Origin of the sequence: Halobaculum roseum, assembly GCF_019880245.1 — an archaeon.
Taxonomy (GTDB): domain Archaea; phylum Halobacteriota; class Halobacteria; order Halobacteriales; family Haloferacaceae; genus Halobaculum; species Halobaculum roseum.
This window is the reverse complement of record NZ_CP082286.1, coordinates 2,835,356-2,947,881: the sequence shown is the minus strand read 5'-3', so window position 1 is coordinate 2,947,881 and position 112,526 is coordinate 2,835,356. Positions and strand designations below refer to the sequence as shown.

Genomic DNA, 112,526 nt, shown 5'->3' with positions numbered 1-112,526 from the left:
AGTATGTCTGTTGAACCGATTCTCTCGGTAGATCGTCTCGCCGTTGGGGTCTGTTTGTTTGCCAACGTACTCTCCGTCACTAAACACCGAGAAAAGTACAATCTCGGTTGTACGTGGATCTTGATGAGTGTAGTTGGTAGTACTCTGCTGAATCATGCGGTATTTCGAGTCCGTAACTGTGATTTTCGAGGTAGATTCACGCTCAGGACCAAAGTAGGTTGTTTTCGTGGTCCCAGTCACGCCATCCTCAGCGCGGTGGTACTGTGAAAGCCGGAAATAGCCCTCGTTCTGCGGCCTCTCTTCCAACACGCCATTAGAATTTACATATATTTCACCGAAATCAGTACTATCGCTTGGTTTGGCAGTTGGTGTATGATCGCTTGTTCGTGACTCAGGAGTTGACTCTGATATTGAAGTTACATCTGAGTCGGTATCCAGTACCTCTGTGTCATTCTCTTCAGTTGACTCGACCACAGTTCCGGATCCTGACGACCCTACACAACCGGCGAGCAATAGTAGCATCACAACACAGAACGTTGCGACGATTTGACGGAGCGACCCGCCTCGATTGTTAGCAGACATCTCGCCCAACTCTGATAATTAGACATTTAAAACATGGGGATCCATCGGGCCTGAGTTTAATTTGCACGACCCCTATCAGACACTTCCGACTGTGCTAATTCCTCGCGCCCGTAGGGCTGAGTACTACAGTACCTGCCCAGACTGGGCGTAAAGACTAGACATTAAGACAGCGTAGCGGTGGGCATGACCGTCGCCTGTTACACCCGTGTTTCCACCGCGAAGCAGAACCTCGATCGCCAACTCACCTCGACCCAGCAGTACGCCGAGGACTCCCTCGGGGCGTCGTTGGCCGACATCGAGGTGTACCGCGACAAGTCAAGCGGGACCAACACCGCCCGCGACGCCTACCAGCGACTCATGACCGACGCCGAGGCCGGCGAGATCGATGCCGTCGTCGCCCACGAGGTGTCGCGAGTCGCCCGCTCGATCTCCGACCTCGAACGCACGGCCGACCGACTCCGCGAGGCCGGCGTCGAGCTGCATATCGTCTCCGAGTCGCTCGTGATGAAGCCCGACGAGGAAGATCCCTATCAGCGCGCGCTGTTTCAGATGCTCGGCGTGTTCGGCGAGTTGGAGGCGCGGATCAAGCGGCAGAACATCCGCGAAGGGATCGCCGCGCGCCAGGACTCCGAGGAGTACCGGCACGGGCCGGCACCGCTCGGCTTCACGAAGGGCGACGGTCGGCTCGTCGAGGGTGGCGACTACCACCGCGTCGTTACCGTGCTGGAGCAGACCGCCGCGGGTGAAATGAGTCAGCAGGCGGCGGCTCAGGAACTCGATACTGGACTGAAGACAATCAGATGGGCTGTTAACGAACGATCTGAACTCTATAGCATTTGGTCGTGATCCGTGCGTTTGGTGCTTGAGGAGTTAGTTAAAACTAAAACAGTCCAATTTGTCTTCTCATTAAGAGCAAATTCTAATTATGAATAGCGAAGTATATCAAAAATACATACCACTAGCCCAGGTACTGTTCATCTTCGGAATAATCATGCGTGAGCTTGTGTTCCCGGATACGCTTGCACTAAGCTGGCAGCTGGTTGCTCTTCTCGGGATGGTTGTGATTCTACCATATATTCCATTCATTCAGCGAATTTCCTACGGAGATTGGGAAGCAGAACTGGGGAGGGAAATTGTTGAAACTGAAGAGAGCGTTGAGGAAGGTATTCCTGTCCCCGATGACGTTGAAATTGGTGAGCACGTCCCGGAAGGTATCGTTGAAAAGATATATGCTGTACATTCCGAGTCACACATTGCTGCTCTCGCACTTCTTAGAACGGAATTAGAAGACGTTCTCAGAGACGTAATTGGCCATTCGAATTTGAATCTAAACAGACCTATGTCGCTCGGTCAGCTAACAAAGAAGGCCAACAATGCACAATATATTGATAACAACACAGTAGCTGCCGTTGACGACGTCCGTGGATTAGCTAACAAAGCTATCCATGAAAAGAATGTGCCAAGAGATGAAGCAAATAAGATCTTAGAGATTGGAGTGGACGCTCTTGGTAGGTTGTATTATCTCAAGTCCCAATCTGAGCAAGAATCTACTCAATCCGAGCAAGGGCCCTAATAGATATTAGATATACATACAATATGGAACAACTCTAACGAAAGTCCCTGCGGCAGAGACATCATGCACCGATTGAGGCCTGCACAGCATCTCCCACCCTACGGATGGACCCACGGGGTGTGGATGCTATGGTCCCGTACGCTAATGTGCACAACGTATCTCCTGTTTCCAAGCCATAACTCTGTGTTAAACTGTTTGACAGCAGAGGCGTGAAATGCTGCCAAGAACACGAGTTAGAGGACGCGAATTTGACAGGCTTGTATCTCTGTAAAATTCAGATTTGTTCGAATCTTCACATGAGTCTTATATTTTGACAGCTACTTCGCTGGTTCATGGCTAACCACAACTCCGACACCCACGCGGATGCAGTCCAACACAGCTCAAAAACAAACTCCAACCCAACATGGACTGGCAAGTCCGATCATAAGATGTCAGAGTTGGGGACGAAATTTGGCTCTGTTTCCAATAAGGATCTGACCAAAGCGGAAATTCAAACCTTGGGTGAAGAGATCGCCCAAGTAGAGGACGAGGCCAAAAACGGGGACAAACGCGTGGCTGCAATGAGACTGAATTCATTTTGGGACGACTGGACATCTGCAGCTGTTGAATCTCACATCAAGGCCAATTCGCTGAATAAAGAGGTCAACGAAAAGTATGGATCGCGGTTGAATCAAGCTAATTCGTATGGCCTGTTAGGCGATACAATTTTCGATGTATTGTCTCGACTTAATGAACAGCGCCATAAGCCGGGTCACAACACATGGAGCGATGTAGACCCGCTTGAGAAAGAATTTCAGAAGGCCCTCGGTCAGGCCTTAGCGCTGACAATCCGCCATTACGAACACCTAGAGAACGAGCACCAATGAACAAATAGCACGTTTCTGACCAGCATTTTTGTTGGACGGTGTTTCACATCTCTTCGAGGAATTCCTCTAGCGACAGCCCCGGCGGCAGAGACACCATCGCCCCCGTAGGCACGTGCACCACTGCCGTCACATCGGTCTTGTGCCCGACATTAGCCGCTCGCGCCCACGGTTGGGGCCACACGGTGCGAACCCTCCCGTTGTAGTCCTGTGCGCTCACGTCCTGCTCGTACCAGGTCATCCCGGTCTCCGCCGCCGCTTCGGCCGTGCGGTCGGTGAGTGTCGTCCGCCCGGCTCTTTCACACTAACCGATCGAGTGAAGGAAGCTACCGGCTGACGATTCGTGAGAGGGTCAGAAGTGGGTTGGGCCGGATTATGAACCACGGTCGTTCCGCTCGCGGTGCTCGCTCTACTCCCTGCTTGAAATCCGCCGTGAACGCAGTTACGGCGGCACGGTTCCTCGAGCCGCTCGCTACGCTCGTGGCTCGTCGTAACAGTGTGCCGCCGAAAAGTGGGTTGGGGCGGATTTGAACCGCCGGCCTCCTCCATGTCAAGGAGGTGTCATAACCGGACTAGACTACCAACCCGACCGGTCGTTCTCTGCATTTATCGAATTCGCAGGGATATAATTAAGGCTTCCGAAAGCCCCCGTCCCCGAGGCGCCGTCCCACGGTTTCGCGGGTCACCCGCCGCTGACCGGCGGGAACAGCGCGAGCTCGTCGTCGTCGTCGACCGAGGTGTCGAGTCCCTCCGCCTCCCGGACGTCCCGACCGTTCCGGAGGAGGTTGACGTGCCCCCGCAGGTCGCCGTCCTCGTCGAGCACCCGGGCAGCGAGCGCGGGGTAGGCGTCCACCAGCGCGTCAAGCGCCTCCCCGACCGTGGCGGCGTCGGAGGCCTCCACCTCGGGCTCCGGCTCGCCGGCCGCCTCGGCGAGATCGGCGAACAGCTTCCAGTTCATACGTATCCGTCCCCCTCGGGCGGCCAAGAGCGTTGCGCCGCCGGGGCGACCCCCCTCGCCGGCGACCGTGCTACGGCTCCGGGGCGCTCGCCCGGCGTTCGACCTCCCGGATCGCCTCGGGTCGGGCGACGAGATAGAGAGTCTCGCCGGCCGACAGCGTCCGCCCGCGCCGGGGGATCGGCTCGACTTCACCGTCGACGGTCTCGACGGCGACGACCGCGCCGGCGACGCGCTCGACCGTGTCGTCGGCGAGATCGCTGCCCGTCTCGATCCTGACCACGCCCATGGTTTCGTCGGCCGCTCGCAACACCGAGGCGAACTCGCGGTCCGCCCGGGGGCTCGCGGGGAGCGTGACGAGGCGGTACTCGCCGTCGGCGTCGAACCGGGCGGCGTCGGACTCGTCGACCGCCAGCGTCACCACGTCGCCCGCTGCGCTTCGCAGCTCCGCCGTGGAGACCCGTTCGAACTCGGGCGGGGCGGCCGACGCGGCCGTCGCGGGCGACGCGGGATCGGCGTCGACGGATTCGTCGGCGGGGGTAGCCGCGGACGCGCCGGTGGACGCGTCAGCGGAGGCGGCGGACGTTTCGGCGGAGCCGGCCTCCGTGGAGGCCGCGGAATCGGAGTCGATGGGTGGCCCGGAGTTGTCGGCCGCGTCCGTCTCCGGGACCGGTTCCGTGACCGACTCGGGGGTCGTCGGCTCCGGCGTCGGTTCGGGACGACGCCACACCTGCACCACGTCGCCGGGGCCGGCGCCGTTCGGCGGGTCGGCCCTGACGGCGACGGCACAGGCGCTCGGGTCGAGCGTCGGGCCGATCCCCGCGACGCGGCGACCGACGCCGAGGTGGACGATCCGGTCGCCGTCGAACTCGGCGTCCACGTGACCGACCTCGTACTCCGTCTTCAGCCGGGCGACGAAGCGCTCCCGGAGCTCCTCGTCGGAGAGGCGGCGGGGGAACAACAGCGTCTCCCCGGCGAGGCGTTCCTTGGTCGCGTCGTCGACGGGGTCGTAGCCGTCGATGTCGGCGACCGTCTCCGGGAGCGTGAGCGGCCGGATCCGTCCCACGGTTCTGGCGAAACGGCTGAGTTCGCCCTCGACCGCGTCCGCGCCGGTGACGGCGGTCACGCTCGTCGCGAACCGGTCGCCAGCCCGCCTGCCGACCGGGGCCGCGGCGGCGGCCACGAGGAGGCTGACGACGTTTCGGAGGACGGTCGCCGGCGCGAAAGGATCGGCCGCGACCGCGCCGCCGACGGGGATCACCGTCTCGAACAGGCCGACGGTGTTGAGGTACACGGCGACGACGGCCGTCCCGAGCAACGTCGTCAGTCCCCGCGGGACCGCATCGTTCACGAACCAGCGGTAGGCGGCGGCGCCCGCGGCGGCGACGAGGAACGACGCGACCGCGAAGCCGACGAGCCGCGGGGCGTTCAGCCCGCCGAACACGTCGACGAACGATTGGATGGGTACCGCGGTCGCGGCGGCCGCCGGCGGAACGCCGGACGGGCCGGGAATCATGCTCCCACCTCGCGTTCGAACCGGTCGAGGTCGCGACGCGTCCCGACGGCGAGGAGGTCCGCCCCGGCGGCGGGGACCGTGTCGCCGCCGGGCGCCAACCGCCACCGGCCGCCGTCGTTGATAGCGAGCACGGCGACGCCGTACTCGTCGCGGACCGCGGCCCCCCGCAGGCTCGTCCCGTCGAGGGGACCGCCGGCGCGGACCGAGAGCCGGCGGAACCGCTTGCCGGCCCGGCGCAGCAGCGACAGCAGTTCGAACTCGCGTCTCGTGCCCCGCGAGCGCACGACGACGCGCTCCACGTCGGCGTCGAGCAGCCGCGTCGCGGCCCCCCTGTCGACGGCGACCGTGAGCCGCCCGTCGCCGCCGGCCGTCGTCGGCGACGCGGGCGGTCGGGGGGCGTCCTCCCCGCCGTCGGTCGCGGCGGGCTTCGACGCCTTCGCGGCCCCGCCGCCGTCGGTCTTGGCGGCGACGACCGTGCCGTCGACGGCGTGGTCGGCGGTCACGACGGTGACCTCGTCGCCGCGGGCGAGCCCCGTCGGGAGCAGCGCGGACACCGACACCGCCTGCTTGCCGGCCGGGACGCGCTTGGAGACGCCCGCCAGCGGGGGCGCGGCGGCGACGGCGGCGCGCCCGCGCTCGTCGAGCCGGACGGTCACCTCGGCGAGGTCGTGGTCCGTCCGGAGGCGGTCGGCGACGGCCGCCTCAAGCTCCGACAGCGGGAGGTCCGCGTCGAACTCCTCCTCGAAGGACCGAAGCTCCGCGCGCAGTTCCGGCGGGAGCGGGGGATACCCCTCGATGTCGGCCACGTCGCCGGCGACGGTGACGCGAACGCGCCCCCGGCCGCTCGCGAGGTCGACCACCTCCGACGAGAGTGTCCGCTCTGTGAGTCGGCTGAGGCTGATCCGCTTCGGCAACGCCGCCCCCATGGCGTCGCCCTTCGCGTGGGCGTACATCGAGATCATCAGGATGACGACGATCGCGACCAGGAACGCGGTGCCGTTGGTCGCCTCCGAGATCGTCTCGTCGTTGAGTGCGAGCAGCCCGCCGTTGACCCCGGCGATCGCGAGCGAGAGGACGACGACACCGAACCCGGGGATCGAGACGCCGGTGACGTACTTGAACGTGAACCCGAGCGTCCACGCGACGAGCGCGGGGACGATCCCGGTGAGCAGGCCCAGATAGACCCCGAGCAACACCTGCACCGGGAGCGAGGAATCGACCATGCCGGCCGGTGACGGCGGGTACACTAATTCGTACCGGGGCGCGATCGCCGTCGCCGCCGCGGCCGCCACGTGCCGCACCGTTTATCAACGCCCGGCTGGAGGAATCGGGTAATGGGAAGGCTGCGGGAGCGACTCGGGGGTCGGCCGGCCGTGGGACTCGTCGGCGCCGCCGCGTTGCTGTCGATAGTCACGGGGATCAACCGTATCGTCGCGCCGCCGGGAAGCCGCCTGCCGTTCCTGGCGCTGTTGCCGGAGGAGGCGACGCTGCTCGCGGGGTTCACCGGCGCGATCACCGGCTTTCTCCTGTTGATCGCGGCGTACGGCCTCCGGCGGCAGCTCCGCGCCGGCTGGTACGCCGCGCTCGTGTTGCTCCCGCTGACGGCGCTGCAGGGGCTCGTCGGGTCCACTCGGGTCGGCCTCCTGCTGGCGCTGCTGTCGGTCGTCTCGGTGCTCGTGCTCGCGGCGAACCGCCGCCCGTTCTCCGAAGAGATCGACCTCACGGCGACCCAGTGGGCCGCGCTCGCCGGGCTCGTCGGGTCGCTGGGGTACTCGACGGCGGGCGCGTACGCGCTCAACGAGGAGTTCACCAACCTCGCGACGGTCACCGACGCGGTGTACTTCTCGGTCGTCACCGCCTCCACCGTCGGCTACGGCGACGTGACGCCGACCTCGCCGCTGGCGAAGTGGTTCGCCATGTCGGCGCTCGTCCTCAACGTCGCGGCCTTCGCGGTCGCGCTCGGCGTCCTGTTCACCCCCGCGATCGAAGCCCGCCTCACCACCGCACTCGGACGCATGACAGACACAGACATCGACCTGCTCGCCGATCACGTGCTCGTGCTCGGCCACGGCGAACTCACCGAACCGCTCATCGACGAACTGATCGAGGCCGACGCGCCGTTTCTCGTCATCACCCCCGACGAGGCGGTCGCGCGGGTTCTCACCGAACGCGACGGGGTCCGCGTGCTCACCGCCGACCCCTCCGACGAGGAGCCGCTCGAACGAGCGAACGTCGCCGACGCCCGCGCGGTCGTCGCCGCGACGAACAACGACGCCGAGGACGCGCTCGCCATCCTCACCGCCCGACAGCTCAACCCCGACGTGACGATCGTCGCGGCGGCGACCGGGCGCGAGAACGTGAACAAACTGAAGCGCGCGGGCGCCGACACGGTCATCTCGCCGGCGACGATCGGCGGCCACCTCCTCGTCGAGTCCGCGCTGGAGGGCGGGGACTCCGAGGCGGTCGCCCGACGGCTCCTCGACGAGGAGTGACGACTTCGGCGGGTCGGCCCACCGGACACGGGCGTCCGTCCGATGCTCCCGCGCGGCTCACGCCGCGGCGACCGTGCTCAGGATCTCGTCGACGACGGGCTCGTCGTCGGTCCACACGCCGGTGTAGCCGTCCGACTCCTCCCGGGCGACGAGCCCGCACGCGTGCCCGTCGTCGCCCCCGTCGAACGCGACGACCCAGAAGCGTCCGAGATCGCCGTCGTCGATCGTGTGGTACGTGACTCCCGATATCGTCGGCGCGTCCCAGTCGTCGGCGCCGTGGACGTGGATGTCGAGGTCGGTCTCGGCCGCGAGGTGGCGGTACACGTCGACTTGCGGCCGGAACGCCGAGAACCGCTGAAAGCTCGCTCGGAGCGTCCCGGACCCGACGCGGTACGCCCGCTCCTCGATCTCGCGACTCACCGCGAGCAGCGTCCGGCGGCGCATCGACGCGAACAGCGTGTCGTCGAACAGCTCGAAGAGCGCGCGGTACCCCGCTGGAACGTCCTCGCGTTCGCCGGGCCGACCGATCGGAGGATCGAACAGGTGGTCCAGCTCGGCTGCGGCGATCACCCCGACGAACTCGCCGTCCGTCTCGATGAGCACGAACGGGTCGGGTCCGGTCGGTCCGAGCGTTCGAACCTCGAACTCGATGCCGTGTGCGGCGAACAGCGACTCCACTTCGACCGGGTCCTCGCGACGGTAGACGGTGACGGCGTGGTCCCGGTTTCCCGCCCTCGCGAGCAGCGAATCGAGCACGCTCACGCCTGCCGAGACGACTCGGCGGCGGCGCTTCGACCGACGAGCTCCTCGACCTCCGGGTCGAGCGGCCGCGGTCTGACGGTTCCGGACGCCGGGTCGTACTCCACCAACCCGATCGTGTCGAGCTGCGGGAGATGGACGTGCGTCAGTGCGACGAGCAGTCGATCCCGCTCGCGCGGTGTCGCCATCGTCCCGGTTTCGGTCGCCTCCCACCCGCACAGCAGCGTCGCGAGCTCGTCGACCGACGTTCCGTCCGGCCCCTCGTCTTGCAGTATCGCCAGCACCCGTCGCCGCTGTGTCGACGCGAGTCCCCGATACAGCGCGTCGTCGGCCAGCGTCACGGTGCTCTCGACCTGTCCCCCCTTTCGTTGGTCGACCGATTCGTTCGTCATACACTCACAAATATTGCCGGTCGTCGAACAAAGGGTCTTCGCAAGAAATTCGTCATGTTGGCGTGCTCTGCCCCTCACGAACGAGGGGTGCGCCCGAGGAACGCCGCACCGTCGGGTTCGGCCGCCGATCGCGCCACCGACCGTCGACAGTGCGGACCGCCCCCGACACTTCGAGGACCGACAACACGACCGACCGCCTACAGCGACGCGACGGCGTCGAGCGCGATGTCGATGGCCCGGCCGACGTTGTTCTTCGCCTTCTCGGGCAGTTCGTCCTCGGAGTCGGCGCCCTTCTGGGTGCCGGCGACGAGGTTGCCGTCGGCGGTGCAGATGGCGCCGGCGTTCATCCCGCGGCGGCGCGCCAGCGAGAAGACGGCAGAGGCCTCCATCTCGATGGCGAGCAGGCCCGCCGCCTCCCAGTCGTCGACGTACTCGTCGGACTCGTTGTAGAACGCGTCGTCGGAGACGATCGGACCGACGTGTACCTCCTCGTCATTGGCCTCCGCGGCGTCGACGAGCGCGGTGAGCGTGTCGTAGTCCGGGACCGCGGGGTACGTCTCGGACTCGTAGCGCTTGCTCGTCCCCTCCTCCTTCGCGGAACCGGTGGCGACGACCATGTCGCCGATCTCCACGTCGGTCTGGAGGCCGCCGCAGGTGCCGACGCGGATCACGGTCTCGACGCCGACGTTGTGCAGTTCCTCGATCGCGATCGCCGCGGAGGGGCAGCCGATCCCCGTCGAGCAGATCGTGAGGTCGACGCCGTCGTAGGTGGCGTTCACGATCCGGTACTCGCGGTTCTCGGCGACGAGCTCCGACCCGTCGCAGTGGTCGGCGATTCGGTCGACGCGGTCCGGGTTGCCCGGGATGAGCGCGATCTCGTGAACGTCGCCCTCGTCGACGAGCAGGTGGGGCTGGTTTGCCATACGCTCGCTCGCCGCGCGCTCAGCAAAAACCCCGCGGAAGCGTCGGCCGCAGCGGAGCCGACGGCGGGAAGGGTCGGCCGCGGCGGGACCGACGGCGACCCCGTCCGCGCGAGTAGCGCAACCCCTTTCCCCCGTTCAGTCGAACGCCCGCGTATGAGTGCCCTCGACGAGGACGTGCTGGCGAAGTACCGCGAGGCGGGCGAGATCCTGACGACGGTGATGGGCGAGACGCGCGAGCTGGTCGAGCCGGGCGCGACCCACCTGGAGGTCGCCGAGTACGCCGAGGAGCGCATCCGCGAGGAGGGCGCGGGGCTCGCGTTCCCGGTGAACGTCTCGATCGACGAGGAGGCGAGCCACGCGACGCCCGAGCGCGACGACGAGACCGAGTTCGGCGAGGACGTTGTCTGTCTCGACATCGGCGTCCACGTCGACGGCTACATCGCCGACGCGGCGGTGACGATCGATCTGGCCGGCGAGACGGAGCTGGTCGAGGCCGCCGAACAGGCGCTGGAGGCAGCCGTCGACGCCGCGGGGCCGGGCGTCCCGGTCGGCGAGATCGGCGCCGAGATCGAGGACGTGATCGAGGCGTACGACTACACCCCGGTGTACAACCTCTCGGGCCACGGCGTCGAGCGGTTCGACGCCCACACGGGGCCGAGCGTCCCGAACCGCGGGGTCGACCGCTCCGTCGAGCTGGAGCCCGGGCAGGTCGTCGCCATCGAGCCGTTCGCGACGACGGGGCGCGGGAAGGTCGGCGAAGGCAACGAGGAGGAGATCTTCGAGCTGACAGAGGACGTATCCGTCCGCAACCGCGCGGCACGGCAGGCGCTCGAACAGGTGCGCGAGTTCGACGGGCTCCCCTTCGCCGCGCGGTGGCTCGACTCCTCGCGCGACGAGATGGCGCTGCGGCGACTCGCCCGACAGGGCGCGGTCAAAGGGTACCCCGTGCTGAAAGAGCAGGACGGCGAGCTGGTCAGCCAGGCGGAGCACACCATCGTCGTCACCGAGGACGGGATCGAGGTGACGACCGAGGGGCTGTTCGCCTGAGTCGGCGCGCGTCGACGGTCGGTGGCACCGCCGTCGCCGAGGGTGTACGGGGGCGCCGGTGCCGTCGGTCGGGAAACAGTCGCTGGCGGGCGAACGGAACGCGCGGTGCGGTAGTGCGGTCCCGGGGCCGCTCCGGTTCGGCCCGGCGGGACGGCCGGTGCGGGCAGGTGTTACGCGTTGTTCATCCGGGTCGCCGTCTCGGCCCCGCACTCGCTGCAGGTCGTGATCCGGTACGGTTCGCGGGAGAACTCCGCGTTTTCCTCCTTCTGGCTCTCGGTGCGGATCTCCACCCGCACGTCGTGCGTCGTGTCCCCGCCACAGTTCGAACAGCGCTCGGTGACGTGGTCGGGCTCGGAGGGTTGGGTCGCCATGCGCGTTCGCATACGACGCTAACCCGGATAAAGATACCACGTGTGTAATAACTCTTTGTGTCGTTCGCCCGGCGACCGATGTGTCGTGTTCCCGTCGACCAGCCCCGACCCGCGCTCACGGGGTTCTAAGAGCCGCGCGGGCGACCGCCGGGTATGGATCAGGTGTTCGCGCCGTGGCGGATCGAGTGGGTCGAACGCGACCCCGAGGAGGACGCGATCGACGGCTGCCCGTTCTGCGTGTTGCCCGAGCGCGACGACGACCGCGCCTCCCGGATCGTCGCCCGCAGCGAGCGCGCGTTCGTCCTGCTCAACAACTACCCGTACAACCCCGGTCACGTCATGGTGATCCCGCGGGTCCACGAGGGGGAGTTCCCCGCCCTCGACGACGCGACGCTGCTGGACCACGCCAGGATGAAACAGCGGACGATGCACGCGTTAGACGAGGCGCTCGACCCGAACGGCCTCAACGCCGGGATGAACCTCGGGGGGAGCGCCGCCGGCGGCTCCATCGACGACCACCTCCACACCCACATCGTCCCGCGATGGGAGGGCGACACGAACTTCATGCCCGTCATCTCGGACACGAAGGTGATCGTCGAGGCGCTGGAGGACACGTGGGAGCGCCTCCGCGACGCCTTCGCCGGGCAGGAGGGCGCCCGCGTCGGCGACGACGACGAGGCGGTGCGGATCGCGTTCGAGTGAGCCGGCGCGCCGGCCGGAGGCGACCCAACGATTTTATCGAACGATGACGCACGACAACGTATGAGCAGATCCGCGGAGGAGGCCGTCGACCACGCGGGCGAGGCGGACCTCGACCCGGCGGAGGCGTTCGCCCTCCTCGGCAACGAGACGCGCATCGACATCCTCCAGTCGCTGCACGAGGCGACGATCGAGCGCGAGGACGACCGACCGGTCGCGTTCTCGGAGCTGTACGAGCGCACCGACCTGGACGACAGCGCCCACTTCAACTACCACCTGAAGCAGTTGCTCGATCACTTCGTCCGCAAGGTCGAGTGCGGCGACGACGCTGTCGACGACGACCCCGACGGTGCCGACGGCGCGGGCACAGCCGCCGGCGACGCAGGCACCGCCGCCGGCGACGACGCCGTGGCCGCAGGAGATTGCGTGGAGGGGTACGAATTCCGGACGCCGGGATGGAAGGTCGTGCGCTCGGTGTTCGCGGGGACGTTCACCGGCCGCGGGGAGGTCGGTCCGTTCGACGCGCCGGGCGCCTGCTACGAGTGCGACGGCGACCTGGAGGCGCGGTACGCGAACGAACTCCTCACCATCGCCTGCACGGACTGTGGGCGCACGCCGGTGAACTACTCGTTCCCGCCGGGCGGGCTCGCCGACCGCACCCCCGATGAGTTCCTCGACGCGTTCCACCACCACGTCCGTCACCACTACTGTCTCGCGGCCGACGGCGTCTGCCCGGAGTGCATGGGCCGGATGGAGACCGAGCTGGTCGACGACATCGCCGTCCCCGGCCAGGAGGTCGCGGTGCGCCACACCTGCGGCCGCTGTGACAACCGCCTCACCTCGGCGGTCGGGGTGAACCTCCTCGACACGGCGCCCGTGCTCACGTTCTTCTCCGACCGCGGCGTCGACCTCACCACCGAGCCGTTCTGGACGCACCCGTGGACCGTCAGCGACGTGCACACGACCCTCGTCAGCGAGGAGCCGCTGCGCGTCCGCCTCGACCTGCCGTGCGACGGCGACACGATCCGCGTCACCGTCGACGAGACGCTGGAGGTGCTCGCGACCGAGGTCGAGGCGGAAACCGAGACCGAGGCGGAAACGGAAACGACCGCGGTCGACGCCGCCGCCGAGGACTAGCCGAGCGTCGGCCGACCGCGGCGGGGGCGACTCGGCCGACGACTCAGCGCCCGTCGTACACCACGTGGCCGTCGACGGCCGTCAGCGCCGCCTCGACCTCGTCGATCCGGTCGGACTGCTCCCAGGGGGAGTCGTCGAGCAGGACGAAGTCGGCTCGCTTGCCCGGTTCCAGTGTCCCGAGTCGGTCCTCGTCGAAGCCGGCATAGGCCGCGCCGCCGGTATACGCCCGAAGCGCCTCGGTGACGCCGAGCGACTGGCCCTCGCTGGGGGCGTTGACCGCGTAGTGAACCCCGAGGAGGGGGTCCAGCGGCATGCAGTCGCTGCCGAACGCCAGCGGCGCGCCGGCGTCGAGGTAGGCCGGCAGGCGGTTCGCGTCGGTTCGCCGGTCGCCGAGGCGGTCGTCGTACAGCCCGCCCTCGAAGCCCCACTTGTGGAAGTTGGGCTGCATCGACGCGACGACGCCCAGGTCGGCCATCCGTTCGATCGCCTCGTCGCTCGCGAGTTCCGAGTGCTCGATCCGGTGGCGGGAGTCGCCCGGGTCGTCGGTGTCCTCGTAGGCGTCGAGCACCGCGTCGACCGCTGCGTCGCCGATAGCGTGCAGCGTCACCTGGAAGCCGTGGTCGTCGGCGCGGGCGACGAGGTCGCGGATCCCGTCTGGGTCGAGCACCCACGTCCCCGTCTCCTCGGGATCGTCTGCGTACGGTTCGTGGAGCTTCGCGGTTCGACCGCCGAACGTGCCGTCGGTGTAGGACTTCACCGCGCCGGTCTGCACCATGTCGCTGCCGTGGTTCGTGCGGAGCCCGGCGTCGATCAGCGAGTCGAGGTGGTCGGCCCAGTAGTTGATCCGAACACGGAGGGTGAGCTCGTCCGCGAGGTCCAGGTCGCGGTACACCTCCGGCGCCCTCGACTGCCTGACCATGTCGTGGACCGCGGTGACGCCGCGCTCGTTGGCGGTCGACTGGACGGCCCGGATCAGCTCCTCGGCCTCGGCGGCGTCGGGTTCGATCGCCTCGTAGACGGGGTCGACGGCCTCCTCGACGATCACGCCGGTCGGATCGCCGCCCTCCGTTCGCACGTCGTCGTCGGGCATCTCGTCGCGGAGGCGCTCGAACACCGGGTCGTTGACGCTCGCGACGTGCATGTCCTCGCGGACGGCGACGACGGGCGTCGTCTCGGAGACTGCGTGGAGATCCTGGCGCGTTAGCGGGCGCGACTCGTCCCACGTCGACTCGTCGTAGCCGAAACCGAGCACCCACTCGCCGGCGTCTGTGTCGACCTCGGCGGCGCGCTCGCGGAGCAACTCGACGGCCTCGTCGGGGGAGTCGGCCGCCGAGAGGTCGGCGTGGACGAGCGTTCGTCCGGCGTTGAGGAGGTGCGTGTGCGCGTCGATCAGCCCCGGGATCGCGACGCGCCCCCCGGCGTCGATCGTGGTCGTGTCGGCGCCGGCGAGGAACTCCACGTCGTAGGTGGAGCCGAGGCGGACGACGCGGCCGTCGCGGACGGCGAACGCTTCGTGCGTCTCGTCGGGGTCGGCGAGCGTGTGTACCTCGGCGTTCGTGACGACGAGGTCGGCGGGTTCGGTCATCGATCTGGGGTGTGGTCGGCGGGGTGGTAACGGTTCGGGAACGATCGGATCTCGGTTGGCTTGTTGGTTTGTGGGGAGTCGGAACGACCGCGAACACGACGACCGCGAACACGACGACCGCGAACACGACGACCGCGAACACGACGACCGCGAACACGACGACCGCGAACACGACGACCGCGAACACGACGACCGCGAACACGACGACCGCGAACACGACGACCGCGAACACGACGACCGCGAACACGACGACCGCGAACACGACGACCGCGAACACGACGACCGCGAAAGCCCCCGGTTCGCTCGTGGCCTGCGTCTCGCTGTGCTCCTCGGCCTTCGGCCTCCGGTGCTTGCGTCGCCTCGGCTCACGAGCGAACCGGCCCCTTTCAGTCTCGCCCACCGCAACCGAACCGCGACCACGTCCTCCCCAGCCGATTCGCTCCCTCGCTCCGCTCGGTCACTCATCCCTCGCACGCGTCCGGCCGGCACAGAGGCCGGCCGGCGCGCGCCGACCGCGGTACGTGCACACCCAACGAACGAGTTCGACGCTCGGCCCGTCCGAACCACGGGTGGGGCTTTCGGGGAACTGCGACTCCGCGATAGCGGAACCGAACGTCGCTGTCGCGCCACCGCTCCCACAACCGAGTGATCGCCAGAATCGACACGACTTAGCGACACCCCCGACCACACCGATCCATGACCGACACGGACGCCGAGGAACTCGCCGAGCGCGTGCGCGACGGCGACCTCCGGCTGTACGAACTGGAGGAGCACGCCGACGCCGACACCGCCGCGGCGGCGCGACGGCTGCTCGTCGAGGACCACTCCGGCGCCGATCTCTCCACCAGCGGCGACTACGGCTTCCCCGCCGAGGCCGCCGACGCGAACATCGAGAACATGCTCGGTGCGATCCAGATCCCGCTTGGCGTCGTCGGCCCCGTCGCGATCGACGGCGGCGCCATCTCCGGCGAGCACTACCTCCCGATGGCGACGACCGAGGGCGCGCTGCTCGCGTCGGTGAACCGCGGCTGTGCCGCGCTGAACACCGCCGGCGGCGCCGGCGCCCGCGTCCTGAAGAACCGAATGACCCGCGCGCCCGCCTTCCGCGTCGCCGACGTGGCCGAGGCCGAGGCGCTCTCCTCGTGGGTGCGCGACAACACCGAGGCGCTGCGGGAGGCCGCCGAGTCGACGACGAGCCACGGCGAGTTGAAGGAGGCGACGCCGTACGTCGTCGGCAACACCGTCTTCGTGCGCTTCGCGTACGACACGAAGGACGCGATGGGGATGAACATGGCGACCATCGCGACCGAGGAGGCCTGCGACGTGATCGAATCGGAGACGAGCGCCTCGCTCGTGGCGCTGTCGGGGAACCTCTGCACCGACAAGAAGCCCGCCGCGATCAACGCCGTCGAGGGACGCGGGCGGACGGTCGCCGCCGACGTGACGATCCCCCGCGAGACCGTCCGGGAGACGCTGAAGACGACCCCCGAGGCGGTCGCGGAGGTGAACACCCGCAAGAACCTCGTGGGCTCCGCGAAGGCGGGCAGCCTCGGGTTCAACGCCCACGTCGCCAACTCGGTTGCGGCGATGTTCCTCGCGACCGGGCAGGACGCCGCGCAGGTCGTCGAGGGCGCCAACGCCATCACGACCGCCGAGGTCGACGGGGACGGTGACCTGTACGTCAGCGTCACCATCGCGTCGCTGGAGGTCGGGACGGTCGGCGGCGGCACCAAGCTCCCCACGCAGTCGGAGGCGCTGGACGTGCTCGGCATCGCCGGCGGCGGCGATCCCGCCGGCAGCAACGCCGACGCGCTCGCGGAGGCCGTCGCGGTCGCGGCCCTGGCGGGCGAACTCTCGCTGCTGTCGGCGCTCGCCTCGCGAAACCTCTCGTCGGCGCACGCGAGTCTCGGCCGATAGACGCGACGGCGACGAGAACCGTTCTTCCGGCCCCGGCTCTACCGCCGGCGCAGGAGGGTCGCTACCGCTCGTCGAGGTGGGTCGCGAGCGCCCGGATCGCCCACACCGTCCGCCGCCGGACCTGCAGCGGGTCGCCCCACAGGTGCGCCGCCATCGGCGTCTGAACCGCGGCCGCCGCGATCAAGAACCCGCCGACTGCGGGGTGGACGTACACCCACGCCGCGATCCCGGTCGTCACCTCCCACACGAGCAGCGCGTACGCCGCCGCGCCGTGCATCGTCAGGAAGACGCCCAGCAGCGAGACGAACGTCGCGAGGAACAGGAGGCCGGCATACGGGGGCGCGTCGGCCGCCGTAGCTCCGGCCTGGAGGGGCCAGGCGAGCGTGGCGTGGAACGTCTCCGCCGCCGCGGCCGCGGTCGCGACGCCGGCGAGCGCCTCCCCCGCGGTGATCGACATGCTCGGACTGGTCCGCGATCCCGTATAAACGCTCCGTCGCGGTTACAGGAGTCGATACTCGCCGCCCGACTCGGTCGCCTCGCCGCGGCGCGCCAGCCGGTCGAGGATGTCGCGGGCGGCCTCGGCGGGGACGCCGCGGTCGGTCGCGTACGCGACGACGGCCTCCTCGGTCGCGTCGCCCTCGCGGATGGCGTCGCGGACGATCTCGTCGCGCGAGCGCGACCCGCCGGCGTCGTCGCTGCCGGCGGACTCGACCTCGTCGGGGTCCAGCCCGGACCGCGCCAGGTACTCGCGGTCGTCGACGGCGCCCTCGAACCCCTCCAGTTCGCGTTCCAGCTCGGCGACCGATCCGGCGCGCTCGAACGCCCCCGACTGCCCGCGCTTGTCGGCGAGCAGCTTCGCCCGCGCCTGCGCGGCGGCCGCGCGGTTCTCGGACTCGTAGAAACGCTTGAGCCGGTCTGTCGGGTGTCGCGTGTCGCAACGCGGGCACGTCGCCGAGTCTTGAGCGTCCGGGTCCGAGACGAGCCAGTAGGTGCCACAGGAGCGACAGCCGACGACCGCGTACATACCGATGGGTTGCCCGTCATCGGAATTGAACCTTGTCACCGTCGGCGGGGCGGTCGCGCCCCCTGCGGCGGCGGAACTAAGAGGTGCGCCGTCGCCGACCACTGTATGGACCACGTACCCCACGACCCGAGCGGCGACACGGAGGCGGTCGACGGCGTCCACCTCGCGCAACTCGCGGCGGGCGAGAACATGAGCGTCCAGCACTTCTCGATCGAGCCGGGCGCGGAGGTGCCGTCGCACAGCCACCACCACGAGCAGGCGGGATTCATCACCGCAGGTGCCCTGACGTTCGTCCTGGCAGACGGCGAGGAGGTCGTCTGCGAGGCGGGCGACTCGTACGTCCTCGCGGGCGAGGAGGTTCACGGCGCCGAGAACAGGGGCGACGAGCGCGTCGAGGGGATCGACGTCTTCAGCCCGCCGCGGCCGAACCCCGACTGGCAGGAGTAGGTCGTCGCTCAGTCCGCCTTCGCCTCGTCGTCGGCATCGTCGTCGTCGAGATCGGACCCGTCGATTTCGTCTCCGTCGACTCCCGGAGCGGCGCTCACGTCGACCTCCTCGGGCTCGTCGGTGCCCCCGACGTGGAGTTCGCCGTCGGCGTCCTCGACGTACGCGTCGTCGGCGAAGCCGGCGACGGCGTTCTCGAACTCCCCCTTGGCCATCCGCTCCGGAGTTGCAGGGGGGTCGGCGACGCCGTCGGCGGGGCGGAACTCGCCCAGCGGGTCGTCGATGGTGATGTCGTAACGCTCGAAGAACTCCTCGTAGCGGCGGTAGTGCTCCTCCAGTTCGTCGCTGGGGATCTCCATCATCTCCGCCCAGCCGTGATTGAAGAAGTCGAAGTTGGCCTGCACGTGGGTGATCTCGCGTGCCTCCGCCTCGGGGTAGCCGGCGTCCAGCGCGGCGACGTAGGTGTCCATCGTCGCGTCGAAGAAGTCGTCGAGGTGGTCGCGACGCTCCTCGCGACGGTCCTCGTCGGCCTTGTTCAGGAAGATGTCCGTGTGCATGCCGACGAGCTTGTCGTTGACGTAGCCGCCGACGACCGGCGTGGTGAGCGCGCGTTTCGCGGCCCAGTGGCGGACGTTCTGCCGGAGCTTCATGCTCCATCGTTGGGATCGAGTACTCTTGAATGTGCGGCGAACCGGCATCGCGGGTCACCATCCCCGTCGGCCGGGAAGTCCCTTCTACTCCTAGAGGGTCTGGTGAACCCCCCTAGAGGATCGGGTGAATTCCCCTGGTACGTACCCTCGTGAATCCTCACGTCGATAGCAACCCACATTAACCCCGAATCCGAATCGCCGGTATGAGCGAGTCGTTCGTCATCATCGGTGACGGGATCGCCGGCAGTTCCGCCGCCGAGACCCTCCGGGAGGAGGCACCCGACGCCGACATTACCGTGATCACAGACGAGGGGGAGGCCCTCTACAATCGCATCCTCATCAAGGAGTTCGCCAAGGGGAAGCTTCCCGAGGCGCCCATCTCCATCCACGAGGAGGGGTGGTACGAGGAGCGCGACATCGACCTCGCGTTGAACACCCTCGTCACCGACATCCGCACCGACGCCCACGAGGTCGAGACCCACGAGGGCGACGTGTTGGAGTACGACAAGCTACTTCTCGCGGTCGGCGGCACCCCCCAACAGCTCCCCGTCGAGGGGAGCGACGCCGACGGCGTCCACCACTTCTGGACGTTCCAGGACGCCCGTCGGATCCGCGAGTCCGCCGAGGACGCCGAGGACGCCGTCATCGTCGGCGCGGGCCTGCTCGGCATCGACCTGGCCGCCATCTGCGGCGCCCAGGGCGTCGAGGGCAAGTACCTCATGCGCGGGGACTCCTGGTGGCGCTACGCGCTCAACGAGGAGGGCGCCGAGATCATGCACGAGGCGATGCGCGAGCGCGGCGTCGAGCCCGTCTTCCAGTCCGGCGTCGAACACTTCGAGACGGACGACGACGGCCACGTCGCCGCCGCGGTCGACCCCAACGGCGAGCGCTTCGACGCAGACTTCGCGGGCGTCGCCATCGGGCTGAACCTCAACACCGAACTCGTCGAGGACACGCCCATCGAGACGGACGACGGCATCGTCGTCGACCAGTACATGCGGACGAACGACGAGGACGTGTTCGCTGCCGGCGACATCACCCGCTTCCACGACGTGATCCTCGGCGAACGGGCGCAAAACGGCGCGTGGGGCAGCGCGAAGGAGCAGGGCACCATCGCCGCGAAGAACATGCTCGAGTACGAGTCCGCGGAGTTCCGCTGGGTCTCCTCGTACTCCATCACGCACTTCGACTTCCCGTTCCTCTCCTTCGGTCACCCCACGCTCGGCGACGACGAGGTCATGCGCTCGTTCGGCGACGACGAGTGGCGCCGCCTCGCGCTGAAGGACGGCAAGATCGTCGGCGGGGTCCTCATCGGCAACCTCGCGCCCCAGTCGGCGTACAAGCAGCTCATGCGCGAGCAGGTCGACGTGAGCGGCCAGACGGACCTCCTCATGACCGAAGGCTTCTCCGTCGACGATCTCGAGACCGAGGGCGCGACCGCCGAGTAACCCACCGGTCCGGCGACCGTCGCGTTCGTGTTCGTTTCTCGTTCCGTTTCTCCTTCGGGTTCTCGTTCTCCCGGATCCACTGTCGATGCCCCACCGCCGCCTGTTCGTTCGCACCCACAACGTTAAGTAATAATCATGTGTATTGGTACCACGTGACACGAAACGGCCCGAAACTGACGGTGCGTCACGCCGAGTCCGTCGCCGAGGAGGCGACGGTCCGGCACGTCGATCAGTTGAGCGAGCGCGCGTTAGCCGACTTCCTCGCGCTGATCGCCGGCGAACGGCGGTCCGTCCCCGATCTCGACGCCGGGGAGGTCGTGGTGCACACGTCGTACTACCGGGTCGTCGGAGCGGGACGGACGAGGTGGACCGCCGACGCCGCGGCGTCGGACGACGGGGTGACGGTCGCGTCGGACGGCGGGGAGCGGGCGACCGACACGCGCTGATCGGTCGGTAGACGCGGAGCGAGCGACCGACAGCCGGGATGTGCGACCGGCTGACGGGATGTGTGACTGCCGGATAGCGGAAGCCCCGGACCGACACCGTTTTCGGCGCCACCCCCGGAGTACGCCCATGGATGGCGGCGGTTCGAGCGACATGACGCTCGCCTTCGAGTTGGACGCGCTGAAGTCGTTGGCCGACCCGAACACGGTGTTCAACGACGCGCGCGGGTGGACCGAGTACGTCGGCGTGGTCTCCGAGAAGCCCACGTACGTGGTCACCAACTTCACCCGAAAGCACCGCGTCCGCCAGGACTTCTTCTCGGGGCCGCGGGGCGTGACGGAGTCGCTGGAGAACGTGAAACGCCAGTTCGACACGGACCGACACGTGTTCGTCGGGACGACCGACGAGGACCGCGCGGTCGCCGAGGAGACCGGCTGGGAGTACCTCCCGCTGTCGCAGGCGGCCGAGGCGGCCGGCTGGACGCTGACCGACCCCGAGGAGGAGTCGGCGCACTTCGACGAGGACACGCGCGACGACTGGCCCTGAGCGCGCGACGACCCCCCCGACCCGAACCGACGAAGCGCGCGTTCGGCGCGTCCGACGGCGACCTTCAGCTTTCGAAACCACTAATCAGCGCCGACCCTTGGGAGTATCCACTCAATGAGTCACCAGTTGCCGGACGTGCAGGCCAGTCGGCCTGACGTCTCCGTCGGACTGAGTCAGGTCGGGGTGACCGGCGTCGACAAGCTCGTGAAGATCGATCGGGGCGACCAGCGACCGTGGGTGTTCATGGCCGAGTTCTCGGTGTTCGTCGACCTCCCGAGCGAGCGCAAGGGGATCGACATGAGCCGGAACATGGAGGTCATCGACGAGGTGCTGGAGGCGGCGACGCGCGACGAGGCGTACCGCATCGAGGACGTCTGCGGCGACGCCGCCGAGCGGCTGCTCGCGAAACACGACTACACGACGACCGCGGAGATCGAGATGACCGCGGAGCTTGCGGCCCGCGAGGACACCCCCGCCTCCGGCCGCGAGACGCAGTCGACGTTCTCCGTCATCGCCAGCGCGGTCGCCGACGAGGACGGCACGCGCGAGGAGATCGGCGCCGAGGTGACCGGCATGACCGTCTGTCCGTGCTCGCAGGGCATGTCCGAGTCGCGCGCCCGCGAGAAGCTCGACGACCTGGGCGTCGACGACGAGGTCGCCGATGAGTTCCTCGACGAGGTCCCCCAGCCGGGACACTCCCAGCGCGGGCACGCCACGCTCTCGTTCACCGCCGAGGGATCGCCCGACGTCGATCTGCTCGACGTGATAGACACGGCCCGCGACGCGATGAGCGCGCGGATCTACAACTACGCCAAGCGTCCCGACGAGGACCACATGACGTACCAAGCCCACATGGACGCCAAGTTCGTCGAGGACTGCGTCCGGACGATGGCCGAGGACGTGGTCGAGCGCTACGACAACCTCGACGACGACGTGGTCGTCCACATGAAGCAGTCGAACGACGAGTCCATCCACCAGCACAACGCCCACGCCGAGCGCGAGATCACCATGGGCACGTTGCGCGAGGAACTCCGGAAGTAACCGCCGCTGGCGGCCTCGGATCGCCTCCTTTCCGACCGCCCGTGAACCGGTCGCACATCGGCCGACACGACACTGCCGACGGCGACGCTACAGTCCCAGCGGCGCCGCCTCCTCCCACCGCTCGCGGAACGCCCGCCGAACGTCGCCCGCGAACTCGGGGTCCTTCAGGTCGATCATCGCGAACGACTCGTCTGGGTCGACCGGGCTCGGTACCTCCATGCACACCTCCGCGTCGTCGACAAGCGTGAACGTCCCGCGCAACCCCGGCGCCGTCCGCACAGTGAAGTTCGGGTGGTCCGCCATCCGATCGAAGTAGCGCTGCCCGACGCTCTCGGGGAGCTGCGCCGGCAGTTCCTCCGACAGCAGCAGCGACACGTCGACGCCGCGTTCGAGCGCCGCCTCCAGTTCCTCGGTTATCGACTCGCCGACGGCGCCGATGTCCAGTCCGGACGCCGGCGCGGCGGCGATCATCACGACGCGCTCGTCGGCCGCCGACAGCCGTTCGAGCAGCAGGTCCGCGGTGTCCTCCGGTCCGAGCGCGGCGGTCCAGAACTGCTCGTCGGGCGGGTCACCCGCCTCCAATTCCGTCGAGAGCTCGTCGACGACGGTCTCGTACTGCTCGGCCTGCTCGTCGAGTTCGCGCTTCTTCTCCTCCAGCAGTCGGTCGAGGGCCGCGTCCGGCTCGACCGCGAGGTACTTCTTCGGTCTGCTCGCGGCCTGACTCCGGGCGAGCCGATGCCGTTCGAGGCTGTTGAGCACGTCGTACACCCGGCCCATCGGCACGCCGCTGGCGTCGGACAACTCCTTGGCGGTTGCCGGCCCGGCGTCGAGGAGGGCGCGGTACGCGCGAGACTCGTACTCGGAGAGCCCCAGGTCGCGAAGGTCAGCCATACCACCTCCACGGGATGGGGGATGAAAAAACACACTCCGGGTTTACCCGCCCGAGCGATCGCCCGGCCCGTCGGTCACTCGGCGGCGTCGGCGACCAGCCGCATCAACGCGTCGGGCGACTCGGCGCGCCCGTCCTCGCGGCCGCGGAGGGAGGCCGTTCCCTCGGGGGCGCAGTCGCTGTCGGGGACGACGACCGCCTCGTGATCCGCGATCCGCAACGCGGCGCGGTGGAGGTCGGCCCCGACGGGCGCGCCCACGTCGACGACGAGCGGGTCGCGCGTGAGGCGACCGGCGACGGAGCCGTAGCCGGCCACCTGCGCGCCCATTCGTTCGGCCGCGCCGGCGAAGGCGCCGACGGCGACCTCGGCGCGCTCGCGGTAGGCGTCCTCGCCGGTGAGCGCCGCGAGATCCAGGAGCGCGTCGGCGAACTCGACGACGCCGTCGATGGGGCGCAGCGGTCGATCGAGCATCCCGGGCCCCGAGGCGGGGCCGTCCCGGAACGCGTCGGCGTCGCCGAGGACGTCGAGTCCCCGGTCGGCGACCGCGCGGGCGACGCCGACGCCGTCGCCGAGGACCGACTCGGCGGTGCAGAACGCGGCCGCCACGCGGGCCACGTCCTCCAGGAGGTCGGTCTCGGCGTCGTCGGCGTCGAGATGGCGGACGGTTCCGTCGGCGTCGACGAGCGTCTCGCGGAGGTACGCGAGCGCCTTCTCGGCGGACTCCCGGGCGCGCTCGTCGTCGGTGTACGCCGCGAGGGTGAGCATGGCGTCGGCGGCGAGCGCGTTACCGCCGGCGTAGGCGGTGATGTCGGTGCGTTCGCCGTCGGGCCCGACGCTCGCGCCGTAGGCGAACCCCGACCAGAGGTCGGCGTCGAGGAACGCGCGGACCGACTCGGCGGTCTCGCGGTACGACTCGTCGCCGGTGTAGAGATAGCCGTTGGCGAACGCGCGCAGGACGCCCGCGTCGTCGGCGAGCAGCTTCTCCCGGGCGGGGTCCGACCAGTCGCGCGCGCCGGCGTAGCGGAACACGCCGCCGTCGTCGTCGAGGAGGTTGCGCTCGATCGCATCGAGCGTCTGCGTCGCCTTGTACCGGTCGCGCTTGAGCGCGAACTCGATCGTCCGCGGCATGGGGAACTTCGCGTCGTCGCCCCAGCCGGCGAACTCGGGGTCCCACTGCGAGTCGAGTTGCCCCGCGAGGTGCTCCTCGATGGCGGTCGTGACGGACCCTTCCGGCGTCTCGTTGCCCGCGAGGGCGCGCGGCACGCGCCCGGCCTCCTCGCCGCTTTCGTCCCACGTCTCGCGGACGCGATCGAGCACCGTTCGGAAGCCGTCGGGGCCGAGGTACGTCGCGCCGGTGAGTAGCTCACCCGTGGGCGTGGTGAACACCGTCGAGGGGAACCCGCCCATGTTGTATCGCTCGCGGACGCGCGGCTCTCGGTCCACGTCGACCTTCACCGGGACGAAGCCGTCGTTGACGTTGGCCGCGATGCGCGGCTCGCCGAACGTCTCGACGAGCATCCGGTGGCAGTCGTCACACCACGTCGCCGTCAGAAACAGCAGCACGGGTCGCCCCGTTCGTTCGGCCTCCGCGAACGCGTCGGCGCCCCAGTCGCGCCACTGGACGCGCGTGTCGTCGGTCATACTCGCGTTCGGAGGCGCCCGAGGGTAAAGTCGGCGTTCGCGGTCGTCGACCGGGACGCGGAGGGGGCGCGAGCCGCGACCGGAGACCCTCCAAAAGGGCTATACACCGCGATCGGATAGCCCGAGTATGCGCATTCGGGTTCGCTACCTGCTCGTGGCCCTGCTCGCGATCCCGCTGGCGGACGCGGCGTTCCTGCTGTGGGTGGCGACGAACCTCCTGACGGCGGTGCAGACGGTCGCGCTGGTCGTCCTCACCGGCCTGCTCGGGATGCTGCTCGTGCGCGCCGAGGGGCGCCACACGCTTCGTGCCGTCCAACGAAAGCTCGCGACCGGCGAGGTGCCGACCGGCGAGGTACTCGACGGCGGGCTGTTGATCGCCGCGGGCGCGTTCCTGCTCACGCCGGGGCTGGTGACCGACGTGATCGGGTTCCTGCTCGCGATCCCGCCGACACGGTACCCGATCCGCGAGCTGCTGCGCCGCTACGTCGTCGTGCCGTACGTCGACGCGCGGATGGACGGCTTCGCGACGGGCGCGGTCTGGACGGGCGGGTTCCCGAACCCGGACGGTGCCGCCGGCGGCGACGCGACCGGTGGGACCGGACCGGCCGGAACCGCGGGCTTCGGTGGCGGGGCGACCGCGGACGAGCGCGACGCGACCGACGCCGCGGACGACGACGTCGTCGACGTCGACTTCGAGGAGGTCGACGACGGGGACGAACGCGAGGACCGCCCGCGGTAAGCCCGTCGTCGCGAGCCGTGCAACCGCATGACGTGACGCCGGTGCCGAACGGAAACGCTTAACCAATCCCTCCCACTACTCGAAGATGCGCTCGCCTGGGCCAATAGCTCAGTCAGGTTGAGCGCTCGGCTGATAACCGGGAGGTCCACGGTTCAAATCCGTGTTGGCCCATCCAAGGTATCACCGGCCCTTGGCCGGTGAGAATTGGGCCACTGGCTCCCCAGCCACCCAATTTCCGCGTTCTAACGAAACTGAGACGGTAGTCTCGCGTCTTGTCTCGGTTGGTTAGCACCCGCACCCCGCCGCCGTCCAGCGGTAACGGTAGCCGAAGGGTTCGAACGTCCCCTGTCGCGACTCAGAACCCCTCCCGAAGGAACGGATCCGTCTCGGGGAAGAGCGTCGCCAGCGTCTCGCGATCAGACTCGGAAGCGACCTCGACGGTGCCGAGTTCGACCAGCCTGTCCACCCCGTGCGAGCCGACGACAAGTCGCGAGAGCGCGCCGATGTCGAGCGACGCGTCGGCCTCGGCGTCGTCGCCGACGCGTTCGACGGCTCCTCGGCCGTCGGCGACGTGGAGACGGAAGGCGTCGTCGTTCCACTCGCAGGCGTCGTCGCGCACGTCGAGCACGAGAGTCACATCGAAGTCCTCCGGGTACGCGATCTCCTCCAACGCTCGCCCCACGTCGACGACACGGGCCATCGGTCCCGGCCGTATCTCCGTCTCCGCGGCTCGCGGGTCGTCGAGGTCGTCGAACAGGCGAGTGTTTGCCGGCCCGGTGAATCGGACGCGCTCGACCTGCGAGTCGTGGTTGCGACAGAAGCGCAGGAGGTGACCGCACGCCTCGCGGTCGACGTGGGCGAACTCGCTCACGGCCATCGTCTTCCCCTCGGCATCGTCCTCGTCCGTGATCGTGTAGACCACGTAGCCACGGAGCGCGTCGCCGGGGTCGCCGTCGGTCCACCCGTACACGTACGGGTCGGTTCCCCACGACTCGAAGACCCGATTGCGCCACCAATCCTCACTGCGGTTCAGCCGGAACTCGGCGGTCGCCCACTCGTCGTACACCGCGTCCAGACGGGGCCAGTCGTCGGCGTCGAGCTGCTCGTACGACCCCGCCGGATCCGGGCACGCGCTCGACAGCGCGTCGGGGGCGACCTCGATCCGCGCGTAGTCACAGATCCGTTCGTACCCGAGCCGTCGATAGAACGGGTACTCGAAGGGCCACAGCGCGGCGAAGGCGACCCCGTCGTCGCGGAGTTCGCGGTGCACGTGACCGAGGAGGTCCCGAACGAGTCCGCGTCGGCGCGCCTCCGGCGGCGACGCGACCGCCGAGACGCCGGCCACGTCGCGGACGCCGCCGCGGATGCGGGCGGCGAAGTCGTAGTAGCCGCACACGACCGCGAGGTCGGCGGCGTCGAGATCCTCGGGATCCCTCGGGTCCTCCGGGTCCACCGCGTTCTCGATGTCCTCGGTGTCGTAGAGCCCCCTGGCGTGAAACGACGCCGGACGGTCGGGACCCTCCGGCTCGTGATCAGGTCCGCGTTCCGGCGAGAAGGCGTACACGAGGTGCCCGTCGAAGACGTTCTCGTGTGCGTCGGGGACCGCGCTGTAGTGCATGTGACGAGGGGTTCGCCGTCGGGGAAAGCGTTTGTGACGCCTTGGGACCGACACCCACGCCGGATCGCGGGGTTCTCGGTGCTGGAACACCCAGCGTGAGTATGGGCGACGACACGCGGTTTCGCGACCGGATCACCCGCGACCGACTCCTGCTCGCGGTGGTGCTGGTCGTCGGTATCGCCGGGACGGGGATCGTCCGCCGTCAGCTTGGCGTCCTCGGGTTCAACGACCTCGGCCGGTTGGTGTTCATCTTCGGCTACGGGCTCACCGTGTTCGCCGTCTGGTACGGCTGGATCCGGCCGCTCGACATCACCGGGCCGGACGCCGAGCGCGAGGTTCCGCCGTCGGGTTCGTCGGTCGAGGGATCCGACGGGGACGGGTCCGAGGACGCGACGGACGGCTCACGGGGGGACCCGACGACGCCGGCGAACGACCGGCCGAACTGACGGGATCGTCGATCCCGGAGGAGGAACCCCCTCGATCGCGACCCGTCACCGTACCGGGCGAAGGTAAACGAGCGAGAACGGAACGTTAATGCGGCGCCCCGGGCGAACTGGAGACAAGAGATGATCCCGCTCCAGATCGTCGACAGCTTCCTGCTCCCGTACAACGTCGGACAGGCGCTGCTGCTCGGGTTCGTGCTGACGACGCTCGCCACGCTGCCGGTCTCGCGGAAAGCGATGGCGCTCAACACGATGCTGTTCGGCGTCATATTCCTGCTCACGCCGCAGTCGCTCGTTCCGGTCCACTACCTCTTCCTCGGCATCGTGCTGGTCGTCGTCGGACCGCTCGTGTTCGTCACCGCGCGTCGGTAACCCCGCGCCTGCGGCCGGCTCTCGCGTCACGTCTCGCTCGCGACCGAAACGGAGCGGCAGACGCTCGCCCCGAACGTCATCCTTTTGCCCGCCGCGCCGGACCGACGCGGCATGGTAACCGCGCGCGCGCCGGCAACCAGCGCGAACCTCGGGAGCGGCTTCGACACCTTCGGCGTCGCGCTCTCGCACCCCGCAGACACCGTCTCGGTGGAACGCGCCGCCGAGACGACCATCGAGGTGACCGGCGCGGGCGCGGAGTTCATTCCGACGGACCCGGAGAAAAACGTCGTCGGCGCCGTCGCCGACGCGCTCGAGGCGCCCGCCCACATCCACATCGACAAGGGCGTGCGTCCATCCTCGGGGCTGGGGTCCTCCGCCGCGTCGGCCGCCGCCGCCGCGGTCGCGCTCAACGAGCTGTATGACCGGGGCTACAGCCGTCACGACCTGGTTTCCGTCGCCGCCGAGGGCGAGGCAGTCGTCTCCGGGGAGGCACACGCCGACAACGTCGCTCCGGCGCTGCTCGGGGGGTTCACCATCGTCCGCAGCGACGACGGCGCGACGAGCGTCGACGCGGACCTGTCGCTGGTCGCGTGTCTCCCGGAGGTGGTGGTCTCCACGCGCGACGCCCGCGAGGTCGTCCCCGACTCCGTGTCGATGGCCGATCACGTCGAGACGGTCGGCAACGCCGCGACGCTGACGGCCGGGATGTGCCGGTCGGACCCCGAGTTGGTCGGCCGCGGGCTCGACGACCCCGTGGTGACCCCGGCGCGCGCGAAGCTGATCACCGGCTACGCGGACGTCAGGGAAGCCGCACTGGCTGCCGGCGCGACGGGCGTCACCGTCAGCGGCGCCGGCCCGAGCGTGCTCGCGGTGTGTCGGCCGGATGACCGTCGGTCGGTCGCGGCGGCGATGGTCGAGGGGTTCGCCGACGCCGGCGTCGGCGCGCGCGCCTACCAGACCGCCGTCGGCGACGGCGCGACGGTGCTGTAGCTACCGCGGTCACTCGTGGCGCTCGCGGTCGCTCGATGCCCACGCTGTACTCGCCGCCCCGGTGGTCACTCCAGTGCGCGTTCGGCGAACCGCTCCCTGATCTCCGGCTCCGGGATCTCACAGGCGTCCCTCCTCCCGAACACGTCGTATCGGTACTCGGCGATCAGATCGTAGGCGGCATCCCGAAGCCGACGCGGTACGACCCGAAGCGCCCACAGCAGGTGCCACGGCGGGTCGAGCCGCCGTGCGATTCGCAACGCCGCGGCCGATTTCCGGTGCGTACCGTCGGCGTCGACGAGGACGATCGAATCGTGGTCGGTCGTCGGCAGGCCGTGGCGCTCCAGAAGTGCCTGCCCGACCGACGAGTCCAGCGGCGCGAACCGGAAGACGCCGGCGTCGTCGTGGCGCACGAGAAACCGGATCGCCCCGTGACAGAGGTTGCAGACGCCGTCGAAGAGGACCACGGGGTGACGATCGGGGTCCACGTCCGCGAGGGGATCCGCGTCGGCGTCCGCGTTCGCGTCGGCATCGGTGTCCGCGTCTTCGCCGGGGCCCGGACCCGCGTGCGCATCGGACATGGCGGTCGCTACGGTGCCCGCCGGTTTCAACGTCGCGGCGGCGACACGAGTGTGACTGTGGCTGACAGGCGACACGGCCCGCGCGCTCCGCGGGACGGCGTGTCGCGCACCCGCGTGCGCCCCGCGGCCGGCTTCAGGTCACGACGGTCGCGCGGCTCTGGTTCCGGTATCGGATAAAAACGTTCGTGCGAGCGGAGGGACGGTGGGATCGGCTCGGAGTCAGACGCCGCGGCCCTGGAGCTTCTCCTCCTCGGGCATCGTCTCGTTGGCCTGACCCTTCATGCCGGCGCCGATGCCCTTCGCGATCTCCGTGAGCGTCTCGGGGTCGTCGTAGTTGTTGACGGCCTGGACGATCGCCTCGCCCATCTTGCTGGGGTCCTCTGCGCCGAAAATGCCCGAGCCGACGAAGATGCCGTCGCAGCCGTGCTGCATCATGAGCGCGGCGTCGGCCGGCGTCGCGATGCCGCCGGCGGCGAAGTTGACGACCGGAAGGCGACCCATGTCGGCCGTCTCGTGGACGAGTTCGCGGGGCGCCTCGTTCTCCCGGGCCCACTCGTCGCGCTCCTCGTAGTTCATGCCCGAGAGCTTGCGGATCGAACGCTGGATGGAGCGCTGGTGGGTGACCGCCTGGTTCACGTCGCCGGTGCCGGCTTCGCCCTTCGTGCGGATCATCGCCGCGCCCTCGTCGATACGGCGCAGCGCCTCCCCCAGGTTTCGGGCGCCGCAGACGAACGGCGCGGTGAACTCGCGCTTGTCGATGTGGTAGCGCTCGTCGGCCGTGGTGAGCACCTCGGACTCGTCGAGCATGTCGGCGCCGGCGGCCTCGAGGATCTGCGCCTCGGCGGTGTGACCGATGCGGCACTTGCCCATCACGGGGATCGACACCTCGTCGATCACCTCCTCCAGTTTGCCCGGGTCGGCCATCCGCGCGACGCCGCCGCGCTTGCGGATGTCGGCGGGGACGGATTCGAGGTGCATCACGGCGACCGCGCCGGCGTCCTCGGCGATGCGGGCCTGCTCGCGGCTGACCACGTCCATGATCACGCCGCCCTTCTGCATCCGCGCGAACCCGCGCTTGACCAGGTCGGTCCCGCGCTTGAGTTCCTCCAGATCGGTCTCCTCGGTCATGTATCCTCATTCGGGTGTGCGTACGTAACGGTTGTCCTTCCCGGGACGAGGGGCGCCCGACGGCGTCGCCTCCGTGGTCGCCGGGCATCGTGTACCGGAGCGCGGTGGGAACGGCGGGACGGGGAAGTCGTGACCACTCAGGCGTCGGCGTCGAGCGCCTGGTCGATCCGTCGTTCTACCTGCGGCAAGCGCCGCTCAACGAGCGCCGGGAGTCGTCCGGGAAGGTCGTCGCGGTTCCGTTCGAGCGCGTCGGTCAGCGCCTCGGTCCGCTGTCTGAGCCCGCGCAGGCGGTTGTCGGCGCCTTCGGCGTTCCCGGCCCGTGCCGCCTCGTTCGCGCGCTTCGCGGCCGTCGTCGTCGCCTCCAGCGCCCGCAGGAGGCCGGTGAGGCCGCCGGGACCGCCGCCGGCGCCCCCGCCGTTTCCGCCCCCGTTGCCGTTTCCGGTGCCGTCGTCGTCATCGTCGTCGTCTCCGCCGGCCGCCTCCGCTGCTGCCGCCAGCACGTCGTCGACGACATCGGCGGCGTCCCCCGCCTGCTCGGCGGTGCTGTCGGGCACGCCGACCTCGTCGATGCCCTCGGCGTCGCCGTCCTCGAAGACCGCCGCCTGTGCCGTGGTTTCCGTGAGGACGGTGAGCAGGAACGACGTGAGCGACGCCTTCCCGGTCCGCGCCTCCCGGATCGTCGCCGTCGACTGGTCGGCCGCGGGGTTCACCCGAAAGGCGCCGACCGCACCCTCCTCGTCTTCGACCTCGGCGGTGTAGGCGCCCGCGCGGTGGGCGTACACCGCGACGCCGCGGTCGCCTCCCTCGGCCGCGTCCGCGCTGCCGGTGGGCGTTCCCGTCTCGGTGCTCCCGGCCTCGCCGCCCTCGCCGCCGCCCGCGGCGCTCGGCGGAAGCCCCTCGTACACCGACCCGGCGAAGTCGTCCTCGACGGCGACGCGGCTGACGCCGGGAGCGTCCGCGGGCGGGGCCGCCCGCACCTTCACCGCGTCCTCGTTGGGCGCGACGACCACGTCGCCGTCGACGCCGGCGGTCGTCGGCTCGCCGTCCTCCTCGTGTGCGAGGCCCTGACTGAACGGCGCGACGCCCGCGCCGTTGACGGTGAGGGTGTGCTCGCCCTCGGGCACGTCCCGGAGGGCCACGACGCCGTTGAACGTCGGCACCGCCTCCGGATCGGATTCGAGGAGCGCGACCCCCTCGACGGTCGGCTCCGTCGTGTCGACGCCGTTGCTTCCCGGCGCGTCGTCGCTGGCGGTCGCCTCCCGCAGCAGACCGACCACGTCGCCCGCGAGACCCGTCACGTCCACGTCGAAGCGCTCCGAGAGCGCCGACCGGTGACGGGGGTCGGTCACGTCGGCGATCGGGTCGGCGAACCGGGGCTGTTCCCGGGGCGTTCCCACCGTCGTGAGGTGGGAGGCGATCGCGTCCTCCGCGAAGGAGGGGACGGAGAACTCGAAGCTCAACTGCGGGCCGTCGTAGGTCTCGATGTCGAGGTCGGCCATCGGTTCGAGCGCGTAGTCGTAGTCCGCCTCCGCGACGCCCTCGGCGTCCTCGAACGCGAACATGAGCCCCGTCTCCCGGAGTGGGAGGTCGTCGGGCGGGGAGGGGATCCCCGAGAACGATCCGACGGTCATCCCCTCGGGCACGAGGTGCTCCCGAGTGACGTTCGGCAGCTCGGGGTGCTCGTACACCGGCGCGTCGTCGAGTTCCGGCACCGCGAACGGGAGTCGATATCCCTCCCCGCGGGGCAGCCCGTAGGCCGCGGGGATGTCCGAGGGCGCCAGCGGCCCGTTGGAGATGTCGGGGATGTCCGTCGAGATCGGCAACCGCTCGAACTCCGCGGGCGTCTCGTTGACCCCCAACGCCGAGGAGTGGCTCCCCACCTCGGCGATGACGCTCGCGCGCTCGGTTTCGGGGTCGAGGAACTCGTTGTTCGGCACCTTTCGGGAGTGTGAGGACGCGACGAACAGCGTCGGGTCGCCGGTGTCGGGGTCGCCCGACTCCTCCCCCACGTCGAGGAACACGTGCAGCACCTCCCAGTCGTGCCAGTGGAAGTTGACCGAGAACTGGTCGAACGCCGAGTAGAACCAGTACTGGACGACGGTCAGGTCGGTGTCGGGGTAGCGAACGGCGTTGTAGAAGGCCGTGCGGTTCGGCGGCTCGCCGCCCGGGTCGTACTCGCCGGCGTAGCCGTCGAACGCCGCGAAGCCGTCCAGCGTGGAGCCGTCGCCCTCGAGGTACTCGCGGGGGTCCGTCGGGAACCAGCGCTCGCCGACGCCGAAGTACAGGTCCGGGGCGTGTGCCTCCGCGAGCGCCCGCGCGCGGTCGCCCTCGACGGGCTCGCTCTCGGGGGCGTCGTCGCCGCCGAGAACGCCCGAACAGCCCGCCAGCGTCGCGGCGCCGCCGGCGCCGACGGCGGCGATCACGTCCCGCCGCGTGGGATCGATCCCGCCGTGGGCGTCGTTGTCGGGTCCCCGCATCACCGGGTCACTCCCCGCCGTGGGTCACGCCACGCATCATCGCACGAACGTCCTCGGCCTGTCCCGACAGCCGCGTCGGGTACGCGCCGACGGTGACGACGAAGTCCTCTCCCGCGCGGACGGCCTCCGAGACGTGGAGCCGGACCTCCGTCGTGACTCCCTCCGCGATCGTCGCGTCGGCGGTGAACAGCCCGACGGTCGTGTCGGTTCCGAGCACCTCCACCGTCTCCTCGCCGTCGGACTGGAGGTCGTCGATCCCCTCGTACTGGGTGAGCATCCGCCGGGCGAGCTCGCGCGTGCTCAACTCGGCGATGGGGTTGAGGGTCCGCCCGGCGATGTCCACCGCCGGCGTCGAGAACGCGGTGAACAGCGACGCGCGGATGCGTTCGCCGAGCACCTCGGCGGCCTTGTCGTACTGCGCGACCTGGTTCGTCACGACGACCTCTCGGGTCTGGCCGGCGACGGTGAACTCGCGGGTGATCTCCATGGGCTCGATCCGGTGCTCCTCGAACCCGGTCGACTCCAGCGTCGCGTCCGGGACGGAGGCGACGCTCGCGGAGAACTCGGCGGGCTCGGAGCCGGTGATGACGCCGAGACAGCCGCTGGTCGCGATCGCGGTCCCCGCCGCGAGCGCTCCGCCGGTCGCGCGAAGGAACTCCCGTCTGCGTACCTCTCGTGACATGCCCGCCACGTGGACGGCTAACGGTATCAGTTTCGTGGTTGCCGCACGGCGGTGGCCCGGCCCACGAGGACGGCCGCGTCACAGCCCCACACGGACGAACGACGCGGTATCGCACCGCTTTTGCCGCTCGGGCGAAAAGGACACTTACTGAATGATCTCGAAGGGCTGTGAACAGTGCGCCAAAGGGGGGAAGATGGTGCTGTTCGTCTACGGCTACTGCGACCAGCGCGACTGTTTCTACTGCCCGCTGGGGGAGAACCGCAAGAACGTCACCGACGTGTACGCCAACGAGCGCCTCGTCGAGTCCGACGAGGACGTGATCGAGGAGGCCAAGCGGATGTCGGCGCTGGGCACCTCCATCACCGGCGGCGAACCGCAGGAGGCGATGGGGAAGACGACGCGCTATCTCCGCCTGCTCAAGGAGGAGTTCGGCGAGGATCACCACACCCACCTCTACACGGGGATCCCCGGCGGTCGCGAGAACATGCGCCGGCTCTCGGAGGCCGGCCTCGACGAGATCCGCTTTCACCCGCCCGTTCAGCAGTGGGGCGACCTCCACGGCACCGAGTGGGAGGACATCCTCTACGTCGCCCGCGAGGAGGGGCTGACGCCGGCGTTCGAGATCCCCGGCATCCGCGCCGAGGAGGAGTTCCTGGAGTTCCTCGACGAGGGGGCCGCGGACTTCTGTAACGTCAACGAGTTCGAGATGTCCGACGGAAACTACCGCCGGATGCAGGAGCAGGGCTTCGAGCTACAGGAGGGTCACATGTCCGCCGTCGACGGCTCGAAGGAGGAGATCCTCGACGTGATGGGCGACCACGAGAAGGTGTACTTCTGCACGTCCGTGTTCAAGGACGCCGCACAGCACCGCAACCGCCTCAAGCGGATGGCGCGCAACCTCCGCCGCCCGTTCGACGAGGTGACGGACGACGGCACGCTCGTGTACGGGAAGACGTATGCCGACCCCGAGCGGTTCGAGTCGCTGGAGGTCCCCGAGGAGTTCTACACCGTCAAAAGCGATCACGTCGAGGTTGCGTGGTGGCTTTTGGAGGAGATGATCGAGGAGGGCGACCTCGACGAGGGCGAGGTCGTCGAGCAGTACCCCACCTACGACGGCACGGTCGTCGAGCGAACGCCGCTGGCGTGACCGCTCCGTCGTCCGGGTGAGCGCGACGAGCCGCAGGTCGACGGGTGGCGGTTGAAGCGGCGGGACGAACCTTCAGGTGGACAACCGTCCCGTAGGGAACGTCCGCCGGTCACACCCCGTCTTTCCGGGTGCAAAAGAGGACCGGACGGTCCGTTCCGAGGACGACCTCCTGGGAGACGCTCCCGAAGAGCGCCTTCCCGGCCTTCGAGCGCTTGCGTCCGGCGATACTGATCACGTCCACGTCCAGTTCGTCGGCGGCCTCGATGATCGATCGCGAGGGGGTTCCGCTCGTCTCGTGGTACTCGACGGCGATCCCGGCGTCCTCGAGGATCGTAGCCGCGTGTCGGACGGCGCCGATCTGCCCGACCGACGCGCCCTCGACGTTATCAGTGAAGTCGTGTAGCAGGTGCGCGGTCGTGTCCTCCGCGTCGAACAGGTCCCGAACCGTCTCCGCCTGGGCGACCGCGCGGTCGTCGTTCTCGTCGATGGCGAGGAGGACGTGGTTCATACGTACCAATTGATAGTGAAAGAACAAATGCGTATGGGTGGTTCCGGGGGGCAGCACGCGCGCCGTCGCTACCGCTAGTCGGGTCCCTACTCCCCGAGCGTCACCGCCTCGTCGGCGCTCCGGCGGAGCGCGTCCGACCGTCCGTAGCTCCCCGGCGCGATCGCGAGCGTCCGCAGGCCGTACTCGTTGGCGACCTCCAGCGCCGGCTTGAAGTCGGTGTCGCGGGAGGCGACCGCGACCGTGGCCGCGCGCCGCTCGGCGGCGAACGACGCCACGTCGACGGCGAGCTTCACGTCCACGTCGCCGCTGGTGGTGACCACCTGAAACCCGTTGGCTTCGGCGGCCTGGATCAGCCCCGGGGTCGCGTGCTCGTCGAGGTACAGCCGCGCCGTGACGAGGTCGCCGTCGGCCTCCGCGGCCGCGCGCAGGTCCGCCAGGTCCACGTCGAACTCCTCGCGGAACACGTTCGGCCCGTCGACGAACAGCGCGACCCCGCGGGGTCTCGCGAGCCCCCCGCCGGCGTCGCGCCACGGCCCGTGCGGCCCCGATGTCGCCCCGTCGCGGCCGCCGTCACGGTCGCGTCCGGCGTCGCCGTCCCGCGGGTCGGGGGTCCCGTCCCCCGTTGACGGCCCCCCGCGTCTCCCCAGGAGCCGTTCGATCAGTCCCATGCTCGCGGGTGCGGGTGCCGGCCGATACGCGTTCCGGTTCGTCACCCCCTATTTGAGCCTTTTCTTCACGCGGGATAGAAGTAATTCTAATCCGGCCGGTTCGTTGTCGGGTTCGGCCGCGAGACGGGCTCTCCTGCCCGCCCCAGCCGACCGTGAGAAGCCACTCACGTGTCGTTTATTCGAGTTAAAATTCCCGATTCTATATATTATATTTGGATAGACTACAGTAGAATTAAGTGGTGGACCTCCGCCTGTGGTGTCGTCGCATGACAGACAACACCGAACGTGTCGACACGATGCGTCGTGGGTTCCTGAAGCTGGCCGGCGCGGCGGCCGGCGCGGCCGCCTTCGGAGGGGTCGCCTCCGCCCGGAAGGGTCGTTCGCCCGGTCCGAAGGAGGACGAGATCCTCGTCGGCGTCTCCGTCACGGCCGACGACATCGAGGGCGAGGTCGCCCAGTACGTGCCCGGCAACGCCGAGGTCGTCCACAGCAACGAGACGCTCAGCTACGTAGCCGTGAAGTTCCCCGAGGAGGCCGCCGACGTGGCCCGGGAGAACTTCATCGAGGCGATCACGAAGAAGGAGAAAATCAAGTACGCGGAGCGAAACGCGACGCTGGAGACGCAGCTGTCGCCGAACGACCCGCAGTTCTCCAGCCAGTACGCGCCCCAGCAGGTGAACTCCGACGACGCGTGGGACACGACGCTCGGCGACTCGTCGGTCACCGTCGCCGTCGTCGACACCGGCGCGCAGTACGACCACCCGGACCTCGCGGGCAACTACGCGTCGAACCCCGGCTACGACTTCGCCGACGGCGACTCGGACCCGGCTCCCGACGCGCCGAGCGACGAGTACCACGGCACGCACGTCTCCGGCTGTGCGGCCGCTGTCGTCGACAACGGCACGGGTGTCGCCGGGCAGGGGAACTCCACCCTGATCAACGGGCGCTCGCTCGACGAGTCCGGCTCCGGCTCGACCGCCGACATCGCCGACGCGATCCAGTGGGCGGCCGACCAGGGCGCGGACGTGATCAACCTCAGCCTCGGCGGCGGGGGCTACACGGACACGATGAAGAACGCCGTCAGCTACGCCGACGACAACGGCGTGCTCGTGATCGCCGCCGCCGGCAACAGCGGGACGTCGTCGGTGAGCTACCCCGCGGCCTACAGCGAGTGCGTGGCCGTTTCGGCGGTCGACTCGAACGAGAACCTCGCGTCGTTCTCGCAGTACGGCGACAGCGTCGAGCTCTGTGCGCCGGGCGTGAACGTCCTCTCGACGACGACGGAGGCGCGCGGCTCCTACGAGGAGCTGTCGGGCACCTCGATGGCGACGCCCGTAACCTCCGGCGTCGCCGGGCTCACGCTCGCGGCGTGGCCGGACCTGACGAACCTCCAGTTGCGCGATCACCTGAAGGCGACCGCGGCCGACATCGGCCTCTCCGCGGACGAGCAGGGCAGCGGCCAGGTCGACGCCCTCGCGGCCGTCACGACCGACCCGGCCGACTCGGGCGGCGGCGACGATGGAGGCGACGACGGCGGTGACGGGGGAAGCGGCGACTCGACGACCGGATCGGTCGACGGGAGCCTCTCGGGCTACTGGGACTACGACGACTACACGTGGTCGTGGAACTACTCCCCGCCGAGCCGTGTCGTGGTCGAACTCGACGGACCCGCGGACGCCGACTTCGACCTCTACGTCAACACCGGCACGACACGGAACGCCTCGCCCGGCGACTACGACTACGCGTCGCGCTCGACGGACAGCCAGGAGTCGATCACCGTCGACGACCCCGACACGTCCACCGAAATGCAGGTCGACGTCGACTCCTACAGCGGGTCGGGCAGCTACACGCTGACGATCACGGAGTACCAGTAGACCCGGCGGACGAGTTCACGGGATCGGCGGGGAGCGACGGCCCCGAGGGCCGCCGCGGACGTCGGGGAGGGAAACCGACATACCCGCCCCCCGCGATCGTACGGGCATGAGCAACTGGACCGACGCCATCGTCGGCGAGCGGATGACCGTCGACCGCGAGTTCAACGACCGGATCCGCCAGTCGGAGTTCTCGAACCAGGAGTGGGGGCTGATCATGACGGCCGTCGAGTTCGAGATCGAGGACGCCGAAGACCCCGAAGACGCCCGGATCGTCGCCGACACGTCGAAGCTGCCACAGATCATGCCCGAGCTCGACAACGTCTCGAAGCAGATGGGCGCGATGGGCGGACCCGACCCGGACGGGGACTCCTCGGGCGGCCCGTTCGGCGACATCGTCTCCGACATCAAGGACGCGCTCCTGGGCGCCGGCGGCGGCGGGGGGGTCGACAAACAGAAGCTCGAGGCCGCCGAGCGCCTCACGCAGGAGTACGCCGACGAGCTCCAGCGACACCTCGAATCGAAGGGGAAGTTCGAGCAGGTCCGGCTGGCGTATCAGGAGTAAACAGCGGCGACGCCCACGGAGGGAACCCGGGCGCGTCGCGTCAGTCGTACACGTCCTCGGCGTCGTCGAGCGGGAGCGACAGCGCCGACTCCTCGACGGACTCGGCGCTCGTCGTCACCTCCAGCGAGGCGTCACAGTCGGGGCACGGGACCGCGACGACGAACGCGATCCCGGGGTCGGTCGACTCGATCCGCAACACCTCGGCGTCCGACTGGTAGAGGTACTCGGCGTCGAGGTCGTGCGGGCACTCCTCGGGGTCGAGTGCTGCCTCGGACATGGCCGCACGGACCTACGCCGTCGAGAGAAGTGAACCTGTTGCCCGGGGTCGGTCGGAAGGCCAGTCCCGGTCGCGTCCTCCCCGGTCGCGTCCTCCCCGGTCGCGCCGTCGTCCGCCCGCTCAGAGCCGGGCCAGCACCGCGTCGGTCACCTCGCGGGTCGTCGCCTCGCCGCCCAGATCGGGCGTTCGTGGCCCGTCCGAGAGGACGCTCTCGACGGCCGACCGAATCTGCGCGCCGGCGTCGTCGTCGCCGAGCGACTCGACGAGCATCGCCGCCGAGAGGATCGTCGCCGACGGGTTCGCGACCCCCTCGCCCGCGATGTCGGGCGCGGTGCCGTGGACCGGCTCGAACAGTCCGCGCTCGGGGCCGACGTTCGCGGAGGGGAGCAGCCCGAGTCCACCAACGAGACCGGCCGCGAGATCCGAGAGCACGTCGCCCGCGAGGTTGGGGCAGACGATCACGTCGAACTGCTCGGGGTCGAGACACACCCGCGTCGCGAACGCGTCCATGAGGACGGTGTCGGCGTCGACGCCCGCGGCCTCCGCCTCCGCGAGCACCGTGTCGCGGAACAGCCCGTCGGTCTCGCGCATCACGTTCGCCTTGTGCGCGACGGTGAAGCCGTCCTTCCCGCGCTCTCCGACGTACTCGCAGGCGAATTCGCCGAGGCGCCGTGAGGCGGTCTCGGTGACGACGCGCGTCAGCGTCGACACGTCGTCGGTGAGGCGGTCCTCGTGACCGGCGTACACGCCCTCGGTGTTCTCCCGGAGGAAGACCAGATCCGTCTCCGGCCGCAGCGCGTCGACGCCGGGATACGCCCGCGCGGGACGGACGTTGACGAACGAGCCGACGGCCTCGCGAAGCGGGAGGATCACGTCCGCGGCGGACTCGCCCGCGGCACCGAACAGCGTCGCATCCGCGCTGGCGGCGAGTTCGTACGTCTCCGCGGGCAGCGCCTCGCCCGTCTCGTCGAGCGTCGCGTCGCCCGCCTCGGCCTCGGCGAACGCGTAGTCGCCGACGGCGTCCAGCACCTCGACGGCCGCGGGGACGACCTCGCGGCCGATGCCGTCGCCCTCGATCACCGCGATCTCGGGGACCTCAGTCATCGGTGTACGGGAGGCTGTCGTTGACTTCCTTCGCGCGGTCGAGGTTCGTCCGCATCACGGCGGTCGTGTCCCAGATACCCTCCAAGAGCGCCTCGCGCATCGCGTCGGGCACGTCGCCATCGACGGTCTTCCCGTCGTAGCGGACGGTCTCCGCGCGCACGTCGACCTCGATGCCGGCGTCGGGATTCGCCTCGATGAAGTCCTGGAGGTCGACGGCGTCCTCGTGGTCGACGGCGAGCGTCGCGATCCCCAGCGACTTGCAGTTGTCCTGGAAGATCTCCGCGAACGACTCGCCGACGATGGCCTCGACGCCCCAGCGCATCAGTCCCTGCGGTGCGTGCTCCCGGGAGGAGCCGCAGCCGAAGTTGTCGTTGACCGCGAGGACGTTCGCGCCCTGGTACTCGTTGAACGGGTGGTCGTTCAACTCGCCGTCGGCGTCGCGACGCTGGTCGTAGAAGGCGTACTCGCCCATGTCGTCGAACGTGACCGCCTTCAGGAACCGCGCGGGGAGGATCTGGTCGGTGTCGATGTCGTCGCCGCGGAGCGGCACGCCGGTGCCGGCGACCCGACGGATCGCGGGCACTGCGGCGCCGTCCCCGTCGTCGCTCATGCGTCCACCTCCGCGTCGGCGTCGGCATCGGGGTCCCCGACGGACTCGGCCACGTCGAACTCGCGCACGTCGGTGACGGCGCCCTCGACGGCCGCGGCCGCGACCATCGCCGGCGACATCAGGTGGGTGCGCCCCTCGGTGCTCCCCTGGCGGCCAACGTAGTTGCGGTTCGAGGAGGACGCACAGACCTCGTCGCCCTCCAGCGCGTCGTCGTTCATCGCCAGACACATCGAACAGCCGGCCTCGCGCCACTGGAAGCCGGCGTCCTTGAACACCTGATCGATGCCCTCGGCCTCCAGTTTGCGCTTGACGGTACCCGAACCGGGAACGGCGAGCGCGCGCACGTCGTCGGCGACCTCGCGGCCCTTCAGGACGCGGGCGGCCTCGCGGAAGTCCGCGACGCGGCCGTTCGTGCACGTGCCGAGGAACGCCACGTCGACCTCGTGTCCCTCCATCGTCTCTCCCGGCGTGACCTCGGTGTGATCCTGTGCCGATTCGGCGGCCTCGGGATCGCGCGTCTCGTCGGGGGCCGGGACGGGCTCGTCGACGCCCACGACCTGCTCTGGGTTGGTGCCCCAGGACACCTGCGGCGCGAGGTCGTCGGCGTCGACCTCGACCCAGTCGTCGTACTGGGCGTCCTCGTCCGAGCGGATCGACTCCCAGTACTCCTTGCGCTCCTCGAACTCGTCACCCTCGGGCGCGAACTCGCGGCCCCGGAGGTACTCGTAAGTCGTCTCGTCGGGGTTGATGTAGCCCGCGCGGGCGCCGCCCTCGATGGACATGTTGCACACCGCGAGCCGTCCCTCCATGTCGAGGCTCCGGATGGCTTCCCCGCCGTACTCGTACACGTGGCCGACGCCGCCGTCGACGCCGAGTTCACGGATCACGTGGAGGATGACGTCCTTCGCGCCGACGCCGTCGCCGAGTTCGCCGGTGACCTCGACGCGGCGGACGGCCTTCTTGTCCGCGGAGATGGAGCCGGTGGCGAACACGTCGCGGATCTGGCTGGTGCCGATCCCCATCCCGATGGCGCCGAAGGCGCCGTGGGTGGAGGTGTGGCTGTCGCCGCAGACGACGGTCATGCCCGGCTGGACGAAGCCCAGCTCCGGGCCGACGACGTGGGCGATGCCCTGCCGGTCGTCGTCGAGGCCGAAAAAGCGGATGCCCGCCTCCTCGGTGTTGTGCTCGAGATGCGTGAGCATCTCCTCGGCGCGCTCGTCCGCGAGGGGGCGCTCGCGCCCCTCGGGGTCGGTCGGGACGATGTGGTCGGTCGTGGCGACGGTGCGGTCGGGGAACGCGACCGCCATGTCGCGCTCGCGCAGCATGCCGAACGCCTGCGGGCTGGTCACCTCGTGGACGAGGTGGAGGCCGATGAACAGCTGGTCCTGTCCGTTCGGCAGGTCGGCGACCTTGTGGCGCTCCCAGACCTTGTCGTACAGCGTGCCCCGACTCATCGGCGTACGTCCCTCGGGTCGTCGCTGGCGCGCGCGAAGCCGCGCGACCACACGTCGTTCGGTTCGGGGTAGGGCGCGGTGTGGTCCACGTCGGCGATGGTGTCGCTGGAGCGACCGTCGCCGGCGCGGCCGTCGCCTGTGCGGTCACCGTCGGTCGCGGCGACTCGGTCGCGCTCCTCAGTCATCGGCGCGCACCTCGGCCTGTTCGGGTTCCTCGTCCTCCTCGCTCGCCTCGTCGGCGTCCCACGCGAACAGCGCGCGCAGGTCCTCGCCGACGTCCTCGATGTCGTGGTTCTTCTCGGCCTCGCGAAGCTGCGTGTAGGAGGGGCGTCCGGCCTGGTTCTCGGCGATCCACTCGCGGGCGAAGGTGCCGTCCTGCACCGCCTCCAGCACCTCCTCCATGTTCTCGCGGGCGTGCTCGTCGACGACCTCGTCGCCCTTGACGAGTCCGCCGTACTCCGCCGTGTCGGAGACGGAGTCCCACATCTCGCCGAGCCCGCCCTCGTACATCAGGTCGACGATGAGCTTCAGCTCGTTCAGGCACTCGAAGTACGCCATCTCGCGGGAGTAGCCCGCGTCGACGAGCGTCTCGTACCCCTGCTTCACGAGGGAGGTGACGCCGCCGCACAGCACCGCCTGCTCGCCGAAGAGGTCGGTCTCGGTCTCCTCGCGGAACGTCGTCTCGACGACGCCCGCGCGGGTGCAGCCGATGGCGTGGGCGTACGCCAGCCCTTCCTCGCGGGCCTCGCCCGTCTCGTTCTGATAGACGGCGAGCAGGCCGGGCGTCCCCTCGCCGGCCTCGTAATTGCGCCGCACGAGGTGGCCCGGCGACTTCGGCGCGACCATGGTCACGTCGACGCCGTCCTTGGGGACGATCTGGTTGTAGTGGATGTTGAAGCCGTGCGCGAACTGGAGGGTGTCGCCCGGCTCGATGCCGTCCTCGATCTCCTCGTAGACGGCCGGCTGGACCGTGTCGGGGACGAGCACGGAGACGATGTCCGCCTCGGCGGCGGCGTCGGCGGGCGTCTCGACGCGCAGACCGTCGCTCTCGGCGGCCGCCCGCGAGGAGGAATCCTCGCGCAGCCCGACGATCACGTCGACGCCGGAGTCGTGCAGGTTCTGCGCGTGGGCGTGGCCCTGGCTGCCGTAGCCGAGCACGGCCACGGTCTTGTCGTCGATCTGCGAGCGGTCGGCGTCCTCGTCGTAGTATACCTCGGTGTCGAAGGTGGAATCTGAGTCTGTCATCGTTGTAGTGTGTGTCTGTGTGAAGGGTCTCAGTCGTCGTAGTTGGTGAACTCGTCGTCGTCGGTCGAGCCCGCCGAGTGGCCGGGCTCCTCGCCGGGCGTCGTCGGGGAGTCGCCCCGCTCCAGGGCCGTCTGGCCCGTCCGGGCGATCTCGATGATGCCGAACTGGTCGAACGCGTCGATCGCGTCGTCGATGAGGTTCTCGTCGCCGGTGATCTGCACCGTGATGGTTCGCGGGCCGGCGTCGAGCGTCTCGCCGTCGTACATCGAGGTGATCGCGTGGACCTTGTCGGGCTCCTCACCGCGAACCTTCAGGAGCACGAGCTCGGCGGCGACGGCGTCGTCGCTCAGCTCGCCCACCGCGATGACGGGCGTGAGCTTCGCGAGCTGCTTTTTCGCCTGGTCGATGCCGGCCTCGGTCTCCTCGACGACGAGGGTGATCCGCGAGTGGCCCTCGACGGTCGTCGGGCCGACCGTCAGGCTCTCGATGTTGAACTGGCGCCGGCGGAACAGGCCGGCGGCGCGCGCGAGCACGCCGGGTTCGTCCTCGACGAGCGCCGAGACGGTCGCCCGACGGGTCGGCTCGCCGCCGTCGTCCGGCTCCTTGCGGACGCCGTGTTCGTCGCGGCGGCCCGACGGGTGCGGGCGCTCCTCGGGCGTCGGTCCCGCCAGCCCCGTCTCGGGCGCGTCGCCGCCGGCGGGGCGGGCGTGTTCCGCGATCGGGGAGTCGGCCGGGTGGTCGGTGCCGCCGTCCGTGGCGGCGTGCTCGTCCTCGCCCGTCATAGTTGGTCCTCCGCGAGCGCGAACTGGCCGTTCGCCGCGCCGCTGGCGACCATCGGGTAGACGTTCTCCTCGGGGTCGATGTGGGCGTCGACGACCGAGGGGCCGTCGTAGGCAAGCGCCTCCTCGACGACCGCCTCCACGTCGTCGTACTCGTCGATCCGGAAGCCCTTCGCGCCGAACGCCTCCGCGAGCGTGTCGAACTCCGGCATCCAGTCGTACTGGGAGGCCATGTGGTTGCCCTCGAAGAAGGCGTCCTGCCACTGGCGGACCATCCCGATGTACTCGTTGTTGAGCACGACGACCGTGATGTCGAGGTTCTCGCGGACGGCGACCGACAGCTCCTGGATCGTCATCAGGAACGAGCCGTCGCCCTCGAAGCTGATCACCTCGCGGTCGTCGTCGGCCGCGACGCGCGCGCCGACTGCGGCGGGCAGGCCGTATCCCATCGTTCCGAGCCCGTGGCTGGAGACGAACGTGCGCGGCTCGCGGTACGTCCAGTACTGGGCGGCCCACATCTGGTGTTGGCCGACGCCGGTGGTGACGTACGCGTCGTCGCCGGTGGCGGCGTCGAACGCCTCGACGACGAACTGCGGCTTCACCGGCTCGTCGGGGTCGATGGCGTAGTCCATCGGGTACTCCTCGCGCCACTCGGCGCACTGCTCGCGCCACGCCTCGGTGTCGGGGGCGTCGCCGTAGCCGATGGCGGCGTCGAGCTGGTCGAGCACCGTCCCCGCGTCGCCGACGACCGGGTAGTCGGCGTGGACGTTCTTCGAGATCTCGGCGGGGTCGATGTCGACGTGGACGACCTCGGCCTCGGGGGCGAAGGTGTCGACGCCGCCGGTGAGGCGGTCGTCGAAGCGCGTGCCCACCGCGATCAGGCAGTCGGTGTGGGTGATCGCCATGTTGGCGTAGCCGGTGCCGTGCATGCCGGCCCACGAGAGACAGAGGTCGTCGTCCTCGGGGAAGCTCCCGATGCCCGGCATCGTCGTCACGACCGGGATGCCGAACTCGCGTGCGAACGCCCGGGCCTGCTCGGTCGCGTCGCCCTTGATCACGCCGCCGCCGAACAGGCAGAGGGGACGCTCGGCCGTCTCGATGGCGCGTGCGGCCGCCTCGACCTGCTCCTCGTCGGCCTCGTCGTCGGGCACCGCGCGCTCGGGCGCCGTCGGCTCGCCGACCGGGCGGTCGGTCTCTCCGAAGCTCACGTCCTTCGGGAGGTCGACCAAGGTCGGTCCCGGGCGGCCGGTGTTCGCGAGCGCGAACGCCTCGCCGACCGTGCGGCCGACCTCGTCGGAGTCGCTGGCGAAGTAGTTGTGCTTCGTGATGGGCGCGGTGACGCCGACGGTGTCTGTCTCCTGGAACGCGTCCGAGCCGACCATGTCCGAGGGCACCTGCCCCGTCAGCGCGAGCATCGCGTCCGAGTCCATCGACGCGTCGGCGATGCCCGTGACGAGGTTCGTCGCGCCCGGCCCCGAGGTCGCCAGACAGACGCCCGGGTCGCCGCGGACGATGCCGTAGGCGTCGGCCGCGTGGACGGCCCCCTGCTCGTGGGCCATCGTGATGTGGTGGACGGACGACTCCGAGAGCGCGTCGTACACGGGCATGATCGCACCGCCCTGCACGCCGAAGGCGGTCTCGACGCCCGCGGCCTCGAGCGCGGCGACGACCGCGTTCGCGCCGCTGCCCGGTGCGCGCGTCGCCGCGTCCTCGCGTGCTGCTGCGGCCTCCTCGTCCGTCTGTTCCGGCTGTTCCGCTCGGTCGGTTCGCCCCTCGTCGTCGCCCTCCTCGGGCGACGCGGCGTCGGGGGTCGCTGGCTCGCTCATCGTCGTGTTCCTCCGTCCGTGTGTGTCATTCGTTCGCGGTCGGTGATCGCTGGTCGCTGGTCGGGTTCGGTCGGTACGTGCGTCGGGGTGGGTGTTGTGGGGGCGGTCACGCCCCTACGATACCCGCGACCCCGGCGAGAAGGGCGACGACGCGCTCCGCGGGCGCCGGGCGAACGGCGGTCGGCGCGGATCTCGTCGTCATCTCACCGAGGGTTATCAGCGCGGGCCTCATAACCGTGACGCGGGTGGCAACGATTGCACCCCCGCCGGTCAGACGCGGGCCTCCTGCTCGCGCTCCTCCTCGTCGTCCTCGTCCATCTCCGCGACGCCCTCCTCGCGGGCGAACCGGCGCACGTCGCTCATGGTCACGCGGCCCTCCGCGCCGGCGTCCTTCACCCGGCGGGTGATGGCGCGGACCTCCGACTCCGTCGGGTCGAAGCCGGCGTCGGTCAGCCGCTGGCGGACCGAGTGGGTGCCGGTGTGTTTCCCCATCACCAGCTCGCGGGTCGCGCCGACCATCTCGGGGGTCATCACGCCCGGCTCGAACGTGTCGCTGTTCTCGATGACGCCGGCTGCGTGGATGCCGGACTCGTGGCTGAAGGCGTTGCGCCCGACCACGGGCTTGTTCGGCGGCACCGCGATGTCGCTGGCCTGCTCGACCATGCGCGACACCTCGGTGATCTTCGTCGTGTCGACGCCGGTGTCTGCGTCGTACAGCGACTCGGCGGCCATGACGACCTCCTCTAAGGCGGCGTTGCCGGCGCGCTCGCCGATGCCGTTGACCGACACCTGCATCTGGTCGGCGCCGGCCTCGACGCCGGCCAGCGCGTTCGCGCCAGCCAGCCCGAAGTCGTCGTGGGTGTGCACGTCGATGCCGGCGTCGGTGTGCTCGGCGACGACCTCGATCAGGTCGCCGAAGCGCCGCGGCGTCGCCACCCCGCAGGTGTCGGGGATATTGATCCAGTCGACGCCGACCTCGTCGACGGCCTCGATCACTTCGACCAGGAACGACTCCTGGGTGCGGGTGGCGTCCATCGGGGAGAACATCACCTCCGCGCCGGATCCCTTCGCCGTCTCGACGGCCTCCACCGCCCGCTGTTTTACCTCCTCGCGGGTGGCGTGCATCGAGTCCTCGATCTGCACGTCGCTCGTGGAGACGAACGTGTGGATCATCCCGACCCCCGAGTCGATGGCGGCCTGGATGTCCTTCTCGACCACGCGGGCGAGCCCGCAGACGGTCGTGTCGGTCGACTCCGCGATGTCTTTGACGGCCTCGAACTCCGCGTCGGAGTTGACCGGGAACCCCGCTTCGATGACGGAGACGCCCAGGTCGTCGAGCGCCGCGGCTATCTCACGCTTCTCCTCGTAGTCGAACGACGTGCGCGGCGACTGCTCGCCGTCGCGAAGCGTCGTGTCGAAGATACGGACAGAATCGAACTCGTCAGTTGCACTCAGCGTGCCCTGGAAGAACTCGTTCCGCCGGACTGGTTACCGACGAGTCCTGATTATGGGACATCATCGCATGGGAGAGCAGAACTGATTGTAAAGCGTTGTGGTCGGACAGGTCGCGTCGCCGTCGAGGAACGTTCACGAACGTTCGATCGATGGGATAATCGCAAGAGGGCGTCGACTATGAATCGACCCCGACTCTTAGTATATCCTTATATGCATGGTATTGACGGATGCGTGATCGGCGTCGACTGGCGAACGGGGATTCGGCGCCCCGGTCGATTACGGGTTCGGGGTCCTCGCCGGAACCCTCGGGGTCAGACGGGCGTCGGACCGCGGACCGAACCCTTTTGAAAGCACACGCCGTGAGCGGCGATATGAGCGATTTCGGGCTCGACCTCCGCGACGCCGAGGAGATGATCGAGTCGGAGGGGACGGTGGGGGACGTGGTCCTGGGGGTGCTCGACGGGGAGACCGAGCCCGAGCAGTGGGTGCGCAACGTCGAATACGGCAACGTACTCGTGCTTGCAGTCCAGGGGGACCTGAACGAGCTCGCCAGCGGGTTCGCGCGCCAGATCAACGAGATGGGCGGCGAACTCACACACTTCCGCGGGTTTCTCATCGTCTCGCCGCCGGACGTCGGCATCGACATCGACCGACTGAACTGACACGGGCACGGCGCGGACACTATTCGCCCCGGTATGGGCGGGCTCCCGGACACCGACGCTACCCGGAGAAGCGGTCGGTCTCCGCACCGCACGCCGCACACCGGAGGACGTACACCTCGGCAGCCGGGTCGGCCCCCTCGCCCGTGGCCTCGACTTCGTACTCGCGGTCGGTCTCGGCGCCGCAGGCGGGACACTCCTCGCAGATCACCGCGCCGTCGGCGTCCTTGGGCGCGCCGACCGCGAGGAACCGGCACGGCCCGTCGCCGACGGCGACCGCCCGGTTGGGCCCGTCAGCGGGGACGAAGAACGCCTCGTCGGCGCCGACGCGGTACGTGCGGGCGGGCGTCTCGATCTCCAGCTCCCCGGCGATCACGTAGAACAGCTCCTCGTGATCGGGGTGACGGTGGTACCCCCACGGCACCCGCTCGCCGGGATCGGCCTCGTAGTAGTTGCAGCCGAACAGCGACGCCCCGACCGCCTCGTCCAACTCGCGTTTCGCGCGCGTCGGGTTCGGCGTGTTCGGCACGTCGTCGACCGCGACGTGGCGGTAGCCGTGGTCCGCAGCCTCGGAGGCTTCGTCGTCGTACGTGTCGTCGTAAGCGTCGCCGTCTTCGTTGCTGTCGCCGTTGTCGTCGCCGCCAGCGCCGCCGGGGCGTTCCTCGTTCACGACACGTCCTCCGCGGCCGCAGCCCCGTCGGCCGGCAGCAACACGAGGTGATGGCCGTCGGGGTCGTACAGCTCGACCGAGCCGTCGGGCGACTCCCGGACCGTCACCGAGGGGAGGTCGCCGTAGGCGTGGTCGGCGACCGCCGCGGGCTCGCGCACCCGGACGGCGAGGTCGACGTGGACGCCGCCCCGCGCGCCCGCGAGCCCCAACTGCGGCTCCCACAGCTCCACGTCGAACTGTCGCTCGGCGCCCGATGGCCCGCGCATCCGGACCCTTCGGCGTTCGTCGCCGCGGTCGACCGCCGAGAACCCCAGCGCGGACCAGCAGTCGCTCGCGAGGTCGACGTTCGCCACTTCCAGCACCACCTCGAAGATCCCGACCAATCCCGCGCCGGTTCCGTCGGGGGCGGTGCCGCCGATCTCCGGGGCGTGGCCGTCGGCGTCCTCCAGATACAGCGAGCGAAAGGAGCCGAAGTCCATCTCGGGGGCCTCCAGGAACCGAGCGCGCCACGCGGGGTACTCGCGGCCGGGCGTCTCGAACGCGAAGTGAGTGTGGAGGCCGCCGCGCGGGACCGAGTCGGGGCGCCTGAGGACGAACTCGGTGCCGCCCACGTCGAAGGCGCATTCGGTCTCGGTTCGCCGGGTCGGGACGAGGCCGAACGTGTCGGCGTACCACGCCGCCGCGCGCCCGAGGTCGGTCACCTCCAGCGCCAGCGACGCCAGGGCCGGGCGCGGCTGCGTCGTCGCGGGTCGCGTCGTCATCTCGTCCGCCCTTCCGGCGGCACCCCACTTAAGCCCGCGGCGCCCGTTTCGTCCCCCGATGGCGATGAAAGGTTCCGGCGACGCCGATCTCGCCGTGATCGACGAGTTCGACGACGGCGTTGGGTGGATCGCCTATCCCGGGGAGACGATGGAGCGGGCGAGCCACGCACTATCTGTCGACGGCGACCTGTGGGTGCTCGATCCCGTGGACGCCGACGGCGTCGACGACCTCCTCGCGGATCTGGACGGCGAGGTCGCGGGGACGGTCGTCTGCCTCGACCGCCACAAGCGCGACGCCGCTGTGATCGCGCGCCGCCACGACGTGCCCGTGTACGTGCCCGACTGGATGACCGGCGTCGCGACGAAGCTCGACGCGCCCGTCGAGCGGTTCGGGCGCAGGCTGGGCGGGCTCCGGGCGATCACGGTCCGCGACTCGTCGATCCCGCCATGGCAGGAGGTCGGGCTGTACGACGAGGACGGCGGGACGCTGTACGTCCCGGAAGCGGTCGGGACCTCCTCGTACATGCGGACAGGGTCCGAGCAACTGGGCGTCCACCCGATGCTACGGCTGTTCCCACCGCGGCGCGCGCTCGGAGGGATCGATCCCGAGCGAGTGCTGTGCGGTCACGGCGCCGGCGTCATGGAGGACGGCGGGCGGGCGCTCGCGGCCGCACTCGACGGCTCTCGCAGGAACGCGCCGGGATTGTACGCGAAGACGCTCCGGGAGTTCCTCGGGTGACCGTCCCGTCGTGAGCCCCGTGGACGGCCTCGCCGACGACGCGGTAAACGGGACGAAGGACGCCACCGCGGGCGAGGTGGACACCGAGCACGACGCGACGCGGGACGATCCAGCGCCCGTTCACATCACCGTCGACCTGCTCGCGCTGCTGTGTGAGCGCGCGGCCGACGCCGACCCCGAGGCGGAGAACGTGGTGCTCGACGCGACGCCAGCGGGCGAGTTGATCGACGCACCCACAGACATCGATCCGGCGACGCCCGTGCTCACGCACTTCTACTTCCCCTCGGCCGGCGGCTCCGTGTCGGCGGTGTTCGGGATGGACCTGGGGCGCCCTGCGGGTCGCGCGCGTTTTCTCTCACATCCCCGCGGCGACCGGCACCTCACCGAGGAGGACGACCTCGCGGCCGCGGTGCTGGTGGCGGTTCCGCCGTACGAACGGGAGAACGTGATCGCGTACGACCGCCGGGGACGCCGGCGCGAGCTCGTCGTCGTCGACGCCGAGCCGCCCGAGGAGCGGGTCGAAGAGTGAGCCCGTGTGTCGCGCGTGGTCGGCGTCGCGACCGCGCTACTCCAGATAGCCGAGATCCCGAAGCTGGTCGGTGATCTCCTCGAACTCGGCCTCCGAAAGCGATCCCCGTTTCTGGTGTTGGATGACGATACTTCGCAACAGGAACCGAACGAGGTCGGAAGTCGACGAGAAGCTCGTCCCTTCGAGGGTCTCCTCGACGCGCTCGGCCAGGTCCTTCGGGATGGAGACGGTGGTGTAGTCGGTCATGGCTCGACGGAGGGGCGCGCGACCGATAAGCGCGACGGAGCCGGGGCCCGTCCGTTTTAGTCCCCGGGGCGGCAACGCGGCGTAATGGCAGCCAGACCGCCGCAGGGGGACACGGAGGAGCCCGAATCCATCGAGTTCGGCATCGCGGCGCTCGACGAACGCCTGGACCGGGCCGGCGTTCGGTTCCCGGCGACGACCGAGGAGCTGGTCGCGTCGATGGGGAACACCCAGGTTCCCTACGACGCCGCGGGCAACACCCTCGATCTCGCCGAGGTGCTGCACGAGCTTCCCGAGGAGGAATTCGAAACCGAGCGCGACCTGCTCAACCGCCTGCATCCGATCTTCGAGGACCGTCGCCGTAGCGGTGCCGGGTCGCTGCTCGGGCGGTTCCGCTCGATCCTTCCCTTCTGAAGGGTCCGACGAACGCTCTCGTCCGACGTCCATTGCAGATCGTGATTTCACCAGCCGACCGGATGGGATTTGCTCGTTCTTGTCGGTCGAACGCGTGTGTTGAGACCGCAGCAGGCGTGGAAGGGCAGTCACAGCCGCAGGAGACTCCCGGAAAGAGACTGATCGACAAGTCGAGTGAGGGAGTGTGGGAACCCTGCGGCCTTCTAATCGCCGAGCAGGTGCACGCTGTGGCGTTGAGAAAGACGACTGGCTGCACCATCGACTCGGGAACGCGTTCACACACGGCCGCAGTCTGCGTGTTTTCCGTATCGTCGCCGCGATCTTAGCCCCAGATGGGTCAGTATGAGTTCCCGTATGTGCTCCAAACCCACGGCATCAGCCCCTAGACGGCAGCTTCTGAACGACATCGATCGACGACACCATTCCATCACAGCCCATTCACAATACCCACACACCCGTTCAAACACCAGTTACCGGGATGGTGAGCCGATTGTGAACGCCAGCACTCCGGACGAGCGCTCCCATCGACGCCCCTCGACCCTGCGCGTCCGAACTTCCGAGTGAGGAACTCCTTCGTCCTGTCCGGAGGCTGCCTGCCCCTTGTCCGACAACCGTTGCGTACAAACGAACTCAGGTTACACTGCGGGTCCTCTCAGTTCCAAGAAGAACGGATCGGCCGACCGTCGAGTGAGTCCCTCACTGCTCGGGTGGACCCACGCGCTCTTCTGTCTCCGTCGGGTTCGTCGATCCCTCGGTGGGGACCTCGGAACTCGTGTCCGCTCCGTCGACCTCCCGTTCGAGCGCCTCGACGCGATCGAGCGTCTCGCTGTGGAGGGTAACCAGGAGATCCGAGAGCACGCCGAAGATGAGCAGCTGCACGCCGAGGATGATCCCGACGCCCGCGACGATCGCGAGCACGTTGTGCGGGATCCCGTTGACGAACCAGTCGTAGCCGACGTACGCCGCGACGATGGCTCCCGCGAGCCCCGAGACCACGCCCGCACTCCCGAAGTAGAACAACGGGTTCGAGGTCTTCGCCTGCCGGTAGATCGCCATCAGGATGATCCCGCCGTCCCGGACGGGATGGAGGTTCGTGTTCGAGCCGTCCGGTCGCGGGAGGTAGGTGATCGGGACGACCGCCGTGCGCACCCCGTGGCGCGCGCACTCGACGGCCAGCTCCGTCTCGATGCCGAAGCCGTCGGCCGAGAGGCGGAGGCGTTCGAAGGAGTCGACCGTGAACGCGCGATATCCCGAGAGGATGTCGCTGTAGTCCTCGCGGTGGATGAGCGAGAACAGTCCGTTGAAGAGCGTGTTGCCGACGCGGTTCAGGCCGCTCATCGCGTCCTCGTGCATGTCGGCGAAGCGGTCGCCGATGACGTGTTCGGCGGTGCCCTCGCGGAGCGGTTCGAGCATCGCTTCCGCGTCGCTCGCACGGTAGGTTCCGTCGGCGTCGGCCATGAGGACGAACTCGGCGGTGACGTGCTCGCGGACCGCCTCGCGGATCGCCTGGCCCTTCCCGGTTCCGGATTGGATCTCGACCCGGGCGCCCGCCTCGCGGGCACGCTCGCGGGTGTCGTCGGTGGAGCCGCCGTCGATGACGAGGACGTTCTCGAAGCCGTGATCGCGAAAGTCGGTGACGACGTCCGCGACCGTGGCCGCCTCGTCGTACGTGGGGAGGAGGACGCAGACGTCGTCGGTCATGTGTGTGGGGTGGAGTGGGTGGCGAGTTAGGGGTTTCGGGAGCGAACCGGGGTGTTCCTCGTCACCGAGATCGGCACGGGCCGCCCGACCGCCGTCGTTTTGTAGGGAGTCGGCCAACCACGGGACATGCGAGCGCGTCGCCACTTCGCCAGGTTGGCGGGGCTGATCAGCCTCACCGGCCTTCCGTATCTCCTGTACGGCCTGTTGTACGTCGTCCGCGGTCCCGAGGGATCGCCGGCCGACAAGGACCATGAAGTCGAGCCGACGGTGAGCGTCGTGCTCCCGACGTACAACGAGGAACGCATCGTCGAGTCGAAGCTGGCGGGGATCTGCGAGTGGGACTATCCCCCGGAGAAGATGGAGGTCGTCGTCGTCGACTCCAGCGACGACGCCACGCCGGAGATCGTTCGGGAGTTCTTCGCCGAGCGCGACGCGCCCGAGTTGCGGCTGATCGAGGAGACGGAACGGCGCGGGCTCGCCGTAGCGCTCAACGAGGCGTACGCCGCCGCGAGCAACGAGGTCGTCGTGAAGACCGACTGCGACTCGAAGGTCGCAGAGGACGCGCTGCGGGAGGCGGTCGCGAACCTCGCCGACCCCGAGATAGAGGCTGTGACCGGCCGAAACGCGGAGGTGCTCGGCGGCAGCGAGGTCGAGCGAGGGTATCGCGACGTGCAGGCGCGAATACAGACGCTGGAGTCGCACGTGGACTCGACGTTCATCTTCCACGGGCCGTTCTCGGCGTTCGAGCGCGACTCGATCGTCGCGATCGACGAGGACTCCATCGCCGACGACACCGAGCTGGCGCTGAAGATCCGCAAGAACGGCGGTCGGGTGGTGTTCGATCCGGCGATCCGGTACAGGGAGGCGAGTCACTCCGAGTTCCGGAAACGGCGGACACAGAAGGACCGTCGGGCGATGGGCCTGCTGCGGTTGCTGTGGCGACAGCGGGACATGCTCGGTCGCTACGATGGCTATGGACGAGTGGTGTTACCGTTCAACTGGTGGTTCATGGGCGTCTCGCCGACGCTGGTGATGGCCGGCGTGGGACTGGCGTCGCTGGGAGCGGTCGCGGTGGGCGGGCCGCTCGGGCTCGCGGTGCCGGTAGCGTTGGGGGCGTTCGTGTGGCTCGGGGCTCGGGACTCGCTGGGATCGTTGCAGCCGACGTACGCGCTGTTCGACACGCAGGTGTCGCTGTTTCGGGCTGCGGTGAAGCTCCTGCGTGGGGAGGGGGACGGAACGTGGGACGTGGACGCGGAGTTGCGGGAGGCGTTCCAGGCGGAATAGAACGGTTAGTGGTCGGATCCCGGTTCGCGAAGCACACGTTCGCCAGGCCCGGTTCGTGCCCCGGACGATAGCTTCACTCCGGCGTTCAAACTCGTCTGGATACCAGTCTTCACGCCGTCGCCGCAGACGACCCCGAACTTCCGCCGTCCGGTCGAGACGACCTCGCCCTTGATCAGCGTCCGGATGTCCTCGTCGTCGTGACGCAGGTTCGCGACGGTCGTCCCCGCGCCGAAGTTCACGTCGCGTCCGAGGAGACTGTCGCCGACGTACGAGAGGTGGCCCACGGTGGCACCCCCCATCAGTACGCTGTTTTTCACCTCGACGCTGTGGCCTACCTTCGCGTCTCGACCGACGAGCGTTCGTCCGCGTACGTACGCGTTGGGACCCACGCTCGCGCCTGACCGGATCAACGTTGGCCCCTCGATCACCACACCCGAATCGATCTCGGCGCCGTTCTCGACGACGACCGCGCCACGAAGATCCGCGTCCTCGTGTACGTCGCCGTTGACCCGCCGATCGAGTTCGTCGAGCTTCCACTCGTTCGCTTCGAGCAGCTCCCACGGGCGGCCGACATCGAGCCACCGGTCAAACGGAACCGCAGTGACGTGGGCCTCCACACAAGCCCGTTCGAGAACGTCCGTGAGTTCGAGTTCGCCGCGTTCGCTCTCGCCGACATCGAGCCAGTCGTGCGCCTGAGCAGGGAACACGTACGCGCCAGTGTTGATCAAGTTCGAAGGCGGATCCGCGGGTTTCTCGGTGACCCCGGTCACACGCGGTCGATCCCCCGACCGGTCGGTGTGGAGGACACCGTAGGTGCTGGGGTTGTCGACACGATACGACCCGACGGCCGGTGCCGAGTCGTACAGCGTCGCCAGCGATCCGCGGTCGTACAGGGCGTCCCCGTTGAGCACGGCGAACGGACCCGAGTCGAGATGTGACGCGCCCGCGCGGACGGCGTCGGCGGTACCGCGCTGGTTAGGCTGTTCCGCGAACGTGACGGGGACGCCCGCGAACTCCTCACCGAAGTAGTCGCGTACCTCGTCCGCCTCGTAGCCGACGACGATCACCAGCTCGCTGGCACCGGCCGCGACTGCGGCCTCGGCTGTGTGTGCGACTAACGGATCCCCGGCGACCGGCAGCATCGGCTTGGGTCGGCGATCCGTCAGCGGGCGCATTCTCGTCCCCTGGCCGGCGGCGAGAACAATGGTTTGCATATCGGGTGGGGATTTCGGAGAACGGTAAGTCGTTGCGACTCGCCGTCGATCCTTACTCGACGGTGACGCTCTTGGCGAGGTTGCGCGGCTTGTCGATCGAGCGCCCGAGTCGGTCGGCCATGTGGTATGCGACGAGCTGGAGCTGGACGTTCGCGAGCATCGGTGCGGTCCGCGGGTGAGTCTCAGGGATCTCCAGCACGTGGTCGGCATACCGCTCGACATCGGACTGGCCGTCGGTGACCGCGACCACCGGGGCGTCGCGGGCTTCGACCTCTTTGACGTTCCCGATGGTCTTGCGGGCGCGCTCGCCGTCGCCGGTAACGATCGCGAACACCGGCGTGTTGCGCGTGACGAGCGCGAGCGGGCCGTGTTTCAGCTCGCCCGCCGCGAAGCCTTCGGCGTGCTCGTAGGTTATTTCCTTGAACTTCAGCGCGCCTTCGAGCGCGACCGGGAAGTGGAGACCGCGCCCGATGAAGAAGAACGACTCGTTGTCCCGGTACTCGTCGACGATTTCCTCCGCGGTCGTCTCGTCGAGCACCTGCTGGATGTCGCCCGGGATATCGCGGAGCGCGGCGACCAGATCACGGGACCCGGTTGCACCGTCCGTAACCGTCTCCGCGAGGAGGTTCAGCGCGGTGAGCTGCGAGGAGAACGTCTTCGTTGCAGCGACGCCGATCTCCGGGCCAGAGCGAATGTACAGCGCGTGGTCGCACTCACGGGCGGCCGTCGATCCCACGACGTTCGTGAGCGCGAGCGTCACGGCGCCGCGTCCCTGCGCCTCTCGCAACGCTGAGAGGGTGTCAGCCGTTTCCCCGCTCTGTGTGACGCCGACGACGAGACCGTTCTCAGGGACCGGCGCTGGACCGGTCGCGTACTCGCTGGCGAGGAACGCCTGTGCGGGGACGCCGGCCTCGCGGAACAGTTCGACGCCGTACAGGGCTGCGTGATAGGAGGTCCCACAGGCAACGAAGTGGATCGTCTCGGGCGTGGCGACGGTGTCGAGTTCATCGACGGTTACCTCGCCGGAGAGTTCATCGAGACGGCCACTCAGCCCCTGTCTTAGCGCGGTAGGTTGTTCGTGTATCTCCTTGAGCATGTAGTGGTCGTAGCCGCTTTTCCCCGTCTGTTCGGCGCTCCACGTAACCGTGGATACGTCCTTTTCGACGGGCTCTCCGTCACGGTTAGTGACGGCCCAGCCCTCGGCGTCGATGATCGCGACCTCGCCGTCATCGAGGTAGACCACATCGCGCGTGTGTTCGAGGAACGCCGGCACGTCGCTTGCGAGGTAGTAGCGATCTTCGCCGACCCCGAGCACGAGCGGAGAGTCGTTACGCGTCGCGAAGATGCGGTCATCCCCTGCAACGACCGCGGCGATCGCGTAGCTCCCGTCGATTCGGTCGAGCGTCCGACGGAACGCGGCTTCTGCGTCCAGATCCGTTTCGAGATTCGCGGCGAACAGGTGGGGAACGACCTCGGTGTCCGTTTCACTCGTGAAGGTGACGCCCTCGGATTCGAGCTCGTCGCGGAGCGACTGATAGTTCTCGATGATGCCGTTGTGGACGACCGCGACTCTGCCGGACTCGTCGGTGTGCGGGTGGGCGTTCTCGTCCGTCGGCGGGCCGTGCGTGCTCCACCGCGTATGCCCGATCCCGATTTCGCCGGAGGGATCCACCTCATGTGTGGCGATCTCCTCGCGGAGCGCTTCGAGCCGTCCTTCCTTCTTCTCCACATCGATCTCGTCGCCAGCGAGTGCGACGCCCGCTGAGTCGTAGCCACGGTACTCCAGCGTCTCCAGTCCGTCGAGGACGACATCGAGCGTCTCGTCGTCATGGCCGACGCAGCCGATGATCCCGCACATCAGCCCTGCACCTCCGTGTCCTCGCCGACGTTACGACGAAGGGTGACCCCCGCACCGATATCGGCCCCCGGACCGACGAGCAGCCCCGGAGAGACTGTCGCACCGCCGCCGAGACGTGCCCGGTCGGCAAGGACACACCCGAGCCGTTCGTTTTCGTGAACGCGGTCACCCACACGAACGTCTGCGGGGCCACCTGGCGCAGTCGAACCGGCCCCGATCTCGGCACCTTGGCCGGTGATAGAGTCGACGAGGGTCGCGTTCGCACCCACACGCGTGTCCGTGTCGAGGACCGACCGACGCACGACCGCGCCCGCTTCGATAGTCGTGTTGGGCCCGATCGCAGCATCGGGACCGACGACTGCGCCGGGTTCGATGACGGTGTCGGAGCCGATGACGACTGGCCCGTACAGGTCGGCGGTTTCGGCGATCGACGCGGAGTCGGCTACGTATACGCCCGGAGCCGCCTCTGGTTCGTCGACGCGGCCGTCCGCCAGTAGCGTGCTGGCGAGGGCGGTGAGATCCCACGGGTAGGTCACCTCAGAATGAAGGCCATCGGCCATGACGCCGCGGACGTGGCCGCCGCGGTCGATCACATCAGCGATACCGTCGGTGAGTGCGAGTTCGCCGTCCGTCCGCTCGACGTTCTCGACGGTCGAAAAGAACGAGGGACCGAGTGCGTACACGCCCGTGTTGAGCAGGCGATAAGAGCCCGTTCCGGGTTTTTCAATGAGTTCGGTAACAGTCGACTCATCGAGCGTAACGGCACCGTACATCGGCGCCTCGGCCGACTCGACGACCGCGAGCGTACAGATGTCCTCCGCCGAGTGGGCATCGACGACAGCCTCGATCGTCTCCGTATCGACGACCTCGTCGCCGTTGACGACGAGGAAATCTCCATTGAGTGCGTCCCGGGCCTGGAGAAGTGCGTGCCCGCTTCCGAGCTGCTTCTGTTGGGTGTGATACTTGATCGTCCGGTTCCGGTAGGTCGGCCCGAAGTGGTTCTGCACGCGGTCGCCCTCGTAGCCGACGACGACGTGGAGGTCATCGACCCCGGCGTCGATCAGTGCGTCGAAGACGTACTCCAGGATCGGTCGATTCGCGGCCGGGAGCATCGGCTTCGGTCGATACTTCGTAAGCGGTCTGAGTCGTTGGCCCTCGCCGGCCGCGAGGACGACTGCGGAATCAATTGACATACCCGTGAACACCAGAGCGGACTACTGTGTCTTTCGCACCCGAGTCACCGACTTCCCTAGTCGTCTTGACCGGAATCCGCTGTCCGTGCGTCCTCGTCTCGCTGTTCGCTGAGTTTCTCCCAGATTTCCGTGCACCCCGCCCCGTCCTCGAGGTCATGGAGGTGATCGTCGTCTCGCGTTGAGTTACTCATGTTGTGAGTAACCACAGACGCAACCGATATGAAGCTATCGGACACAGCACGTGTCGTGAGAATCGGGGAGAACCGCCGTGGCTTATCAGCGAGACGTACATACGGCCGCTATGAGCAGTCACGACACGGGGGACCTCCTCGATCCGCTCGAATTAACGGAGTACGAGGAACAGGCACTCGAGCGCCTGATCGAGTTAGGCAGAACGACGGCGCCGGATCTCTCGGAGGCGACGGGGATTCCGAAGGCACGCATCTACGGTGTCCTCGATGAGTTGGCCGATCTGGGATATCTGAAGGAGATCCCCGGGCGGCCGAAGCAGTACCAACCGAAGCCGCCCGAGGAGATCCTCAACCGCGCGATCGAGAACCGACGACAGTCCTACGAGACCGACCGCGCACGAATCGAGGACACGCGCGAGGAGTTCGTCGCGGCGTTCGGTCCGTTGTACGAGCAGGCGAGTGAGGATATCTCACCCACCGAGGAACTCTTTCACGTGGTCGATGTCGGTGAACCGAGCGAGCGCGAGACGCGAACACTGTACGCGGATGCGCAACACGAGATCCGGGTGATAACGAAGAGCTTCGAGTACTTCGAGGCGATCGAACCCGCGTTCGCGGAGGCCTACGAGCGGGACTGCGAACTCAGAATCCTGTTTCTCGACCCCGACCTGCTTGAACCAGCGAACAGGTCGATCCAACGCGACATGGTGGAGTACATCCGTACAGAGTATCCGGCTGTCGAGTATCGGTTTAGTGCGACACGGCTTCCATGGCGTGGGACGCTCATCGACCCCAGCCTGGACTACGACTCCGGCGACGCGGTCCTCCTCGTCGAAGAGGAGGACGTTCCGCTACACAAGCGACAGGCCGCCGTTACCGAGAACCACTCGTTCGTCGCAGGGTTGGGTCGCTACTTCGGGCTGACGTGGGACCACGACACGCTCGCCGACGATCCGTACGACGAGACGTGAATCAAGACTCCTCTTGTGCCTTCGCCGCGAGGAGGTCCTGAATCGATCCCTCGACGGTTTCCTGAGGCGTCCATCCCAGCGTTTCCTCGGCCGCGGAGATGTCTACCTCGAAGGAGTCGACCAGCGTCTCCCCGCTTCGTGGGTTCTCGACCAACTCGATGTCGACCTCAGTCCCAAGGATCTCCGCGGCATGTCGTTGGACGAGTTCGGCGACTTCCATCACGCCGGGATCCTCACGGGAGGCGATCTCGTACTTCTCGACGCCGGTCTCCCCGGCATCGAGTTGCGCTTGAAGTCGTTCGGCGCTGTGAACGTATGCGCGGGCCACGTCCTTGACGTGAATGAAGTTGCGTGCCTGCGTTCCCGGCTCGTAGACCGTGAGCGGCTCACCGGCAGCGGCCCGGTTCGCGAAGAAGTTGATGACGGTCCCCTTCGAAACGCGACTATCGCCGATCGTGTGTTCGCCATAGAGATTGGACTTCAGGTACAGGTGTGCGGGGAACGCGCCGTCCGCGAAGTGCTCGATTGCATCTTCATTGAGAACCTTCGTTCGCCCGTACCAGTTCAAGGGATCACGCGAGTCGTCAACAGAGATCGGGAACGATTCCGGGTCGCCGAGGACTGCCATGCTGAACGGGAAGACCAGTCCAGCGCCGGTCTTGCGACAGAACCAGGCGACGTTGTTCGTCCCAGTGACGTTCACGTCGTACGCGAGATCGCGGTTGGTGTCGCAGTCGTCGACGCCGCTGATCGCCGCGAGATGGAGCACGATATCGGTACCCGCGAGCGCGTCCTCGAGGTAGTCGCGGTCACGGATATCGACGTGTTCGACCTCGACATCGTCGATCTGGCGGACAGTCCCGAGATAGAAGTTATCGAGGGCGGTGATCTCCCATTCGGGGTGGTCACGCTGGAGGATCTTGACGACGCGGCTGCCGATGAATCCGGCCGCACCCGTGACTGCAACGTGGAAGGCGTCTGTCGTGCTCATGCGCGTTCTGCCTCAGTGTCGATCCAAATATCTCGCGATCCACATCCGATGGAGGTGGCAGTCTCACTCATCGAGGGGTCCCCTGCCGGTGCCGTTCTGGAATCGCTCGGCCAAGTCGGCAATTCCCGTTCGAAGGCCGTGTTCGAGCTCGAATCCCGTTTCGGCGACGCGGTCGAAGTTCACGTGATACGAGGGCCCCGGGTGCTCGTCCTCCAGATACGTGATGTCGAGGTCGCGGTCGAGTTCATCGCGGACGGCTTCGGCGATCTCCTCGACACGGTAGTTGGCCTCGTTCGCGCCCACATTGTAGACGCGTCCGGGCCAGTCCTCTGGTTCGAATGCGGCCTGGGCGTACGCGCGAGCGGCGTCTTTGACGTGGATGAACGGCCGCCAGTTCGACCCGTCACCGTACACTGTAAGCGGACGGTCGGTGATCGCCCGGAAGACGAAGTGGTTGACGACGAGGTTGAACCGCATTCCGGGCGAGTAGCCGTAGTTCGTGCTCATGCGGAGCGCAGTGCCGTCGTAGCCGTACTCGTCGATCGCGTCCGCTAGGAGGTCCTCGGCCTCGTACTTCGACTCGGCGTAGGGGTTCAGCGGGTCGGGCTCGACCGTCTCGTCGATATCGCGGGAGGCCGCACGGCCGTAGATGTTGCACGAGGAAGCGAACACGACGTTCGAGACGTCGAGTTTCCCCGCCGCGCGAAGGACGTTCCGCGTCGCGTCGTAGTTCACGTGGAACGTCTCCTCGCGTCGATCGTGTGTGCTGTCGGCGCCCGTGATCGCCGCGAGGTGGATGACGGTATCGCACCCGCGCATCGCCGACTCCACGTCACCGTACTCGGTGATGTCGCCACGCCGGAAGCGCAGACGGTCGTCGCTGCCAAGCCCACTTCCCATGAGGTTCCGCGGCGATGACATCGACAGGTTGTCCAGAACGGTGATGCGGTCGACCCGCCCGTCGTCCCGGAGGATCGGGACGAGCGCGCTGCCGATGTAGCCACAGCCGCCGGTAACGAGAACGTGCATGCGTGGTGAACTAGGGTGTCGGTGGGTCGCGTCGCTCAGTCGTCCGCGGCCGCGGGCGTCTCCTCCTTATCGTCGTCGAGACGGTCCTCGAGGACGCCCGGGAGGAAGCGGTCCTCGTAGGCACTGATGCGGTCGGTGTGGTCGGCCAGCCGCTCGAAGACGCCGCGAATACCCTCCTCGAAGGTTACCCGCCGGGTGCCGATCAGGTCCATGTAGCGGTCGTTCTCGATCTCCATCTGGTGGGTCTCGTCCTCGTCGCGCGGGTTCTCGAAGTGCTCGACCGCGGTGTCGAAGCCGAACTCGTTGGCGACGTTCGCGATCGTCGTGCCCATCTCGACGATTGAGATCGGGCGCGTGACCTGATTGTAGACGACGTGGTCGTCGGGCCGGTCGTCGACATCGTTCAGCGCGAGCCGAGCGAGTCCCTCGACGGCGTCCTCGAGCGAGACGAACGGCTTGCGCTGCTCGCCCTTGCCGTACACGGTGATCGGGTAGCCCGCGATCGCCTGCGCGGCGAAGCGGTGGGCGACGACACCGAAGTAGTAGTCGAAGTCGAAGCGGGTCGCGAGGCGGTCGTCGGCCGCGGTCTCCTCGGTCGCGGCGCCGTAGGTGATCGCGGTGCGCACGTCCGAGACGGGGATGCCGAACTGCTTGTGTGCGAGACGGAGGTTCGCCGCGTCGTGGGACTTGGTGAGGTGGTACCAGCTCCCTGCCATCGCGGGGAAGGGAACGTCGTCGCGGTCGCCCTGGTTCTCCATCGTCGCGCCGCCCTCGGGGATGGGGAACTCGGGAGCGCCGTAGACGCCAGTCGTGGTCGTCTCGATGAGGTGCGTGTCCGAGAGGTCGTTCTCGTGCAGTCCCCACGCGAGGTTGCGCGTGGACTGCATGTTGTTGTGCTGCGTGAAGTTGGCGCGCTCGCCGTTGATCTGTGAGTAGGGGGCACTCGGCTGAGCGGCCGTGTGGACGATCGTCTCGGGCTCGTGCACCTGAAGGAGTTCGTCGACGAACGCGCGGTCGGTGAGGTCGCCCTCGACGAACGAGAGGTTGGTGAGGCCGTGGACCTCCTCGGCCGCTTCGAGGCGCGTGTCGATGTCCGCGACGGGCGTCGCGGAGACTGAGCCGACCTCCGAGACCCACTCGCGCCGACCGAAGTTATCGACAAGGACGACGCGGTCGTCCGTTCGGGATGCGATTCGCAGCGACGTGGGCCAGCCGAGGTAGCCGTCGGCACCCGTGATCAGGATCGTCATCGGTTACTCGATATCTGAGTCACCAAAGGTATAAATTTTGTCTTCGTAGCCATGTGCCCGGACAGTTGTTTAACTATTCTCTGACACTTACGACCTGGCCATTTCAAAAGGGAAAGTCTATGGATGGTGCACAGCACCGATTTGGTATGACCGAGGGACGAACACTGCTCGTCACTGTCGACTCCCTCCGTTACGATCATTTCGAGTACATGCCTCGAACCCGATCGTATGTTGACACTGAGCATAATTTCGCATTCTCTACGTTCCCAGAGACGTTCGGGAGCTTCCCCGCAATCGTCGGCGGCAAGTACGCAACCGAGCGCGGCCTTCACCGCGAAACAAGCGTCGCGACGCACCTCCCGGGCAAGCACGTGGGCGTAACGACGAACCACCTACTCTCCCCCGAGTACAACTACGACGAGGGGTTCGACTCGTTCACCTCGCCGCGCGCCGGCGGCGAGGGAATCGCCGGGCGAATCTCCGACCGCCTCGAACTGGGGTCGCAAGCGTACCGGATCGCCTCAACGATGTGGAACGCCTTCGAGCACGCACGAGCGAAGGTCGTCAGGCTCGACAAGTCGTTCCGCCGTGCTGACGACGTAATCGCCGAGTTCTTCGACGAGATCGAGGGACACGACGAGTGGTTCGGTTGGCTTCACTTCATGGAACCACACCACCCGTACGACCCCTACAGCGCCCCCATCGATCGCGACCGCGCCAACCGGCTGTCGCGCCGGGCCGTCGCGGGGGCCCTCCCCCACTCGGAGGCAGACACAGTCCGCGACCTTTACCGTCGCGAGGTCGAGGAACTCGACTTCGAGTTGGCGCGCCTGTGGGAACAGATTCCGAACGACACCCGCGTCGTGTTCACGGGTGACCACGGCGAACTGCTCGGCGAGGACGACACGTGGGGCCATCCGGGGCTGCTCCACCCGCTTCTACACCGCGTCCCGTTCGGCATGAGCAACGTCGACGCCGAACTCGGCGCCGTGGTGTCTTTGATCGACGTGCCGACGCTACTGCGGGACGAAGAGCACGAACTGGGAAAGGAGTCGCGCGATGTCGCGTTCGCGCTGTACGGTGACCGGCGCGCGGCGATGAACCAGCAGCACATCACAACCTACGATCCCTCGCGCTCGGAACCGTACCGCACGCGGACGCTAGAAGGCTCACCGGCGGCCGACGACGACGACCTGATCGCGTCCATCAGGGAGTTCAACATCGAGGGCGGGGTCACCCGCTATGACGCCGACGAGGAAACCCTACGAGAGTTGGGATACATGGAGTAGTTCTCGACTTTCTTCACAGGGATCTATCTCACTTCATCACTCTGACTACTACCTTTTTTAGCATCGAGAGATCGACGCCAAACCGATCTTCCATCTGTAAGAGCAGGTCGATCTCCTCCTCCTTGATTCCCCAAAAACTGAGGACACCAAACGTGTATACGACGATGAACACAAAGAAATTCGCGAACAACGTGAGTGGAGTCGAAGAGAGGTACTCGTTGGTTAGCAAATAGATTGTCGCAATAGATATCGCTGCGATTATTCCAGGACGGACCATCGCCGCCGTGAACGGATGGATCCCGGTTACTCGATGGATTTGAACCGTATAGAGAATGTTGAGGAAGACGTACGAAACTGTAGTCGCAACCGCCGCACCGATGTAGGTGAACTGTGGAATCAGGAGAATATTGAGCGCGATACTAAGGGCTGTCACGACGACATTATCATACATTATCATCCGGGTTCTTCCGATAGACGTGAGCGCATTTACATTCGGACCGAGCACAGCATGGGAGAAGAAGCCGAATGCCAGGTTCGTAAGGGCCAACGAACCGTCAGCATACTCCGCCCCAAAGGAGAGGGAGATGGTGATTTCGGGAAACACCGTGAGAATCATGAAAACGTGGAGCGTCACCATGAATATCCACTTTGTCACAACTTGGCAGAGACGACGCATCTCCTCCAACTCTTGGTCCGCGTGCAGTTCAGAGAGTATTGGGGTGAAGAGGAACCCAAACGATGCGAGACCTGCAGTCAACAGTTCTGCCATCGGGTAGACGACTCCGTACACTCCGACATCGCCGGTTGTAGCGAGCACCCCAAGCATGAACGAGTCAACTCGTGAAAGCAGGACGACCATTGCTGATGTCACGACGAGGGGAAGCGAGAACGTGAGTAGTTCCGAGTGCATCCGTGTCCATGGCTTCCGTTCTAAGAGCGGAAGGTGATTGAATACGTAGTAGAGCAAAAGTAACGCAGCAGCGATGTGGCCACCTGCGTACGCCCACGCCATTCCGGTCTTCCCGAAGCCGTAGAACACCACCGCACCTACAAGTAAGAACCTCGTGAGCGGCTGGGTGACGTTTCGTACGGCGACTTTTGGAACTGACAGTTGAAGTCCCTGAATCGTGCCGATCCCGACCTGCACGGTGACAGCGAAGGGGATCGCGAGACCAAAGATCCAAAGGATGTCACCGACCGAGGGGTCGTTAAACAGACGTACCGCGATCTCGTCTGAGAAGAGGACTACCACTAAGCCCGCCACAACTGCTGTCGGAATTGCAATCTGATACGCCGAGAGAACGACACTCCGTTTGTACTCAACATCGTCTTTGCGTGGGATGTATCTGCTTAGACCGTGGTTCATCCCCAATATCGCGAACGTCGAGATAATTGTGAGAAGTGTCGATCCGAGAGTAACGGCACCATAGTCTACTCGACCGATGGTTCTGGCGATTACAATCTTCGCGAGAAACGAGACTACTAATTGGAAGACTAAACCGGCGAATATGATCACTCCACCCTTGAACAGATTTCAATATTTCTTTGACATATTACTCGATTAGGTTCTCTTGGCAATCTGGGGTTCTTCGCTTGGTTACATGCTCCGACGTAAATTAGGATGACTGCGGGTGAAATACGTTAGTGATACTCTGTCACGTTGTAAGCCTCAGTCGCATACAGCGGTGGGCCTTTATACTAGAGTTCTACTACAATCCGACACAGCTGGCAGACGCTGGAGATCTACGATGAGAGTGACCCATATTTGCCCTACGTTCGATCTGGAGTTCGCACATTGGCACGAGAAAGTCGCTACTCGACAGGCGCAAGCGGGCCACTCGGTTACGGTTTTGACGACGACGCTCCTACCGAACGGATCAGGAGCGGGACACGAGAAGGGGAGGACAGAGGAGCAAGGCATAGAAATTGTCCGGTTCCCGGCAAGGACGTTTGGACATCAGATTCTCCCTATTGCCAATCCTGTTCGGTTCCGGGTCGATACCGATGTTCTCCACCTGCACTCCTACGGTCAGGTGTTTCCCGAGATTGTCGCCATACTGAATCCGAGGACTCCGTCTATTCTCAAGGCTGACGTTGGAGCCGTGTATCCCGATAAGAACCCGCTGAAGTACGTAGAACGGGAACTTGTCGATGCGGTGACTGGGTTCGACGACGAGGAGTTGGGGTTTCTGGACCGGATGGGGTTCGACCGAGGCATAATACACAAGATCCCCCACGGCGTGGATTTCGACGAGTTCGACGCCGCCGGTGAGTCGACTGATCCGATCGCAGGTCGACTCCTGATGGTCGCGCAGGTTATCCCGGAGAAGAACATCGAACTATCCATCGAAGCGCTGGCCGAATTGATCGACACCGACCGTGATCACGAGAACCTCCACCTTCGAGTAGTGGGTCCGATCGTCGACGAGGAGTATCACCAAGAACTTCTCTCGGTGTCGGAGAATCGCGGAGTCTCCGACCGAGTCACGTTTGCCGGTCTCGTTCCCCACGATAAGATCAAACACGAGTACGCGAAAGCGAGAACTCTCCTCGTCACAAGCCGGAGCGAATCAGGCGGTCCGGCAAGCATGTTGGAAGGTGCCGCGACTGGTCGTCCAGTCGTGTCTGTTCCCCTCTCGTTGGCTGATGAGCTTGAGGAGGGAGTCATTCGGGTTCCGTACGAGAGCGAGCGGATCGCGGACGAGCTCGAGGAACTGTTGACCGACAGCGAAATCTGGAGGCGCTGGTCGAACGCCGCCACCGAAGTCGCGCGAAGACGCAGTTGGAACAGCGTGTTGAACGACCTCGACGGCATTTACGACAGCATCGGGCCGTAGTGAGAACGGTCCCGGGTCGTTATCGGACTTTGACCAAAACAAAAACAGTTCGTGGGGTCGGCACCGATCGAGCGCGGGACACAAAACGCGGTCGGGAGCCGATATACCGCCGTGAAGTACGAAAACTGGGCTATAGTCCTCATTGCGTGAAGTCGCGACTGTCTCCGGAGGGCGCGTAATCGTTCGAATAGTCACCGCTACCCGGCCGCGGAGTCCATAATGGGTTCAGTGGACTAATCACATATGGTCGCGACGGACACATCACTTCACCAATATCTACAACGATTAAGAACTAAATCGATCGTCTGTACTACGTTATAAGATTGATAAAACATCGAATGCAGATCCCCCGGAGTCGGCACTATTTTTAATTAGTGCCATCTCGCCATATATCGAAGATGACTCGACAGACAGTTATCGACTACATCCTTCCACGGATACAGAATAAACGTGTTCTCGACGTGGGCTGCGTCGGTCGCTGGCCAGACGACGATCTGTGGTTCCACGATGAATTGGTCTCGAATGCTTCTGAATGTGTGGGAATCGATCTGGACGCCGAAAAGATAGAGCGGATTTCCGAGCATGGATACGATGTGTACGTCGCCGATGCCGAGTCGTTCGATTTGAACCAGGAGTTTGACGTGATCGTCGCCGGCGAAGTCATCGAACACATGGTTGCTCCCGGCGAATTCTTTGATTCTTGCAAGAGTCACCTTCGCGAGGGAGGGGAACTAATACTGTCGACCCCCTACCCATTTGCACTTGTTCAGATTGCGCGCAAACTGATCCCCGGGATGAATGTCTCGGTTATCAACGACCACACGATGTGGTTCTGCCCAGACACGATAGAGACGTTGGCAGAGCGAAAGGGGTGGACTGTCGACGAAATAAAGTTCGCACGAGCGTCCACGAACGGGGTCACCCAGTTCCTCTACGACATAGGTTACGAGTCTTTCGAAGACGATTTTATGGCGAGACTGTCGCCAGAGAAAACTCCGACTCAATAGAGTCCACGAATACGACTGAAGACCTCCGATATCATCTCTTTTTCCGGATCTCCAATAGATACGAACGTGCTCACTAGAACGACTGTCCCCAGAGCTATTAGGTATCCACCAACGCGCACGGATGTCGAGAGCCCTTGTACAGAATCCACTAACAGGATACCGAAGCCGAACGCGAGACAGATGCCAGTCGGAATGACCATCCCCCACGACAGCGGAGAGAGCTTGTTCTTGTAGTATATTCGACCGCTGTACAGCATATTCTGTACAACGTAGGAGATCACCGTCGCGATGCCTGCACCCAGGATCCCGAGTTGCGGAATGAGTAGCAGATTGAGCACGACATTCGTGGCAGCCGTGATCGTATCGACGACTGCGACGTAGCGGGTCTCTCCGAACGCCATGAGTGTTTTCGCGTTCGGGCCCGCTGCGATCGAAAGGAAAAACCCGATCGAGACCACTTGTAGCGTCACTGCCCCGGAAGTGTACTCTTGGCCGTACAGGAGCGTTAGGATCTCTCTGGGGATGGTAAGGAACGCGAGAATGATCGGCAGTCCGGCTATCGTTATCCACTTTGCCGTCAGTTTGAACAGGCTCCTGATCTCTTCGATGTTGTCCTCGTCATGTAGCGACGAGACTTCAGGGAGATAGATGTATCCCAACGCAAGTGACGAGGTCGTCAGTAGGCCCGCCAGCGGGTAGACCACACGGTACACGCCGACCCCCCCCGTCCCGACGCTTGAGGCACCCAACAACAGCACATCTGCTTGCGTGTAGATCCTCGTCATCGACGTCGACAAAATAAGGGGTAACGAGTACGAGAGGAGACTGTGAGACTGTTCCCGGTAACTGGATACCGCTCCTGTTCCGATCGGCGTGTGTCTGATCAGAACGCCGAAGGCGACGGCGGCAGCGATTATGTAGGCGAACGTGTACGCACCAGCGACTGCAAGCGCCCCGCCACCCAGGAGGATCGCTACCGCGATCCCGACGATCCTGGATACCGGTAGAGTGATGTTTTGAGCATAGATCCGGCCTCGTGTCATCGAATATCCTCGGATCCCCCCCAGCGAGACCCGGAAAAGCACCGCGACTGGGAGCACGACCGCAAACAACCGCAGGATGGGAGTTAGGCTGCCGTCACCGAATACATTCACGGCGAGCGTCGGTGATGTCGCGTAGAGAACGACGGCTCCAGTTAGAGAAGTGAGACCCGCGATAACGAGTGCCGAGTTGAGCATCGTCCGTTCCTCGATGTTCGATCCGGCGCGCGAAATGTTCCGGGCGAGGCCCGTATTGAGTCCCAGGATCGTGATCGTCACTCCGAATGTGAGAACTGTTGTGCCGATCGAAACGGCGCCGTAGCTCACTCGACCGAGTTCTCGGGCGATGATCAGCTGTCCGAAAAACGAGAGCCCCATCTCGATCACAATGCCGATGAAAACAAACCCGGCGCCGGAGAAGATAGCCGACCGAGACGATACCATACCCGAACGTGACCCCCTGCACGTTAATCGGTTACGTCATCATATCGCAGTTATTCGCCGTCTGATTTGGTCGACCCGAACGCTCCATCGACCTACTGTTCTGTTTCGAAACGGGAAATGAACCACTCGGAGAAGCGATCGCCTACCGAAAGTCCCACATCGGAGTTCGCTTCGGGTATCGAAACCGATCTCTTGGATCGGAAAATAGGCTTCACTTCCGTCAAGATCGACAGGGTAGTTAGACAATCGACAACAAATCGCCCCTCACAAGGCGGGGATAAAACGCCAGGTTCGATAACGAACACAGATCGATCATTCGGAGCTGTGTTCGAGATATACAGTGCCGAACAGTTCCAGTACGTCGTGTCAACCAGATAGTGTCCTGTTGGACTATTTGTGGATGAATGGTTTGTTAATAGGCCCGGTAGTCGGTAAGGTTATAATGACCAGAACTGGAAATCCACGGGTGATGGATAGCGCACGAATGACTGTCGAATGGGTTCTTCGTGAGAAGATTGCCAAGCCAATTCTCGATTCTGGGCCCCCGGCGAAACGGTATCCGGAACGGGACTGGGACATCCTCGTTATCCTCGACGCGTGCCGGTTCGACACGTTCGCCGAAGTCCTCTGGAGCGAACTCAACGGTGGAACACTGAAGAAGATCGATTCGGGAGTCGGTGGCACACCGGAGTTCGTGCGGAGACACTGGACTGGTCGGGAACACCACGATACGGTCTACGTGACGGCGAACGTATACCTCTCGAAGATCGCTGACGAACTCGACTTCCACGCCGTCGACCGAGTCTGGGAGGACGGCTTCGATGAGGAACTTCGAACGACGCTACCGGAGACAGTTGTCCAACGTGGCATCGAAGCCGCCGACCGCTACCCGAACAAGCGCATTGTTGTCCACTTGATGCAGCCTCACGCCCCGTTTATCGGCGAAGCAGCCGTCGGAAACCGGACCGCCAATCCAGCTCGATCCGAGGCGTTAGAGAACGTCGACACAAATCGGGAGCAAACGGACAGCGTCTACGACCAACTCCGGAGGGGTGAGGTGACCAGGGCCGAAGTCGTCGAAGCGTATCAGGACAATCTCCGGGTGGCGGTGCCCTCCGTGAAACGTCTCATCGAGGAGACTCGTGGGAAAACAGTGGTTTCGGCCGACCATGGCGAGGTGTTCGGTGAGCGAGCGTGGCCGGTGCCCGTACCGATCCGAGGGCATGCCAACCGGATACACAGACCGGAACTGACCGAGGTACCGTGGTACGAGGCGCCGTCCAACGGTCGCCGCCGTATCATCGCTGAGCCCCCAGTTTCCGACACATCAGAGATAGACGAGGAACAGGTAAAAGACAACCTGCGAGCTTTCGGTTACATCGAATAGGTCGGTCTCGAGAAGAGACCCGACCACGGTCTACCGATGTCCAGTCGTTCACACTCGGGCTACTGTTCCTCTTCTGTGTCGTCGGTTCCACGCCGGTCCTGACCCAATGGCTGTCGACCCATTTCGTTGGGAGATCCAATGACAAAACTTTCCATGCGTTAACGGCACGACTTGGATATGAAAGATCAGCCATCGGTTGTTATATTCGGGCTCGATGGGGCCACGTTCGACCTTATCGACCCGCTCATCGATGTTGGAGCTATGCCGAATCTGTCGTCGCTCCTCAACGAGACTGCGTCTGGGACACTTCGAAGCACGACACCCCCACTCACCGGTCCTGCCTGGACTTCATTCGCGACCGGTGTCCATCCGGGGAAGCACGGCATTTTCGACTTCACGAAATTCGAGGGATCCCTTACAGAAGTCAGCGCAGCAACATCGAGCGACATCTCCGTTGAGACGTTCTACGAGCGCATTGTCGACGCTGGTGGGACTCCAATTCTGGTTAATCTCCCGATGAGCTATCCCCCACAAGTAGATTCCCCCGTGTTGACTTCACTGCTGACCCAAGGGGACGAGACAGTATTTCCCGAAGAGTATCGCGAACTGGAGGACGAATTCGGCGAGTTTCGAGTCTCCCCCAAAGGCGATGCAGAAGATGTTGGAGGCTCGCTGCCGTACGTCGAGGATCTCATCCAAGTCGAGGAGACCCGCTTTGACTGGTCCCGACGACTGTTCCAAACCGAGGACTGGGACCTGTTCTTCCACTTGGTGAGCGCCACCGACTGGATTCAACACGAATTGTACGATGAGTTAGTGTCTGATCTCGGCACTGGAGACCTCTCTCCTGCGGCCGAACGAGCCGTCGAGGGCTACGAGATGTTCGATGAACAAATTGGCTGGTTCCGGGAACAGCTCTCGGAAGATGATTACTTCATACTACTCTCCGACCACGGATTCCGTTATTATCACTCCATGTTCTACCTGAATGGGTGGCTGAAGAAGAACGGGTATCTATCGGTGGACGAAGGCGGCGACGCCTCTGTCGCGCCAACCAAAAAATCCCAAGAGAAACAACAGAAACAGGATGTCAGTCGACAGATCGATCTGTCCAGAATTGCAAAAACGGTGTCGCGGTATCCAAAGATATTCAACACCGCCGACTGGTTGTACAAGCGAGTCTCCGGGTACCTCCCAGTAGACGCAGATCTTACGTACGGCGACATCGACCCAGCGAACTCGAAGTCGAAGGGCTGGGGAGGGATTTATATCAATGACACAGATCGGTTTGAGGATGGGATTGTTTCCCCGGAAGACCGTCCCGAAGTTGCACGCGAGATTGCCGAAGGGTTAAAGAGTGTCGTCGATCCGAAGACAGGTGAGAAGGTGTTTGACGAGGTCCGGCTGAGCAAAAAAGTATACGACGGGCCGGAAGCGGACAAGGCACCAGACGTGGTCGTGACCTCGACCACCCACCAAGTCGACAACGTCATGTCAGATGTCATCTTCCGCAGGCAGGAGCATAATGGACACGCCCCCGAGGGCATATACTCCATCGACGGTCCCGGTGTTGTAGAGTCTGGCGGGACAGCAGACATCGTGGACATCGCGCCAACGGTGTTGGCACTTCTGGACATCGGGGTTCCATCGAACATAGATGGGTCGGTACTCGATGATCTGTTCCGGGAGTCGCTACAGGTCGATCACGTACCGCCGACAACACCCGAGCGGCGGGGAGAGCCCGGAGAATCGCGTGATGACAGTGATGTCAAAGAGCGCCTGTCAGACCTCGGCTACTTGGATGGGTAGACGCCTCCGACCGATTCACTGAGCGTACGTGTCGATCGCTCGTTGGTAGCTGAGTCTGGTTTGCTCAGCGGTTCGCTCCCAGGTGAACGACTTCGCCCGTTCGAGCCCTGCTTGCTGTAATTCCGACGACACGACTCGGTCCCTCAGGACCGCTTCGATCCCATCCGCGATGGCACCAGGGTCGTCAGGTTCCACAAATAACGCCGCATCGCCAGCGATTTCCGGCAGGCAAGACCGGTCACTCGTCACGACCGGAGTCTCACACGCCATCGCCTCCAGTACGGGGAACCCGAACCCCTCGTAGTACGACGGAACGGCGACGACATCGGCCGCGTTGTAGTACTCGACGAGCCTATGATCGTCGACGTACCCAGTAGGGTGGATCCGGTTCCCGTCGTACTTGACAGAGTTCCGCAACTGTTCGACATCGGCACTATCCGCTCCTACGATATACAAATGCGACTCGATGCCGCGATCGTCCAGTCTCTCAAGCGCTGCCGCGACACCGCTGTGGTTCTTTCGGGGTTGCGGACGCCCAACCATCAGGACTGCATCGTCTTCCAGTTCCAAGGTCTGTCGTTCGGACGAGAGGGGTTGGAATCGGTCGTCGATTCCGTGGTACACGACGTCGATCTTCTCCGGAGAGATTCCGAGTCGGTCGACGGCATCCCGCTTCGTCGACTCACTCACGGCGATGATCCGATCACTGCTGTCGAGAAACTGGAGATAGAACCGCGAGAGGGCAGTCCACCGCCGCTTGAACGCGTTCGAGAACTCGTACACGATGAGGTCGTGGAGTGTCGTCACCAGAGGGCGACGTCGCGCCATCCTGAGCGGAAGTACCTCCCGTGGGTCTGCAGCGTGGTAGATGTCGGCGTCCGCGCGGGTGAGTTGTAACGGGTGTTTCACGAACTTCCCTATCGCATCCGGTGCCGGTGTGTTCGGACGTTCGTGGTAGACCTCGTGCTGGCAGGTCGGCTGTGCCCCTTCCGGAGCGTTGTACCTCAGGAGCGTGGAGTTCCCGATCAGTCTGGACAGTTCGCTCGCGTATCTGGGGATGCCGTGGATTCTGTCTGTATACTTCGAGACGATGAGAGGGTTCACGATAGGCTAGCCTCCAAGAGCTCGTAGTAGATATCTGCGATATCTGCCCAACTGTGGAGCTTTGCTTCTTCGCGGAGGTTTTCACCGTACTTCTTCGCGAGAGACGGGTCAGTTCGGAGGTCGTCGAGTGAGGTTGCGACCGATTCTGGTGATGGGTCGACAAAGAGGAGTTGGTCCTCCGAGAACCGATCCGACAACCCACCGTGCATCCCGATCGTGGGCAACCCGGCTGCACCGTATTCGAGTACTTTCAACGGTTGTTCGATCCCAACAAGGCAGAGCCCTGCCGACGCGTGAGAGAGAAATCCTGGAATAAGGTCGTAGTCGAACGAACCGAGATAAAAGACGTTCTCCAGTTCGTTGTTGGCGTCTCGAAGCATCTCTGCTAACGGTCCCTCTCCGAGGAACACGAACTGCCAGTCGGAACAGCGTTCGCTCGCCCCCAGAATGTCAAATAGATAGTACGTAGTCGATAGTCCACCGACGTACATCGCGATCGGTTTGTCGACGTCTACACCCGCTTCCGTGAGAATCGATTCTGTCTGGCGGACGACGCTCGCCTCGGGATCAGCGAACTTGTCGAAATCGACTCCGTTTTCGACGGGTGTCGTAGAGAGCCCGTGGGCAGCCAAGCGATTGCGTGTGCTCTCGTAGACGGCCGCGCGCTGAGACGTCCGTCGAAGCACGGAGAGTTCATACCAGTTGAACGTCCGAAAGAGTAAGTCCGGCAGGTCCCTAATCTGGTCGATTGGATCCGCGATGTCTGCGACGAACCCTAATCGACCCAGAACGGCGAGCGGGTACCCGACGTAGAGTCCAGCGCGTGCAGTACCAACGATCGCATCGTATCGACCAACGAAGGCCGCGCGTGCCGCGTCCACAGCATCCCATCCAGTTGCATCCCGGACATCCACAGTCACCCCCCTCCGCTCCAAATGTTCAGCGATGCGCTCACGGCCGACACTAATGTTCTTACCGGTAGTAGGCCGTAGCCACAGTACTCTCATACTCGCAGTGGACATCTCGTCGGCCATCTGGCTACAAGTCAATTCCGGCTTCATTACGAGGATGTCTCCACGCTGTCTTCACTCCCGAGCGTCTCCGATGATACCCACTTGTGGCCTCTTCGACCATCAATCAGGTTCTGCAACCGCGCCATCGCCATTCCAAACAACACAATACACATGATCGCTATCTACCACTGTGGGCGCTTCAGAAACAGTCTGTGTACTCGCCTTGGACGCAGCAGACTACGAACTCGCGACACGCTGGGACTGTGATAACTTACTCCTCGACGAGCACGCCGAACTTGAAACGTTTACACATACAAAGGATGTCCCGTACACTCCGGAAGTGTGGGCTACTGTCGCGACAGGCGTCAGCCCGGAGGATCACGGTATCTCCGGAGACGCACAGGACTGGGGGAACCCGATATTGGATGCAGCGAGTAAAGTGACACAGTATCTTCCTCGCAGGTGGCGTCGTCTTCTCGGGAGACCGTTCAGGAGTAGCGACGGCAGCGAAGACGGCATCCAAATCAGGACCTCGGCGAACGAAACTCTGTTCGAAACCGGGCAGGTGTGGTTGTGGCCCGGGATCGTCGACGCACCACACCTGTTGGAGGCCTGGCGATGGATGAGCGAAGCTTCCGACGACAAAATAACGCACGAGCGCCTCCGTCGAGATCTGATCGCGAACACGGGCCGGGAACTTGGATGGTTGTCTGCGATGGCGACGTTGGAGGTTCCAATCGCGGGTGTTCACTCTCACGTGCTAGATACGGCGGGACACGTCTACGCGGACCGTCCGGAGATACTGTTTGAGTACTATTCGATAGTCGACAGGATGGTCGGAGACCTGCGAGAGCGTTGCGACCGTCTCGTCCTCCTGTCTGACCACGGCATCCAGACGCAGGAGACGAACGATAGCCAAGTTGGCCGACACTCGATGCGAGCGATGGTCTCCGCTCAGGGGGTAGAGGGGCTACCGAAGACCGTGTACGACGTCCGCGACTGGCTGACTCCCCAACTGTTCGATGCTACGGGAGATGACGGCGGAGCGACCGGGATAGGTACGCCTGAGGAACACCTGAGAGATCTCGGATATCTCTGAAGTATACGCCATCGATAGACTCGTGCTACCTCTACCGCGGGCTGTCGGCGTTATCCCGATATCCATATTGATTAGCTACCGGAGAACTTCACAAATTAAATTGTATTTGACAGAACAGAAGTGTGAAAACCGTTGGAGTGACCGTGAACGCTGGCTAATCGGAATAAATGACTTCGGACCACTTCACAAGGCTTATCCTCGTTTTCCAAGTCCATCGATGCAATGAGTCGAAGCGATAGCGACACGACCCCGGACGGAGGAAATCCCGCTTCTTCCGTCCCAGGCCTAAACTACTCCTTTACAGGGAAGTCGGCCGCAGATGTCGTACGCGACTTCTATCATGTGCCGGCGCTCCTCGCAATCGTCGCGTTCATGCTGTGGATCCGCCTCCAGTCCTACGGCAACTTCATTCGCGACGGCCAGGTATACTTCAACGGTAACGACGCGTGGTACCACCTTAGACAGGTCCGGTACACCGTCGCTAACTGGCCGGCGACGATGCCATGGGACCCGTGGACGTACTACCCGTTCGGAACCAACTCCGGCCAGTTCGGTACCCTATACGACCAACTGATCGCCACGGCCGCCCTCATCGTCGGCCTCGGCTCCCCTTCCGAGGCGCTCGTCGCCAAGACGCTCCTCGTTGCGCCCGCCGTCTTCGGCGCGCTCGTCGTGGTTCCTACCTATTTGATCGGGAAGCGCCTCGGTGGCCGCCTTGCAGGACTCTTCGGCGCGGTCATCCTCATGCTCCTCCCAGGAACGTTCCTCCGTCGGGGCCTCGTCGGGTTCGCCGACCACAACGTCGCGGAACCGTTCTTCCAGGCGTTCGCGGTCGTCGCGCTCATGGTCGCGCTCGCTGTCGCGCAGCGGGACCTCCCAATCTGGGAACTCGTGCAGGCGAGCGAGTGGGACGAGTTGAAGCCCACTCTATACTGGAGTGCGCTTGCAGGCGTCGCCATCGGCCTCTACATCTGGACCTGGCCCCCGGCCGTCCTCCTGCTCGGAATCTTTGCTGCCTACGTCGCATTCCAAACCGTCTCCGATTACGCGGGCGACCGCTCGCCAGACCACGTCGCGTTCGTCGCTGTCATCTCGATGGTCGTCGCCGCCCTGATGGCACTCCTCAAGTTCGAGGAGGCGACGTTCTCTCCGACCGCGATGAGCCTCATCCAGCCCGCTTTCGCGCTCGCGACCGCCGCGGGCGCCGTCTTCCTCGCGTTCCTCGCGCGCCAACTCGACTCCCGCGAGTTCGCGGACGACCGCCTGAACGACCACGCGTTCGCGGGGATCGTCGGCATCCTCGGCGCGGTCGGCGTCCTCCTCGTCATCTTCGTCGAGGCGGCGCCGTTCACGACGATCGAGAGCAACCTCCTCCGGTTCGTCGGCTTCTCCGCGGGCGCGGCCACCCGCACCATCGGCGAGGCCCAACCGTTCCTCCAGTCAGGGCTCGTCCAGTACTACGGCGGCTTCGGCGTCGTTATCGCCGAGTACGGCTTCGCGTTCATCACCGCCCTCGCGGCGGCCGTCTGGATGCTCGTCAAGCCGCTGTGGAAGCGCGGCACCACGAGCGACTACTACTACCTCGCTGCCTCGGCGCTGGTCGTCCTGTTCGTCTTCGTCGGCTCGCCGATCTTCAACGACCTCGCGAGCGGCCTCGGGTTCAACCCGCAGGTGCTCGGACTCGCACTCGTCGCCCTGCTCGTGTTCGGCGCTGCCGCGCGCGTTCGCTACGACGCCGAACACCTGTTCGTGTTCGTGTGGGCGGCGTTCATCACGGCCGCCGCGTTCACGCAGGTCCGCTTCAACTACTACCTCGCGGTCGCCGTCGCGGGGCTGAACGCCTACTTCCTCCGGGAGATCCTCGCGGTCATCGGGATCGACTTCTCGGCGGACCTCTCGATGCCGGACGTCGAGACGTACCAGATCATCGCCGTGGTGCTCACGGTGCTGGTCGTGCTCGGCCCGGTGCTCGTCGTCCCGCTGTCGCTCGGGAACACCGGACAGGTGTCCATCGACCGGACGAACACCGCCGTCGGCGTCGGCAACAACACCGGCCCGGGGTCGGTGACCGTCTGGGACGAGAACCTCGAGTGGATGAACGACAACACGCCCGCCGAGGGGAACCTCGGAGGTGCCGGCAACGCGGACGACCTCGACTACTACGGCACCTATCAGCGGCCCGCTGACGACGACTACGACTACGCAGAGGGAACCTACGGCGTGATGTCCTGGTGGGACTACGGCCACTGGATCACCACGCAGGGCGAGCGCATCCCGCACGCGAACCCGTTCCAGCAGGGCGCCAGCTCCGCGGCGAACTACCTCCTCGCGCCCAGCGAAGAGGACGCGGACGAGGTGCTCTCGAACATCGACGACGACGGCGAGGCCGAAGACATGCGCTACGTCATGGTCGACTGGCAGATGGTCACGGTCGGCTCGAAGTTCGGCGCGCCCGTCGTCTTCGATGACGACACGAACGCCTCGGATTACTACTCGCCGACGCTGCGCGCACAGGAAACCCAACGGGGGACTCAGTACGGCGTCGCGTTCCGCGACAAGACGCAGCGCTACTACGAGAGCCAGATGGTGCGGCTGTACCTGTTCCACGGGAGTCGCGCCGACCCAGCGGTCCAGACGCCGTTCGGCGACCGCGTGATCGTGTTCGACTACGACACGGTCTCCGCGCAGGACGGCACCACCTACAAGGTGCTGCCGCAGGGCGAGAACGCGAGCGCGATTCGGACGTTCGCCAACGAGAGCGCGGCCCAGGAGTTCGTCGAGGAGGACGGCACCGCGCAGATCGGCGGCGTCGGGGCGTTCCCGCGCGAGTCCGTGCCGGCGATGGAACACTACCGGCTGGTGAGTACGTCCGAAACCTCGGCGTACTCCTCCAGTCAGTACCAGCGGACGGTACTGCAGGAGTCCCAGTCGCTCGGGCTGCGCCCGTCGCTGCTGCAGCAGACGCAGCCGCAGTGGGTGAAGACGTTCGAGAAGGTGCCCGGCGCGACCGTCGAGGGTGACGGCGCCGACCCCAACGAGACGGTCACCGCGACCGTCGAGATGCGCGTCCCCGACGCCGGCACCGGCGGCAACGCCTCGACGTTCACCTACGAGCAGCAGGCGACCGCCAACGAGGACGGCGAGTTCGAGTTCACGGTCCCGTACTCGACGACCGGCTACGACGAGTACGGCCCGGAGAACGGCTACACCAACGTGAGCGTTCGCGCGACGGGCGCGTACACGGTCACCGGCGAGGTCGAGAGCAACGAGTCTGCGTACATCGTCCGCAACGAGGGGACGTTCAACGTGAGTGAGGGACTGGTCAACGGCGACGAGGACGGCACCGCGACCGTCACGCTCTCGGAGGAAGTCCTCCGCGCGCCCGAGGGCGCCCAGAACGGCTCGGAGACGAACAACTCGACCGACGGCTCCGACAACACGAGTTCCCTGCCCGCGGAGTTCGACTCGCTGGAGGGGCTTGACTCGGCGTCAGCGGACTCGCTGACGGCGGGCGGCGACTCGTCGACGGACGGATCGCTCGCTGGCTCGGCCGCGGGTGAGGCCGCGCCGGCCGTGCGCGCCCCTACCCGGAGCACGGTCGCACCGTAGATGACGGACGCCGGCGGCGACGGTGACGGTGCCGAGTCGGCTGACGTGACGGGAACGGCAGCGGCCGATGCATCGGCGACCGCCGCCGAGCCGTCCGAGGCCGGTCGCTCGACGAACGCCGACGCGTCACCGTCGTTTGCAGACGACGTACAGTTGATCGAGCGCGACGAGGGACCGCTCGGCACGTACCTCCGCGGGGTCGCGATGGGGACCGCCGACGCCGTTCCCGGGGTCTCCGGCGGCACGATCGCGTTGATCACCGGGATCTACGATCGCCTCATCGCCGCGGTGACGGCCGCGTCGCCGTCGCTCGCGCGACGCGCGCTCGACGGCCTGCTCGGCGACCGCGACGAGCTGCGCGCGGTCTGGACGGCGGTCGACGGCTGGTTCCTGCTCGCGCTCGGCGCCGGCATCGCCACCGCGATCCTCACCGTGACGCGGGCGTTGCACATCGCGCTGGAGACCGTTCCGGTGCTCACGTACGGCTTCTTCTTCGGCCTCATCGGGGCGTCGGCTGTCGTCCTCCGCGGGGAGTTCCGCGTCGACACCGGCGGTCGGGCCGCAGCTGCGATCGGGGGGGCGGCGCTGGCGTTCGTCGCCTCCGGGCAGGCCTCGGCGGCCCTCGGCGAGACCGCCCTGGCGACGTTCTTCGCGGGGGCGGTCGCGGTCAGCGCGATGATCCTCCCCGGGATCTCGGGGTCGCTCCTGCTCGTCATCCTCGGGCAGTACGACCGCATGACCGAGGCGCTGTCCGTGTTCGTCGATTCGCTGTTGGCGCTCGCGACCGGCGGCCCGACGGCAGCGGTCGTCGAGACCGGCGTCCCGGTCGTCGCGTTCCTCGCGGGCGGCGTCGTCGGACTGCTCACCGTCGCGCACGCGGTCCGAGCGGCGCTGGCGGCGCGGCGCGAGGCGACGCTCGCGTTCCTGATCGGCCTCATCGTCGGGGCGCTCCGGGCGCCGGTCGTCCGCGTCGGCGAGGAGGTCGGCGCGTGGACCGCCGCGGTCGGCGGCGAGTTCGTCGTCGCGGCCGCGGTCGGGGCGGTGCTGGTCGTCGGGCTCGACCGCCTCGCCGGCGGCGTCGACCTGGACTGATCGACTCGACCGCGGTCGTTTTGTCCCGCCGTCACCCACCACCGATATGACCGACGAGGCGTCGAGCGGGTCGGACGCGACGACGACCGCGGGTCCCGTTCGCGAGGTGACCGTCCGCGCGTCGGGCCACGAGCACGTCAGCGCCGAGCACGAGAGCACCTTCGAGGTGACCAGCGACGATTGGCTCACGCCCGCGGGCGACTGCATCCTCGCGGTCGAGGCGGACGCCACCCCCGCGGACGTGCCGCGTTCGTTCGTCGAGGCGTGTCGCTCCCGGGAGGCGACGATCGTTGCCGAGTTCGGCGCAGCCGACGCGACCGAGACCGTGACGGGTCACGGCCATCCCGACCTCTCCTACGAGGGCGACCGGAGCATGGTCGGCCGGACGAGCGACTACGTCGACGAGCGGACGGTCATGATCGAGGCGGACAAGGCCGCCGCGGACTTCGGCCGACGACTCGTGACGGCGCTGGAGCGGGGCGCCCCGCTGACAGTGACGCTACGCGTCGAGCCGTAGCGCCGCGGTCGGGAGCGTCGTCGATCGCCCCGACGGTTCGGGACCGCGCGGGCGACGGTTCTTGTACGATGACGCCCGAGCACCGACCATGCCCGACGACGAACCGGCCGAGAACATCAGCGGCGGCGACGCGGGCGGCGGCCGTCCGGCCGCGTTCGACTCGGCCGACGAGCCGGCGACGCACCCCGAGGCCGTCGTCGGCGCCCTCGGCGACCTGTACTGGCAGAAGGCCTACGGCGGACAGGACGCCTTCGAGTGTCTCGTCCGGACGATCCTCTCGCAGAACACCAGCGACAAGGCGAGCCAGCCGGCACACGACGCGCTGATGGCCCGATACGGGCCGGATGGGTCCGAGTGGATAGGTGATCTAGCGGCGTCGCTTGCGAACGCGGCACAGGACGAGTTGGCCGAGACCATCTCGGGCGCCGGACTCTACAACATGAAGTCCGAGCGGATCGTCGCGCTCGCCGAGCGTGTCGTCGAGGAGTACGGCGACGCCGACGGCTTCGACGCGTTCGTTCGCGAGGAAGACCCGGCCACGGTCCGCGAGACGCTGCTCGAAATGAACGGCGTGGGGCCGAAGACCGCCGACTGCGTCCTGCTGTTCGCCGGCGGCCGCGACGGCGTCTTTCCGGTGGACACGCACGTTCACCGGATCTCTCGCCGGATGGGGCTCGCGCCCGCGGACGCGGACCACGAGGGCGTGCGGACCGCACTCGAGGAGGCGGTGCCGCCCGAGAAATGTGGCTTCGGCCACACCGCGATGATCCAGTTCGGGCGGGAGTACTGCACCGCCCGCGAGCCGGCGTGTCTGCAGGGGCCGGAGGCGTGCCCGCTGTACGACCTGTGCGATCGCGTCGGGATCGACGAGCTGTCCGGCGAGGCGGTCGACCCGGCCGAGGCGCTCGCCGACGGCGCCGAGGATTGACTGCCTACTCCACCGAGCACTCGGCCTCGGGGACGCCCTCGACCGGCGCCTCCGACTGCTCGTAGGTGGTGTCGCCGGGGGCAGCCGACAGCATCGGCAGCGAGAGCGTGTAGTCGAACGCGAGCGCGAACCGGGAGAACGGGTCCGCGAGGAACGCCTCGGGGTCGTTGACGCCGGCGAAGACGACGCCCGTGCGGAGGCTGATCACCTCATATTCGCCGGTGTGGCCGACGGCCGACATTCCGAGCGCGCCCTTCCCGCCGAGGTTCGTGAACAGCGACGTGTAGATCGACAGATCGATCGTCGGCCCCTCGGTCCCGACGTCCAGATCCCGGCCGTCGCCGAAGCAGTCCTCGGGCGTGGCAGCCGCGGGCGCGACGGCGGGACCCCCGACCGCCGCAATCGTCACGATGAGGGCGAGCACGGCGCGTGCGGGAGCCGAGCGTCTCACTGGCGGCGGTTCGGCGGTCGGGGTGAAAAGTCACCCGAGCCGGCTATCCCTCGTGATACTCCGGGGGATCGCGTTCGATCCCCTCGACGAGGTACGCCGCGCTCGCGGGGTTGGTCGCGAGCGGCACGTCGTGCACGTCACAGATCCGGAGGAGCGCGGAGATGTCGGGCTCGTGCGGCTGTGCCGTCAGCGGGTCGCGGAGGAAGACGATCCCGTGGCAGTCGCCGTTGGCGACCTCGGCGCCGATCTGCATGTCGCCGCCGAGGGGACCCGACGACTTGCGTTCGACTCTGAGGTCGGTTTCCTCGTTGAGCCGTTTGCCGGTCGTCCCCGTCGCGAGCAGGTCGTGGGCGGCGAGGGTGTCGACGTACTCGCGGGCGAACTCGACGAGGGTGTCCTTCTGTTCGTCGTGGGCGATGAGCGCGAGGCGCATACGTATCCGTCGACGGGAGATAACTTGAGTCCCGGCGATGGTCGGTCAGTCGACCGACCGTGAGCGTCTCACGATCGGTCCACGTGCGGGACCACTCCGTGTTGTACCGCGAGCGAGGCCGAAGTTCTCGTGAGCGAAGCGAACGAGAGCACGGAGGGCGAGTGGAGCGAGCCCTCCGAAGGCCAAGCGAGCGGCCCTTTTGATCATCATCAGAATCGCGGAGCGATTCTGATTAGCAGTCGGATTCGAAGAATCCGACCGCATGAACGGGTTTTGGCGGGGGTCGAGCGCCCGGAGGGCGCGAGGCCCCCGTTAAAAGTGGTTCATTTGAAACGGAACGTCTCCAGGTTCTTCGGGGCGAACGTCCGCATGTTGTAGTCGTGATACAGCGCCGACGAGAAGTCCTGCACGGAGCGCTCGTCGCCGTGGACACACAGCACCTTCTCTGGGCGCGGGTTCATCGTTTTCACGAAGTTTTCGAGCCCTTGGCGGTCCGCGTGCCCGGAGAAGCCATCGACGACCTCGACTCCCATCCGCAGGGAGATGGTCGACTTGCGGCTGCGGTCGCGGGGGTCCTGCACCGGGATCTCGTCCCAGCCGTTCTGGATGCGGCGGCCGAGCGTCCCCTGGGCCTGATAGCCGACGAACGTGAGCGTCGAATTCTCCTCGGTGCCGAGGTGGCGCAACCAGGACATGATGGGGCCGCCGGTCATCATCCCGGAGGTCGAGAGGACGATGCAGGGACCGCCGTCGGCGACCTCCTGGCGCTCGTCCTCCCCGCCGTCGATGTGGTTGAACTGGTCGGCGAGGAACGGGTTCTCGTCCTCGTGGAAGATCCGGTCACGCAGCTCGTCGCGGAGGTACTCGGGGTAGGTGGTGTGGATCGCCGTCGCCTCCCAGATCATCCCGTCGAGGTGGACGGGCATCTCCGGGATCTTGTCGGTGCGCATCGCCTCCTCCAGTACCATCATGATCTCCTGGGAGCGCCCGACCGCGAACGCCGGGATCAACACCTTCCCGTCGTTCTCGTACGTCTCGTTGATCACCTCGATCAGCTTGCGCTCGGAGTCCTCCTGGTCGGTCTGGTAGTCGTTGCGACCGCCGTAGGTGGACTCCATCACGAGCGTCTCCACGCGCGGGAAGTCGTTAACCGCGCCGTTGAACAGGCGGGTGTCGTCGTAGTGGATGTCGCCGGAGAAGCAGACGTTGTAGAGCCCGTCGCCGATGTGGAAGTGCGAGACCGCGCTCCCGAGGATGTGGCCCGCGTTGTGGAACGTGAGCTTCACGTCCGGCGCGATGTCGGTCACGTCGCCGTACTCCAGCGGGATGGTGTGTTTGATCGCCTCGCGAACCTGCGCCGACTCGTACGGCGGGGTGCGCCCCTCCTTGCTCGCCACGTCGAGGTAATCGAGCGTGAGCAACCCCATCAGGTCCCGCGTCGGCTCGGTGCAGTAGATCGGACCGTCGTAGCCGTACTTGAACAGGAGCGGGATGAGCGCCGAGTGGTCGAGGTGGGCGTGGGTGAGCACGACCGCGTCGAGGTTCTGTGCGCCCGCACCCAACGCCTCCGGAACCTGGAGGTACGGCACCTCGCCCTCGGCGCCGGGCTTGTCGCCACAATCGATGAGGATGCGCGTCTCGGCGGTGTTGAGGATGAACGAGGCGCGGCCGACCTCGCGACAGCAGCCGAGCGTGGTGATGCGGACCCACTGCTCGTCGGCCATCTCCTCGCGGTGGATGGTGCGGCCGACGCGTTCGAGGATGTCGCGGCGTTCCTCGCGCTCCTGCTTCAGGAAGTTCCGGACGTTCGAGACCGTGGAGGACTCGATCGGCGGCGTGCGGACGACCTCGGGCGTCCACCCGACCTCCTGGGTGATCTCCCGGAGGGTGGAGCCGCGGCGGCCGATGACCATGCCGGGCTTCTCGGCCTCGATGACGACCTCGCCCGTGTCCTCGTGGAAGTCGAGGTCGGCGACGCCGGCGTCGTCGGGGATGATGTCCTCGATCTTTGCCCTCGCCTCCTTCGGCTTCGAGAGGACGTCGGGGTGCGGGCGAACGGTGATCCGCTTTCGGAGCTTGGAGGCGAGCCGCCGAACGAGATCGCCGTCCTGGGCGAACTCCTTCGGGTGGCGGGTGTAGATGACCAGCTCCGGGCCCTCGTATTTCACGTCGGTGACGGAGATGTCGTCGGGGATCTCCGATTCGATCTGTGCTTTCGTGTCGGCTAACTGCTTCTCGACTTGACTCATATGTGAGAGGATCGTCGCGGGTCCCGGAGGGCGCGGCTGTCGGACGCGACGCCCTCGGGTCGACTGTGAGTTGAAGACTGCATGCGTACGGGACGCTCCGTTGTAGCTGCCCTCGTGGGCGACGGAAAACCCGCTTGTCTCCCCGTATCCCCCGCGTGTTATAAAACCCTTCGCAAACCACTACCGGGGCCGGTCCGAACGACCCGTATGCGACTCACGCCCGACTCCGTCGCCGCCGAGCGAGACCGCCTCCGCGAGCGCGCCCCGACGGTCGTCCCCCTGCTCAACGACACCCGGGTCGCCCTGGGCGAGTTGTTCGGCACGGAGGTCGACCCCGTCGCCGACGAGCGGTACCGACGCGAGGTCGACCGGGTGTTCGCCGACGGCGACCGCGCAGTCAACGTCGCCGCCCTCGCCGGCCTCCTGCGTGACCTCGACGTGGAGGGCGACTATCCGGGGTTCGTCGTCGACGAACTGCTCGGGCGCCGGCTGGCGTCGACCATCGCCGGCGGCCAGCCCCTCGCGCTGCTGGCGGAGGCGACGTTCCACTTCGCGGACACGCGCGCGCACGGCGGGCCCGACGAGGCCGCCGGCGCCGACGACCTCGACGCGGCGCTTGCGGCGGGCTTTCAGACCAGACTTCCGGGGTGGTCGTGGCGCGAGGGCGACAGCCCGTTCGCGGTTCCGCCGCACGGGACGGGGGGGAACGGACAGAACGAAGCGAGCGGAACGAACGATACCAACGGAGGGGAGCCGTGAGGGGCGCGACGCCCGCGGCGCTGACGCCGGCGGCCGCCCGCGGGGCGCTTCCCGAGGCGACGCTGTGTCACGTCGTCGACGGCGACCGGACGCTCCTGATACGCAAGCAGCGCGGCGTCGGCGCCGGCAAGCTGGTCGGCCCGGGCGGCAAACTGGAGGGCGAGGAGACGCCCCGCGAGTGCGCCGTCCGCGAGGTGCGCGAGGAGCTCGGCATCCGCGTCAGCGACCCGGAACCCGCGGGCGCGTTCGCCTACTGGGCCGACGACTGGTCGGCCGTCGTCCACGTGTTCCGCGGGACCGCGTACGACGGCACGCCGACCGAGAGCGAGGAGGCCGTCCCGGTGTGGGCGCCAGTCGACGACCTCCCGACGGGGGAGATGTGGTCGACCGACCGCGAGTGGCTCCCGGCGGTGCTCGACGGGGACCGGTTCCGGGGAACGTTCGTCTACCACGACGGGGAACCGCGGTACGTCGACGTGAAGACCGGCGTAGACGCGCTCGCGTTCGAGCGTCCGTGATAGCGGTACGCACGGCGGGGGAACCCTCTTGTCCACGGCGCCGGTCGACTCGGGCATGAGCGCTGCTCGCCGCGCCTCGATCGCAGTCCGTCGTCGCCGCGAGCGGCGCGTTCGCCTCCCGGTTCCGCCGCGTGGCGCGTAGCCACGCATCCATCCTTCTCCCCACCGCACACGCCGGCGGACCGATCGCACCGAGTTTAAGACGGCAGTCCGATATCCACGAGTATGAGCGAACACGAATCCGCCGACTCCGGCGACGACGACCAGGAGTTGGGGATCACGAAGTCGAAGGAGTACGAGACCGGCGAGTGGTACGCCGAGGTCGTCAAGAAGGCCGGCCTCGCGAACTACGCGCCCGAGGGGATGTCAGGGTTCATCATCACCCGACCCCGCGGGTACGCGCTGTGGGAGCGCCTGCAGGGCTTTCTCGACGCGAAGTTCAAGGACACCGGGGTGCAGAACGCCTACTTCCCGCTGTTCATCCCCGAGTCGTACCTCGAGGCCGAGAAGGACATCGTCGAGGGCTTCGACCCCGAGGTCGCGTGGGTGACCCACGGCGGCCACGACGAGCTGGAGGAACGGCTCGCCGTCCGGCCCACCTCCGAGTCGATCATCACGCCCTACATCAGCCAGTGGGTGCGGAGCCACCGCGACCTGCCCCTCCGCGTGAACCAGTGGTGCTCGGTCGTGCGCTGGGAGGCGACGGAGACGAAGCCGTTCTTCCGCACGAAGGAGTTCCTCTGGCAGGAGGGCCACACCGCACACGCCGACCGCGACGGCGCCTGGGACGAGACGATGACGCGCCTCGACCAGTACGAGTCGGTGTACGAGGACTTCCTCGCGATCCCCGTCCTCCGCGGACAGAAGCCCGACCACGACAAGTTCCCCGGCGCGGACACGACGACGACCGTCGAGGCGCTCATGCCCGACGGCAAGTCCGTGCAGGGCGGCACCTCCCACTACCTCGGGACGAGCTTCGCGGAGGCGTTCGACATCACCTACTCCGACGAGGACGAGGCCGAACGCCACGCGCACACGACCTCGTGGGGACTGTCCTGGCGCGCGCTGGGCGCGCTGATCATGACCCACTCCGACGACCAGGGACTGGTGCTTCCCCCCACCGTCGCGCCCACCCAGGTCGCGATCGTGCCCATCTGGCAGGAGGACACCAAAGACGAGGTGCTCGGGTACGCCGAGGGCGTCGCCGAGGAGCTCGAGGAGGCGGGGATCCGCGTCGAACTCGACGACCGCGACACGCGCAACCCCGGCTTCAAGTTCAACGAACACGAGCTCAACGGGATCCCCGTCCGCTTCGAGATCGGCCCCTACGAGGTCGAAGACGACGAGGTCACGGTCGTCCACCGTCCCGACGGCGAACAGTCGACCGTCGACCGCGAGGGGATCGCGGAGACGACCCGCGAGCACCTCGACGAGGTGTACGCGAAGCTGTACGCCGCCGCAGAGGAGAACCTGGAGGGCGAGGTGCGCGAGGCCGACTCGCGCGACGAGATCCTCGGCACCATCGGCCAGCACGGCGGCTACGTGAAGGCGCCCTGGTGCGGCGACGAGGAATGCGAGGACGAGATCAAAGACCAGATCGCCGCCGAGATCGTGATGGTCCCCTTCGAGGAGGACGACGACCGCCACGGAACCGACCACGACGACACCTGCGCGGTCTGTGACGACGACGCGACGCGAACGGCGTACTTCGCGAAGTCGTACTGACCCACGGTTCGTCGCGACCGGTCCGACGATCCGTTTTTCGAACAACAACTCGAATTCGAGTCACAGCGTGCCGTCCCGCGATCGGATCGTTCACGGTCGTCCGAGAGGATACTGTCATCCTATATCATCCTAATATGCCAATAACACACCCTTAGCCGTTTAGGGTCAACCCTTTACCCGGGACGCGAGAACCGGCATCCATGACTGAGCCGGACGCGTCGGCGCGCGTCGGGGGCCTGGCGGACCCCAGTGACGAGCGCTCGAACTGTGGTGTGGGAGCCGTCGTCGACCTCGACGGCGGGCGATCACACGAAGTAGTATCGGACGCACTCGACCTGCTGGAGAACCTGGAACACCGGGGCACGACGGGCGCGGAACAGAACACCGGCGACGGCGCCGGCATCATGGTCGAACGGCCCGACGAGTTCTTCGAGGCCGTCGTCGGCGACCTCCCCGAGACGTACGCGGTGGGGTCGGTGTTCATGCCGACCGACGACGACGCTCGCGAGGACCTGGCGGCGCTGTTCGAGTCGACGCTCGCGGAGTATGACCTCGACGTGTTCGCGTGGCGCGACGTGCCGACGGACGCCGCGGGCGCCGATCTGGGGAAGACGGCGCTCGACTCGGAGCCGGACGTGTGGCAGGCGTTCGTCGCGCCCGCCGACGGCGCCGACCTCGACGAGGGGACGTTCGACCGACGGCTGTACGTCGCCCGCCGCGCCCTCGAGTCGGCCGCGGATGACCTCGCCGGCGAGCGCTTCTACGTCTGTTCGCTCGACCGCCGGCGCGTCGTCTACAAGGGGCTGTTGAAGGCCGACCAGATCGACGCCTACTACCCCGACCTGCGCGACGACCGGCTCACGTCGGGGGTCGCGCTGGTGCACGCGCGCTTCTCGACGAACACGCTCGGCGCGTGGCACCTCGCGCATCCGTACCGCAACATCGTCCACAACGGCGAGTTCAACACAATCCAGGGGAACGTCAACTGGATGCGCGCCCGGCAGTCGGACCTCGCGGACGGCGGCTTCACCGACGAGGAGCTCGACGCCGTTCGACCGATCATCTCGGACCCCAACCAGTCGGACACCGCCTCCGTCGACGAGACGCTCGATCTGCTCCTCCAGGGCGGCCGCGACCTCCCGCACGCGCTGCGGATGATGATCCCGGAGGCGTACCGCAAGGACGACGCGATGAGCGAGTCCCGCCGCGATTTCTACGACTACCACGCCTCGCTGGTCGAGCCGTGGGACGGCCCCGCGCTGGTCATCGGCTTCGACGGCGATCGCGTCGCGGGCGTGCTCGACCGTAACGGGCTCCGACCGTGCCGTTACGACGTGACGACCGACAACCGCCTCGTGATGGGTAGCGAGGTCGGCGCGCTCGAACACGACCCCGACGAGGTCCGCGAGCGCGGCCGCCTCCGCCCGGGCGAGACGTTCGTCGCCGACCGCTCCGAGGGCCGCGTCCTCGACGACGAGGAGGTGTTCGCCGACCTCACCGACGAGAAGTACGGCGAGTGGGTCGACGCCGAGCAGCGCGACCTCGCGGACGTGACCGCCGACGCGGACCCGTCGCCCGAGACGGGGCCCGACGACCACCTCCGGAGCAAGCAGGCGGCCTTCGGCTACACGACCGACCAACTGAACCACCTCATCGGCCCGATGGCCGAGCAGGGGAAGGATCCGGTCGGCTCGATGGGCGACGACACGCCGCTGTCGGTCCTCTCGGAGTTCGACCGCCCGCTGTTCACGTACTTCAAGCAGCTGTTCGCGCAGGTGTCGAACCCGCCGATCGACTACATCCGCGAGGAGCTCGTTACCTCGATGGAGACGCGGCTGGGCCCCCAGCGCAACCTCCTCGGGGAGACGCCCGAACACGCCCGGCAGGTCGTCAACGACTCGCCGGTCCTGACCGAGGCGGAGACCGAGACGCTGCGGGACCTGGAGACGGCGACCGACGGCGACCTCACGTCGGTCACGCTCGACATGACGTTCGACCCCGAGGACGACCTCCGGACGGCCGTCGAGGACCTGCGCGCGGCCGCCGCCGACGCGGTCCGCGACGGCGCCGACGTGGTCGTCCTGTCGGATCGCGACATGGGCCCCGACCGGATGCACGTCCCCAGCCTGCTGGCGACGGGCGCGGTCCACCACCACCTCGTGCGCGAGGGGCTGCGCGCCCGCGCCGGTCTGGTCGTCGAGTCGGGCGACCCCCGCGAGGTTCACCACGTGGCGTGTCTCGTCGGCTACGGCGCCGGTGCGGTGTGCCCGTACCTCGCGTACGACACCGTCCGCGACATCGTCGCGGGCCCCGACGGCGCCGACGAGGAGGAGTCGCTGTCGGCCTACCGCGACGCCCTGGAGATGGGGCTGCTGAAGACGATGGCGAAGATGGGCATCTCGACGGTCGAGTCCTACCAGGGCGCGCAGATCTTCGAGGCGGTCGGCCTCGACTCCGACCTAGTGCGCGAGTACTTCGAGGGCACCGAGATCCGGACCGAGGGGATCGGCCTCCCGGAGATCGAGTCGGACCTGCGCGAGCGCTACGAGGTCGGCTTCGGGGAGGACCCCGAGCTGGAGACGCAGGGGGAGTACGAGAACCGCTCGTCGGGGATCAAACACGGCTGGAACCCCCACTCGGTGAACGCGCTCCACACCGCCGTCCGCGAGGGCGACCGCGAGGCGTGGGACGAGTTCGCCGCCCAGGTAAACGACCCCGACGAGCCCGCTGAACTCCGGAACCTGCTGGACATCGACAACGACCGCGAGTCCATTCCGGTCGAGGACGTCGAGGCCGTCGGCGACATCGCCGAGCGCTTCTCGACGGCCGCGATGAGCCTCGGGAGCCTCTCGCCCGAGCAACACGAGAACAACGCGATCGCGATGAACCGCCTGGGCGCGAAGTCGAACACCGGCGAGGGGGGCGAGCCGCCCGAGCGCTTCGACACGGAACGCAACTGCAGCGTGAAGCAGGTCGCCTCGGGTCGCTTCGGCGTCACCTCGAACTACCTCGCGAACGCCGAGGAGATCCAGATCAAGATGGCCCAGGGGTCCAAGCCCGGCGAGGGCGGCCACCTCCCCGGCGCGAAGGTGAACGAGTACATCGCGCACGTGCGCTACTCGACGCCCGGCGTCGGACTCATCTCGCCCCCGCCGCTGCACGACATCTACTCCATCGAGGACCTCAAGCAGCTCATCTACGACCTGAAGGCGGCAAACCCCGAGGCCGACATCAACGTGAAGCTCGTCTCGGAGGCCGGCATCGGCACCATCGCCGCCGGCGTCGCCAAGGCGGAAGCCGATGTGGTCCACATCTCGGGTCACTCCGGCGGCACGGGGGCGTCGCCGAAGACCTCGATCAAGAACGCCGGGCTCCCGTGGGAACTGGGCGTCGCGGAGGCGAACCAGATGCTCCGGGCGACCGGCCTGCGCGACCGGATCACCGTCTCCGCGGACGGCGGGCTCAAGACCGGCCGCGACGTGGCCGTCGCCGCGCTGCTGGGCGCCGAGGAGTTCGCGTTCGGGACCGCCGCGCTCGTCTCCTCCGGCTGCGTGATGGCCCGGCAGTGCCACCAGAACACCTGCCCGGTCGGCGTCGCCACCCAGCGCGAGGACCTGCGGGATCGGTTCCCCGGCGAGCCCGAGCACGTCATCAACTACATGCAGTTCATCGCACAGGAGCTGCGGGAGATCATGGCCGACCTCGGGTTCGCGACCGTCGACGAGATGGTCGGCCGGGTCGAGTGCCTCTCCCAGCGGGAGATCGACCACCCGAAGGCGAAGAAGCTCGACCTGTCGGCGCTCATCGCCGAGCCGAACGACGACGGCCCGCGCCACAAGGTGCGCGAGCAGGACCACCCCGACCTCGCGGAGGCGCTCGACTGGGAACTGCTCGACGAACTCGGCGACAACGTCGAGTCGGGCGAGCCGGCCGCGCTCGCCGCGGACGTGGACAACACCGACCGCGCGGTCGGCGCCACCCTGTCGAACCGCATCTCGCAGGCCCACGGCGAGGACGGCCTCCCCGCCGGCACGCTCGATCTGGACTTCCGCGGCGAGGCGGGCCAGTCGTTCGGCGCGTTCCTCGCGGCGGGCGTGGACGCCCACCTCGTCGGGGCCGCCAACGACTACGTCGGCAAGGGCCTCTCGGGCGGCACGGTCGTCGTCCAGACGCCCGAGGACGCCGCCTTCGAGCCCGACGAGAACGTCCTCGTCGGCAACGTCGCGCTGTACGGCGCCACCGACGGCGAGGCGTACGTCAACGGCGTCGCCGGCGAGCGCTTCGCCGTGCGCAACTCCGGCGTGAAGGCGGTCGTCGAGGGCGTCGGCGACCACGGCTGCGAGTACATGACCGGCGGCGTCGTCGCGGTGCTGGGCGAGGTCGGCCGCAACTTCGCCGCGGGGATGTCCGGCGGCGTCGCGTACGTCCACGACCCGGACGACGAACTGGCCGCGAAAACGAACACGGGGATGGTGAGCCTCTCGGCGGAGCTGACCGACCAGGACGAGGGGATGCTTCGTCGCTTGGTCGAGAACCACCTCGCGCGCACCGACAGCGACCGCGCGCGCGAACTCCTCGACGACTGGGAGTCGGTCGTCGGCGAGTTCACCCGGGTGCTCCCCGATGCCTACGCGGAGGTCATCGCGGAGGGCCGCGGCGACGACGTGCGCGAACAGCTCCCCGACGCCGCCGAGGGCGGCGCCGCGACCGCGGAGTTCGGCGCGGGCGTCGCGAGCGACGACTGAGGCGGGGTCGACCGCAGGGAGACCCCGGTGAAACGGCGGAGCGGTCCTGTGCCGCTCCGCTCCTGAACGTGGCGAGACGCTCGATACTCGGGGACTCTGTCGGTGTTTTCGCACGGTCCCCTCCGACGTGTTCTACCTGTCTCGTCCCGTCCCGTTGGCGTGGAAAGCCCTCAACCATCGTACACACCGGTTGGACGACGCCGACGCTCAGCCCGTCCGAACCACGGGTGGGAATGGAAGGGGCCGTCGCTCCCGACGAAGGCGCGGAGCGTCGAGCACCGCAGGCGAACGAGCGGAGCGAGTGAGCCGAGGAGCACAGCGCCCGCACCGAGTCGGGAGCGGCGGGGGCTTCCGCGGTCGGCTCCACGCCACCAGACACGGTTCCGATCGCACCCACAGGGATCGTACCGACACCCCCGGATCCGCACAAGACCGAACTTAACCCGGATGCCGACCAAGCCCGCCCATGGACAGCCTCAATCGCATGGCGGTGGAGCTGGTCGACGAGGCGCTCGACTTCGCCGACGAACTCAACATCGCCGGCTACGAGCTCGATTCCGGCGCGACCGTCGTCGACTTCGGCGTCGAGGCCGACGGCGGCCTCGAGGCCGGCCTCCTCCTCGCCGAGATCCAGACGGCGGGGCTCGCGACCCTGCAAACACGGATGGGCCGCGTCGACGACTCGCCGACGCCGTACGTGGAGCTGACGACCGACCACCCCGGGATCGCGCTGCTCGGCTGTCAGAAGGCCGGCTGGGAACTGGAGACGGAGCACTTCTCGGGTCTCGGCTCCGGCCCGGCCCGCGCGCTCGTGGGCGAGGAGCGCGAGTTCCAGGCGCTGGGGTACTACGACGAGTTCGACCTCACCGTCCTGTGCGTCGAGAGCGCGACGCTCCCCGACGACGAGGTGGTCGAGCACGTCGCGGAGAAGGCGAACGTGAACGAGCAGGCCGTCTTCCTCCCGACGACGGCGCTCGGCTCCACCGCGGGCAGCGTGACGGCGGCGGCGCGCGCGGCCGAACTCGCCGTCTTCCGCCTGTTCGAGCTGGGCTACGACCCCGAGCACGTCAAGTCGGTCGCGGGCTCGGCGCCGGTGGCGCCAGTCAGCTACGACGAGACCGAGGCGATGGGCCGGACGAACGACGCGCTCGCGTACGGCGGCGAGGTCCACCTCACCGTCGCGGAGGAGTTCGACCGCTTCGACGAGATACCCTCCAGCGCGGCCGACGAACACGGCCGCCCGTTCGCGGACGTGTTCGCCGACGCCGACTACGACTTCTACGAGCTCGACGAGTCGGTGTTCGCGCCCGCCGAAGTCACCGTCGACGTGCTCGACGGGCCGACGTACGCGCTCGGCGAGACGCGCGAGGACCTGCTCGCGGAGTCGTTCGACTACCGGTGAACCGTCGCCGGCGATGAAGTTCAAACTCGTCCCGGAGGCGCCCGACACGGTCGCGTTCGTCGCCGACGCGCAGGCGGCCGTGCCGCTCGTCCCGGGCAGCGAGGACGACTGCTGTGCCAGGCTGATGCGACGGCTGGGCCTCCGTTCGCGCGACGTGGCCCGGACGTGGCTCACGTTCCTCCGAGCGCTCGATCTCGCCGACGAGACCGAGGACGGGTTCAAGCGACTCCGGGCGGACCCGACGCCGGCGTACCTGCGCGAGCAGTTCCTCACTGGCGTGTACGGCGCCGGCGACGTGGCCGACGCGCTCCTCGCGGCCGACGCGGAGGGGAAGAGCGATCCCGATAGGGAGAGCGATCCCGACGAGGCGAACGGCCTCGCCGCGGACGAGGCGTTCGCGGCGTTCGTCGACCGCGTCCCGAACTGGGAGCGGTACCGGACGGACGACTGGGAGTCGGTGTGGCGCGAGCGCGTCGAGCGTCACCTCGCGTGGTTCGTCCTGCTCGACCTCGCCGAAAGACGCGGCGACGCGTACGTCGCGACCGACCGGCTTCGCGACCTCCGAGAGCGCGCGAGCGAGGACGCCGATGGCTGAGAACGCGGACCCGCCGGAGGTCGCGCCCCCGTTGGACGAGGCCGCGGCCGTGACGTTCGACCTCGACGACACGCTCGTGTCCTACCGGCGGTCGCCGGGGGAGGTGCTGGCGGCCGCCTTCGACGACATTGGCGTCGACCCTGTGTTCCCTGTCGAGGCCTACTACGACCGCTTCGCCGAGTTCAACGACCGGACCGGCACGATGGCGGACCTCCGGGCGGAATGCTTCGCGGCGCTCTGTGCGGACCGCGGTCGCGACCCGGACCTCGGACGGGCGGTGGCGGCGGCGTTCGCCGACGAGCGCGACCACGCGAACGTGTCGTGGCGGCCGGGCGCACGCGATCTGCTGGAGGCGCTCGACGCCCGCGGCGTTCCCTACGCCGTCGTCACCAACGGCCCGCCGGACGCACAGGCCGAGAAAGCGCGCGCGGTCGGCCTGGAGGACCGCGCCGTCGACGTGGTGTTCGCCGGCCACGACGCGCCCGCGAAACCCGCCGTCGAGGCGTTCGAGGTCGGGGTGTCGGCGCTCGGCGTCGCCGCCGCGGACGCGGTCCACGTCGGCGACTCGCCCGAGTCCGACGCGGCGGGCGCGCTCGCGGCAGGGATGGGGGCGGTCGTGGTGGGCGACCGTGACCCGCTTCCTGACAGGGCGACGAGGGTGGCGTCGCTGACGGAGCTGATACGCGACGACCGCGACGGCGGGGACGCCGTCTAACGACCAACCCGTCGCCCGCTCGGTCCGGCGCCCACGGAGCCGTCGACTACTTATCCGCCGACCGCGACGACGCGCCCGTGCCGCTGAAGCGAGACGGCGTCGGCGACGGACTCGCGTTCCTCGACCGGTGGAGCCACGGGTTCTCGTGGGTCGCCCACCCGGACGAGGAGTTCCAACGGACCGGGCACGCGATCGCCGTCGGCGCGGCGGACGGCGACAGGAGAGACGGCCGCGCGGTCTGGTTGGTCGACCCGGTCGACGCGAACGGGCTCGACGACGAGATCGCCGAGCTCGGAACCGTCGCCGGTGTCCTCGCACTCAGCGACAACCACGGTCGCCACGCCGCGCGGATAGCGGATCGCCACGGCGTTCCGGTGTTCGTTCACGAGCACCTCGGCGACCCCGGCGACCTCGGGGGCGACGGGACGGCGACGGGGTTCACCGGCGACCCCGCCGATACGGGCTTCCGTACCGTGCCCGTCGTGAGCAAGCTCTGGCGGGAGATAGCGCTGTACCACCCCGGCCGGGCGACGCTCGTCGTCGGGGACGCGCTGACCACGATGGCCTCACACACGAACCCGGGGGAGCGGTTGGCGGTGATGCCGCACCTCAGACTGTCGCCCCCGACGGACTCGCTCGGCGGACTCCCGGTTGAGCGGGTTCTCGTCGGCCACGGCCCCGGAGTCCATCGGGACGCCGCGGACGCGCTGGCGCGGGCGCTCGACGGGGCCAGACGCGGCGCGCCGCGGGCGATCCTCGGGAACCTCCCGGAACTGATCAGGAACGCCTACGTGACGGTGCGCGACTGAACACAGGCGCCGGCGGATCCTCCGGCGTCGAGCCGACGGTCACTCGTCGGCGTACCGCACGCCCGTGACGGTGCCGACGCCCTTGCTCCGGCCCTCCCGGAAGACGAACCGTTGGCCCTCCTCGACGAGATACGGCTGGAACTTGAACCGCACCTCCGTCTCCCCGGTGTCGCCGGGGAGCAGCCGACCGCCCTCGGGGTGGAACACCGCGGCCTCGCTGACGGTCTCTAGGTGGACGACCGGCTCGTACCCCTCCTGGATCCGGGTGGGGTGGTTGAGCACCATCACCTCGGCGTCGAACGAGCGAACCGGTCGCGGATCGGCGTCCCGCGGCACCAGCGCCATCCCGCGTTCGACCGCCGACTCCTTCACGCCCTTGAGCGCGATGCCGACGATGCGGCCCGCGCGCGCCTTGTCGACGCGGTGGTAGTGCATCTCGATGGAGCGCACCTCGACCTCGCGGAAGGAGCCGTCGGGCATCGGTCCCAGCAGGAGCTCGTCGCCCGCCTCCACCTCGCCCGAGCGGATGGTGCCGGAGGCGACCGCGCCGACGCCCTTCACGTCGTACGAGCGGTCGACGTACATCCGGAAGTCGCCGTCGGCGTCGTCCTCGCGTTTGGGGAGGTGCTCCAGCATCCGGTCGAGTTCGCCCAGTCCCTCCTGCGTCACCGCCGAGGTGAGCAACACGGGCACGATCCCGTCGCCGATCTCCTCGACGGCGGTCGCGACGCCGTGGCGCTCCACCAGCAGCGGGGTCTTGCCCACGTCCCGGAGCATCGACTCGACCTCGCGTTCGACCTCGAGGACGCGGTCCTCGGGGGGCGCGTCGACCTTGGTGACCGCGACGATCGTGGGGAGCTCCATCGCGAGCAGGATGCCGAGGTGCTCTCGGGTCGTCTTCGTCGGCCCGTCGTCGGCGGCGACCGTCAGGAGTCCGTAATCGAGCTTCTGGCCGACGAGCCCGCGGATCGTCGTCCTGAGCCACGGCTCGTGGCCGACGGTGTCGACGAACGAGACGAGCCTGTCCGCCTCCTCGACCACCCGCGCGCGGTCGGTCTTCCGGTCGGGGTTGTCCATGCGGACCGGCCCCTCGTCGTCGAAGCCGTAGACGCCGTAGCTGAGGTCGGCCGAGAGGCCGCGGTCCATCTCGTGGGGCTGCACGTCGAGGTACGAGCGGGTGCCGCCCTCGCCGTCGTCGGCCTGTCCGGTGACGAGCGTGCCCACGAGCGTCGACTTGCCGTGATCGACGTGGCCCGCCGTGCCGACGACGATGTGGTCGTCGTCGGCCTCGAACGCCGCGCCCTCGCGGATCGTCGCCAGCCCCACGAGCCCGCCCGCGGCCTCGCCGTCGCCGGCGGCCCACGTCTCCACCTCGTGGATGTGGGCGTCGGCCTCCTCCGCGAGCAGGGAGAGCACGTCCATCGACTCCGAGAAGGCCGTCGGCGCGATGCCGGCGATCCCCCCGTCGTCGGTGACGCCGATCACGTACAGCGCCTCGCCGTCGCCCGAGAGCACCCGGTGGCGAAGCTGTGCGGCCAGCGACTCCATGCGGCCCTCCGCGAGATGGACCTCCCGCGTGAGGCGGGTCTTGAACTCGACGTTCCCGCCCTCCTCCTCGCCGCGCTCGATGGTCCGTGTGAGCACGGCCCGGTCAGCGCCCATGACCGACGGGTAGCGGTGGGCGGGTATAACGGTTTTCACGTGTGTGCCACCCAATGGCACAATAGCGGCGGGGAGAGCGACCGACCGAGCGCGTCAGTCGCCCTTCAGGGTCTCGTATGCGCGGTTCACCCGCTTGAACTCCTCCTCGTCGCCGCCGGAGTCCGGGTGCGTCTCCTTCACGCGGTCGCGGTAGGCGGCCTTCACCTCCGACCCGGAGGCGTCGGCGTCGACGCCGAGCGTTCGGCGCGCGTCGCCGGGCGGCATCCCCGAGTTCCCGGTCATCGCGGCGCCGCCCGTCGGCCCGCGACCGCGCGTTCGCGCGTCCCGCCCGTCGGTGCCGCGGGGGCCCACGCGGCCGCCGTCGCCCATCCGGGCGCGGGCCTCGCGGGCGAACCGGGAGTCGCCGCCGGGCGCGCCCTCGCCGGCTCCCCGGGCCGACCGCCGACCGGCCGCGCGCGAGCGCATGTCCTCCTTCAGTCGGCCGGACGCCTGATACCAGAGGAAGTAGGCGGCCGCGCCGGTCGGGAGCGCCGCGAGGAACACGAACGGCGAGTACGCGATCCCCAGCATCGCGAGGGTGGCCGTCAGGCCGGCGAGCACGGCGGCGATCCCGAGCAGGAGTACGTCGCGGTCCACACCCTCGATCGGCGGCGCCGGACCGTAAACCCCTCGCCGCCGCTCCTCCGGGCGGCCGCCTCTCCGACCGCCCGTTCCCGTCCCGCGCGCATCCCCGGAGCGCCCAAGTCGGAGCGCACCCACGTCCGAACACGACACCAGCCATGAGCGTCACCGGCCTCTGTCAGATCTGCGAACGGGCGGAAGCGTCTCACACGTGTCCGCGCTGTGGGACTGCTGTCTGTGAGAGCCACTGGGACGACGAACACGGCGTCTGCGCCGACTGCGCCGCGTCGATGCCGTGACCGGTGCGCGCGAGCCGTATCCTGAGACCCGAGAAGTCGAGATCAGTTCGGTTCGCCGTCGCCGGCTCGCGTTCCCGACCCCGAGTCCCCTCGGTCGGCGTGCGGAAGCGTCACCGTGACGACGGTGCCGGTCGGCTCGCGTTCCTCGAAGGAGAGGTCGGCGCCGAGCACGCGCGTCCCCCAGCGGACGACCCACAGCCCGAGCCCGCTGCCGTGGGTCAGGGCGGTCTCGGTTCCGGCCCGGATGCTCTCCAACTCCGTCTCCGGGATCCCCGGGCCGTCGTCCGCGACGGCGAACGCGACGCCCGCGTCGGTCGTCCGCGCCGAGAGCCGGACGGCCACGTCCGACCCGTGTTCGAGCGCGTTCTCGACGAGGTTCCACAGCACCGTCTCCAGCACCGTCGCCCGAACGGACACCGTGAGCCCGTCGGCGACGCGCACGTCGACGGACGCCTCCGGGTACGAGTCGCGGGCGCGGGTGACCAGCCCCGCACACAGGTCGTCGACCGAGACCTCGCGGACGGGAACGTCGTCCGCCAGCACGTCCTCGGCGTCGCGCGCCTTCTCGCCGAGCCGCTGGAGCGCCCGCCCGCGCCTGGCGATCGCGTCGGCGAGCGGGCGCTCGTCGTCGCCGACCCGTTCGAGCAGGAGGTCCGCGTTGCCGACGACGACCGTCATGTCGTTGCGGAGGTTGTGCCGGAGCACGCGATTGAGCACCTCCAGGCGTTGGCGTCGCAGCTCTCTGTCGGTCACGTCCGCGAAGGTGACGGTGTAGCCGACGGTCCGGTCGGTGTGGTCGCCGATGGGCGAGGCGGTCGCCTCGTACACGCGGTAGCCGTCGCCGTCGGCCGTCTCGATGCGCTGTGGTCCGTCCGCCCCCAGGTCGACGCCGGAGACCCGGGCGGCGAGCGGCTCCCCCGCCACTGCCCCGGCGGGACCGTCGTCGCTATCGACGGCGCCGTCACTGTCGTCGTCGTCGCCGTCGCCGTCGTCACCGTCGACGCCGAGAACGGTACGTGCCGCTGCGTTGAACTCGACGATCGTCCCGGCGGCGTCGACGACGACGAGGCCGACGCCGACGTCCTCGATTGCCGCGCGCCGCCCGAGCGTCTGTGTCGCCGGGAGGAGCCCGAGCAGATCGAACCGGAACAGGGCGACCCCGAACACCACACCGGTGACCGCGAGGACGAGCGGCGTGAGATCCAGCGCCGGCGCCGGCGGCAGGAAGAACGTGGCCTTCACGTGGGCGGCGAAGCTGACGCCGGCGCCGAAGATGAGCGCCAGCCCCTGGTCGCGGTAGCGGTCGCCGTAGGAGATCACCGGCTCGAGGAGGAAGACCATCCCGGCGCCGATCACCGCCCAGCCGAACCCCGCGTGGAGGTAGAACCACGCGCCGGGGTCGAACGCGACCGTCGCGGTGCCGAGCGTGGGGTCGATCCGGTAGTTCGCCCACATCAGGTCGTGATACGGCGTTGTCGCCACCAGCAGCGTCGTGAACACGGGAACAACCGCCAGGGCGGCGACGAGACGCCGCGTCACGTACTCGCCGCGTCCGGTGTACCCGAGGGCGAAGAACAGCCACGCGGGCGCGACGATCGCCTTCCCGACCTCGAGGAGGACCTCCAGCGCGACCCGGACGGCGGGGTCGAAGACGGTGAGCGCGACGCCGTACGTCACCGACCAGACGGCGACGCCGCCCATCATCGCGGCGAAGGCCGTCGCGCCCGGCTCCCCCCGGTTGCGCCAGGCGTACGCGCCGACGACGACCGCGGTCGCGCCCGCGAGGACCGCCAGCGACACGACGGCGAGTCCCCCGGGAGACATACCCCCTACTGTACGTCGAACACGTATATACGGTCCCCCTCCGAGAGCGTCGCTCCTGCTGACCGCGCGGTCACTCGCGGTACCGGTTCAGCCGGTCGCGCAGCCGTTTGGCCGCCTGTCCCGACGCCTTCGCGAAGTCCTCGCCGGCGTCTTCTCCGGCGAAGATGATCCCCCTCGAGGAGTTGACGAGGCCGACGCCGTCGGCGAGGCCGTGCTCGACGGCCGCCTCCGCGTCGCCGCCCTGCGCGCCGACGCCGGGGACGAGGAACGGCAGGTCCGGGACCTCCCCGCGAAGCTCCTCCAGCTCCTCGGGCGCGGTCGCGCCGACGACGAGCCCCACGTTCCCCCGATCGTTCCACAGGTCCGCGAGGGCGGCGACGCGGCGGTACAGCGGCTCGCCCGACGCGAGCTCCAGGTCCTGCAGGTCGGAGCCGCCGGGGTTGGAGGTGCGACAGAGGACGAACACGCCCTTGTCGGCCTTCGAGAGGAACGGCTCCAGCGAGTCGCGGCCCATGTACGGGTTCGCGGTGATCGCGTCGACGTGCTCCAGCAGCTCGGCGTACTTCCGGGCCGTGTTGCCGATGTCGCCCCGCTTGGCGTCGAGCAGGACGGGCACGTCCTTGCCGTGGGCGTACGCGACCGTCTCCCGCAGGCTGCGCCAGCCGTCGGCGTCCTCGTAGAAGGCGGCGTTGGGCTTGTAGCAGGCGGCGTACTCGTGGGTCGCGTCGATGATCCGGCGGTTGAACGCCCACCGCGGGAGGTCCTTCTCCAGCAGGTGTTCGGGGATCCGGTCGATGTCGGCGTCCAGCCCCACGGAGACGACGGTGTCCTTGCTGTCGATGCGCGCGCGCAGCGTCTCGAAGAAGGCGTTGAACTCGGGCATTGCCGACGGTTCGGCGGCCGGCGAATAATGGTTCCCGGTTCGTGCGGCCCGGCTCGCCCGGTCGGATGCGCCGGGCTGGGGGGTCCGGGCGTCAGTCGCCGCCCTCGCCCGGGTGGGGTGCGCCCGCCGCAGCCGTGCTCGGCAGCACCCACCGCGGCACCGCGCGCGTGAGCGCGACCATCCAGGCCAACTCGACGAGCGTCTGCGTCACGACGACCGCGGGCGCCAGCGCGTAGCGGTCGGGCAGCGCCAGCGCCAGCGGGAGCACGACCAGCGAGTTCCGCGTGACGGCGGTGAACACGAGCGCGCGGCTCTCGCCGAGGTCGAGATCGAACGCCTCTGCGGCGACCCGACCGACCGCGACCATCACCACCGGGAACGCGACGTAGATCGGGACGACCGCCGCGACCTGATCGAGCGACGCGCGGACACGGGGGAGCTGCGAGGCGATCACGACGAACAGCGTCAGCGCCATCATCGGCACCGGGAGCGTGCCGAGCGCGGTTTCCGCGCGCCGCCCCGTCCCCCAGCCCTCGGCCCACGCCTCCGTCGCCCACGCGAGCGTCAGCGGCCCCGCGATCAGCGTCGCGAACGCCTCGAGGAACGGCTCCACCTCGACGACGGCCGCGGCGGCGGGGCCGGCGAACAGCCACAGGTAGACGGGCAGCAGCGCGAACTGGGCCAACAGCAACACCGGCGTCGTCGCGGTGAGCTGTTCGGCGTCGCCCCCGGCGATCCCGGTGAAGGCGATGACGTAGTCGATACACGGCGTCAACAGGACGAACAGCGCCCCCACGAGGATCACCGGGTCGCCCGCGATCGGCCGGGTGAGCACCCACGCGACGACCGGGACGGCGAGGAAGTTCGTCGCCAGCGCCGCCGCCACGAACCGGCCGTTCGTGAACGCACGGCGCAGCCGGACGAACGGGATCTCGAGGAACGTGACGTACAGTAACACCGCCAACACGGGGTCGATCGCCCGATCCAACCCCGTCGCCGCGTCCGGCCGTCCGACCGCGGCGGCGACCGCGAACGCGACGGCGACGGCGTACACCGCGATCTGGTTCCGGCGCAGCCACGCTGTGACGGTCACGAGTGTCTCGGGGGTGGACCCTGCGTCCGGAATACGTTCCGGTCGGGCGAGCGACCGGGTTCAGGCGTCCGCCGGCGAGGTCGGGTCCGCCGCCGGTTCCGGATCCGTCGGCGGTTCGGATCCGTCGGGCGTCTCCGGCCCGTCGATCGATCCCGGGTCCTCGGGCGAGACGCGCGCCAGCCGGCTCGCGTTCGCGGTGACGCCGACGGTCATGCCCGCGTCGCCGGCGAGCACCGCGAACCAGATGGGGACCAGTCCGAACGGGACCGCCGCCGCCAGCGCCGCCTTCGCCGCGAGGCTGGTCCAGACGTTCTGTCGGATGACCGCGTTCGCACGCTCGGCGAGCGTCCGGAGGTACGGCAGCGTCGAGAGGTCGTCCGCCAGCAGCGCCACGTCCGCGGTTTCGAGGGCGGTGTCGGTGCCGGCGGCGCCCATCGCGATGCCGACCGTGGCGGTCGCCAGCGCGGGGGCGTCGTTGACGCCGTCGCCGACCATCGCGACGCCGTCGTGTGCGGAGAGCAGCTCCTCGACGGCGGCGACCTTCTCGTCGGGCAGCAGCTCGGCGCGCACGTCGTCGACACCCACCTCGCGGCCGACCGCGCGGGCGGTGCGCTCGTTGTCGCCGGTGAGCATCACGGTGTGAACGCCCGCCTCGCGGAGGCGCTCGACGGTGCGGTGCGCCTCGGGGCGCACCTCGTCGGCGACGGCGATCACGCCCTCCAGATCCTCCTCGGTGCCGACGAGAACCACAGTTTTCCCCTCGGCCTGGAGTTCCGGAACCGTATCCGAGAGCAGGTCGAGGCAGTTGTTCCGCTCGCAGATGGCGCGGGAGGTGCGGGTGACGACGCCGCCGTCGGTGGCGGCGTGGACGTGCGAGAGGTCGAAGCCCAGATCCGAGAACAGCCCGGGCTTGCCCGCGTAGTGGGGCGTCCCGTCGAGCGTCGCGGTCACGCCCTTGCCGGTGACCGACTCGAAGTCGTCGACCGCGCGGTCGTCGACGCCGGCCGCCTCGGCGCGGTCGACGATGGCGTCGCCGATGGGATGCTCCGACCGGAGTTCGAGGCCGCGGGCACAGCGAAGCACGTCGTCCTCGCTGTTGTCGCCCAGCGGGATCACGTCGGTGACGGTGAGCTCGCCCTTCGTCAGGGTGCCCGTCTTGTCGAACGCGACCGCCTCCACGTCGCCCATCGCCTCCAGGTGGGTGCCGCCCTTGATCAACACGCCGTTGCGGGCGGCGGAAGTGATGCCGGAGACGACCGTGACGGGCGTCGAGATCACGAACGCGCACGGGCACGCGAGCACGAGCAGCGTGAGCCCGTAGAGGACGTAGGTGTCCCACGCCGCGCCGACGGCCAGCGGCGGGCCGAGCGCGACGACGAGCGCGAACGCGACGACGACGGGCGTGTAGTAGCTCGCGAAGCGCTCGACGAACTGCTCGCGCTCGGACCGCTCGCCCTGGGCGGCCTCCACCATGTCGACGACCTGCGAGAGGGTGTCCTCGCCCGCCTCGGTCGTGACCTCCACTTCGAGGTAGCCGCCCTCGACGATGGTACCCGCGAACACCTCGTCGCCGGGGGCCTTGTCGACGGGGACGGACTCGCCGGTGACGGGCGCCTGGTTCACCGCGCTGGCGCCGTCGGTGACGGTTCCGTCGCGGGGAACGCGTTCGCCCGGCCGGACGACGACGGTCTCGCCCACCTCGACCGCGTCGGCGGGGACGACCTCCTCGGTTCCGTTTCGGACGACGGTCGCCTCCGTCGGCGACAGCTCCATCAGCTCGCGCAGGGAGTCGCGCGCGCGGTCCATCGCCGCCCCCTCCAGCAGCTCGGAGACGGAGAACAGCGTCGTCAGCGTCGCCGCCTCGAAGTACAGCGGCTCGTCGAAGCCGATCCCTGCGGCGACGGCGCCGAGGATGGCGACGCTCATCAGCAGGTCGATGTCGAGGCTACGCCCGCGCAGCGAGTAGTAGCCGTTGCGGAAGACCGCGACGCCGCCGACGGCGACGGCCGCGAGGTACGCGAGGTCGCCGATGCGAACCGCGCGGCCGAGGAGGTCGACCGTCGGGCCGGCGCCAGCGGGCGCCAGGGGGTTCGCGAGCACGAGGCCGACGCCGGTGAACAGCGCCGCGAGGTACGTCGCGTACGCGCGACGGCTCCGCCAGACCGAACGCTCCCCCCCGTCGCCCCCGGCGCCGCCCCCGTCCATCGACGTGGAGACGACCTCGTAGCCGGCCGATTCGACCGCCGAGGTCAGCGCCGCGAGCGTCGTCGCCCCGGGGTCGAACCGGAGGAGCACCTTCCCCGTCGTCGGGTGAGTGTCGATGTCGCGAACGCCGTCCACGGCCTCCAGCGCGCCCGAGACCTTCCCGGCGCAGGAGGCGCAGTCCATCTCCGGCACCGACAGCGTCACCGACTCGAGGTCGTCCTCGACGGCGTAGCCGGCCGACTCGACGGCCGCGGCGACCGCGTCGCGGTCGGTCGAGCCGTCGGTCGCGACCGACAGCGTTCCGGTGGTCGGATACGGGTCCACCTCGGTGATCCCGTCGACATCGGAGACGCTCCGCTCGACTTTCGCCGCGCAGGAGGCGCAGTCCATGTCGGGGACAGAGAGGGAGAACTCGTCGCCGTCGCGGACCGCGGCGGGGGCGTCGTCGCCGTGAGCGCGGTCATGTGTGCGGTCGTGTGCGTTCTCGTCCGCCGTCCGGTCGTCGTCCGGCGGGATCGAACGGTCGCCGGGGCGGTCCGGGCCGCCGTCGGCGTCGTCGTGAGTCATCTTATCCCGGAGTAACGGCTCGTTAGTTATTAACCCAACTGCTAACACTCGGGCTTTGACTGCTCGTTTCTAGTAACTATATCCGACTGAGTTATTAATTCGGGTCGCTCCGGGCCGGGCGGCCGAGTTCGCGCTCGACGGCGTCGACCTTCTCGCGTGCGCGCCGGTCACGGGTCCGCTTGTCGTCGATCTTGAGGAACGTGGAGACGCGGTCGCCGTCGACGGCGTTGTGCGCGGCCGTCGCGGCGACCATCACTTCCTCGATCTCGTCGGCCTCGATCACGGTTCCCATGGGGTTCGTCTCGTAGTCCACGTCGAACTCGTCGAGCGCGTCCACGGCCTCGGCGACCTCGCCCGCCATGCTCCCCTCGACGACCGGCGCGACGCTCAACATCGCGATGACGGTCATACCGAACCGACGGCGGCGGGACGCAAATCGGTTTCCCCCTCGGCGTGCGGCGCGGGCGACGGCGCTGTCAGCGGGGTGAACCGCGACGGCAACGGGAAACACACAACACCGCCGCGGTCCTCCGGGAGTCCGTGTACGTGAGCCATCCGGTCAGGCGGCTGCGCGAGGACCCCGTTCCGGGCGAGTCGGCGACGCTCGTCGTCGAACTCGGCGACCGCGACGCCGACGGCTTTCGCGAGGCCGTCGCGGCGCTCGACGGCGAGGTGACCGGCGACCTCCAGTTCGACTCCTACCGGGTGGTCCTGCCCCAGGAGGCGGTCGACGACCTCTGCTCGCTCGACGGACTCGCGCTCGTCGAGACGGCCAACGCCGTCGGCTACGGCGGCGACGCCGGCGAGGACGTCGAGGACACGAGCGGGGACGCGGCGTAGCGATTCAGGCGGGGAGGTTCGAGACGTACGCCGTCAGGTCGGTCGTCGAGACGACGCCGACGACGCCGCTTTCGCCGTCCGTAACGGGCATGTGGTGGAAGCGGTGCTCCAGCATCGTCGCGGCCACGTCCGCCAGCGAGTCGCCGGGGTCGGCGGTGACCAGGTCCGTGCTCATGTACTCGGAGACCGGGGTCTGGTCCTTCGGCTGTCGCTCCGCGACGATCTGCACGAAGTCGGTGTTGGTGAGGATCCCGCGGAGGGTCCCGTCGTCGTCGACGACGATCACCGAGCCGATCCCGCGCTCCATCATCCCCTTCGCCGCGTCCTCGACCAGCGTGTCGGGCGTGACGGTGTAGAGGCTCTCGGACATCACCTGCGCGACGAAGACATCGTCTAGATCGTCCATCGGTACTCGGGGATGCGGCGGGGGTGGAATAAGCGTTGGCCCCGCGGGCGATCGCGTGGCACGCGATCGCGCGTTGACTCGCGAGGCTGCGCCTCGTTCGTCGAGTGGTCGCGACAGAACTGCACTGGCTGGGATTTGAACCACGCCCGGACGTGCTCGCTACGCTGCGCGCGTCCGGTCTACTTCAAATCCCATCGAGGAGAGACACGGCCGGCGGAACTCGCGAGGCGTCGCCTCGCGAGTTCGGTCGCCGGCAGAGAACTGCACTGGCTGGGATTTGAACCCAGGTTGTGACCATGGCAAGGTCACGTGATACCACTACACTACCAGTGCGTACCTGCATCCGGGCGCCGTCTGTGGCTTTCTCCCGGTGCGCATTCACCACTAACGGCAGGGTTGTATATAAATCCGTTCCTCCGACGGCGCCGTGCGGGAACGTATCGTGGGGTGCGATCGCACCCGTGTGACGGCGTCTGGTACGGGAGTGGTTCACACGTGAAACGCCCGCGGACGGGTGTGTGACGGCGTGACGGCGGGGGACGTGATTCAACACCCTTTTACGCCGCGGCTGAGGATCAACGGAGTACAGTCCGGTGCAGCGACAATGAACGGAACGACGCTCGACGTGCTCGTTCCGTCGTCGCTCGTCCGGGAGGCCGAGGACGGCCGCGAGGCCACGCGAAAACTCGGTTACGTCGCCCGCGCGGCGACGGTCTTCCGGGCGGACCGGTTGGTCGTCTTCCCGGACCGGGAAGGCGAACGCCGCAGAGGCGGCGAGTACGTCCGAACCGTGCTGGAGTACTGCGCGACCCCCTCCTACCTCCGTCGGGAGGTGTGGGGAAAACGCGAGGAACTCCGGCACGCCGGCGTGCTCCCGCCGATGCGGCCCGCTCGCTCCGGCCCCGACGGGTCGGAACTACGAGAGGGAATCGTGACCGAGGTCGGACCTGAAGGCCGCGTTCGGGTCAATTGCGGAACGCAACACCCGATCTCCCTACACGCGTCTCCCGGACGGGAGTACGTGGAGGGGGAGCGCGTCACCGTCAGGGTCTCTTCGAGAGAACCGGTCCGTGCCCGCCTCACCGACGACCCCGCACCGGGGTTTCGGGTGACGGGCGCGGCCTTGGAGGACGCCCTCGCCGACGCCGAACTCGCCGTCGCCACGTCGCGACACGGACGCGAACTGTCCGTGTCCGGCCTGGCCGACGTGCGTGCACGCATGCGCGACACACACGTCGCCGTCGCGTTCGGCTCGCCCGGCAGGGGGCTCCCGGCCATCCTCGGCATGGACACCGAGGATGTCCCGGTCGACCCCGACGCCACGGACGGCTCGGGGTTCGACCTCTGGCTGAACGCGATTCCGCGACAGGGCAGCGAGGTGGTGCGGACCGAAGAGGCGATCTTCGCCGCGCTCTCGCCGCTCACACTCACGGAGTAAGCCAAACACAATGCCACAACCAAGCAGACCACGCAAGGGTTCGCTGGGCTTCGGCCCGCGCAAGCGCGCGAGCAGCGAAGTCCCCCGCATCCGCTCGTGGCCCGAGGACGACGGCGCCGCCGCCGTCCAGGGCTTCGCGGGCTACAAGGCGGGCATGACCCACGTCGTCATGGTGAACGACGAATCCGACTCCCCGCGCGAGGGGATGGAGGAGTCCGTTCCCGTGACGGTCGTGGAGGTGCCCCCCATGCGGGCGGCCGCCCTGCGAGCCTACGAGGACACGCCGTACGGACAGAAGCCGGTCACCGAAGTGTGGGCCACCGAGTTCCACGAGGAGCTCGACCGCACGCTCGACCTGCCGGCGGAGAACACCTTCGAGGAGGACGCCGAGGAGCTGCGCGAACTGGTCGACGACGGCGTCGTCGACGACCTCCGGTTCATCACCCACACCGAGCCGGCCGCGCTCTCGAACGTCCCCAAGAAGAAGCCCGACGTGATGGAGACACGTGTCGGCGGCGGCTCCCTCGGGGAGCGCCTCGACTACGGGCTCGACCTGCTGGAGGACGGCGGCGAACACGAGTTCGGCGACGTCTTCCGCGCGGGCGAGTACACCGACGTCTCCGGCGTCACGAAGGGGAAGGGCACCCAGGGCCCCGTCAAGCGCTGGGGCGTCCAGAAGCGGAAGGGCAAGCACGCGCGACAGGGCTGGCGGCGCCGGATCGGTAACCTCGGCCCGTGGAACCCCTCGCGCGTTCGCTCGACCGTCCCCCAGCAGGGACAGACCGGCTACCACCAGCGCACGGAGCTCAACAAGCGGCTCATCGACTTCGGCGAGGGCGACGACGCCTCCGTCGAGGGCGGCTTCAAGGGCTACGGCGAGGTGGACGGCCACTACGCGCTCGTGAAGGGCTCGCTGCCGGGTCCCTCCAAGCGCCTCCTGCGGTTCCGCCCGGCCATCCGGCCGAACGACCAGCCGCGCCTCGATCCCGAGGTGCGCTACGTCTCCACCGCATCGAACCAAGGATAATGAAGGCAACAGTACGAGACCTGAACGGCGACGAGGCGGGCGAGGTCGACCTCCCCGACGTCTTCGAGACGGAGTTCCGCTCGGATCTGATCCGGCGGTCCGTCGTCGCCGCGCAGGCAAACCGGAAACAGGCGTACGGCGCCGACGAGTTCGCCGGCCTCCGCACACCCGCGGAGTCGTTCGGCTCCGGCCGCGGCATGGCCCACGTGCCCCGACAGAACGGGCAGGGTCGCCGCGTCCCGCAGACCGTCAAGGGTCGCAAGGCCCACCCGCCGAAGGCCGAGAAGGACCAGACCAAGAAGGTGAACGACAAGGAGCGCAAGCTCGCGACGCGGTCGGCCATCGCGGCCACCGCCGACGCCGAGCTGGTCGCCGAGCGCGGCCACGCCTTCGACGAGGACACCGAGCTCCCGCTCGTCGTCTCCGACGAGTTCGAGGACCTCGTGAAGACGAAGGAGGTCGTCTCCTTCCTCGAGGCCGTCGGAATCGCCGACGACATCGAGCGCGCCGACGAGGGGCGCTCGATCCGCGCCGGCCGCGGCACGACCCGCGGGCGCAAGACTCAGGAGCCGAAGTCGGTCCTGTTCGTCACCGGCGAGGAGCCGTCGAAGGCGGCGCGCAATCTCGCCGGCGCCGACGTGGCGACCGGCCGCGAGGTGAGCGTCGAGGACCTGGCGCCCGGCACGCACGCCGGTCGCCTGACGGTCTTCACCGAGAGCGCGCTGGAGGAGGTGGCCGAGCGATGAGTTCCGTCATCCACCACCCGCTCGTCACCGAGAAGGCGATGGACGAGATGGACTTCCAGAACAAGCTCCAGTTCATCGTCGACGTGGACGCCGCCAAGCCCGAGATCGCCGACGCCGTCGCCGCGCAGTTCGACGTCGGCGTCGAGTCGGTCCGGACGCAGGTGACCCCGCAGGGGACGAAGAAGGCGACCGTCGAACTCGACGAGGACAGCGACGCGCAGGAAGTCGCCTCCCGCATCGGGGTGTTCTGATAATGGGACGCAGAATTCAAGGACAACGACGCGGTCGCGGCGGCTCGACGTTCCGAGCCCCGTCGCACCGGTACAAATCGGACAAACAGCACAAGAAGATCGCGGAGGACGAGGCGGACACCGTCCACGGCGAGGTCGTCGGCATCGAGCACGACCCCGCCCGCTCGGCCCCGCTCGCGGACGTCGAGTTCGAGGACGGCGACCGCCGCCTCGTGCTCGCCCCCGAGGGCATCACGGTCGGCGAGACGCTGTCGGTCGGCGTCTCCGCGGAGATCAAGCCCGGCAACACGCTCCCCATCGCGGAGATCCCCGAGGGGGTTCCGGTGTGCAACGTCGAGTCCAAGCCCGGCGACGGCGGTAAGTTCGCCCGCGCCTCAGGCGTCAACGCGACGCTGCTCACCCACGACCGCGACGTCGCGGTCGTCCAGCTCCCCTCCGGGGAGGTCAAGCGGCTCAACCCCGACTGTCGCGCGACCATCGGCGTGGTCGCGGGCGGCGGTCGCACGGAGAAGCCGTTCGTGAAGGCCGGAAAGAAGTACCACAAGATGCGGAGTCGCGGGACGAAGTACCCGCGCGTCCGTGGCGTCGCGATGAACGCCGTCGACCACCCGTTCGGTGGCGGCGGCCGCCAGCACCCCGGACAGCCGAAGTCCGTTTCGCGGAACGCCCCGCCGGGACGGAAGGTCGGCGACATCGCCTCCAAGCGGACTGGCCGCGGAGGGGACAACTAAACCATGAGTTCGGAATACCGCACCGGTCGCGAGGGTGAGTTCACCTACCGCGGCCACACGCTCGACGAGCTGCAGGCAATGGAGCTCGACGAGGTCAAAGCACTGCTTCCCGCCCGCGCGCGGCGAACCATCGACCGAGGACTCGGGATCCAGCAGCGGAAGCTGCTGGAGAGCGCCGAGGACGCCACGGAAGAGGAGACGGCGAACGACCCGATCCGGACGCACGTCCGGGACATGCCGATCCTGCCGTCGTTCGTCGGCCTCACGTTCGAGGTGTACGACGGAAGTCACTTCGAGCGCGTCAAGGTGGAGCCCGAGATGATCGGGCACTACCTGGGCGAGTTCAACCTGACTCGCAACTCCGTGGAACACGGTCAGGCCGGCATCGGCGCGACCCGGTCCTCGAAGTTCGTGCCCCTCAAGTAACAATGGGAATCAGCTACAGCGTCGACGCCGACCCGGAGACCACCGCCAAGGGGATGCTCCGCGAGCGGCAGATCAGCTTCAAGCACAGCAAGGCCATCGCCCGCGAACTGAAGGGCGAGACGGTCGCCGACGCCGAGGAGTACCTGCATGCGGTCATCGACGGGGAGCGCTCCGTCCCGTTCCGCAAGCACAACTCCGGCGTCGGTCACCGTTCGGACATCGACGGCTGGGACGCCGGCCGCTCCCCCGAGAAGGCCTCCAAGGACTTCCTAAAGCTCCTTGAGAACGTCAAACACAACGCCGACGAGCAGGGGTTCGACGGCGAGTCGATGACGATCAAACACGTCGCCGCCCACAAGGTCGGCGAGCAGCAGGGCCGCAAGCCCCGAGCGATGGGTCGCGCGAGCGCCTGGAACACCCCGCAAGTGGACGTCGAAATGATCATCGAGGAGGACGAATAACATGGCGGACGAGCACCAGTTCATCGAGGACGGGCTCCAGCGGAGCCAGATCAACGAGTTCTTCGAGGACGAGCTCGGTCGCGCCGGCTACGGCGGGATGGAGGTCGCGAAGACGCCCATGGGCACCCAGATCGTGCTCAAGGCCGAGAAGCCCGGCATGGTGATCGGCAAGGGCGGGAAGAACATCCGCAAGGTGACCACCGAGCTCGAGGAGCGCTTCGACATGGACGACCCGCAGATCGACGTGCAGGAGGTCGACGAACCCGACCTCAACGCGAAGATCGTCGCGGACCGTCTC

109 protein-coding genes, 3 tRNA genes and 1 pseudogene (2 of these 113 running past the window's edge) are annotated in these 112,526 nt (G+C 67.5%); 55 read left to right on the top strand and 58 right to left on the bottom strand.

Features of this window, described 5'->3' with window-relative positions:
- On the bottom strand, positions 1-522 hold the 5' portion of the coding sequence (locus K6T36_RS15085; RefSeq protein WP_222922002.1) for a hypothetical protein. The gene continues 300 nt to the left of window position 1, outside the view; 522 of the gene's 822 nt are visible here — the first part of the coding sequence; the start codon lies at positions 520-522; its stop codon lies off the left edge, out of view.
- A 243-nt stretch (positions 523-765) separates the two neighbouring features.
- Between K6T36_RS15085 and K6T36_RS15080 the strand changes: the two genes are divergently transcribed.
- The 3 genes from K6T36_RS15080 (at position 766) to K6T36_RS15070 (ending at position 3,021) form a co-directional block, all read left to right on the top strand.
- The gene (locus K6T36_RS15080) at positions 766-1,428 is read left to right on the top strand and encodes a recombinase family protein (RefSeq protein ID WP_222922001.1); all 663 of its coding nucleotides are present in this window, start codon (positions 766-768) and stop codon (positions 1,426-1,428) included.
- Positions 1,429-1,507: 79 nt separating this feature from the next.
- Complete coding sequence (locus K6T36_RS15075) at positions 1,508-2,155, top strand: DUF4145 domain-containing protein (protein WP_222922000.1); 648 nt, start codon at positions 1,508-1,510, stop codon at positions 2,153-2,155.
- A 332-nt stretch (positions 2,156-2,487) separates the two neighbouring features.
- Positions 2,488-3,021, top strand: coding sequence for a hypothetical protein (locus K6T36_RS15070; protein ID WP_222921999.1), 534 nt, complete (start codon positions 2,488-2,490; stop codon positions 3,019-3,021).
- A 43-nt stretch (positions 3,022-3,064) separates the two neighbouring features.
- Here the strand turns inward: K6T36_RS15070 and K6T36_RS15065 are convergent, their stop codons facing one another.
- From K6T36_RS15065 to K6T36_RS15045, 5 genes are all read right to left on the bottom strand, one after another.
- Complete coding sequence (locus tag K6T36_RS15065; protein WP_222921998.1) at positions 3,065-3,259, bottom strand: hypothetical protein; 195 nt, start codon at positions 3,257-3,259, stop codon at positions 3,065-3,067.
- 271 nt (positions 3,260-3,530) lie between these two features.
- Positions 3,531-3,605, bottom strand: a tRNA-Val gene (locus K6T36_RS15060).
- Positions 3,606-3,700: 95 nt separating this feature from the next.
- On the bottom strand, positions 3,701-3,976 hold the full coding sequence (locus K6T36_RS15055) for a ubiquitin-like small modifier protein 1 (RefSeq protein WP_222921997.1): 276 nt from the start codon (positions 3,974-3,976) through the stop codon (positions 3,701-3,703).
- Between the two features lie 70 nt (positions 3,977-4,046).
- A complete protein-coding gene (locus K6T36_RS15050) occupies positions 4,047-5,489 on the bottom strand; it encodes a DUF8167 domain-containing protein (RefSeq protein WP_222921996.1) in 1,443 nt (480 codons plus the stop codon).
- On the bottom strand, positions 5,486-6,712 hold the full coding sequence (locus K6T36_RS15045; protein WP_222921995.1) for a potassium channel family protein: 1,227 nt from the start codon (positions 6,710-6,712) through the stop codon (positions 5,486-5,488). Before K6T36_RS15045 ends, K6T36_RS15050 begins: the two co-directional genes overlap by 4 nt.
- A 111-nt stretch (positions 6,713-6,823) precedes the next feature.
- On the opposite strand from K6T36_RS15045, the gene K6T36_RS15040 reads away from it, so the two are divergent.
- The gene (locus K6T36_RS15040; protein WP_222921994.1) at positions 6,824-7,981 is read left to right on the top strand and encodes an NAD-binding protein; all 1,158 of its coding nucleotides are present in this window, start codon (positions 6,824-6,826) and stop codon (positions 7,979-7,981) included.
- A gap of 57 nt (positions 7,982-8,038) precedes the next feature.
- On the opposite strand, the gene K6T36_RS15035 is transcribed toward K6T36_RS15040, so the two are convergent.
- The 3 genes from K6T36_RS15035 to K6T36_RS15025 all read right to left on the bottom strand — a co-directional run bounded on the left by K6T36_RS15035 (position 8,039) and on the right by K6T36_RS15025 (position 10,055).
- Positions 8,039-8,743, bottom strand: coding sequence for a DICT sensory domain-containing protein (locus K6T36_RS15035; RefSeq protein WP_225935143.1), 705 nt, complete (start codon positions 8,741-8,743; stop codon positions 8,039-8,041).
- Positions 8,740-9,132 carry a DUF7344 domain-containing protein gene (locus tag K6T36_RS15030; protein ID WP_225935142.1) on the bottom strand — a complete coding sequence of 131 codons (393 nt, stop codon included), beginning with the start codon at positions 9,130-9,132 and terminating at the stop codon, positions 8,740-8,742. Before K6T36_RS15030 ends, K6T36_RS15035 begins: the two co-directional genes overlap by 4 nt.
- 197 nt (positions 9,133-9,329) lie before the next feature.
- Entirely contained in the window at positions 9,330-10,055 is a 726-nt protein-coding gene (locus K6T36_RS15025) for a guanosine phosphorylase (protein WP_222921993.1), read from the bottom strand.
- A gap of 153 nt (positions 10,056-10,208) precedes the next feature.
- Here K6T36_RS15025 and map point away from each other — a divergent pair, with 153 nt between their 5' ends.
- Complete coding sequence (gene map / locus K6T36_RS15020; protein ID WP_222921992.1) at positions 10,209-11,102, top strand: type II methionyl aminopeptidase; 894 nt, start codon at positions 10,209-10,211, stop codon at positions 11,100-11,102.
- Positions 11,103-11,272: 170 nt separating this feature from the next.
- On the opposite strand, the gene K6T36_RS15015 is transcribed toward map, so the two are convergent.
- Positions 11,273-11,473, bottom strand: a complete 201-nt coding sequence (locus K6T36_RS15015; protein WP_222921991.1) for a DUF7835 family putative zinc beta-ribbon protein — start codon at positions 11,471-11,473, stop codon at positions 11,273-11,275.
- Positions 11,474-11,626: 153 nt separating this feature from the next.
- Between K6T36_RS15015 and K6T36_RS15010 the strand changes: the two genes are divergently transcribed.
- Both K6T36_RS15010 and K6T36_RS18935 read left to right on the top strand, forming a co-directional pair.
- The gene (locus K6T36_RS15010) at positions 11,627-12,175 is read left to right on the top strand and encodes an HIT family protein (RefSeq protein WP_222921990.1); all 549 of its coding nucleotides are present in this window, start codon (positions 11,627-11,629) and stop codon (positions 12,173-12,175) included.
- A gap of 60 nt (positions 12,176-12,235) precedes the next feature.
- Positions 12,236-13,309 (top strand): winged helix-turn-helix domain-containing protein, encoded by a 1,074-nt coding sequence (locus K6T36_RS18935; RefSeq protein WP_225935141.1) that lies wholly within the window; start codon positions 12,236-12,238, stop codon positions 13,307-13,309.
- A 43-nt stretch (positions 13,310-13,352) separates the two neighbouring features.
- Here the strand turns inward: K6T36_RS18935 and K6T36_RS15000 are convergent, their stop codons facing one another.
- Entirely contained in the window at positions 13,353-14,894 is a 1,542-nt protein-coding gene (locus K6T36_RS15000; protein ID WP_222921989.1) for an amidohydrolase, read from the bottom strand.
- A 70-nt stretch (positions 14,895-14,964) separates the two neighbouring features.
- Here K6T36_RS15000 and K6T36_RS14995 point away from each other — a divergent pair, with 70 nt between their 5' ends.
- Both K6T36_RS14995 and hmgA read left to right on the top strand, forming a co-directional pair.
- Entirely contained in the window at positions 14,965-15,543 is a 579-nt protein-coding gene (locus K6T36_RS14995) for a hypothetical protein (protein WP_222921988.1), read from the top strand.
- A gap of 47 nt (positions 15,544-15,590) precedes the next feature.
- Positions 15,591-16,811 carry a hydroxymethylglutaryl-CoA reductase (NADPH) gene (gene hmgA / locus K6T36_RS14990; protein ID WP_222921987.1) on the top strand — a complete coding sequence of 407 codons (1,221 nt, stop codon included), beginning with the start codon at positions 15,591-15,593 and terminating at the stop codon, positions 16,809-16,811.
- Positions 16,812-16,872: 61 nt separating this feature from the next.
- Here the strand turns inward: hmgA and K6T36_RS14985 are convergent, their stop codons facing one another.
- Together K6T36_RS14985 and K6T36_RS14980 are read right to left on the bottom strand one after the other, a co-directional pair.
- A complete protein-coding gene (locus K6T36_RS14985; RefSeq protein ID WP_222921986.1) occupies positions 16,873-17,268 on the bottom strand; it encodes a hypothetical protein in 396 nt (131 codons plus the stop codon).
- Positions 17,269-17,310: 42 nt separating this feature from the next.
- Entirely contained in the window at positions 17,311-17,835 is a 525-nt protein-coding gene (locus tag K6T36_RS14980; protein ID WP_222921985.1) for a DUF5817 domain-containing protein, read from the bottom strand.
- Positions 17,836-17,940: 105 nt separating this feature from the next.
- Between K6T36_RS14980 and K6T36_RS14975 the strand changes: the two genes are divergently transcribed.
- A complete protein-coding gene (locus K6T36_RS14975; RefSeq protein ID WP_222921984.1) occupies positions 17,941-18,282 on the top strand; it encodes a cupin domain-containing protein in 342 nt (113 codons plus the stop codon).
- An 8-nt stretch (positions 18,283-18,290) separates the two neighbouring features.
- Here the strand turns inward: K6T36_RS14975 and K6T36_RS14970 are convergent, their stop codons facing one another.
- Positions 18,291-18,929 (bottom strand): DUF6149 family protein, encoded by a 639-nt coding sequence (locus K6T36_RS14970; protein WP_222921983.1) that lies wholly within the window; start codon positions 18,927-18,929, stop codon positions 18,291-18,293.
- A 203-nt stretch (positions 18,930-19,132) separates the two neighbouring features.
- Here K6T36_RS14970 and K6T36_RS14965 point away from each other — a divergent pair, with 203 nt between their 5' ends.
- The 4 genes from K6T36_RS14965 to mptA all read left to right on the top strand — a co-directional run bounded on the left by K6T36_RS14965 (position 19,133) and on the right by mptA (position 22,408).
- Positions 19,133-20,377, top strand: coding sequence for an NAD(P)/FAD-dependent oxidoreductase (locus tag K6T36_RS14965; RefSeq protein ID WP_222921982.1), 1,245 nt, complete (start codon positions 19,133-19,135; stop codon positions 20,375-20,377).
- A 152-nt stretch (positions 20,378-20,529) separates the two neighbouring features.
- On the top strand, positions 20,530-20,823 hold the full coding sequence (locus K6T36_RS14960; protein WP_222921981.1) for a DUF7979 domain-containing protein: 294 nt from the start codon (positions 20,530-20,532) through the stop codon (positions 20,821-20,823).
- Positions 20,824-20,950: 127 nt separating this feature from the next.
- Complete coding sequence (locus K6T36_RS14955) at positions 20,951-21,367, top strand: DUF7124 domain-containing protein (protein WP_222921980.1); 417 nt, start codon at positions 20,951-20,953, stop codon at positions 21,365-21,367.
- 114 nt (positions 21,368-21,481) lie between these two features.
- Positions 21,482-22,408 carry a GTP cyclohydrolase MptA gene (gene mptA / locus K6T36_RS14950; protein ID WP_222921979.1) on the top strand — a complete coding sequence of 309 codons (927 nt, stop codon included), beginning with the start codon at positions 21,482-21,484 and terminating at the stop codon, positions 22,406-22,408.
- Positions 22,409-22,495: 87 nt separating this feature from the next.
- On the opposite strand, the gene K6T36_RS14945 is transcribed toward mptA, so the two are convergent.
- Both K6T36_RS14945 and K6T36_RS14940 read right to left on the bottom strand, forming a co-directional pair.
- A complete protein-coding gene (locus K6T36_RS14945) occupies positions 22,496-23,299 on the bottom strand; it encodes a TrmB family transcriptional regulator (protein WP_222921978.1) in 804 nt (267 codons plus the stop codon).
- A gap of 74 nt (positions 23,300-23,373) precedes the next feature.
- Positions 23,374-24,939, bottom strand: a complete 1,566-nt coding sequence (locus K6T36_RS14940; RefSeq protein WP_222921977.1) for a DUF255 domain-containing protein — start codon at positions 24,937-24,939, stop codon at positions 23,374-23,376.
- A 133-nt stretch (positions 24,940-25,072) separates the two neighbouring features.
- Between K6T36_RS14940 and K6T36_RS14935 the strand changes: the two genes are divergently transcribed.
- On the top strand, positions 25,073-25,678 hold the full coding sequence (locus K6T36_RS14935) for an FxsA family protein (protein ID WP_222923479.1): 606 nt from the start codon (positions 25,073-25,075) through the stop codon (positions 25,676-25,678).
- Positions 25,679-25,775: 97 nt separating this feature from the next.
- Positions 25,776-25,849: transfer RNA gene (locus tag K6T36_RS14930), tRNA-Ile, on the top strand.
- Positions 25,850-26,033: 184 nt separating this feature from the next.
- On the opposite strand, the gene K6T36_RS14925 is transcribed toward K6T36_RS14930, so the two are convergent.
- A complete protein-coding gene (locus tag K6T36_RS14925) occupies positions 26,034-27,296 on the bottom strand; it encodes a GNAT family N-acetyltransferase (RefSeq protein ID WP_222921976.1) in 1,263 nt (420 codons plus the stop codon).
- Between the two features lie 101 nt (positions 27,297-27,397).
- Between K6T36_RS14925 and K6T36_RS14920 the strand changes: the two genes are divergently transcribed.
- The 3 genes from K6T36_RS14920 to K6T36_RS14910 all read left to right on the top strand — a co-directional run bounded on the left by K6T36_RS14920 (position 27,398) and on the right by K6T36_RS14910 (position 29,101).
- Positions 27,398-27,742, top strand: coding sequence for a DUF7996 family protein (locus tag K6T36_RS14920; RefSeq protein ID WP_225935140.1), 345 nt, complete (start codon positions 27,398-27,400; stop codon positions 27,740-27,742).
- Between the two features lie 120 nt (positions 27,743-27,862).
- Complete coding sequence (locus tag K6T36_RS14915; RefSeq protein ID WP_222921975.1) at positions 27,863-28,111, top strand: DUF8006 family protein; 249 nt, start codon at positions 27,863-27,865, stop codon at positions 28,109-28,111.
- A 111-nt stretch (positions 28,112-28,222) separates the two neighbouring features.
- On the top strand, positions 28,223-29,101 hold the full coding sequence (locus K6T36_RS14910) for a homoserine kinase (RefSeq protein ID WP_222921974.1): 879 nt from the start codon (positions 28,223-28,225) through the stop codon (positions 29,099-29,101).
- A 65-nt stretch (positions 29,102-29,166) separates the two neighbouring features.
- On the opposite strand, the gene K6T36_RS14905 is transcribed toward K6T36_RS14910, so the two are convergent.
- From K6T36_RS14905 to K6T36_RS14890, 4 genes are all read right to left on the bottom strand, one after another.
- Positions 29,167-29,679, bottom strand: coding sequence for a thiol-disulfide oxidoreductase DCC family protein (locus K6T36_RS14905; protein WP_222921973.1), 513 nt, complete (start codon positions 29,677-29,679; stop codon positions 29,167-29,169).
- Between the two features lie 219 nt (positions 29,680-29,898).
- On the bottom strand, positions 29,899-30,807 hold the full coding sequence (pdxS, locus tag K6T36_RS14900) for a pyridoxal 5'-phosphate synthase lyase subunit PdxS (RefSeq protein WP_222921972.1): 909 nt from the start codon (positions 30,805-30,807) through the stop codon (positions 29,899-29,901).
- A 137-nt stretch (positions 30,808-30,944) separates the two neighbouring features.
- Entirely contained in the window at positions 30,945-33,284 is a 2,340-nt protein-coding gene (locus K6T36_RS14895) for a hypothetical protein (RefSeq protein ID WP_222921971.1), read from the bottom strand.
- Between the two features lie 7 nt (positions 33,285-33,291).
- Entirely contained in the window at positions 33,292-33,966 is a 675-nt protein-coding gene (locus K6T36_RS14890) for a DUF6517 family protein (RefSeq protein WP_222921970.1), read from the bottom strand.
- 151 nt (positions 33,967-34,117) lie between these two features.
- Here K6T36_RS14890 and K6T36_RS14885 point away from each other — a divergent pair, with 151 nt between their 5' ends.
- The gene (locus tag K6T36_RS14885; RefSeq protein ID WP_222921969.1) at positions 34,118-35,113 is read left to right on the top strand and encodes a radical SAM protein; all 996 of its coding nucleotides are present in this window, start codon (positions 34,118-34,120) and stop codon (positions 35,111-35,113) included.
- A gap of 109 nt (positions 35,114-35,222) precedes the next feature.
- Here the strand turns inward: K6T36_RS14885 and K6T36_RS14880 are convergent, their stop codons facing one another.
- Both K6T36_RS14880 and K6T36_RS14875 read right to left on the bottom strand, forming a co-directional pair.
- Positions 35,223-35,621 (bottom strand): universal stress protein, encoded by a 399-nt coding sequence (locus K6T36_RS14880; RefSeq protein ID WP_222921968.1) that lies wholly within the window; start codon positions 35,619-35,621, stop codon positions 35,223-35,225.
- Between the two features lie 86 nt (positions 35,622-35,707).
- Entirely contained in the window at positions 35,708-36,268 is a 561-nt protein-coding gene (locus K6T36_RS14875) for an NYN domain-containing protein (protein ID WP_390182296.1), read from the bottom strand.
- A gap of 287 nt (positions 36,269-36,555) precedes the next feature.
- Here K6T36_RS14875 and K6T36_RS14870 point away from each other — a divergent pair, with 287 nt between their 5' ends.
- Both K6T36_RS14870 and K6T36_RS14865 read left to right on the top strand, forming a co-directional pair.
- Positions 36,556-38,163 carry a S8 family peptidase gene (locus K6T36_RS14870; RefSeq protein ID WP_222921967.1) on the top strand — a complete coding sequence of 536 codons (1,608 nt, stop codon included), beginning with the start codon at positions 36,556-36,558 and terminating at the stop codon, positions 38,161-38,163.
- A gap of 106 nt (positions 38,164-38,269) precedes the next feature.
- Complete coding sequence (locus K6T36_RS14865; RefSeq protein WP_222921966.1) at positions 38,270-38,725, top strand: DUF5799 family protein; 456 nt, start codon at positions 38,270-38,272, stop codon at positions 38,723-38,725.
- 40 nt (positions 38,726-38,765) lie between these two features.
- Here the strand turns inward: K6T36_RS14865 and K6T36_RS14860 are convergent, their stop codons facing one another.
- The 9 genes from K6T36_RS14860 to K6T36_RS14820 all read right to left on the bottom strand — a co-directional run bounded on the left by K6T36_RS14860 (position 38,766) and on the right by K6T36_RS14820 (position 47,475).
- A complete protein-coding gene (locus K6T36_RS14860) occupies positions 38,766-39,002 on the bottom strand; it encodes a hypothetical protein (RefSeq protein WP_222921965.1) in 237 nt (78 codons plus the stop codon).
- Between the two features lie 120 nt (positions 39,003-39,122).
- The gene (locus K6T36_RS14855; RefSeq protein ID WP_222921964.1) at positions 39,123-40,106 is read right to left on the bottom strand and encodes an isocitrate/isopropylmalate dehydrogenase family protein; all 984 of its coding nucleotides are present in this window, start codon (positions 40,104-40,106) and stop codon (positions 39,123-39,125) included.
- Positions 40,099-40,716 carry a 3-isopropylmalate dehydratase small subunit gene (locus K6T36_RS14850; protein ID WP_222921963.1) on the bottom strand — a complete coding sequence of 206 codons (618 nt, stop codon included), beginning with the start codon at positions 40,714-40,716 and terminating at the stop codon, positions 40,099-40,101. Before K6T36_RS14850 ends, K6T36_RS14855 begins: the two co-directional genes overlap by 8 nt.
- A complete protein-coding gene (gene leuC / locus K6T36_RS14845; protein ID WP_222921962.1) occupies positions 40,713-42,170 on the bottom strand; it encodes a 3-isopropylmalate dehydratase large subunit in 1,458 nt (485 codons plus the stop codon). Before leuC ends, K6T36_RS14850 begins: the two co-directional genes overlap by 4 nt.
- On the bottom strand, positions 42,167-42,355 hold the full coding sequence (locus tag K6T36_RS14840) for a DUF7989 family protein (protein WP_222921961.1): 189 nt from the start codon (positions 42,353-42,355) through the stop codon (positions 42,167-42,169). The genes leuC and K6T36_RS14840 overlap by 4 nt, the downstream gene beginning before the upstream one ends.
- Positions 42,348-43,415: a ketol-acid reductoisomerase gene (gene ilvC, locus K6T36_RS14835; protein ID WP_222607347.1), complete on the bottom strand. Its 1,068-nt coding sequence runs from the start codon at positions 43,413-43,415 to the stop codon at positions 42,348-42,350. The genes K6T36_RS14840 and ilvC overlap by 8 nt, the downstream gene beginning before the upstream one ends.
- Positions 43,416-43,444: 29 nt before the next feature.
- Entirely contained in the window at positions 43,445-44,197 is a 753-nt protein-coding gene (gene ilvN / locus K6T36_RS14830) for an acetolactate synthase small subunit (RefSeq protein ID WP_222921960.1), read from the bottom strand.
- Positions 44,194-46,020: a biosynthetic-type acetolactate synthase large subunit gene (gene ilvB / locus K6T36_RS14825; RefSeq protein ID WP_222921959.1), complete on the bottom strand. Its 1,827-nt coding sequence runs from the start codon at positions 46,018-46,020 to the stop codon at positions 44,194-44,196. The genes ilvN and ilvB overlap by 4 nt, the downstream gene beginning before the upstream one ends.
- Before the next feature lie 270 nt (positions 46,021-46,290).
- A complete protein-coding gene (locus K6T36_RS14820; RefSeq protein WP_225935233.1) occupies positions 46,291-47,475 on the bottom strand; it encodes a LeuA family protein in 1,185 nt (394 codons plus the stop codon).
- Positions 47,476-47,846: 371 nt separating this feature from the next.
- On the opposite strand from K6T36_RS14820, the pseudogene K6T36_RS14815 reads away from it, so the two are divergent.
- Positions 47,847-48,134, top strand: a pseudogene (locus K6T36_RS14815) (DUF5779 family protein); the annotation flags it as partial.
- Between the two features lie 61 nt (positions 48,135-48,195).
- Here K6T36_RS14815 and K6T36_RS14810 read toward each other — a convergent pair.
- Both K6T36_RS14810 and K6T36_RS14805 read right to left on the bottom strand, forming a co-directional pair.
- Positions 48,196-48,804, bottom strand: a complete 609-nt coding sequence (locus K6T36_RS14810) for a cupin domain-containing protein (RefSeq protein WP_222921957.1) — start codon at positions 48,802-48,804, stop codon at positions 48,196-48,198.
- Positions 48,801-49,565, bottom strand: a complete 765-nt coding sequence (locus K6T36_RS14805; protein ID WP_222921956.1) for a VOC family protein — start codon at positions 49,563-49,565, stop codon at positions 48,801-48,803. Before K6T36_RS14805 ends, K6T36_RS14810 begins: the two co-directional genes overlap by 4 nt.
- Before the next feature lie 58 nt (positions 49,566-49,623).
- Here K6T36_RS14805 and K6T36_RS14800 point away from each other — a divergent pair, with 58 nt between their 5' ends.
- Positions 49,624-50,304 (top strand): hypothetical protein, encoded by a 681-nt coding sequence (locus K6T36_RS14800; protein WP_345778297.1) that lies wholly within the window; start codon positions 49,624-49,626, stop codon positions 50,302-50,304.
- Between the two features lie 10 nt (positions 50,305-50,314).
- Positions 50,315-50,833 carry a JAB/MPN domain protein-containing protein gene (locus tag K6T36_RS14795; protein WP_222921955.1) on the top strand — a complete coding sequence of 173 codons (519 nt, stop codon included), beginning with the start codon at positions 50,315-50,317 and terminating at the stop codon, positions 50,831-50,833.
- Positions 50,834-50,869: 36 nt separating this feature from the next.
- On the opposite strand, the gene K6T36_RS14790 is transcribed toward K6T36_RS14795, so the two are convergent.
- A complete protein-coding gene (locus K6T36_RS14790) occupies positions 50,870-51,079 on the bottom strand; it encodes a ribbon-helix-helix domain-containing protein (RefSeq protein ID WP_222921954.1) in 210 nt (69 codons plus the stop codon).
- Between the two features lie 84 nt (positions 51,080-51,163).
- On the opposite strand from K6T36_RS14790, the gene K6T36_RS14785 reads away from it, so the two are divergent.
- Positions 51,164-51,490, top strand: a complete 327-nt coding sequence (locus K6T36_RS14785; protein ID WP_222921953.1) for a DUF5789 family protein — start codon at positions 51,164-51,166, stop codon at positions 51,488-51,490.
- A 696-nt stretch (positions 51,491-52,186) separates the two neighbouring features.
- On the opposite strand, the gene aglJ is transcribed toward K6T36_RS14785, so the two are convergent.
- Positions 52,187-53,191, bottom strand: coding sequence for an S-layer glycoprotein N-glycosyltransferase AglJ (gene aglJ / locus K6T36_RS14780; RefSeq protein ID WP_222921952.1), 1,005 nt, complete (start codon positions 53,189-53,191; stop codon positions 52,187-52,189).
- A gap of 126 nt (positions 53,192-53,317) precedes the next feature.
- Here aglJ and K6T36_RS14775 point away from each other — a divergent pair, with 126 nt between their 5' ends.
- Complete coding sequence (locus tag K6T36_RS14775; RefSeq protein WP_222921951.1) at positions 53,318-54,475, top strand: glycosyltransferase; 1,158 nt, start codon at positions 53,318-53,320, stop codon at positions 54,473-54,475.
- A gap of 5 nt (positions 54,476-54,480) precedes the next feature.
- Here K6T36_RS14775 and glmU read toward each other — a convergent pair whose 3' ends face one another.
- The 3 genes from glmU to K6T36_RS14760 are packed head-to-tail and all read right to left on the bottom strand — an operon-like array spanning position 54,481 to position 58,740.
- Entirely contained in the window at positions 54,481-55,689 is a 1,209-nt protein-coding gene (glmU, locus tag K6T36_RS14770; RefSeq protein ID WP_222921950.1) for a bifunctional sugar-1-phosphate nucleotidylyltransferase/acetyltransferase, read from the bottom strand.
- Between the two features lie 52 nt (positions 55,690-55,741).
- The gene (gene glmS / locus K6T36_RS14765) at positions 55,742-57,547 is read right to left on the bottom strand and encodes a glutamine--fructose-6-phosphate transaminase (isomerizing) (protein ID WP_222921949.1); all 1,806 of its coding nucleotides are present in this window, start codon (positions 57,545-57,547) and stop codon (positions 55,742-55,744) included.
- Positions 57,547-58,740: a sugar phosphate nucleotidyltransferase gene (locus tag K6T36_RS14760; RefSeq protein ID WP_222921948.1), complete on the bottom strand. Its 1,194-nt coding sequence runs from the start codon at positions 58,738-58,740 to the stop codon at positions 57,547-57,549. The genes glmS and K6T36_RS14760 overlap by 1 nt, the downstream gene beginning before the upstream one ends.
- 301 nt (positions 58,741-59,041) lie before the next feature.
- Here K6T36_RS14760 and K6T36_RS14755 point away from each other — a divergent pair, with 301 nt between their 5' ends.
- Positions 59,042-59,902, top strand: coding sequence for a TrmB family transcriptional regulator (locus tag K6T36_RS14755; RefSeq protein WP_222921947.1), 861 nt, complete (start codon positions 59,042-59,044; stop codon positions 59,900-59,902).
- Position 59,903: 1 nt separating this feature from the next.
- Here the strand turns inward: K6T36_RS14755 and K6T36_RS14750 are convergent, their stop codons facing one another.
- From K6T36_RS14750 to K6T36_RS14740, 3 genes are all read right to left on the bottom strand, one after another.
- Positions 59,904-60,893, bottom strand: coding sequence for an NAD-dependent epimerase/dehydratase family protein (locus K6T36_RS14750; protein WP_222921946.1), 990 nt, complete (start codon positions 60,891-60,893; stop codon positions 59,904-59,906).
- 63 nt (positions 60,894-60,956) lie between these two features.
- Complete coding sequence (locus K6T36_RS14745; RefSeq protein ID WP_222921945.1) at positions 60,957-61,922, bottom strand: NAD-dependent epimerase/dehydratase family protein; 966 nt, start codon at positions 61,920-61,922, stop codon at positions 60,957-60,959.
- A gap of 35 nt (positions 61,923-61,957) precedes the next feature.
- On the bottom strand, positions 61,958-63,172 hold the full coding sequence (locus tag K6T36_RS14740) for an NAD-dependent epimerase/dehydratase family protein (protein ID WP_222921944.1): 1,215 nt from the start codon (positions 63,170-63,172) through the stop codon (positions 61,958-61,960).
- 53 nt (positions 63,173-63,225) lie between these two features.
- On the opposite strand from K6T36_RS14740, the gene K6T36_RS14735 reads away from it, so the two are divergent.
- Complete coding sequence (locus tag K6T36_RS14735) at positions 63,226-64,461, top strand: sulfatase-like hydrolase/transferase (RefSeq protein ID WP_222921943.1); 1,236 nt, start codon at positions 63,226-63,228, stop codon at positions 64,459-64,461.
- 28 nt (positions 64,462-64,489) lie between these two features.
- Here K6T36_RS14735 and K6T36_RS14730 read toward each other — a convergent pair whose 3' ends face one another.
- Positions 64,490-65,977: a flippase gene (locus K6T36_RS14730; RefSeq protein WP_222921942.1), complete on the bottom strand. Its 1,488-nt coding sequence runs from the start codon at positions 65,975-65,977 to the stop codon at positions 64,490-64,492.
- A 232-nt stretch (positions 65,978-66,209) separates the two neighbouring features.
- On the opposite strand from K6T36_RS14730, the gene K6T36_RS14725 reads away from it, so the two are divergent.
- Both K6T36_RS14725 and K6T36_RS14720 read left to right on the top strand, forming a co-directional pair.
- Positions 66,210-67,298, top strand: coding sequence for a glycosyltransferase family 4 protein (locus K6T36_RS14725; RefSeq protein WP_222921941.1), 1,089 nt, complete (start codon positions 66,210-66,212; stop codon positions 67,296-67,298).
- Positions 67,299-67,696: 398 nt separating this feature from the next.
- The gene (locus tag K6T36_RS14720; RefSeq protein WP_222921940.1) at positions 67,697-68,305 is read left to right on the top strand and encodes a class I SAM-dependent methyltransferase; all 609 of its coding nucleotides are present in this window, start codon (positions 67,697-67,699) and stop codon (positions 68,303-68,305) included.
- Here the strand turns inward: K6T36_RS14720 and K6T36_RS14715 are convergent.
- A complete protein-coding gene (locus K6T36_RS14715; RefSeq protein ID WP_222921939.1) occupies positions 68,299-69,789 on the bottom strand; it encodes a flippase in 1,491 nt (496 codons plus the stop codon). The genes K6T36_RS14720 and K6T36_RS14715 overlap by 7 nt on opposite strands.
- Positions 69,790-70,258: 469 nt before the next feature.
- Between K6T36_RS14715 and K6T36_RS14710 the strand changes: the two genes are divergently transcribed.
- Together K6T36_RS14710 and K6T36_RS14705 are read left to right on the top strand one after the other, a co-directional pair.
- Positions 70,259-71,176, top strand: a complete 918-nt coding sequence (locus K6T36_RS14710; protein WP_222921938.1) for a hypothetical protein — start codon at positions 70,259-70,261, stop codon at positions 71,174-71,176.
- A gap of 177 nt (positions 71,177-71,353) precedes the next feature.
- Entirely contained in the window at positions 71,354-72,985 is a 1,632-nt protein-coding gene (locus tag K6T36_RS14705) for an alkaline phosphatase family protein (protein WP_222921937.1), read from the top strand.
- A 15-nt stretch (positions 72,986-73,000) separates the two neighbouring features.
- Here the strand turns inward: K6T36_RS14705 and K6T36_RS14700 are convergent, their stop codons facing one another.
- Positions 73,001-74,089, bottom strand: coding sequence for a glycosyltransferase family 4 protein (locus K6T36_RS14700; RefSeq protein WP_222921936.1), 1,089 nt, complete (start codon positions 74,087-74,089; stop codon positions 73,001-73,003).
- On the bottom strand, positions 74,086-75,123 hold the full coding sequence (locus tag K6T36_RS14695; protein WP_222921935.1) for a glycosyltransferase: 1,038 nt from the start codon (positions 75,121-75,123) through the stop codon (positions 74,086-74,088). Before K6T36_RS14695 ends, K6T36_RS14700 begins: the two co-directional genes overlap by 4 nt.
- 202 nt (positions 75,124-75,325) lie before the next feature.
- Between K6T36_RS14695 and K6T36_RS14690 the strand changes: the two genes are divergently transcribed.
- From K6T36_RS14690 to K6T36_RS14670, 5 genes are all read left to right on the top strand, one after another.
- Entirely contained in the window at positions 75,326-76,201 is an 876-nt protein-coding gene (locus K6T36_RS14690) for an alkaline phosphatase family protein (protein ID WP_222921934.1), read from the top strand.
- 342 nt (positions 76,202-76,543) lie between these two features.
- Positions 76,544-79,810 carry an oligosaccharyl transferase, archaeosortase A system-associated gene (locus K6T36_RS14685; RefSeq protein WP_225935139.1) on the top strand — a complete coding sequence of 1,089 codons (3,267 nt, stop codon included), beginning with the start codon at positions 76,544-76,546 and terminating at the stop codon, positions 79,808-79,810.
- 204 nt (positions 79,811-80,014) lie between these two features.
- Complete coding sequence (locus K6T36_RS14680) at positions 80,015-80,902, top strand: DUF368 domain-containing protein (RefSeq protein ID WP_222923476.1); 888 nt, start codon at positions 80,015-80,017, stop codon at positions 80,900-80,902.
- A gap of 46 nt (positions 80,903-80,948) precedes the next feature.
- Positions 80,949-81,419, top strand: a complete 471-nt coding sequence (locus K6T36_RS14675) for a DUF371 domain-containing protein (RefSeq protein WP_222921932.1) — start codon at positions 80,949-80,951, stop codon at positions 81,417-81,419.
- Between the two features lie 88 nt (positions 81,420-81,507).
- Positions 81,508-82,347: an endonuclease III domain-containing protein gene (locus tag K6T36_RS14670; RefSeq protein WP_222921931.1), complete on the top strand. Its 840-nt coding sequence runs from the start codon at positions 81,508-81,510 to the stop codon at positions 82,345-82,347.
- A gap of 4 nt (positions 82,348-82,351) precedes the next feature.
- Here K6T36_RS14670 and K6T36_RS14665 read toward each other — a convergent pair whose 3' ends face one another.
- From K6T36_RS14665 to K6T36_RS14655, 3 genes are all read right to left on the bottom strand, one after another.
- Positions 82,352-82,798, bottom strand: coding sequence for a DUF7332 family protein (locus K6T36_RS14665; RefSeq protein ID WP_222921930.1), 447 nt, complete (start codon positions 82,796-82,798; stop codon positions 82,352-82,354).
- Positions 82,799-82,841: 43 nt separating this feature from the next.
- Entirely contained in the window at positions 82,842-83,231 is a 390-nt protein-coding gene (locus K6T36_RS14660; protein ID WP_222921929.1) for a methylglyoxal synthase, read from the bottom strand.
- A gap of 323 nt (positions 83,232-83,554) precedes the next feature.
- A complete protein-coding gene (locus tag K6T36_RS14655) occupies positions 83,555-85,480 on the bottom strand; it encodes a beta-CASP ribonuclease aCPSF1 (RefSeq protein WP_222921928.1) in 1,926 nt (641 codons plus the stop codon).
- Positions 85,481-85,687: 207 nt separating this feature from the next.
- Here K6T36_RS14655 and K6T36_RS14650 point away from each other — a divergent pair, with 207 nt between their 5' ends.
- The 8 genes from K6T36_RS14650 (at position 85,688) to K6T36_RS14615 (ending at position 96,748) form a co-directional block, all read left to right on the top strand.
- On the top strand, positions 85,688-86,239 hold the full coding sequence (locus tag K6T36_RS14650; RefSeq protein ID WP_222921927.1) for a DUF7984 family protein: 552 nt from the start codon (positions 85,688-85,690) through the stop codon (positions 86,237-86,239).
- Positions 86,236-86,757 carry an 8-oxo-dGTP diphosphatase gene (locus K6T36_RS14645; protein WP_222921926.1) on the top strand — a complete coding sequence of 174 codons (522 nt, stop codon included), beginning with the start codon at positions 86,236-86,238 and terminating at the stop codon, positions 86,755-86,757. The genes K6T36_RS14650 and K6T36_RS14645 overlap by 4 nt, the downstream gene beginning before the upstream one ends.
- Before the next feature lie 225 nt (positions 86,758-86,982).
- Positions 86,983-88,482 carry a proline--tRNA ligase gene (gene proS / locus K6T36_RS14640; RefSeq protein ID WP_222921925.1) on the top strand — a complete coding sequence of 500 codons (1,500 nt, stop codon included), beginning with the start codon at positions 86,983-86,985 and terminating at the stop codon, positions 88,480-88,482.
- A 200-nt stretch (positions 88,483-88,682) separates the two neighbouring features.
- On the top strand, positions 88,683-93,227 hold the full coding sequence (gltB, locus tag K6T36_RS14635; RefSeq protein WP_222921924.1) for a glutamate synthase large subunit: 4,545 nt from the start codon (positions 88,683-88,685) through the stop codon (positions 93,225-93,227).
- A gap of 466 nt (positions 93,228-93,693) precedes the next feature.
- Complete coding sequence (mch, locus tag K6T36_RS14630) at positions 93,694-94,629, top strand: methenyltetrahydromethanopterin cyclohydrolase (protein WP_222921923.1); 936 nt, start codon at positions 93,694-93,696, stop codon at positions 94,627-94,629.
- A gap of 13 nt (positions 94,630-94,642) precedes the next feature.
- Entirely contained in the window at positions 94,643-95,224 is a 582-nt protein-coding gene (locus tag K6T36_RS14625) for a double winged helix-containing putative transcriptional regulator (RefSeq protein WP_222921922.1), read from the top strand.
- Positions 95,217-95,939 carry an HAD family hydrolase gene (locus tag K6T36_RS14620; RefSeq protein ID WP_222921921.1) on the top strand — a complete coding sequence of 241 codons (723 nt, stop codon included), beginning with the start codon at positions 95,217-95,219 and terminating at the stop codon, positions 95,937-95,939. The genes K6T36_RS14625 and K6T36_RS14620 overlap by 8 nt, the downstream gene beginning before the upstream one ends.
- 77 nt (positions 95,940-96,016) lie before the next feature.
- Positions 96,017-96,748 (top strand): MBL fold metallo-hydrolase, encoded by a 732-nt coding sequence (locus K6T36_RS14615; protein WP_222921920.1) that lies wholly within the window; start codon positions 96,017-96,019, stop codon positions 96,746-96,748.
- A 39-nt stretch (positions 96,749-96,787) separates the two neighbouring features.
- Here the strand turns inward: K6T36_RS14615 and K6T36_RS14610 are convergent, their stop codons facing one another.
- The 7 genes from K6T36_RS14610 to K6T36_RS14580 all read right to left on the bottom strand — a co-directional run bounded on the left by K6T36_RS14610 (position 96,788) and on the right by K6T36_RS14580 (position 106,311).
- Positions 96,788-98,410 (bottom strand): GTPBP1 family GTP-binding protein, encoded by a 1,623-nt coding sequence (locus tag K6T36_RS14610; protein WP_222921919.1) that lies wholly within the window; start codon positions 98,408-98,410, stop codon positions 96,788-96,790.
- Positions 98,411-98,503: 93 nt separating this feature from the next.
- Positions 98,504-99,046, bottom strand: a complete 543-nt coding sequence (locus tag K6T36_RS14605; protein ID WP_222921918.1) for a J domain-containing protein — start codon at positions 99,044-99,046, stop codon at positions 98,504-98,506.
- Positions 99,047-99,372: 326 nt separating this feature from the next.
- Entirely contained in the window at positions 99,373-101,154 is a 1,782-nt protein-coding gene (locus K6T36_RS14600) for a sensor histidine kinase (RefSeq protein ID WP_222921917.1), read from the bottom strand.
- A gap of 70 nt (positions 101,155-101,224) precedes the next feature.
- A complete protein-coding gene (gene pyrF, locus K6T36_RS14595) occupies positions 101,225-102,037 on the bottom strand; it encodes an orotidine-5'-phosphate decarboxylase (RefSeq protein ID WP_222921916.1) in 813 nt (270 codons plus the stop codon).
- Between the two features lie 91 nt (positions 102,038-102,128).
- Entirely contained in the window at positions 102,129-103,130 is a 1,002-nt protein-coding gene (locus K6T36_RS14590) for an arsenic resistance protein (protein WP_222921915.1), read from the bottom strand.
- 60 nt (positions 103,131-103,190) lie between these two features.
- The gene (locus tag K6T36_RS14585; protein WP_222921914.1) at positions 103,191-105,902 is read right to left on the bottom strand and encodes a heavy metal translocating P-type ATPase; all 2,712 of its coding nucleotides are present in this window, start codon (positions 105,900-105,902) and stop codon (positions 103,191-103,193) included.
- A 94-nt stretch (positions 105,903-105,996) separates the two neighbouring features.
- Positions 105,997-106,311 (bottom strand): MTH1187 family thiamine-binding protein, encoded by a 315-nt coding sequence (locus tag K6T36_RS14580; protein WP_222921913.1) that lies wholly within the window; start codon positions 106,309-106,311, stop codon positions 105,997-105,999.
- Positions 106,312-106,442: 131 nt separating this feature from the next.
- Between K6T36_RS14580 and K6T36_RS14575 the strand changes: the two genes are divergently transcribed.
- A complete protein-coding gene (locus K6T36_RS14575; protein WP_222921912.1) occupies positions 106,443-106,742 on the top strand; it encodes a hypothetical protein in 300 nt (99 codons plus the stop codon).
- 4 nt (positions 106,743-106,746) lie between these two features.
- Here K6T36_RS14575 and K6T36_RS14570 read toward each other — a convergent pair whose 3' ends face one another.
- Together K6T36_RS14570 and K6T36_RS14565 are read right to left on the bottom strand one after the other, a co-directional pair.
- The gene (locus tag K6T36_RS14570; RefSeq protein ID WP_222921911.1) at positions 106,747-107,148 is read right to left on the bottom strand and encodes a CBS domain-containing protein; all 402 of its coding nucleotides are present in this window, start codon (positions 107,146-107,148) and stop codon (positions 106,747-106,749) included.
- A gap of 262 nt (positions 107,149-107,410) precedes the next feature.
- Positions 107,411-107,481: transfer RNA gene (locus K6T36_RS14565), tRNA-Gly, on the bottom strand.
- Positions 107,482-107,752: 271 nt separating this feature from the next.
- On the opposite strand from K6T36_RS14565, the gene K6T36_RS14560 reads away from it, so the two are divergent.
- The 8 genes in view from K6T36_RS14560 to K6T36_RS14525 are tightly spaced (at most 10 nt apart) and all read left to right on the top strand, a layout consistent with a single transcriptional unit that may run on beyond the window.
- A complete protein-coding gene (locus K6T36_RS14560) occupies positions 107,753-108,586 on the top strand; it encodes an RNA methyltransferase (protein ID WP_222921910.1) in 834 nt (277 codons plus the stop codon).
- A gap of 10 nt (positions 108,587-108,596) precedes the next feature.
- The gene (locus tag K6T36_RS14555) at positions 108,597-109,613 is read left to right on the top strand and encodes a 50S ribosomal protein L3 (protein ID WP_222921909.1); all 1,017 of its coding nucleotides are present in this window, start codon (positions 108,597-108,599) and stop codon (positions 109,611-109,613) included.
- Positions 109,613-110,359, top strand: coding sequence for a 50S ribosomal protein L4 (gene rpl4p, locus K6T36_RS14550; protein ID WP_222921908.1), 747 nt, complete (start codon positions 109,613-109,615; stop codon positions 110,357-110,359). Before K6T36_RS14555 ends, rpl4p begins: the two co-directional genes overlap by 1 nt.
- On the top strand, positions 110,356-110,610 hold the full coding sequence (locus tag K6T36_RS14545) for a 50S ribosomal protein L23 (protein ID WP_222921907.1): 255 nt from the start codon (positions 110,356-110,358) through the stop codon (positions 110,608-110,610). The genes rpl4p and K6T36_RS14545 overlap by 4 nt, the downstream gene beginning before the upstream one ends.
- 2 nt (positions 110,611-110,612) lie before the next feature.
- Positions 110,613-111,341 carry a 50S ribosomal protein L2 gene (locus K6T36_RS14540; protein WP_222921906.1) on the top strand — a complete coding sequence of 243 codons (729 nt, stop codon included), beginning with the start codon at positions 110,613-110,615 and terminating at the stop codon, positions 111,339-111,341.
- A gap of 3 nt (positions 111,342-111,344) precedes the next feature.
- Positions 111,345-111,767 carry a 30S ribosomal protein S19 gene (locus K6T36_RS14535; protein ID WP_222921905.1) on the top strand — a complete coding sequence of 141 codons (423 nt, stop codon included), beginning with the start codon at positions 111,345-111,347 and terminating at the stop codon, positions 111,765-111,767.
- 2 nt (positions 111,768-111,769) lie between these two features.
- Complete coding sequence (locus tag K6T36_RS14530; protein ID WP_222921904.1) at positions 111,770-112,228, top strand: 50S ribosomal protein L22; 459 nt, start codon at positions 111,770-111,772, stop codon at positions 112,226-112,228.
- Position 112,229: 1 nt separating this feature from the next.
- Positions 112,230-112,526 carry the 5' end (the start) of a 30S ribosomal protein S3 gene (locus K6T36_RS14525; RefSeq protein ID WP_222921903.1) on the top strand. Its footprint extends 645 nt past the window's final position, so 297 of the gene's 942 nt are visible here — the first part of the coding sequence; the start codon lies at positions 112,230-112,232; the stop codon falls past the right edge of the window.

Coding starts and splice junctions, on each gene's coding strand:
- K6T36_RS15080 (WP_222922001.1), top strand. CDS start 766: ATGACCGTCGCCTGTTACACCCGTGTTTCCACCGCGAAGCAGAACCTC.
- K6T36_RS15075 (WP_222922000.1), top strand. CDS start 1,508: ATGAATAGCGAAGTATATCAAAAATACATACCACTAGCCCAGGTACTG.
- K6T36_RS15070 (WP_222921999.1), top strand. CDS start 2,488: ATGGCTAACCACAACTCCGACACCCACGCGGATGCAGTCCAACACAGC.
- K6T36_RS15065 (WP_222921998.1), bottom strand. CDS start 3,259: ATGACCTGGTACGAGCAGGACGTGAGCGCACAGGACTACAACGGGAGG.
- K6T36_RS15055 (WP_222921997.1), bottom strand. CDS start 3,976: ATGAACTGGAAGCTGTTCGCCGATCTCGCCGAGGCGGCCGGCGAGCCG.
- K6T36_RS15050 (WP_222921996.1), bottom strand. CDS start 5,489: ATGATTCCCGGCCCGTCCGGCGTTCCGCCGGCGGCCGCCGCGACCGCG.
- K6T36_RS15045 (WP_222921995.1), bottom strand. CDS start 6,712: ATGGTCGATTCCTCGCTCCCGGTGCAGGTGTTGCTCGGGGTCTATCTG.
- K6T36_RS15040 (WP_222921994.1), top strand. CDS start 6,824: ATGGGAAGGCTGCGGGAGCGACTCGGGGGTCGGCCGGCCGTGGGACTC.
- K6T36_RS15030 (WP_225935142.1), bottom strand. CDS start 9,132: ATGACGAACGAATCGGTCGACCAACGAAAGGGGGGACAGGTCGAGAGC.
- K6T36_RS15025 (WP_222921993.1), bottom strand. CDS start 10,055: ATGGCAAACCAGCCCCACCTGCTCGTCGACGAGGGCGACGTTCACGAG.
- map (WP_222921992.1), top strand. CDS start 10,209: ATGAGTGCCCTCGACGAGGACGTGCTGGCGAAGTACCGCGAGGCGGGC.
- K6T36_RS15015 (WP_222921991.1), bottom strand. CDS start 11,473: ATGGCGACCCAACCCTCCGAGCCCGACCACGTCACCGAGCGCTGTTCG.
- K6T36_RS15010 (WP_222921990.1), top strand. CDS start 11,627: ATGGATCAGGTGTTCGCGCCGTGGCGGATCGAGTGGGTCGAACGCGAC.
- K6T36_RS18935 (WP_225935141.1), top strand. CDS start 12,236: ATGAGCAGATCCGCGGAGGAGGCCGTCGACCACGCGGGCGAGGCGGAC.
- K6T36_RS15000 (WP_222921989.1), bottom strand. CDS start 14,894: ATGACCGAACCCGCCGACCTCGTCGTCACGAACGCCGAGGTACACACG.
- hmgA (WP_222921987.1), top strand. CDS start 15,591: ATGACCGACACGGACGCCGAGGAACTCGCCGAGCGCGTGCGCGACGGC.
- K6T36_RS14985 (WP_222921986.1), bottom strand. CDS start 17,268: ATGTCGATCACCGCGGGGGAGGCGCTCGCCGGCGTCGCGACCGCGGCC.
- K6T36_RS14980 (WP_222921985.1), bottom strand. CDS start 17,835: ATGTACGCGGTCGTCGGCTGTCGCTCCTGTGGCACCTACTGGCTCGTC.
- K6T36_RS14975 (WP_222921984.1), top strand. CDS start 17,941: ATGGACCACGTACCCCACGACCCGAGCGGCGACACGGAGGCGGTCGAC.
- K6T36_RS14970 (WP_222921983.1), bottom strand. CDS start 18,929: ATGAAGCTCCGGCAGAACGTCCGCCACTGGGCCGCGAAACGCGCGCTC.
- K6T36_RS14965 (WP_222921982.1), top strand. CDS start 19,133: ATGAGCGAGTCGTTCGTCATCATCGGTGACGGGATCGCCGGCAGTTCC.
- K6T36_RS14955 (WP_222921980.1), top strand. CDS start 20,951: ATGGATGGCGGCGGTTCGAGCGACATGACGCTCGCCTTCGAGTTGGAC.
- mptA (WP_222921979.1), top strand. CDS start 21,482: ATGAGTCACCAGTTGCCGGACGTGCAGGCCAGTCGGCCTGACGTCTCC.
- K6T36_RS14945 (WP_222921978.1), bottom strand. CDS start 23,299: ATGGCTGACCTTCGCGACCTGGGGCTCTCCGAGTACGAGTCTCGCGCG.
- K6T36_RS14940 (WP_222921977.1), bottom strand. CDS start 24,939: ATGACCGACGACACGCGCGTCCAGTGGCGCGACTGGGGCGCCGACGCG.
- K6T36_RS14925 (WP_222921976.1), bottom strand. CDS start 27,296: ATGCACTACAGCGCGGTCCCCGACGCACACGAGAACGTCTTCGACGGG.
- K6T36_RS14920 (WP_225935140.1), top strand. CDS start 27,398: ATGGGCGACGACACGCGGTTTCGCGACCGGATCACCCGCGACCGACTC.
- K6T36_RS14915 (WP_222921975.1), top strand. CDS start 27,863: ATGATCCCGCTCCAGATCGTCGACAGCTTCCTGCTCCCGTACAACGTC.
- K6T36_RS14910 (WP_222921974.1), top strand. CDS start 28,223: ATGGTAACCGCGCGCGCGCCGGCAACCAGCGCGAACCTCGGGAGCGGC.
- K6T36_RS14905 (WP_222921973.1), bottom strand. CDS start 29,679: ATGTCCGATGCGCACGCGGGTCCGGGCCCCGGCGAAGACGCGGACACC.
- pdxS (WP_222921972.1), bottom strand. CDS start 30,807: ATGACCGAGGAGACCGATCTGGAGGAACTCAAGCGCGGGACCGACCTG.
- K6T36_RS14895 (WP_222921971.1), bottom strand. CDS start 33,284: ATGCGGGGACCCGACAACGACGCCCACGGCGGGATCGATCCCACGCGG.
- K6T36_RS14890 (WP_222921970.1), bottom strand. CDS start 33,966: ATGTCACGAGAGGTACGCAGACGGGAGTTCCTTCGCGCGACCGGCGGA.
- K6T36_RS14885 (WP_222921969.1), top strand. CDS start 34,118: ATGATCTCGAAGGGCTGTGAACAGTGCGCCAAAGGGGGGAAGATGGTG.
- K6T36_RS14880 (WP_222921968.1), bottom strand. CDS start 35,621: ATGAACCACGTCCTCCTCGCCATCGACGAGAACGACGACCGCGCGGTC.
- K6T36_RS14870 (WP_222921967.1), top strand. CDS start 36,556: ATGACAGACAACACCGAACGTGTCGACACGATGCGTCGTGGGTTCCTG.
- K6T36_RS14865 (WP_222921966.1), top strand. CDS start 38,270: ATGAGCAACTGGACCGACGCCATCGTCGGCGAGCGGATGACCGTCGAC.
- K6T36_RS14860 (WP_222921965.1), bottom strand. CDS start 39,002: ATGTCCGAGGCAGCACTCGACCCCGAGGAGTGCCCGCACGACCTCGAC.
- K6T36_RS14855 (WP_222921964.1), bottom strand. CDS start 40,106: ATGACTGAGGTCCCCGAGATCGCGGTGATCGAGGGCGACGGCATCGGC.
- K6T36_RS14850 (WP_222921963.1), bottom strand. CDS start 40,716: ATGAGCGACGACGGGGACGGCGCCGCAGTGCCCGCGATCCGTCGGGTC.
- leuC (WP_222921962.1), bottom strand. CDS start 42,170: ATGAGTCGGGGCACGCTGTACGACAAGGTCTGGGAGCGCCACAAGGTC.
- K6T36_RS14840 (WP_222921961.1), bottom strand. CDS start 42,355: ATGACTGAGGAGCGCGACCGAGTCGCCGCGACCGACGGTGACCGCACA.
- ilvC (WP_222607347.1), bottom strand. CDS start 43,415: ATGACAGACTCAGATTCCACCTTCGACACCGAGGTATACTACGACGAG.
- ilvN (WP_222921960.1), bottom strand. CDS start 44,197: ATGACGGGCGAGGACGAGCACGCCGCCACGGACGGCGGCACCGACCAC.
- ilvB (WP_222921959.1), bottom strand. CDS start 46,020: ATGAGCGAGCCAGCGACCCCCGACGCCGCGTCGCCCGAGGAGGGCGAC.
- K6T36_RS14805 (WP_222921956.1), bottom strand. CDS start 49,565: ATGACGACGCGACCCGCGACGACGCAGCCGCGCCCGGCCCTGGCGTCG.
- K6T36_RS14800 (WP_345778297.1), top strand. CDS start 49,624: ATGGCGATGAAAGGTTCCGGCGACGCCGATCTCGCCGTGATCGACGAG.
- K6T36_RS14790 (WP_222921954.1), bottom strand. CDS start 51,079: ATGACCGACTACACCACCGTCTCCATCCCGAAGGACCTGGCCGAGCGC.
- K6T36_RS14785 (WP_222921953.1), top strand. CDS start 51,164: ATGGCAGCCAGACCGCCGCAGGGGGACACGGAGGAGCCCGAATCCATC.
- aglJ (WP_222921952.1), bottom strand. CDS start 53,191: ATGACCGACGACGTCTGCGTCCTCCTCCCCACGTACGACGAGGCGGCC.
- K6T36_RS14775 (WP_222921951.1), top strand. CDS start 53,318: ATGCGAGCGCGTCGCCACTTCGCCAGGTTGGCGGGGCTGATCAGCCTC.
- glmU (WP_222921950.1), bottom strand. CDS start 55,689: ATGCAAACCATTGTTCTCGCCGCCGGCCAGGGGACGAGAATGCGCCCG.
- glmS (WP_222921949.1), bottom strand. CDS start 57,547: ATGTGCGGGATCATCGGCTGCGTCGGCCATGACGACGAGACGCTCGAT.
- K6T36_RS14760 (WP_222921948.1), bottom strand. CDS start 58,740: ATGTCAATTGATTCCGCAGTCGTCCTCGCGGCCGGCGAGGGCCAACGA.
- K6T36_RS14755 (WP_222921947.1), top strand. CDS start 59,042: ATGAGCAGTCACGACACGGGGGACCTCCTCGATCCGCTCGAATTAACG.
- K6T36_RS14750 (WP_222921946.1), bottom strand. CDS start 60,893: ATGAGCACGACAGACGCCTTCCACGTTGCAGTCACGGGTGCGGCCGGA.
- K6T36_RS14745 (WP_222921945.1), bottom strand. CDS start 61,922: ATGCACGTTCTCGTTACCGGCGGCTGTGGCTACATCGGCAGCGCGCTC.
- K6T36_RS14740 (WP_222921944.1), bottom strand. CDS start 63,172: ATGACGATCCTGATCACGGGTGCCGACGGCTACCTCGGCTGGCCCACG.
- K6T36_RS14725 (WP_222921941.1), top strand. CDS start 66,210: ATGAGAGTGACCCATATTTGCCCTACGTTCGATCTGGAGTTCGCACAT.
- K6T36_RS14720 (WP_222921940.1), top strand. CDS start 67,697: ATGACTCGACAGACAGTTATCGACTACATCCTTCCACGGATACAGAAT.
- K6T36_RS14715 (WP_222921939.1), bottom strand. CDS start 69,789: ATGGTATCGTCTCGGTCGGCTATCTTCTCCGGCGCCGGGTTTGTTTTC.
- K6T36_RS14710 (WP_222921938.1), top strand. CDS start 70,259: ATGGATAGCGCACGAATGACTGTCGAATGGGTTCTTCGTGAGAAGATT.
- K6T36_RS14705 (WP_222921937.1), top strand. CDS start 71,354: ATGAAAGATCAGCCATCGGTTGTTATATTCGGGCTCGATGGGGCCACG.
- K6T36_RS14695 (WP_222921935.1), bottom strand. CDS start 75,123: ATGGCCGACGAGATGTCCACTGCGAGTATGAGAGTACTGTGGCTACGG.
- K6T36_RS14680 (WP_222923476.1), top strand. CDS start 80,015: ATGGGGACCGCCGACGCCGTTCCCGGGGTCTCCGGCGGCACGATCGCG.
- K6T36_RS14675 (WP_222921932.1), top strand. CDS start 80,949: ATGACCGACGAGGCGTCGAGCGGGTCGGACGCGACGACGACCGCGGGT.
- K6T36_RS14670 (WP_222921931.1), top strand. CDS start 81,508: ATGCCCGACGACGAACCGGCCGAGAACATCAGCGGCGGCGACGCGGGC.
- K6T36_RS14660 (WP_222921929.1), bottom strand. CDS start 83,231: ATGCGCCTCGCGCTCATCGCCCACGACGAACAGAAGGACACCCTCGTC.
- K6T36_RS14655 (WP_222921928.1), bottom strand. CDS start 85,480: ATGAGTCAAGTCGAGAAGCAGTTAGCCGACACGAAAGCACAGATCGAA.
- K6T36_RS14650 (WP_222921927.1), top strand. CDS start 85,688: ATGCGACTCACGCCCGACTCCGTCGCCGCCGAGCGAGACCGCCTCCGC.
- proS (WP_222921925.1), top strand. CDS start 86,983: ATGAGCGAACACGAATCCGCCGACTCCGGCGACGACGACCAGGAGTTG.
- gltB (WP_222921924.1), top strand. CDS start 88,683: ATGACTGAGCCGGACGCGTCGGCGCGCGTCGGGGGCCTGGCGGACCCC.
- mch (WP_222921923.1), top strand. CDS start 93,694: ATGGACAGCCTCAATCGCATGGCGGTGGAGCTGGTCGACGAGGCGCTC.
- K6T36_RS14625 (WP_222921922.1), top strand. CDS start 94,643: ATGAAGTTCAAACTCGTCCCGGAGGCGCCCGACACGGTCGCGTTCGTC.
- K6T36_RS14620 (WP_222921921.1), top strand. CDS start 95,217: ATGGCTGAGAACGCGGACCCGCCGGAGGTCGCGCCCCCGTTGGACGAG.
- K6T36_RS14610 (WP_222921919.1), bottom strand. CDS start 98,410: ATGGGCGCTGACCGGGCCGTGCTCACACGGACCATCGAGCGCGGCGAG.
- K6T36_RS14600 (WP_222921917.1), bottom strand. CDS start 101,154: ATGTCTCCCGGGGGACTCGCCGTCGTGTCGCTGGCGGTCCTCGCGGGC.
- pyrF (WP_222921916.1), bottom strand. CDS start 102,037: ATGCCCGAGTTCAACGCCTTCTTCGAGACGCTGCGCGCGCGCATCGAC.
- K6T36_RS14585 (WP_222921914.1), bottom strand. CDS start 105,902: ATGACTCACGACGACGCCGACGGCGGCCCGGACCGCCCCGGCGACCGT.
- K6T36_RS14580 (WP_222921913.1), bottom strand. CDS start 106,311: ATGACCGTCATCGCGATGTTGAGCGTCGCGCCGGTCGTCGAGGGGAGC.
- K6T36_RS14570 (WP_222921911.1), bottom strand. CDS start 107,148: ATGGACGATCTAGACGATGTCTTCGTCGCGCAGGTGATGTCCGAGAGC.
- K6T36_RS14560 (WP_222921910.1), top strand. CDS start 107,753: ATGAACGGAACGACGCTCGACGTGCTCGTTCCGTCGTCGCTCGTCCGG.
- K6T36_RS14555 (WP_222921909.1), top strand. CDS start 108,597: ATGCCACAACCAAGCAGACCACGCAAGGGTTCGCTGGGCTTCGGCCCG.
- rpl4p (WP_222921908.1), top strand. CDS start 109,613: ATGAAGGCAACAGTACGAGACCTGAACGGCGACGAGGCGGGCGAGGTC.
- K6T36_RS14545 (WP_222921907.1), top strand. CDS start 110,356: ATGAGTTCCGTCATCCACCACCCGCTCGTCACCGAGAAGGCGATGGAC.
- K6T36_RS14540 (WP_222921906.1), top strand. CDS start 110,613: ATGGGACGCAGAATTCAAGGACAACGACGCGGTCGCGGCGGCTCGACG.
- K6T36_RS14535 (WP_222921905.1), top strand. CDS start 111,345: ATGAGTTCGGAATACCGCACCGGTCGCGAGGGTGAGTTCACCTACCGC.
- K6T36_RS14530 (WP_222921904.1), top strand. CDS start 111,770: ATGGGAATCAGCTACAGCGTCGACGCCGACCCGGAGACCACCGCCAAG.